The sequence below is a fragment of the Pseudomonas sp. ChxA genome, from assembly GCF_030263855.1.
Taxonomy (GTDB): Bacteria; Pseudomonadota; Gammaproteobacteria; order Pseudomonadales; family Pseudomonadaceae; genus Aquipseudomonas; species Aquipseudomonas fluorescens_CB.
On sequence record NZ_JARPMK010000001.1, the window covers coordinates 1 to 115,343 of the forward strand.

Here is a 115,343-nt window from a genome sequence, read left to right on the forward strand (position 1 = left end):
TCCCAGAATTGAAACGAAACGTCTTCGAACTACCTATGAAACTCGACGGAGAGAACAGGGTTTAGATATTGACGAGGTTTCGGCAATGATGGGGCATTCGAATCTCGATACCACAGTAAATCATTATGATAGTGACTGGGGGGCGGCAGAAATATTAAATGGTCGTCTAAGGAAGATTCAGAGAAAACATGAAGAAGATTTTAGAAGTTACTCAGCAAATCTTCTTACAGATGTGTCTTTGGTTGAGCTGCGTGAAGCCACTCTACGTTGCGGTAGCAAAGAAGAACTAAGGTCAGTTGTTGCACCATTAGTCGGTAGGCTGAATTCTTCTGAAGATGCGGTAATACAGTTGCTTTCTCCGGAAGGTCAGACATTCATTGCAAGTTGTCTAAACTCAAGGCGACCAGATTGGCCAGGCGCTGAAAGTTTTCTTAGGACGGATACGCCGTGCAACTACTTCAATCGTTGTCCGTTATGCTCACAGTGTGTGATCTTCAAAGAAGCATTACCTTTTATTGCAAGAAGAATTTCCGACCTTGACGGTCTGAGGGAGCGGTTAAATCCCTTAGAATGGGAGAAAAGCTATCGGGCTGAGTATTTAGGGTGGAAGGGGGTTATAGAGGGCTGGGGGGACCCGATTGAGATTGCGGAGGCAATAGATCAATCGAAACATCACTGCTATGCACTGCCATTGACAATGATAGGGCTCTCATGACAACTCCAACACGTGACCAATTAAAAGCAGTTTTAGAAGAAATAAGAAGTGGACTGGGTTATTACGAGGAAGAGTCAGAGCCTATCTCTGCTGAAGAAGATGATGAGGCTCTGAGTGGCGACTCTTCACTTGGGCTCATTTTCGATAATGTAAATATACTCAATCTTTCAAAAATAGATAAGAGCGAGTGGAGTTATATTAGGGTAAGTCCTAGAAGCTCTTTCGGCGATCCGGTTTGGGATTTTGGGGATTACCCCTCACCCTATGGATACCCCATACGAATCAATTTTGATTATGATAATATGTATGGTGTGAATGTTTGTGGCGTAGGGCACGAACATTGGGTGAATATTGCTAGGGCGCTGCTATTTTACCGTGTACCGCATTTCGGAATTCATGGTCGTGTTAATGCTTATACATCTCTAGAGACAGATAAAACTAAAGTATTAAGACTTGTCGGGTTGTTTCATGCCGAGGGTCTATATTTAGGTTCTGATAATTCACCAGATTATAGGACGGTGAATGATTTGGCCAAGTCGAGTGTGGAGCACTATATAGAGTCGCTTCCCACCTCTGGAATTAAGTGGGAGTTCTGTTACTTAATGTCCTTCTGGCAGGGCATGTCATCGATGGGTATGCTTCCGCCAGAGTACTCACTATACGATTCATACGTAACTAAAGATCTTGTCGCCAAATATAGAAGAGAATACGACGAGTCCTCTCGACCTTTCGAACCAATTCCGCTCGATGACTATGCAGAAATATTTAAATACTGCGTGGGATTTGTTGAAAACTATAGCGCTGATGTCCTATGGTTGTATAAAAACTTTGCACCAACGATAGTAGGCGCTTTTGAGACTCCCGAAAAGCTTGCCGCGATTAATTTTGGTGTTTCAACGGCGTCCGTTGAGGGGGTTGAAAGATTTAGGGATTATAAGCCAAAGTTGCTAGATAACGGTATGCCCTGGTGGGGAATAGTAATCAAAGAAAGAACGCATGAGAATGATGAGGGGCAGTATTTAAATCAAGCAGCTGTAATTAGCGTCGTTGTAGCTCTGATAGATGCGTGTATCGTACTTCTTCTTTGTCTGACTGGCATGCGTCGATCAGAGGTCATTGGACTTAAGGTGGATTGTCTTTCATTTAAGGCTGATGGATATTGGCTTACTTATACTGTTTTCAAAACTTCGATTTCTTCACAGGGCGATATTAAAACAATACCTATTCCGAAAATTGCTGCGGACGCAATTGAAGTCGTAGTAGAAATGGGACGTGATGCTCGTGCTTATGGTAAGCACGACTATCTGTTTGCCAAGATACCAAAGTTCAGTTTTGGAAACATTCCGCAGACCACTGGGATTGAGCGATCTTGCAATCGAGTGGCAGGCAACCTAGGTATTCAATATAGAGTACACCCACATCGTTTTCGGAAGTCTCTAGCCCTTTATATAATTCATCAAGACTCGCGTAATCTAGAAATTATTAAACGCCTTTTTTCTCACCGTAGCTTAAAAATGACGCTAAAGTACATCCTTTCTTTACCTGGCGTGAACGATGAAGTCAAAGCTACCTTGATTGAGGAAAATACGGAGATTCTTGTCGAAGTTTTGCAAGGAGTCATTTCTGGTCAAATTGGGGGCATTGGCGGGAAAAGGTTGGCCAAGACTGCTAATTCTTCTCCAATACTCAGGGCTAAATTGCAAAACGCGGGAAAGAAAGCTTAAGTCAGTATGTCGCATCTTTGCTTGATGAAGGTGTGAAGCTTTTGCATAGAACGAATCTTGCAATCTGTTTGCGAACGCCAGGACTTACCAGCGAGTCACCTTGTGATGCTAAGAATGATAGCCCTGGGTCGAGGCTTCATCCAAATTTGTTTGCGTGTGACCCATATAATTGTAGATATGCTGCATTTGTCGAGGCTAATGTTCCATCATTAAAGAATGAGATAATTTTCCACGATAATATGATTAAGCATAGGTACTGTGGAGCGACTCAGAAGGAGTATTCGCAGAAACGAATCGCTGAAGCTTTTAAGAGGCTTCACGAGGTTGTAGGGGATGAGGCACATAATTTCCTTAAGCAGGTAGCGAATGGCTAAGCAAGAACTGCTCAACCGGGTATATGGGACTATTTCAGCGCTCCACAGAGGCGGCCGAAAAAAAATATCCGTGATGGAGGTTGCTAAATTATCTGGTGTCGCTCGGGCAACAATCAATCAAAAGCATGATCCTGACTGGGTGAAGGTCAGGGAAGTCATAAAAAGAACAGTTCATTCGGGGGGGGATGTAGAGGATTCAAGTGTGGTTTTCGAACAACCACTCAAAAACTCTCAAGAAATACATCATCGACTGAAAGAGTTGGAGGAGCAGTTATCCCTACTAAGGGAGAGAGCTAACACCACATATAATCAGTTGATCGAGAGGGTGCAATATTACTTTGCGTTGGCTAGTGAAAAGCCAGCTAAGCAAGTTGAGAAGGCTAAGGTCCTTCAAGAGCTAACTCATCAGAAGAATCAGAACGCAATTTTGCGTGCAGATCTCAAGGCGGCTCTTGCTGAATCATTAACTCCTGCGGTATCAGGAATTATTACTTCAAAAATTATTTTGGAAGTGCCTAATGCAGTATCAGAATCTGAGGCCATTCTGAATTTTTTGGAGAAACTGGACTCGTTATCTAATCAAAATCGATCTTCACTTGTTACCACAGTCTACATAATGTTCGGTCTTCCAATGTGCGGCAAGTCATCTTGGATTGAAAACCACAAGCCATCTACTCCAGGTGTATCCTTATATGTTAGTGGAGCAAGTGATACAGTTTCAATTCGGAGTTTGTTAATTTCTAGAATTAGGAAGGAATTTAACGTGCCTGTGCACTGTGTTCGATTTAGTATAGGCCTTGATGTCTGTATCTCTAGGGCCGAAAAACAGTTCAATGGTGCGGCTCTTGAATTGAATATTTTATCCATTAAAGGTGCGGCTGCGCGGCTCGAAGAAATACAATTCAGCGAAAATTTCGACTCAATCATTTTGGCATGAAATCAGTGAATGGTCTGAAGCGTTTCCAATCGTTTGTTGAAGAGCGACGTCGCTTGGGAGACTGGGCGGAATACGGTTCAGCAGATATGACTAGGCTTTCAAGAGTAAAGCTTGTTGAAGCATGTGGGATTAAGCGGAGCTTAATTTATCAAAATTCACAGGTAGTAGCTCTGCTTCGTGACCTAGAATCCGAATTAAGAGCACATGGTGTTCTATATGCGCGCAGTGCGGATACTAATTGTGTTCCCAGAATGGTTCAACTCATGACGAGGAATTTGAGCTACGGTTAGTTGATTTATCTGCTTCGCTTTGTCAGTTTAATCAGTATTTAAGTGATGTTTCTAAGTCACTTCTGATGTACCCCTTATCGAGGCCAAAATAATTGTGTGTATCCTTCATTTTGGAAACGGTTTGGCCAGCCACTCTGGCTATATGCGAGCGCGCGTAGGAATTTATTTTGATGATAATCACAACGTCCTTGAAGCACCGACCATGTGGGCGATGGCTGTCTCGAAGATACGTTCAAGGAGTGATGAAACGACAAGAAACTATGCGAATATCCTGAGAAGGTTTTTGCAGTGGTTGGACGATAGCCCAATCGAAGGGGGTGAAGTTGTATTTGGTGCGCAGAACTGGCAGTTGGTGGATGAGGATGTTTTTGATGCCTTCCTTGTTCACATAGCATCTCCAACGGATGCGCTTCCTGATGGTCCGTCTCACAAAACCATGTATCACATTGCGGCAAGGGTCTGGAGCTTCTATCAGTGGGCCGAAAGGCAGGGCTATAAACACTATTTGGATATCAGTAGGACTGATATCCGATACATGCTGAAAGACCAGAAACTCCTGGCCCATATCAACCCAGGGGTTAAAGTTACTACCTTGGGATTTGATCTGCCCAGTGGTAGACCAGCAATGCATCAACGAGAAATGCAGAAATTTGTAAGGCAAACTGATTATGAAATAGCTCTCGGTGTGATGAATGATCCTGTTTATCAAATTATCGCAGCGATCATACGAATTACCGGGCTTAGACCGATTGATCTTTTTCAATTGCCCTACCGAGGGAAAAATGAAAATTATGGATTCATTCCTTATGATGAGGGTGAGTACCCAGAAGGGTTAGATAATGGAGCTATCTATTATTATTTTAGGTCCAAGGGAAAATGGCGTTCCATAGACTTTCCAGGGAAGCTGTGGAGAGTTATTTGCGAGTATTATTTACCCTTAAGGCGGCAACGAGCGAAGCTATATGAGGCTAAGCATGGCATTCCACCAAGGAATAGCGACTTGTTTCTTTCCGCTCGTGGTGATGTTGTTACTCATGGAATGCTTGGTTATAACTTTAGCAAGGTGGTTTCTGCAGCGAAGAACTCCGAGAGCGCTACTGATTTTAAAGCCATACGATTCAATGCACGAATGCTCAGGCACACCTGTGCGACATATTTTGTTTATGAGGCGTTGAAAGCCCAGAATAGACTTGGAAGGAGTTTTGTTTACGATGCAGCGCTCGACGAAGATCTCAGGAAAATGCTGGGCCACACTAATGTTAGAACTACACTTGAATACTATGTTCATCTAGTCAACCGATATGTGCACGACAATCTTCTGACTGATCTTCATCGCTCACGCGTTGATGCTGGTTTGTCCGCTATTTTAGACCGACATAATTACTCTGAGATTGTGGTATAGAACAGGCACTAGGGATGGTCTGAAGTAGCCATGTATTTCCCGGCATACCACCTAGCGCAACTTTTAAACTCGCCAAATGATCAAAAAACAATCAATTCGACGAGTATTTCTTACGTTTTCGCCACCCGGACCCCACTCCGGTGGCCATTTCCCGCATTACAGGCGCACCTCTCCTGCATTCGTCAGTAAATGTCGGCGCGCCATCCACAGGTTCGACAGAGCGAACAGTGTCACCAGTTGCGCCGTGTTTTTGGCCAAGCCGCGAAAGCGCACCTTGGTGTAACCGAACTGGCGCTTGATTACCCGGAACGGATGCTCGACCTTGGCGCGCACCTGAGCCTTGGCCTTTTCAATCTTGCGCTTGGCTTTGTACAGCACGCTGCGCTTATCGAGTTTTTTGTAGGTGCTGCGGCGTGCCGCCACCTGCCAGATAACTTCACGTCCTTCATGCTCGGGCCGCTTTTCGACACCGGTGTAGCCTGCATCGGCGCAGACCACGTTTTCGTCGCCATGCAGCAATTTGTCCACCTGGGTGACATCCGCCACATTGGCCGCCGTGCCCACTACGCTGTGCACCAGACCCGATTCGTCATCGGCGCCGATGTGGGCCTTCATGCCAAAATAATACTGGTTTCCCTTCTTGGTCTGGTGCATTTCCGGGTCGCGCTTGCCGTCCTTGTTCTTGGTCGAACTGGGCGCATTGATCAGCGTTGCATCGACGATGGTGCCCTGGCGCAGCGACAGGCCGCGGTCGCCCAGATAGCCATTGATGACAGCGAGGATGCCGGCCGCCAGCTCGTGTTTCTCCAGCAAGCGGCGGAAGTTGAGAATGGTGGTTTCGTCGGGGATGCGCTCCAGGTTCAGCCCGGCAAACTGGCGCAGGATCGTGGTTTCGTACAGCGCTTCCTCCATCGCTGGATCGCTGTAGCCGAACCAGTTCTGCAGCAGATGCACACGCAGCATCGCCATCAACGGGTAGGCCGGACGGCCACCTTCACCTTTCGGATAATGTGGCTCGATCAAAGCAATCAAGCCCTTCCACGGCACCACCCGATCCATCTCGATCAGGAACAACTCCTTGCGGGTTTGCTTGCGCTTGCCAGCGTACTCGGCGTCGGCGAAGGTCATCTGCTTCATCGGGAAACTCGGTGGGTGGGGTCGCGGTATTTTGCCAAATCAGAAAGTCTTTTTCAGAGTTTCCCTAGGCTGACAAGCCAAGCGCTGGATCGCAACCATCCATCACCTTATCCAGCTAGATCTGCCTCCTCCAATAAGTGCCGCACAAATCCCGGCGGGTGCAGATTTCCGGGAGGTTTGCGCCAGATCAGTTGGAGACGCTTTTCAAGCCCCGGGATGGGAAGAGCTACCAGCGCGCCACTGCGAACTTCGTCTTGTACTGCGGAAGCCATCACCAACGACACGCCGAGTCCCGCCCTCACTGCTTGTTTGACTGCCTCGGTGCTGCCTAGCTGCATACCGCTGCGAGGCACGCCCAGTTCGCCAAAGTATTCGGTCAGAAGCCGTCCGGTACCGCTACCCGGTTCACCTCCCAGCATCGGCAGGTCCACCAGACGATCACGTTCTATGCACCCTGCTTCAGCCAGCGCATGGTCGGGGCTGACGATAAGCACCAGCGGCTCGACCCGCCAGAGGCGGTGTTCGAAGTCGGGGTGAGGTAGCCACCATTCCATGATCGCGGCGTCGAGCTGGCCCGCCAGTAGCTGGTCGGCCACATCCGGGTTGGCGGCGATGCGCAGATCCACCTCGCCCCTCTCATTTGCGGTCGTCAGATAGTTGCGCACGAATGGCTGGAGAAGGTAGGTGCCGATGTTGGAGCTGGCCCCGACGCGCTCACGATTGCCATGCAGGGCTTCTAGCGCCCGGGCGTGCATGTCGAGCAAGGCGGTCGCATGCGGCATGAAGGCCAGCGCCCGTGTGGTAGGCTGGCAGCCGCTACGACTGCGCTGCACCAGCGTTACGCCGACCTGCTCTTCAAGCTTCTGCAAGTGCTGCGACACCGTCGGCTGGGCCAGCCCCAACGCCCTCGCCGCGCTCTGAAAACTGCCTGTTTGAACGATCGCTACCAGGCTCTTCAGCCAGACCGGATTCAACATGCGGCAGGCTCGGCCTTGGGCAGACGGTTCGCAGCGTTGATTGGGCGCGCACCTGCCAATACCTGGATGATGTTCTGCGCTGCACAACGTTCAATCTCCAGGCGCACCGCGCGCACTGCCGACCCTATGTGCGGAGTGAACAGCGTATTCGGATGCGCGAGCAGCGCAGGATCGATCAGCCGCGGCCGGTCCGCGCGAGCCCAGTCTTCCATTTCGAATACATCCGCCGCATACCCGCCGAGCTGGCCTCGCTCAAGCGCCGCGAGCACGGCGGCTTCATCCACTACCGAACCACGACAGGGGTTTACAAGCAGAGCGCCCGGCCGTACGAGGGCAAGCAGCTCGGCGTTGACCAGATGCTGGGTATCGGCATTCAAGGGAAGCGCCAGCAGGATGAAGTCCGAGCTGGCGAAGAGTTCGCTGCACGCCACCTGGCGCAGGCCGAGCCGTTGCTCGGTTTGTGTATCCAGAGCCTTCGCCTCGTGGTACTGCAGGGTCGCGCCCCATCCCTGCAAGCGATCAGCCATGGCCAGTCCGATGGCGCCCATGCCAAGGATGCCGACCGTAGCGTTATCCAGCCCCGTGCCGTAGAACTGTGGTTGCCAGCCCTGGAACTCGCCAGAGCGGACGAACGCATCTGCTGCCCGCAGATGCCGCCCCAGCCCCACCGCCAGTCCGATCGCCAGCTCGGCAGTCGGGACCGTCAACAGATCAGGCACGAAGGTCAGCCAGACCCCGCGGGCAGTACAGGCGTCCACATCGAAATTGTCGAAGCCCTTGAGCGCGCAGCCGACTACACGCAGCTCAGGGCAGGCTTGAAGAAAGTCTGCATCGACCCGATCGGGCATGAACGCCATCATCGCCTGAGCATCGCGGCAGCGGCGCAGAATTTCCTCGCGCGTCAGCGTGCTGTCGGTCTGGTTGGTCATCAGCTCGCAATGTGGCGCCAGCAGTTGCAGGATCTCATCGTGTACTCGGTGAGTTATAACGAGTTTCGGCAGCATGGTTTGTCCTATTTGAAACGTTTGCGCAGCACGCCACTGAAGGCGTCTACTAGCGTGACCATGGCCAGGATGACCAGCAGGATTGCTGCAACCTCCTGGTACTGCATGATGCGCAGCGAGCCCATGAGTTCGAAGCCGATACCGCCGGCGCCAACCATGCCCATCACGGTGGAGGCGCGAAAGTTGTATTCCCAGCGGTAGATCGCCACGTCGGCGAACTGCGGCGTCACCTGTGGCAAAACCGCGTGCAGCAGCACTTGCATCGGCGTAGCCCCCGCCGCCCGAGCGGCTTCCACCGGCGCTTCGTCGACGTGCTCGATGGCCTCGGCGAAGAACTTGCCGACCATGCCGACCGAATGCAGACCCAGGGCAAGCACGCCCGGCAAGGCGCCGAACCCTACGGCTGCAACGAAGATGATGCCCATGATCAGCTCCGGCACCGACCGCAGGGCATTGAGCAGCACCCGGGCAACACCGAACACAAGGGGGTGCGGCGCCGTATTGCGCGCTGCAACGAAGGCCACCACCAGCGAGAACACCACTGCGATGGCCGTACCGGCGATGCTCATCGCCAAGGTGTCGATCAAGGGGCGAATCCAGCTTCGATAGCCCGAAAAGTCTGGCGGCATGGCCTCGCCTGCCAGGGTCGCGATGGAGGGCAGCCCGTTCAGCAGCGTGGTGGCATCGAGCAGCCCCACGTACCAGCAGGCCAACAGCACCACTCCGAATACAATCGCCACCTGCCCCAGCTGGCGCCACCAACCGAGGCCGAAGCCTCGAAGGATGTGCTCGCGTTGCTCTGCAGGCAGCGCCTGCACGTCGTAATGAGTAGACATATCGGTGCTCACATCGTGGCGAAGTCGAGGCCGAGCAGCGATCCCATGTTGCGGATCACATCGTAGTCGGCGTCGGTGATTGGCGCGAAGGCCTCGGCCTTGAAGTTGCGCAGCACTTCGGGATCGTCGATACCGACGAATACATCCCGCACCTTGGTTTTCAGCTCGGGGCTCAGGTTCGAGCGCATCGCCCAGGGGTACTGGGGGTATTCGCCGCTGTAACCAAGTACTTTCACCTTGCTCGGATCGATTAGGCCACGTTCGGCTACGTGATTGAAAATTACCTCCGACAGCCCACCCGCATCGGCGTTGCCGTTCGCCACGTTGACGGCAACGGCGTCATGCGTGCCCACAAAATGTTGTTCGTAGTCCTGCCCACCCGTCAAATCGGCCGTCTCAAGAAGCACGGTTTTGGGAATCAAATGGCTGGACGTCGATGCCCGGTCACCATAGGCCATCTTCTTGCCCTTAAGGTCGGCATACTCATTCACGCCTGACGCCACATTGGCGATAATCACCGAGCGATAGGTCGGCTTGCCGTCGATGACCATGGCAGCGAAGGGCTCGATGTCGCTTTTGCTTTTGGCCATGACGTAGGACAGCGGACCGAAATACGCCAGGTCGATACGGCCAAAGCGCATCGCCTCAATCATCGAGGAATAGTCGGTGGTTACGATCAGCTGCACCTTCTTGTCCAGATGCTCTTCCAGATAATCCTTCAGCGGCTGGTTACGCTTGATCAGCTCGGAGGCGTTTTCGTCCGGCAGCAGGGCAACCTTTAGCGCATCCGGATCGGCATCGGCCGCTAGGGCGGACAAACTTGAAACAGCGGACAGCAAGCAAGTCAATAAGAGCGCGGATAAGCGTTTCATCGGGACATCTCCAGTGAAGGTTCGAGCATGACAGGTGGTTCAGCCGGAGCATTCGCTGGCTGAGTCGTAGAGCGGCCTGCATAGATGCGCTCAAGCTGCGCATCGGTGAGTTCCGAGGGCGCGGCATCGAAAACAATCTGAGAATCGGCCAGCCCGACGACGCGATCGGCGAAGCGGCGGGCATATTCGAGTTGATGCAGCGAAACGATGGCGGTGATGCCGTCTTCCTTGCAGATGTCGCGCAGCAATCCGAGAACACGGACCGAAGTGGCCGGGTCGAGACTGGCTACCGGCTCATCGGCCAGAATGATCGCCGGCTGTTGCGCTAGCGCACGCGCGATGCCTACCCGCTGCTGCTGGCCACCGGACAGTTTGTCCACCCGGCTTAGCGCCTTGTCTGCCAGACCGACCCGAGCGAGGCAACTGAGCGCAATCTCCTGATCGGCACGCGGCAGAGGAAACAGCGAGCGGAGCGTGTTGTGAAAGGCCAGCCGACCGGTAAGCACATTAGCCAGTGCGCTTTGACGTTCGATTAGCTGGTGGTGCTGAAAGATCATGGCGGTACGCCGACGATGCTGACGCAAGGCCGAGCCGCTGCCGAGTTCACCGAGTTCGCTGGTGACACTGCCGCCAGTGGGCGTGACGAGTCGATTGAGACTACGGAGCAAGGTCGACTTGCCTGCGCCCGAGAGACCAAGCAGCACGGTGAACTCACCACGCCGAAATGCAATCGAGGTATCGCGTAGGGCTGTCACGCCGCCTGGATAGACGACGCTCAACCGGTCGACCCGCAGCACGGCGTCCTGTATCGGATGGGGCGTCATTTGATCACCTTTCGCAATATTGCTGGCCGCACAATTGCGGTTCGCGATGCAAAGGGTAGAAATTCCTTGTTACCGCACTGCTTCTAAAGGATGACATTTCGATGAATACTTCGAATCTGCCGTAGCGGGGCGGCAAGCGAAGCCGTGGAAGAACGGGCGCAACGTAGCGTCTTTCTTCACGCGGGATACAGGAGGCTTTGATTGATACTGCTGCGGATTCGCTACAGTAACGTTGGGCCAGAACGTAATGCCATCCAAGCAAGAGAGCGCACACTAGCGGACTATAGGAGACATTCTATTCTTGCCCGTCGATTGACCTAGGCCGTTATGTGGCTGGTCGAAACCTTCAGGTGCCGCCCAACTAGACGTCTGTTGTCGCGCCCAGCTTAATGCTAGGGAAACTCTGAAGAAGACTTCCAGATTTTGGCAAAATACCCGGATTCCACCCACCGAGTTTCCCGATGAAGCAGATGACCTTCGCCGACGCCGAGTACGCCGGTAAGCGCAAACAAACCCGCAAAGAGTTGTTCCTGATCGAGATGGATCGGGTGGTGCCGTGGAAGGGTTTGATTGCCTTGATCGAGCCGCATTATCCCAAGGGTGAAGGCGGTCGTCCGGCCTATCCGCTGATGGCGATGCTGCGCGTGCACCTGATGCAAAACTGGTTCGGTTACAGCGATCCAGCGATGGAAGAGGCGCTGTACGAGACCACCATCCTGCGCCAGTTCGCGGGGCTGAGCTTGGAGCGTATCCCCGATGAAACCACCATCCTCAACTTCCGTCGTTTGCTGGAGAAGCACGAACTAGCCGCCGGCATCTTGGCTGTCATCAATGGCTATCTGGGCGACCGAGGGCTGTCGCTGCGCCAAGGCACGATCGTCGATGCCACGCTGATCAATGCGCCGAGTTCGACCAAGAACAAGGACGGTAAGCGCGACCCGGAAATGCATCAGACCAAGAAGGGTAACCAGTACTGTGTGTCACGAACACAGGTCAGATGACCTGTGCTGCTGTGCCGAAGATGGAAGTAGGCCTTCCGAAGTCGGCTTGCAGGAGCGGACTTCAAACCACCCGGTGCTGCGGCATCCAAAAGGTGTGGTGGTGAGCGACCGAGGAAAAGTCATCCCTGAGGATGGCAGGTGAGTATGGAGAAGATGAGCGAAAGCAAACCGTCCGATGACGCATCGTTATGCCCAAGGTGCTGCCGAAACTGAGGTGGAGTACTGGCTTCAGGACAAGTCGGGGCGTTACCTGCTTACGGACCCGATGGCAGCCGGTGTATAGGCGGCATGATCTTCATACAGGCTTTGGTACGGAACGTGAGAACCTTGTTCCAGATGCGAAGGAAAATGACAAATGGCCAACACCATGAGGAAGAATACCGATGCTGGAACGAGGGGCGGAGCCTCCCGTAGTAGCGATGAAGCCTCTGTAATGGAGGTGGAGCGAAGGGGCGGCGTTATCCGGCCGACGAGCGTTGCCAACCTCCGGGGATGAGTGGCGTGAGCTCGGCGAAACCTTATGACATAGCGAAACGCACGGTATGGGACGCCTACCAGCAGGTCAGGGCCAACCGCGGTGCTGCCGGCATCGACGATGAAACCATCGCCGATTTCGAGCGGGATCTGTCTAAGAATCTCTACAAGCTGTGGAATCGGATGTCGTCGGGGTCGTACTTCCCGCCTCCGGTCAAGCAAGTAGAAATTCCCAAGGCATCGGGAGGCACGCGCAAGCTGGGAGTGCCCACGGTTGGTGATCGTGTCGCGCAAACCGTGGTCAAGCTTCTCATCGAGCCGGAGCTGGACTCGATCTTCCACTCGGACTCCTATGGGTACCGGCCGGGACGATCAGCGAAGCAGGCGGTGGCGATCACGCGTGAGCGCTGCTGGCGATACGACTGGGTGGTGGAGTTTGATATCAAGGCAGCCTTCGATCAGATCAATCATGGGTTGCTGATGAAGGCGGTGCGCCTGCACATCAAGGAGGACTGGATACTTCTGTACATCGAGCGGTGGCTGGTTGCGCCGTTCGAAACGGATCACGGTATGCGCGTCCGACGCGAACGCGGCACCCCGCAAGGTGGAGTGATCAGTCCCCTCCTGATGAATCTGTTCATGCACTATGCCTTCGACACCTGGATGCAACGTACCAGCCCCAACTGCCCGTTTGCCCGCTACGCCGATGATGCGGTGGTGCACTGCCGCAGTCGAAAGCAAGCGGAGTACGTGATGCGCTCCATTGCTTCACGGCTGGCTGCCTGTGGCTTGACGATGCACCCCGAGAAATCGAAGGTCGTGTACTGCAAGGACAGTAACCGTCGCGCAGGTTATCCGCATGTGAGCTTTACCTTCCTCGGCTTCACCTTTAGGCCGAGGAAGGCGCTCAGCAAACAAGACCAGCTCTTCACGAGCTTCCTTCCGGGAGCGAGTGCGGATGCCTTAAAGCGGATGCGGCAAGCGGTACGCAGGTGGCGACTCAATCGCCAAACCCACGTGACGCTGGTCGACGTGGCTCGGCTCTACAATCCAGTGATACAGGGGTGGTCGCAATACTATGGCTCGTTCTATCGGACAGCCATGCTTGGCATCTTCCAGCACATTGACCGCGCGCTTGAACGCTGGGCCCGACGAAAATACAAGGCTCTTCATAGGCGCAAGCGGCGCATTAGCCAATGGCTGGACAAGATGCGGACTGTGGTACCCCGGCTGTTTCATCACTGGCGAGTGACCGGGCAGCAAGGTTGGATAACGGGAGCCGTATGACGCGAGAGTGTCACGTACGGTTCTGCGAGCGGCTGCGGGGGCAGTTCCCGCGGCCGACTCGCCACTTCGGCATGAAGGCGCACATCGGTGTCGATGATGAGTCGGGCTTGGTGCACAGCGTGGTGGGCACGGCGGCCAACGTGGCCGATGTCACCCAGGTCGATAAGCTGCTGCACGGCGATGAGAACATGGTCGGTGCCGACGCGGGTTACACCGGCGTCGAGAAACGCCCTGAACATGAAGGCCGGGGGGTCATCTGGCAGATCGCCGCCCGCCGTAGTACTTACAAGAAGCTTGATAAGCGCAGTGCTTTGTACAAAGCCAAGCGCAAGATTGAGAAGGCCAAGGCTCAGGTACGAGCCAAGGTCGAGCATCCGTTCCGGGTGATCAAGCGCCAGTTCGGTTATGTGAAGGTGCGCTTCCGTGGTCTGGCGAAGAACACGGCGCAACTGATGACGCTGTTCGCGCTGTCGAACCTGTGGATGGCGCGCCGACATTTACTGGCGAATGCAGGAGAGGTGCGCCTGTAATGTGGAAAATGGCTGCCGCGAGGTGCTCGCGGCGGCTAAAAACACAGAAATAAGCGGGTGATCTGAGCGTTTTTGATCGATTTGCCGCTTTTAAAATCGGCAGGGGCTGAAGTCAGCCAGAAATACACAACTACTTCAGACCATCCCTAGGTTCGTCGGATCCTGCCGATGCTATTTACGGGAGCCCAGTGTACGAGCGATTTTGCGAGGAGATTGATAACCTGCTATCGGGCGAAGCGGCAGACACCAATGCCTACGACTATTCGTGTGAAGATTTTGAGGTGACATCTTCGTCGTATGATGAAACCAAAGGCCTACTGGTACTGGAGGTTTCGTTTACTTACTCGGGTGAGCAGGATCAAGATCGTCCATACGCTGGTTGTGAATTTTATCTGGACGTTGAAGTTACGTTGGTGCGGCGCCCTGGTGAGTGGCTATTCGAAGAGGGCTGGGTAGCAGTAACCAAGATTGAGACAGATCAGGATCGCGACCGAGAGGCTGAGCTTGCTGACATGTACGCAGATTACTTGAAGGATAAAAAGCGAACTGATGGCATGTAAGTAAGAGCGCTGCGTGCGCAAAATGGCCGATAGTGGACTCTGGTGATAGCCGCTGTCGGCCAGGAGCAGACATCTGCGAGCTGCAACTCGGACAGTCAGTACCCGCGAATTACCGCGATCATTGAGCCGTGGCTGGGCAGACCGTGACTGGTCGGAAGCTAGGGGCTCGGGTACGCTGGCGACTCCATGAGTTGTAGTGTTAATTCGAATTTATTCTATTTAGCAATTACGAGAGATCAAAAAAATGCAGGGAGGCGATGAAAAAAGCACTCCAGATGTGCTAGATGTTACTCAACTGATACGCATCGAAGCGGTACACAGAGGATTCTTATATCAGCACCTGTATACCGTTGGTTGCTTGCTATTAGCGCAGGCGGCCGCCGTCGATGTGGTGATGGTTGAGCTTGATGAGGATATTGAGCTTGTTACCGATCAGGGACGAATCTATGTGCAGGTTAAGACCCGTTCAAAACCAATCATTCCCAGCGATATTTCAAGCGCCCTAGAGCGTTTTGAAAACCTGCGAAATGAGCATGCTGAGGGGATGCGCAAAGGCGAGGCTGCCTTTGTTATCGTCGCGAACCAAGCACCGAGCGTTCAGTTCCAGCAGACTATCAACGATAAAAAACTCCCCCCTGATGTTCTTTTCGTTTGGCCCCAATCTACTTCTGAACGCCACCCGGCACTTCCGCCCGCCTGGGAGTCGCTAACTGATGCAGCGGCATGGTGTATCGCCCAAGCGGAGAAGCTGAATTTTTCATTGTTGTCCCCGGATTCCCTGATATGGAAGCTAGCCGGACTGGCGCAGCTTGCAGCCACGGGTAGTGCCCCGAACAAACAGCATGCGTTTCACGCCAAAGACCTACCTGCGCTATTTGAGCAACTCATCGTTCAACTACAGGATTTCCCCGCACCTCCAGCGTTTTACAGGCCACAAAAACTGGAGCCATCTCTCGCATCCGACGAGCGTGTACGTATCATTTGCGGATTATCCGGTGCAGGCAAGACAGCGTGGGCAGCGCAGGCAGCTCTACACTGCTCTCAGCTGTGTGCCTACTATGACACCGGCGACCTTCCGGGCCCTGCTCTGGCGAGCACACTGGTTCGTGAGTTGGCAGCGAAATTTGCAACACCGGATCGGGATGGTCTGCGAAAAATCCTGCTGCCGGGCGCCAGTGGTTACGAGGCACTCAGAACATTCGACACATTTCTGGATCAGCAAGGAGCCACCCTGCTGCTGATTTTAGATAATGCGCATCGTGTTCCTGTAGAAAATCTGCGCGATACACTGAATGCAACCAAATGCATTCGTTTCGTCCTGCTGTGCCAGCCCCATGACAACGTCCGCGAGCTGGAAGCTGTTACTGGACTGCAGCGTGAGGCACTTTTGGGGTGGGATATTGATACGGTGGCCGCAGCAGTAGACGATCTCGGTGGCTATGCCACCGCTCAAGGCTACGAGCAACTGCGGACTTATACCGGTGGACTGCCGCTGTATGTTCAGAGCGCTGCAAAAATAGCGGTCACAGAATACGGAGGCAATGTCGATGTGCTGTGCGCTGAACTTCAGCAGCAGGAAAACAGTGTCGAGACTGCGCAGGAAGTCATCCTTACCCGTATTTATCAGGGGTTTGATAAGTTAACTCAGGATTCGCTGGCATTGTTCAGCCTGACTGATGTGGGGTTGAGTCGCGAAGAAGTTTGTGAGCTTCTGGTCAAGTCACTAAATGTATCCACAGGTGGCGCTGCCTCAATTCTTAAGAAAATGCGGGCCACCGGCACCGTTGAGATTTTGGGAACCAGATGCTGAAGGTACATGACGCCGTCAGAGCACTGGGGCTGCAGCACTTGGAGCTTATGGATCCGGCGGTGGCAAATAACGCACTTATGGCATTGAAAGAGCTGCTGGTCGTGAGCCTTCACAAAACTCGCGACACATCAAGATTCGCGTTGTTGACCCAGGTTTATATCAAACTCAACGATGTCATGACACTCATCGCACTTTCAGGCGAGGAGCTATTTTATGAGATGGGTATTAACGTCGACATACTGGCAAGTCTAGAGCGAGCAACGAATTCAGATACACTGGAACCTGTTCATAAATTCTGGGCGTTGGATGGACTAGTTTTCTCTGAGCTTCGAGAAGGCCGTCCTGATAAAATCGTCCAGCGACTTGAGGCCATGGAAGCTCTTCTTATTGAGTATAAGTTTGATTTTCGTGAACAAATTGCATATGCAATGAAACGGATATTATTCTCAGCAGAAAATGGTAACGCATACGAGGTTAAGCGGCTTGTAGAGCAGGCCATCACGAAGTTGCCCGATGCTGAGCATGAACGCATATTTGACTATAACCATGCCATAGCTCTATGGAAGTTAAAGAGATATAAGGAGGCAGAAGCGCTGTGCTGGAAGGTCACTGATGGATATTACGACCTGTTCGGTATTCGTCCGGCAGATGTGATGGGTAAAAATGCGGATGTGCTATGGAAAATTATAAAACGCCCAGAAAATGTTCATGAACATCTCAAACATCTCGCCGACGCACTAGAGTTGTACGCAATAATCCTTCAAGCGCGTGGAAAACCAACGCCATTCATCCGTATTCATTCGATGAAGTTCTACAACATGGCCGGTGCGCCAGAGTCTATGGTGCGGGTCGGCCAGGATTTGGCGGATGAATTTGTCGCCAGGAAAGACTATGAAGGCGCCAGAGAAGTCATGGAGCAGCACGTTTTGCCGATTGTAAATACGGCTGGACTGGTGAACAGGCTGGTTCAGGTACGAAGCCAATATGCGGTGATACTGGCACTATGCGGGCGGCACGATGACGCAGATGCTGAAATGACACGTTTGGGTCCTTATTTTGACGGGTTGACTGGCGAGCAACGTCAGGAAGTTGAAAATCAATCAAATTACATTGCCCAACTCGCCTATGAGGCGTTGAAACCTACTATCGGGCAGATGTTCGGTGCGGTAGGAAGAAATGATCGATGCCCCTGTGGCTCTGGCCTGAAATATAAAAAATGTCATGGGGCTTGACGGCCTAAGACTGAACAGGGCGCGAGCCTCTTCAACATCGCAGAAATGTCTGCTCTTGGCCGAAAACTGACCACTCCAAACGGTCAATGAGCCGGTTCGGCCGTACGCTTGTGTGGTGGGTTATTAGCAGGGAAGCAGTCTTGGAACTCCTTGTAGATGCCTGCCATCATCCCTGTCTCCGGCGGTACACCACTAAGGATCAAAAGCAGATTGCCTGCGATTCCGAGCAGACCATTCGAGTGCTGGATCTCTGCTAAAACCAGCTCTGGCGGAAACCCCCTTCCGTGACGATTAACTGCATGGATGCCTCCATGCACGTAGGAACTCAAAGGTCTCCAAGAGTAATGCTTAAACTCCTTTAGGTGTGCTACCGGAGCGTGCGGAGCTTTCACCTCAATCTCTTCCAACATTTGGCTGAGCATAGGGATTTTGCTTGCCTGCTTTGCCGTCTCATGTGTGAGCTCAGCAAGCATTAAATCCGCCTGACCATCCTTGGCTACATAAAGCACCCACAGTGCGCGAACTAGTGATTCGTACTGTACTCGCAGCAATGCTGCAGCAGAGGTGTACAGCCCTGCTGCCACCAGATGCTTCAGGCCCCGGGCGTGCTCAAATCCTAGACTAGCTAGAGCTTGGGTTGCCTGCAGGCGACTGGAGGCATTGACCAAGGGCAGGGCGAAAAAGCCGACAAGCCTGTCCTCAAGCATGGCCGACCGTGCCAGTAATTCATCGAAGTGCATACAGATGCCCAAGTCAGAGCAGAGTCATGTAGCCAAGGATTCTATCGACACCGGGCAATGACCGCATCTGGCCGATTCCGGCCTGCTACTACCTGGAACTCCCAGCCAAAAGTGGCATCGTGTGTCTCAAAAGCTGGGACGATTCACTACCTGCAGCCATAAACCTATGACGTAGTGGCAGGTTCGGCTCTGGTCGAGGCTTGTTAAGGAGCCGACATCTGCTGTTAGCTGGGCAGCCAATGCCGATGAGCCCGTTGGCCCTAGGTCACGCCGCGGATGCGATTCATTTCTGTTAGACCCGGTATTTCTACCTCTCCCTGGTGATACCCTCACACATCGGTGTCTAGGGGTTGACTTAATGGATAAGGCATGGCTGCATCTACTGTTATGCGCGGCCCAGCCATGCCTATTGGGACATGTCGCCAGGGCTGGATTTCGAAACCAGACTGATTGCCAAGACCAACGCCGCCGAGGTTCTCGAGCAACAGCTGTCCAAGCCAGGTTATGTGTGCGCACCGATCAACCTGGGTTCCAACACCGACCCGTACCAACCTATCGAACGCGACTATAAAATCACCCGGCAAACCCTCGAAGTGCTGCTGCGCTATCGGCACCCGGTGACCATCATCACCAAGGGCTCGCTGATCTTGCGTGACCTCGACCTGCTCACCGAATTGGCGCGTCAGCGGCTGGTGGCGGTGATGATCAGCCTTACCAGCCTGGACGACGAGCTCAAACGCATCCTGGAGCCGCGCACGGCGGCGCCCAAGGCGCGGTTGCGGGCGATTCGGGTGATGCGCGAGGCGGGTATCCCGGTGGGCGTGCTGTGCTCGCCGATGATCCCGATGATCAACGACAGTGAACTCGAAAGCCTGCTGACCGAAGCTCACGCCGCCGGTGCGCAGAGTGCCGCCTACATGATGCTGCGCTTGCCGCTGGAGGTGGCGCCATTGTTCGAGGAGTGGCTGGCGGCGCATTACCCGCAGCGCGCCGCTCATGTGATGAGCCTGGTGCGCCAGGTGCGCGGTGGTGAGGTGTACGACAGCCGCTTCGGTGTGCGCATGCGTGGCGAGGGGCCGTTTGCCGATTTACTCGCGCAGCGCTTCAGCAAGGCGATCAAGCGGTTGGGGCTGAATCGGCGGGAAGGGTTTAATCTGGATTGCACCGCGTTTTGCCCACCGGGAAGGCAGATGGCATTGTTGTAAACTGGTAAGGACGAACGCACGCCCTTGTAGGAATAGTCGCGTTTTGACATCACTGAAACCCGCGTTCTAGAGCGGTTCATTCAGTTTGAGTTAAGTTTCGACGGTTACCTTGTTCAGCGAGTGACCAACGAGTCGATGCCTTGCTTTGTTTAGTTTTTCAACTATTCCAATAGTCAGGCGTCGAACTGACCTGAACACTCCCCCTGCATTAATCAAGAGGATGAATCATGAGTGACAAGGATAAACAGCCGTTGGCTGCGTCGGCTTCAGCCCCTCAGGTGGCGGAGTCTGCCGATGCAGCGTTAAAGCACATCGTTGACGGCTTTTTGCATTTCCATCACGACGTCTTCCCACAGCAGGAAGAACTGTTCAAGAAACTCGCCACGGCCCAGAGCCCTCGGGCGATGTTTATTACATGCGCCGACTCACGGATCGTCCCCGAGTTGATCACCCAAAGCTCCCCCGGCGATTTGTTCGTGACGCGTAATGTCGGCAACGTGGTGCCGCCCTACGGCCAGATGAATGGCGGGGTTTCCACCGCCATCGAGTACGCGGTACTCGCCCTGGGTGTACAGCACATCATCGTGTGCGGGCACTCCGATTGCGGCGCCATGCGCGCAGTACTCAACCCCGACAGCCTGGAAAAAATGCCGACGGTACGCGCGTGGTTGCGTCACGCCGAAGTCGCCAAGTCCATGGTCGAAGACAACTGCGATTGCGCCAATGAAGGCGAGAGCATGAAGGTGCTGACCGAAGAAAACGTCATCGCCCAGTTGCAGCATCTGCGTACCCACCCTTCCGTGGCCTCGCGCATGGCCAATGGTCATTTGTTTATCCATGGTTGGATCTACAACATCGAGACCAGCGAAATCCGCGCTTACGATGCGGACCAGGCGGCATTCAGACCGCTGAACGGCACCGAGCCGATTCCTTGCGCGACGCCTAGAGCGCGCTTCTAAAACACTTCCCTGCCGGGTCAAGCGGTGGCTGCCATGGATGCAGCCAGGCTTTGCCGCGCCCGGCGAATCCCTCGGGAGAGCCATCATGCGTGCTGCTCAATTGAAAGCTGTATTGCCACGGGAGCTGCTGGCCTCGGTGGTTGTGTTTCTAGTCGCCCTGCCCTTGTGCATGGGCATCGCAATTGCGTCCGGCATGCCGCCGGCCAAGGGCTTGATCACCGGGATTATCGGTGGCCTGGTGGTGGGTTGGCTGGCGGGGTCGCCGCTGCAGGTCAGTGGTCCGGCGGCGGGGCTGGCGGTGTTGGTGTTCGAGTTGGTGCGCCAGCACGGGATGATGATGCTCGGGCCGATTCTGTTGCTGGCGGGTTTCCTGCAACTGGTGGCCGGGCGCTTGCGCCTGGGCTGCTGGTTCCGGGTCACGGCGCCGGCGGTGGTGTACGGCATGCTGGCGGGTATTGGCGTATTGATTGTGTTGTCGCAGGTGCATGTGATGCTTGACGGCGCGCCCAAACCGTCAGGGCTGGATAACCTGGCAGGCTTCCCGGCGGCCGTGGCCGAGGCGATTCCGACGCTGGGCGGTGGCCTGGGTTGGCAGGCTGGCTTGCTGGGCCTGTCGACCATGCTGGTGATGTATTGCTGGGATAAATTCCGTCCGCAAAAATTGCGCTTCGTACCGGGTGCTTTGTTGGGTGTGGGCCTGGCGACAGTGACCAGCCTGGTGCTGGCGTTGCAGGTCAAGCGCGTGGAGGTGCCGGAAAACCTCGCCGACGCCATCGACTGGCTGCGCCCCAGCGATCTGCTGAACCTGGCCGATCCGCAACTGCTGATCGCCGCCTTCGCCGTCGCGTTTATTGCCAGCGCCGAAACCCTGCTGTCTGCGGCAGCGGTCGATCGGATGCACAGCGGCCAGCGCTCTGATTTCGACAAGGAACTGTCTGCCCAAGGTGTCGGCAACATGCTCTGTGGTTTGGTTGGCGCCTTGCCGATGACCGGCGTGATCGTGCGCAGCTCGGCCAACGTGCAGGCCGGTGCTACCACGCGGCTGTCGGCGATGTTCCACGGTGTGTGGCTGCTGGGCTTTGTGTTGCTGCTGTCGAGCGTGCTGCAAAGCATTCCGGTGGCGAGTTTGGCGGGCGTGCTGGTGTACACCGGGATCAAGCTGGTGGACGTCAAAGCGTTCCGCGCGCTGGGCCGTTATGGGCGGATGCCGATGTTTACCTACGCCGCTACGGCGCTCGCAATCATCTTCACCGACCTGCTGACCGGCGTATTGGTGGGCTTTGGGCTCACGTTGCTGAAGCTCGCGTTTAAAGCTTCGCGATTGAAAGTCAGCCTGATCGATTTGCCCCAAAAGGGTGAGATGGAGTTGCGATTGACCGGTGCGGCGACCTTTCTGAAGGTGCCGGCGCTGACTCAGGTGTTGTCGACGGTGCCTGCGGGGACCACCTTGCATGTGCCGCTGAGTAACTTGAGCTACATCGACCATTCGTGTCTGGAGTTACTGGAAGAATGGGGCCGGGCGAATGCGGCCAAGGGCTCGACGCTGGTGATCGAGGCGCGGGGGCTGAAGCGCAGGCTGGAAGGTCGGGTGAGGACGACGGTGGGGATAGGTTCGGCGCCCGTCTGAACACCACAAACAAATGTGGGAGCCGGGCTTGCCCGCGATGGCGGTGGGTCAGTCAGCTAATTGGTTGACTGACACTCCGCCATCGCGGGCAAGCCCGGCTCCCACAGTGGTTCTATGTTGGCTTGAGCATCAGGCGGGCTGATCCAGCGCCAACTCAACGCCCAACTGCCGCGACAGGCACGGCCAGCGCTTCCACGCCGCTTCCGTTGCCGGGCTTTTGAGCTGTTCGCGATACGCCTCAACCGACTCCAGCGCAAAGCTTTCGTCGTTGAGCATTTCATCCACCGCCAAATGCACCGCCTCATCCAGCTGATTGGCGAATTGCTCACCAATCAGTTGATGGGCAATCAAGTTGGCGACGGTGGTATCCGCCGGAATCAACGGCTGGCCGAAATGCTTGATATACAGGTCGTTGACCTCTTCAACCAAGCGGTGAGCCAGGTAGGCCTCATCCAGCAAGCCGTCCAGGCCTTCATGACCGGCCAGGATTGCAGGCGGCTGCAGGAAGAAATGCTCGGCGATTTTCAGCACCGGTTTGATCTGGCTTTCGATACCGGCTTCGCGGGCCACATCGTTGGCGGCTTCCAGCAAGTCCGGAACCAGTTCGATGTAGGCAGTGACAAAGCGGGTCATGACAATGTTGCGATCACCGTCAGCCAGGGAAATGGCCGAATGCAGGTGCGGCAATTGTTTTTCCAGTTGCTGGGCAAGCTGGCCCGTAGTGGCTTCGTGTTGATGGGCACGGGAAATCTGCTCGCGCAATGCGGCGGTGTTCATGAAGGCTCCAGTGAAACAGGCGTAGGAAAAGGGAGAGGATAAGGTAGCTCGTTTATACGAGCGCCTAAGACGCATTTGTCATAATTATTTCATGGTTATGCGTGTGCGTTATATCGAAATGCCATCGTTCGTCGGATAAACGTTTGCGCGCCCGGTTTTATTGGGTCCGCCCGTCTGTTTTTGCTCATTTGCCCCTACACATTGCGGGGTTGCAGGCGCTGTCTATACTCGGGTTTGTACGCAATTAGCTGATGACGCCCAACTGCATGACGCAGGCAAGGCTTGGCGGTTGTAAGCAGTATGGAAGCCGCTCCCTTCGCCGCAGGTGCAAACCGGCGGGATAACAAGAAACATAAAGGGGAACCCGCAATGACGCGACATCCACACGTTTGGATGGGCCTACTGTTGTGGTCAGTATTCGGCCAGGCGCACGCCGCCTGGACAACGAATATGGCGCCAGGGGCTACTGAAGTCAGTCACGCCGTGTTTGACCTGCACATGACCATTTTCTGGATCTGTGTGGTGATCGGCATCGTCGTGTTTGGCGCGATTTTCTGGTCGATGATCCTGCACCGGCGCTCCACGGGCCAGGTGGCGGCCAAGTTCCACGAGAGCACGACCGTGGAAATCCTCTGGACCGTGGTGCCCTTGCTGATCCTGGTGGCCATGGCCATTCCGGCGACCAAAACCCTGATCAACATTTACGACAGCAGTGAGTCGGATATCGATATCCAGGTCACCGGCTATCAGTGGAAGTGGCACTACAAATACCTGGGCCAGGACGTGGAGTTCTTCAGCAACCTGGCCACACCCGCCGAGCAGATCCATAACCAGGCCACCAAGGGCGAGCACTACTTGCTCGAAGTCGACCAGCCGCTGGTGCTGCCGGTGGGCGCCAAGGTGCGCTTTCTGGTGACGGCCGCCGACGTGATCCACTCCTGGTGGGTGCCGGCCTTTGCGGTCAAGCGCGATGCGATCCCCGGCTTCGTCAACGAGGCCTGGACCCGGGTCGAGAAGCCCGGCATCTACCGTGGCCAGTGCGCCGAACTGTGCGGCAAAGACCACGGCTTCATGCCGATTGTGGTCGAGGTCAAATCCAAGGCCGACTACGACACCTGGCTGGGCGAGCGCAAAGCAGAGGCCGCCAAGCTCAAGGAGCTGACGTCCAAAGAGTGGACGCTGGATGAGTTGGTGGCGCGTGGCGACAAGGTTTACCACACCACCTGCGTGGCCTGTCACCAGGCCGAAGGCCAGGGCTTGCCGCCGATGTTCCCGGCACTCAAAGGCTCGCCGATTGCTACCGGGCCTAAGGAAGATCACTTGCACCGCGTGTACTTCGGCAAGCCCGGCACCGCCATGGCGGCGTTCGGCAAACAGCTGTCGGAAGTCGATATCGCCGCCGTGGTCACCTACGAACGCAACGCCTGGGGCAACAACAAAGGCGACATGGTCACGCCCAAAGACGTGCTGGCTCTGAAACAGGCGGAAAGCAAATGATGGCCTCAACTGCGTATGCCCTGAACCGCACAGCCCATTCCTTTGCAGGAGAACGGCCATGAGCACTGTGATCGACCATGGTCATGCCGACCATGCCCATGGCCCCGCCAAAGGCTTGATGCGCTGGGTGCTGACCACCAACCACAAAGACATCGGCACGATGTACCTGTGGTTCGCCTTCACCATGTTTCTGCTCGGCGGCTCGTTCGCCATGGTGATCCGCGCCGAGCTGTTCCAGCCCGGCCTGCAGATTGTGCAGCCGGCGTTCTTCAACCAGATGACCACCATGCACGGCCTGATCATGGTGTTTGGCGCGGTGATGCCGGCATTCGTCGGCCTGGCCAACTGGATGATCCCGCTGATGATCGGCGCGCCGGACATGGCCTTGCCGCGCATGAACAACTTCAGTTTCTGGCTATTGCCGGCAGCGTTCCTGCTGCTGGTCTCGACGTTATTCACGCCGGGCGGCGGGCCGAATTTCGGCTGGACTTTCTACGCCCCGCTCTCCACCACCTACGCGCCGGAAAGCGTGACGTTTTTCATCTTTGCCATTCACCTGATGGGCATCAGCTCGATCATGGGCGCGATCAACGTGGTCGCCACCATTCTCAACCTGCGCGCGCCCGGCATGACCTTGATGAAAATGCCGCTGTTCGTGTGGACCTGGCTGATCACCGCCTTCCTGCTGATCGCGGTGATGCCGGTGCTGGCCGGTTGCGTGACCATGATGCTGATGGACATTCACTTCGGCACCAGCTTCTTCAGTGCGGCCGGTGGCGGTGACCCGGTGCTGTTCCAGCATGTGTTCTGGTTCTTCGGCCACCCCGAGGTGTACATCATGATCCTGCCGGCGTTTGGCGCCGTCAGCTCGATCATCCCGACCTTCTCGCGCAAGCCGCTGTTCGGCTACACCTCAATGGTTTACGCCACGGCGAGCATCGCGTTTCTGTCGTTCATCGTGTGGGCGCACCACATGTTCGTGGTAGGCATTCCGTTGGTGGGGGAGCTGTTCTTCATGTACGCCACGCTGCTGATCGCAGTGCCCACGGGGGTGAAGGTGTTCAACTGGGTGAGCACCATGTGGCAAGGCTCGCTGACTTTCGAGACGCCGATGTTGTTTGCCGTGGCTTTTGTGATTCTGTTCACCATCGGCGGTTTCTCCGGGCTGATGCTGGCGATTGCCCCGGCAGACTTCCAGTACCACGACACCTACTTTGTGGTGGCGCACTTCCATTACGTACTGGTGCCCGGCGCGATCTTCGGCATCTTCGCTTCGGCCTACTACTGGCTGCCGAAATGGACCGGCCACATGTACGACGAAACCCTGGGCAAGCTGCACTTCTGGCTGTCTTTTGTGGGCATGAACATGGCGTTCTTCCCGATGCACTTTGTCGGCCTGGCCGGCATGCCGCGCCGGGTGCCGGACTACAACCTGCAGTTCGCCGACTTCAACATGGTTTCCTCGATCGGCGCGTTCATGTTTGGCGCTACGCAGATCTTCTTCCTGTTTATCGTGATCAAGTGCATCCGTGGCGGCCCACCGGCGCCGGCCAAGCCGTGGGATGGCGCCGAAGGCCTGGAATGGAGCATCCCCTCGCCCGCGCCGTACCACACGTTTACGACGCCGCCGGAGGTCAAGTGAACGCCTTGATGCAGGTCGACTCGGTGTCCTGTGGGAGCTGGCTTGCCTGCGATAGCGGTGTTTCAGGCACAGAATGTATTGCCTGCCTGGGCCTCATCGCAGGCAAGCCAGCTCCCACAGAAAAACCAGAAGCGGGTGAGCGCCATGCTTGAATCCGTCCCCATCAAGCGCCTGGTCACTCGCCTGCTGATCCTGGTAGTGGCCATGTTCGCCTTCGGCTTCGCCCTGGTGCCGATCTACGACGTGATGTGCAAGGCGTTCGGCATTAACGGCAAGACTGCCGGGCAGTACGAAGGCGAGCAGGTGGTGGACCCCACGCGCCAAGTGCGCGTGCAATTCATGTCCACCAATGCCATCGACATGGTGTGGGAATTCCACTCCAAGGCCGATGAGGTCGTGGTCAACCCTGGCGCTGTCACCGAGATGCTGTTCGTGGCCTACAACCCCACAGATAAACCCATGACCGCCCAGGCCGTGCCGAGCATTTCCCCGGCCGAAGCGGCGATGTATTTCCACAAGACCGAATGTTTTTGCTTCACCCAGCAAGTGCTGCAGCCAGGTCAGCGCATAGAAATGCCCGTGCGCTTTATCGTCGATCGCGCCATGCCCAAGGATGTGAAGCATTTGACCCTGGCATACACGCTGTTTGACATCACTGCGCGTCAACCGCCGGTGGCCGTCCATACCGGCGGCTAGCTACTGTTTGCCCCCTCAATCAGGAGAGCGAATACATGTCGTCTCATGATACGTACTACGTACCAGCGCAAAGCAAATGGCCAATAATTGCTACGTTTGGCATGTTGATCACGGTGTACGGCCTGGCCGTGTGGTTCAACGACCTGAAGGCGGCGCGCCCGGAATCCCACGGCCCGTGGATCTTTTTCGTCGGCGGGCTGTTGCTGGCCTACATGCTGTTCGGCTGGTTCGGCGCGGTCATCAAGGAAAGCCGCGCGGGTTTGTACAGCCCGCAGATGGATCGCTCGTTTCGCTGGGGCATGACCTGGTTCATCTTTTCCGAGGTGATGTTCTTTATCGCGTTCTTCGGCGCGCTGTTTTATGTGCGGCATATGTCCGCGCCATGGCTGGCGGGTGAAGGCTCCAAGGGCGTCGCGCATATGCTGTGGCCGAACTTCGAATTTGCCTGGCCGTTGCTCAACAACCCCGACCCGAAAATGTACCCGCCGCCCGAAGGCACCATCAGCCCGTGGGGCTTGCCGCTGGTGAATACGATCTTGCTGGTCAGCTCCAGCGTGACCATCACCATTGCCCACCACGCGTTGCGCAAGGGCCATCGCGGCGCGCTGAAAATCTGGCTGGCGCTCACGGTGCTGCTGGGTTGGGCCTTTTTGGGCTTTCAGGCTGAGGAGTACATGCACGCTTACAAAGAGCTGGGCCTGACCCTTGGCTCGGGCGTGTACGGCGCGACCTTCTTCATGCTCACCGGCTTTCACGGCGCCCACGTGACCATCGGCACCATCATTCTGTTCGTGATGCTGATGCGCATCCTCAAGGGGCACTTCAACGCCGAGCACCAGTTCGGTTTTGAGGCGGCCAGTTGGTATTGGCACTTTGTGGATGTGGTGTGGATTGGCCTGTTTTTCTTCGTTTATGTGCTGTGAGGCGTTTTACCACGGTGCATGAGAGACCAGCTGGCCACTGAAAAAGCCCCAGGCGATCAAGCCCACGGTGATCGCGGCCAGTACAACACGCACGGTCAAGGCAGTGACGAGGCGGTTGGAGTTGCCCTCGTCCTTGACCAGAAAGAACAAGCCACTGAACAGGCTCACGACAGTCGCGATCAGCATCAGGGCAATGGCTGCTTTGAGCATGGTCAGGTTCCATTCGGATGGGCGGGCAATGAAAAGGCGGGCAATGAAAACAAGTATAGCCAGCGCCATAAAAGACTTTCGCCCAGGGCTCGCTCCCACGCTGGTGGTGTTGGTATTGCTGCCGCTGATGGTGGGCCTGGGGTTCTGGCAACTGGCTCGCGGGCATGAAAAACAGCTGTTGGTGGACAGCTATGCCGAACGGCGTGTGGCTGAGCCGGTCAGCAGCGTGCAGCTCGAGGGCATGGCTGACCCGGCCTTTCGCCGGGTGCGCCTGCGCGGCCAGTTCGATGCTGAGCACAGCGTGCTGCTCGACAACCGCATGCGCGACGGCAAGGCCGGTGTTGAACTGTTGCAGCCCTTTCACGACCAGGCCAGCGGCGAATGGCTGTTGCTCAATCGCGGCTGGTTGCCGTGGCCGGACCGGCGCACGCCGCCCGTGTTCACCACGCCTGAACAACCTCTGAATCTGGATGCCTGGGTGTACATCGCGCCTGGCGAAACCTTCCAACTGCACGCCGACCCCGCCACCACGCAATGGCCGCGCTTGCTGACTGCGCTGCATCCCGCCGCGCTCTGGGCGGAGTTGGGCCGCAGCGGTTTTGCCTTTGAGCTGCGCGCCGAGCCTGGCCCTGGAACCTACGACACGACCTGGCCGGTGGTCGCCATGGGCCCGGAAAAACACCTGGGCTACGCCGTGCAGTGGTTCGCCATGGCACTGGCGTTGCTGGCGCTTTACCTCTACCTCGGATGGCATAACAAAAAGGAGAAACCCCATGGGAGCGGCCATGAATCCACCCAGCACGTCTGAGGCGCCCGACCGGCGCAAAGGCCGCTGGCAGCTGATTCTGATCCTGATGATGGTGATCGGCCCGATGGCGCTGGCCACCTTTATGTACAAGTTGCAGTTCTGGGTGCCCGACAGCCGCAGTTACCACGGCGAGATGATCGGCAACGGCCAGACCCGCGCCGACATCGGCGTGCAGGCCGATGAAGATCGCTGGCAGCTGTTGGTCACTGCGCCCACCGCCTGCGCCGCCGAGTGCCAGCAACTGGTGTACCTGGCGCGGCAACTGCAAATCAGCCTGGGTCGGGATGCCTCCCGCGCCAGCCATGCCCTGGCCGGCGCGCAACCGGTGAGCAGCGATTACGACGCCAAGCTCAAGGCCGAATACCCGCAACTGCAGCGCTACCCGCTGGACCTGACCACCTTCAGTAAAAACGCCGCCGCGCCGGGTGAGGCGCAACTGTGGATCGTCGACCCGCACGGCAACCTGGTGCTGCGCTATGACGCCAAGGTCAAGGGCAAGGACTTGCTCAACGACCTGCGCCTGCTGCTGAAACTGTCGAACATCGGATAAGGGCATCGTCATGGCCAAACCTGGATTTCGCCTCGCGTTGTTTGCCACCTTACTGGCGCTGCTGGTCGTGCTACTCGGCGCCTACACGCGGCTGACCCACGCCGGCCTCGGCTGCCCGGACTGGCCCGGCTGCTACGGGTTTATCAGCGTGCCGCAAAGCGAAGCCCAGCTGGCGCATGCCGAGCTGCATTTTCCCGATACTCCGGTAGAGGCCGACAAGGGCTGGGCCGAGATGACGCATCGCTACTTCGCCGGCACCTTGGGCTTGCTGATCGTGCTGCTGGCCGCACGCTCGTGGAGCCATCGGCGTGATCCGGGGCAGCCAGTGAAACTGCCGCTGTTTGTGTTGGCGGTGGTGTTTGCCCAGGCGGCGTTCGGTATGTGGACGGTGACGCTCAAGCTGTGGCCGCAAGTGGTCACGGGGCATTTGCTTGGCGGTTTTGCCACATTGAGCCTGCTGTTTTTGCTGACCTTGCGCCTGTCCGGCGTGTTGCCCGCATTGATCGTGCCCAAGCGCCTGCAATATTGGGCCACGGCTGGGTTGGTGCTGGTGATCGGGCAGATTGCGCTGGGTGGTTGGGTCAGTTCCAACTACGCGGCCGTGGCCTGTGTCGACTTGCCGACGTGCCATGGCGAATGGTGGCCGGCGGCGGACTTTGCCAACGGGTTTCACCTCACCCAGCATATCGGCCCCAATTACCTCGGTGGCCAGCTCGACAGTGAAGCGCGCACGGCCATCCACCTGACCCATCGCATCGGCGCGGTGCTGGTGACGCTGGTGCTGCTGGGCCTTGCCTGGCAATTGCGCGCAGTGGGCATGACGCGGCTGGCGGGCCTGCTGCTGATCGCCCTCGCGGCGCAAATCTGCCTGGGCGTGAGCAATGTGGCGTTCGGCTTGCCGCTGCCGGTGGCGGTCGGGCACAACGCAGGCGGGGCGGGTTTATTGCTGACGCTGGTGCTGGTCAATTACCACGCCCGTACCAGCCTGGTCCGGGTACGCAATCAGCTGCCGTTTGGCTGGCGTTTTATCCCGCGCAAACACGTGTCGGGCCTCATCACCCTTAAAGGAGAGATGCCATGGCGACCTTGATCGGCGCGCGTCACGATCAGGCGATCTGGCGCGATTACCTGGAGCTGACCAAGCCGAAAGTGGTGGTGCTGATGCTCATCACGTCCTTGGTGGGCATGTTCCTGGCGACCCGCGCCGGGGTGCCGTGGACGGTGCTGGTGTTCGGCAATTTGGGTATTGCCCTGTGTGCCGGTGGTGCGGCAGCGGTTAACCATGTGGTGGATCGGCGCATCGATGCGGTGATGGCGCGCACGCATAAACGGCCGTTGGCAGAAGGGCGCGTGTCACCCGTGGCGGCATTGGCGTTTGCATTGTTTCTGGCTGTTGCAGGTTTGGCCTTGTTGCTGGCGTTCACCAACCCGTTGGCGGCCTGGCTCACGTTGGCCTCATTGCTGGGTTACGCGGTGATCTACACCGGCTTTCTCAAGCGTGCCACGCCACAAAATATCGTTATCGGCGGCCTGGCCGGTGCTGCGCCACCGCTGCTCGGCTGGGTCGCGGTTACCGGGCATGTCAGCGCCGAGCCGCTGCTGCTGGTGCTGATCATCTTCGCCTGGACCCCGCCGCACTTCTGGGCCCTGGCCATTCACCGCAAGGAGGAATACGCCAAGGCCGATATCCCGATGTTGCCGGTCACCCACGGCGAGCACTACACCAAGGTGCATATCCTGCTCTACACCTTCGCCCTGCTGGCGGTGAGCTTCATGCCCTATGTGATCCATATGAGCGGCCTGTTGTACCTGGCGTGTGCGCTGGTATTGGGCGGGCGCTTTCTGCAATGGGCCTGGGTGCTGTACCGTGGCAGCAAGCCGCACGCGGCGATCAACACCTTCAAGTACTCTATCTGGTACTTGCTGCTGCTGTTTATCGCGCTGCTCGTCGACCACTACCTATTGTTGAACCTATGACTCGAACTCAAAAAACCGTCTTTATCCTGGTGGCCATCGTCGCGTTGATCATGGGCCTGACCGTTAACAAAGTGCTCAGCGGCAAAGGCCAGGGCGACCCTACTGCACTGATCGACGCCGGCATTATCCTGCTGCCGCAAAGCCGCCAGCTGCCGCCGGTGACCATGACCAATCAGGACGGCCAGCCGGTGGTGGTCAACGAGTTGAAAGGAAAATGGAGCCTGCTGTTCTTCGGTTACACCTTCTGCCCGGACATCTGCCCGACCACCCTCGCGCAACTGCGCCAGATCAAGAGCGAATTGCCTAAAGAGGCGGTGGATAAGTTGCAGGTGATTCTGGTCAGCGTCGACCCCAACCGCGACACGCCGACCCAGCTCAAGCAGTACCTGGGCTACTTCGACCCGCAATTCGAAGGCCTGACCGGCGCGAATGTGGAGGATGTGCAGAAGGTTTCGAACGCGGTGAGCATTCCGTTTATTCCGGCCGATACCAGTAAGCCCAACTACACCGTGGACCACAGCGGCAACCTGGCGTTGATCGGCCCGGACGGCACGCAGCGTGGGTTTATTCGTGCGCCGTTGAATAATCAAAAGCTGGTGGCGCAGTTGCCGGGTTTGCTACAGCGCAAATAAGCCGGTCACCACCCCAGCAAACAACACAAATCACCTGTGGGAGCTGGCTTGCCTGCGATAGCGGTGGACCAGCTTGCATCTCAGTTGCTGACCCGCCGCTATCGCAGGCAAGCCAGCTCCCACAGTGGTTTTGTGCAAGGGTTGAACGTCGAGTCAGAACTCAAGATCTTTCAATCAACACAAAACAAATGTGGGAGCGGGCTTGCTCGCGAATGCGCAGTGTCAGTCGACTAATAAGTGACTGAACCACCGCCTTCGCGAGCAAGCCCGCTCCCACATTTTTTGATCGTTCCCACGCTCTGCATGGGAATGCCTCCTGTGACGCTCTGCGTCGCGACCTCAACAGCGGGACGCAGAGCGTCCCGGGCTGCATTCCCACGCGGAGCGTGGGAACGATCACTAACAACACAAAGCAAATGTGGGAGCTGGCTTGCCTGCGATAGCGGCAGGCCAGTCAACATCTTCAGTGACTGACACTCTGCTATCGCGGGCAAGCCCGCTCCCACATTAGGTTTACGGCGTAGCTCTGGATCAGAACGCCGGCAGAATCGCGCCTTTGTACTTCTCAAGAATGAACGCTTTCACTTCAGGCGTGTGCAGGGCTGCAACCAGCTTCTTCACGGCGTCCGAATCTTTGTTGTCTTCGCGGGTCACCAGGATGTTCACGTAAGGCGAGTCGTTGCCTTCGATCACCAGCGCATCCTTGGATGGGTCCAGCTTGGCTTCCAGGGCGTAGTTGGTGTTGATCAGCGCAAGGTCGACCTGGGTCAGCACGCGTGGCAGCGTGGCAGCTTCCAGTTCGCGGAATTTCAGGTTTTTCGGGTTGGCGGTGATGTCCTTGATGGTCGACAGGATGTTGGTCGGGTCCTTCAGGGTGATCAGGTTGTGCTTGGCCAGCAGCAGCAGGGCGCGGCCGCCGTTGGTGGCGTCGTTCGGGATCACGACATTGGCGCCGCTTGGCAGGTCTTCCAGCTTTTTGTACTTGCTGGAGTAAGCGCCCAGGGGTTCCAGGTGTACCGCGCCAACGCTCACCAGGTGAGTGCCCTTGGCTTTGTTGAACTCATCCAGGTAAGGCTGGTGCTGGAAGAAGTTGGCGTCCAGACGCTTCTCAGCCACTTGTACGTTTGGCTGCACGTAGTCGGTGAAGACTTTGACCTGCAGGTCCACGCCTTCTTTGGCGAGTGCAGGCTTCACGAATTCGAGGATTTCCGCGTGGGGCACCGGCGATGCAGCGACTGTAATAGTCTCGGCAGCATGGGCAGAAAACGCGGCAACGGCGGCGAAAGCAACCAGTAGTTTTTTCATCCAACAAGCTCCTTGTTCGGGCATGTGCCGGCGGGGGCCGGCAATGGCCGTTATTTTCGAGAAAAATGCACCACCAGCTTGTCGCCGACGGTTTGCAGAATTTGCACCAGGATCAACAGCATCACCACGGTGACCACCATCACATCGGTCTGGAAACGCTGATAACCGAAGCGGATCGCCAGGTCACCCAAGCCACCGGCACCCACCACACCGGCCATGGCCGTGTAGGAAACCAGTGTAATAGCCGTCACCGTAATCGCCGCGAAAATGCCAGGGCGAGCTTCGGGCAGCAGCGCGTTGGTGATGATCTGACGCGTGCTGGCGCCCATGGACTGCGTGGCCTCGATGATGCCGCGGTCCACTTCACGCAAGGCCGTTTCCACCAGGCGCGCGAAGAACGGCGTCGCACCTACCACCAGCGGCGGGATCGCGCCGGCCACCCCCAGCGAAGTGCCGGTGATGAGTACGGTGAACGGGATCATCACAATCAGCAGGATGATGAACGGCAGCGAACGCAGGATGTTCACGATCAGCGACAGCAGCGCGTACAGGCCTTTTTGTTCAAACAGCTGGCGCGGGCTGGTCAGGAACAACAGCACGCCCAACGGCAGGCCCAGCACCACGGTGAAGAACAGCGAACCGAACAGCATGGTCATGGTGTCGCCGGTTGCCAGCCAGATTTCGGACCAGTCGATATTGGCGAAGAAACTCAACAGGACTTCCATTAGCGCAGAACCTCCATGTGGACGTCTGCCGCAGTAAAGCGGGCGAAGGCGGCGTCCATATCCCCACCGGTCACGGCGAGGGTCAGTTGCCCGTAGGGGGTATCTTTAATGTGGTCGATACGACCGGCAAGGATGCTGTAGTCCACTCCCGTTTCGCGGGCGACGGTCCCCAGCAATGGCGCGTAGGTCGCTTCGCCCTGGAACGTCAGGCGCACGATGCGGCCTGGCACATGGGCAAACACATCATGCTGCTCGCCCTCGTCGACTTGCTCGGCTTCTTGCACGAAACGCTTGGTGGTCGGGTGCTTGGGGTGCAGGAACACCTCGGCCACCGAGCCTTGCTCGACGATCACGCCGGCGTCCATCACCGCAACTTGGTCGCACACGCGGCGGATCACGTCCATTTCATGGGTGATCAGTACGATGGTCAGCTTCAACTCGCGGTTGATCTCGGCCAACAATTTGAGCACCGAGGCGGTGGTCTGCGGGTCGAGGGCGCTGGTGGCTTCGTCGCACAGCAGAATCTTTGGCTTGGTCGCCAGGGCGCGGGCGATGCCGACGCGCTGTTTCTGGCCGCCGGACAACTGTGCCGGGTACTTCTTGGCATGGTCCGACAGGCCCACGCGGGCGAGCAGTTCAGCCACGCGCAGGTCGATGTCTTTACGCGACAACTCGCCGGCCAGGGTCAGTGGCAACGCCACGTTGTCGGCGACGGTCTTGGACGCCAGCAGGTTGAAGTGCTGGAAGATCATGCCGACTTGCTGGCGAAAACGGCGCAGGCCGTTGGCGTCCAGGGCGGTGACTTCTTCACCGTCGACGTTGATCTGACCGCCGCTCGGCTGTTCCAGGCGATTGATCAGGCGCAGCAGGGTACTTTTACCCGCACCGGAGTGGCCAATCAGGCCGAACACCTGGCCGTTTTCGACGCGCAGGCTGGTGGGGTGCAGGGCGGGGATTTCCTTACCGGCGACGCGGTAGGTTTTATGGACGTTATGAAACTCGATCACGTAGCGAACCTTGTGGGGCGCATTGAAAAGGGATCAGCGGTTAGCCGGGCGCGCATTTTAGCCTGTCCGTATAGCGTTTCTTAGCATTTATTTCGCATTCAACCAGCGATTTGGCAATAACGCGATCAAAGGTCATAAAAAAGGAACGGCTAAAAACCCCATCAGTCACTACTTAAGCAACGCGATTTCCTCAGGTGCCGTGCCTGGGGTTTTGCTCAAACGAGCCGGGGACCGCTCTGGCCACTTTGATTAAGGAGTTTTGCCTGATGAGTACCAAGAAGCCAGCCACCCCGCCTAAGAGTGAGCTTGCGGGCACCGATACCCTGGACCGTGGCAACACCAACGCCAAGCTGCAGGCCCTGGAAGAGTTTCGCTCCGATGCGACCGGCCAGGCGCTGCGCACCAACCAGGGCGTAAAGATTTCCGACAACCAGAACACCCTTAAAGTCGGCGCCCGTGGCCCCTCGCTGCTGGAAGACTTCATCATGCGTGAAAAAATCACGCACTTTGACCATGAGCGTATCCCGGAGCGCATCGTGCATGCCCGTGGCACCGGTGCCCATGGTTATTTCCAGACGTATCAGAACCATTCGGCGCTGAGCAAGGCTGGTTTCCTGCGTAACCCGGAGCATAAAACCCCGGTGTTCGTACGCTTCTCCACCGTGCAAGGCCCGCGTGGTTCGGGCGATACCGTGCGTGACGTGCGCGGCTTTGCGGTGAAGTTCTTCACCGACGAAGGCAACTTCGACCTGGTGGGCAACAACATGCCGATCTTCTTTATCCAGGATGCGATCAAGTTTCCGGACTTTGTGCATGCGGTAAAACCTGAGCCGCATAACGAGATTCCTACCGGCGGCTCGGCCCACGATACGTTCTGGGATTTCGTCTCGTTGCAGCCGGAATCGGCACATATGGTGCTGTGGGCCATGTCTGACCGCGCCATTCCGAAAAGCCTGCGCTCCATGCAGGGTTTTGGTATTCACACCTTCCGGTTGATCAATACCGAAGGTAAGTCCAGCTTCGTTAAATTCCACTGGCACCCGAAAGTCGGCACCTGCTCGCTGGTGTGGGACGAAGCGCAAAAGCTTGCAGGTAAAGACACCGATCACCACCGTCGCGATCTGTGGGAAGCGATTGAGGGCGGTGATTACCCTGAGTGGGAATTGGGCGTGCAAATCGTTGCCGAAGAGGACGAACACAAGTTCGACTTCGACCTGCTCGATCCGACCAAGATCATCCCCGAAGAGCTGGTGCCGATTACGCCGCTGGGCAAAATGGTGCTCAACCGCAACCCGGACAACTTCTTTGCCGAGGTCGAACAGGTCGCCTTTTGCCCAGGCCATATCGTGCCGGGTATCGACTTCACCAACGACCCGCTGCTGCAAGGCCGTCTGTTTTCCTATACCGATACGCAGATCAGCCGACTTGGTGGCCCGAACTTCCATGAGCTGCCGATCAACCGGCCGGTTACGCCTTTCCACAACGGCCAGCGCGATGCTCAGCATCGCACGGTGATCGACATGGGCCGTGCAGCCTACGAGCCGAATTCGATTGATGGCGGTTGGCCAAAAGAAACGCCACCGGCTGCTCAGGATGGCGGGTTCGAGACTTATTACGAGCGCGTCGACGCCAACAAGGTGCGTGAGCGCAGTGAGTCGTTCGGCGACCATTTCTCGCAAGCCACGCTGTTTTTCCACAGCATGAGCCACCACGAGAAAGAGCACATCATCGCGGCCTACAGCTTCGAGTTGGGCAAGGTGGAGCGTGAGTTTATCCGCGCGCGTCAGGTCAACGAGATTCTGGCCAATATCGACCTGGAGCTGGCCAAGCGCGTGGCGCAGAACCTCGGCTTGCCGGCACCGACCAAAGGCACCGTACCGTCACGCAAGACGTCGCTGAAAGAGTCGCCAGCGTTGAGCCAGGTGAACCTGCTGTCGGGCGACATCAAAACACGCAAAGTCGCAATTCTTGCGGCTAACGGTGTGGACGGTGCGGCGATTGCGGCGCTGAAGAAGGCGCTGGCCGCCGAAGGTGCGCATGCCAAGGTGCTGGGGCCGACGTCGGCACCGGTGAAGACTGCGGATGGCAAGAGCCTGCCGGTGGATGCGTCGATGGAAGGCATGCCGTCGGTGGCGTTTGATGCGGTGTTCGTGCCGGGCGGTAAAGAGTCGATCAAGGCCTTGAGCGGCGATGGCGTGGCGTTGCACTTCGTGTTGGAGGCGTACAAGCACTTGAAGGCGATTGCGGTTGCCAGTGAGGCCAAGCCGTTGCTGGATCAGCTCAAGCTGGAGGCAGATGCGGGGTTGATCGTTGGCGCGGATGCCAAGGCGTTCAAGGCATTCTTTGCGGCGATTGCGCAGCATCGGGTGTGGGCGCGGGAGCCTAAGGCCAAGGCGATTCCAGCTTAAGAAGTGGGTTGTTTGTTAGGCCGCTATCGCAGACAAGCCAGCTCCCACCTTTGACCCAGTTCCAGGTTTGGAATGCGGTCAAAGGTGGGAGCTGGCTTGCCTGCGATGGCTTTACTCGGTTTTGCGCGGAATCAACACAACCTGCGCCGGGATGTGTTTCACAATCTGCCGGTGAATCTTCAGGTCATACGCCGAATCAATGCGCTTCACCCGTTTGGTCAGCAGTGTGGCCAGCCACGGGTAATCCTGGGTGCGCGGCGCTTGAATGGTCACATCGCACTGGTAATTCACCACATCGGTGGCGATCGCATCCAACTGATGGCGAAGTTCTTCAATATCGGTGAGGTTCAGCGCAACCGTGGTGCTTTCAGCCGCCGGGTCGATGACCTTGGCGGGTGGCTTGGCTTCAGCGGCTTTCAGGGCGGCTTCGGCTTTATCCAGCTCGGCTTTGCGCGCGTGGCTAATGGCGCTGTTGACGCCGCCAGTGAGCGCCGGAGCCTTGGGCATCAAGGCGCGTGCGCGGCTTAACGCCGTAGCGGCAGCATTCACATCACCTTTTTGCAACACGATCTGGCTGCGCTGCAGGTAGGCTTCAGCCAATTGGCGCTGGTAGTTTTCCAGCGCCGGGTCGTTGGGCGACTGGGCCTGCAATGCGGCCAGCTCGTCTTCGGCGGTGGCCAGTTCACTGCTGGCCAGGTTTTGCTCCAGCTGCGCGATGGCCGCAGCACGCGGGTCCGGTGCCTCAGGGGCGGCGGGCGGTGTGCTTTGGCAGGCGCCCAGCAGCAGGGAAAATGCGGCAAGGAGCAGATAACGGGAGTTGAACGGCTTCATTCCTGCGACTCTCTATTTGCGCAAAAAGCGAGCAAGTCTACACCCCTCGACGGGGCAGGACAAAACTCAGCAGAAACAGGGCGGCGGCCGTGACCACAATCGACGGTCCGGCCGGCGTGTCCTTGAACCAGGACAGCGCCAGGCCCCCGCACACGGCGAGCATGCCCAGCAAACTGGCGCCGATCGCCATCTGCTCCGGTGAGCGGGCATGGCGCTGGGCGGCGGCTGCGGGAATGATCAGCAGCGACGTGATCAACAATACGCCGACAATCTTCATTGCGACAGCAATCACCACCGCGATCAACAGCATCAGGGTCATGCGCAGCGCCGGCACGGGCAAACCTTCGACGGTGGCCAGCTCTTCGTGCACGGTAATTGCCAGCAGTGGACGCCACAGGGTCACCAGCAGCACCAGCACAGCGGCGCTGCCGCCGAGGATCCAGGCAAGGTCGGTGGGGCTGATCGCCAACAAATCACCGAACAGGTAGGCCATCAGGTCGATGCGCACTTCATGCATAAAGCTCAATACCACCAGGCCCAGCGACAGCGTGCTCGGCGCGAGGATGCCCAGCAGCGTGTCCGAGGCCAGCGGCTGGCGCTGTTGCAGGGTCACCAGCAGCACTGCCAGCAGCAGGCAGCCTACGGTGACGGCGATGGTCGGGCTTACATCCAGCAAGAACCCCATGGCCACGCCCAGCAGCGCAGCATGCGACAACGTGTCGCCAAAATAGGCCATGCGCCGCCAGACCACGAACGAGCCCAAGGGGCCCGCCACCAGTGCCAAAGCCAAGCCTGCCAGCAGGGCGTAGAGCAGAAAATCAGCCATGCTTGCAGCTATCTCCATGAACGTGAGGTTGAGGCGTAGCGGGATCGTCGACCACGGCGCCATGCAAATCATGGGCGTGGTCGTGATGGTGGTGGTAAATCGCCAGGCTCTGCGCGTTTTTGCCGAACAGCTCGACAAATGCCGGGTCGCCGCTCACCTGTTCCGGGTGGCCGGAGCAGCACACGTGGCGGTTGAGGCACACCACTTGATCCGTGGTGCTCATCACCAGGTGCAGGTCGTGGGAGACCATCAGCACGCCGCAGCCGTGGCGGTCGCGCAGGCGGGTGATCAGGCTGTACAGCTCGGCCTGCCCGGCAACATCGACGCCTTGTACAGGTTCATCAAGTACCAACAGCTCGGGTTCGCGCAACAGGGCGCGGGCCAGCAATACGCGCTGCATTTCGCCGCCGGAGATGCTCTGTACCGGGCTGTCGATGACCTGTTCGGCGCCGACTTCCTTGAGCGCCGCCTGCGCGCGCGCGCGGTCGACGCCAGGCACCAGGCGCAGGAAGCGCAGCACGGACAGGGGCAGGGTTGGATCGACGTGTAATTTTTGCGGCATGTAACCGACGCGCAGCTTGGGCTTGCGCCACACGCTGCCAGTGTCGGGCTTGAGCAGGCCGAGCACGGCGCGCACCAGCGTGGTCTTGCCGGCGCCATTGGGGCCGATCAGCGTCACGATCTGCCCTGGCTCTACGCTCAGGGCGATGTTATCCAGCACGTTTTGCCCGGCGAACGTGACCCCAACCTGTTCCAGGCGGATTAACGCGTTGCTCATCAAGCCCCCTGGCAACCGGAGCAGAGCCCCACCACTTCGACCGTTTGCCCTTCGACCTTAAAGCCCACGTCGGCGGAGCTTTTAACGATAGCGTCGCTGATGCTTTTTTGTTCAAGCTCGATGGCGGCATGGCACTCGCGGCAGATCAGGAACTGGCCCTGGTGCGCGTGTTCCGGGTGGCTGCAGCCGACAAAGGCATTGAGGGAGGCGATACGGTGTACCAGGCCGTTTTCCAGCAAAAAGTCCAGCGCGCGGTACACCGTCGGCGGCGCTGCGCGGCGGCCGTCCTGCTCGCTGAGCACGCCAAGAATGTCGTAGGCGCCCAGCGGCTTGTGGCTTTGCCACACCAGCTCCAGCACCCGACGACGCAGGGCGGTCAGGCGCAAGCCTTTCTGTGCGCACAGGGTATCGGCCTCTGACAGCGCGGTGTGTACGCAGTGAGAGTGGTCGTGGGGACGGCTGGCAAGCGGTGTTTTAGGCATGAGCGGCGACAGACATTTGATAGAGACGTTATTATGTTACCTGTTCCTACGCCATTGAGTGGTCATCGTGTCCCGACTTTTTCCCGTTTTTGTCGTATTTGTCACCAGTTTGTTCATCGCTGGGGCCGCTCAGGCTGAGGTCAAGGTGCTGACGAGCATCAAACCATTGCAGTTGATTGCCGCCGCCGTGCAGGACGGCGTGGCGATCCCAGAGGTGCTGTTGCCGCCCGGCGCATCGCCGCATAACTATGCCCTGCGCCCATCCGACGTACGGCGCGTGCAGTCGGTAGACTTGCTGTATTGGATCGGCCCGGACATGGAGAGCTTCCTGCCGCGCGTACTCAAGGGGCGTAGCCTGCCGACCGTGGCCGTTCAGGACTTGCCTGGGATGAAGTTGCGTCGGTTCGCCGAAGATAGCCACTCGCATGCCGATGATGCCGACGAACACGACCACGATCACCGCCCTGGCAGCCTGGATGCGCACTTGTGGTTGTCGACGGTCAATGCCCGCGTGATCGCTGCGCGCATGGCGTCCGATCTCAGCACTGCCGACCCGGCCAACGCAGCGCGTTATCAGAGCAACGTGAAGGCGTTCGATGAGCGCCTGGATGCTTTGGATGCACGCTTGAAGACGCGTCTGTCCGCCGTCGGCGACAAGCCATACTTCGTGTTCCACGAGGCGTTTGACTACTTCGAAGACGCTTACGGGCTCAAGCACACTGGCGTGTTCAGCGTGGCCGCCGAAGTGCAGCCGGGCGCTCAGCATGTTGCCGCAATGCGTACGCGTCTGCAGGAAGTGGGTAAGACGTGCGTGTTCAGCGAGCCGCCGCTGCGTCCGCGTTTGGCCGAGACTTTGGTGGCGGGCTTGCCGGTGAAGTTGGCGGAGCTGGACGCGTTGGGCGGTTATACCCCGGCGACGGCGCAGGGTTACGAGCAAGTGCTGGAGAAGCTGGGGAATGACTTGGCCGGGTGCCTGGAGTCGCTCTGACAGCCGACACAGAATGACTGTGGGAGGCCCCGCCACCTCTTCGATGTAGCGCTGTCGCGCATCAAACTGGTTCATCGTAAGGTTGAAGAACGCGGGCGGGGCAAAGGCCGTAACCAGCACTGGTGTGACAGCACCCGAGTGGGAGAGTGGCCTGCACGGTATCGGCGTGGAGTCATTGTCGGCACAGCTAGCTGTGACCACGTATAAGAGAGTGAATCCGCTCGCCACCGTGTACCCCGCCCGCGTCATTCAATCCTGCGAGGAATTGTCATGACGCGCAAGAACCAAAAACGGTTTGAAGTTATTCACCCTGACTGCGCTGCCGTTGATGTTGGCGGCGGTGAACATTTGGCTGCCGTTGATCCGACGAAATGCGATGACCCGGTTAAAAGGTTTTCAACCTTCACCGACGATTTGCACGCCATGGCCGATTGGTTTGAGTCCATGGGCGTCAAGATGGTGGCGATGGAGGCGACCGGCGTTTATTGGATCCCGCTTTTCGAAATATTGGATAGACGAGGCTTTGAGGTCTATCTCGTTAACTCCCGCGCGACTCGGCAAATCACCGGGCGAAAGTCCGATGTACTGGATTGCCAGTGGATTCTTCAGCTCATGACGCACGGCCTGTTGAGAGGCGCTTTTCGGCCCTCGGACGAAGTGTGCTCACTGCGCTCACTGGTCCGTCAGCGTGGCAATAAGGTGCGTGACCAAGCCAAAGCGCTTAATCGGATGCAAAAGGCGCTGGTCCAAATGAACATCCAGCTGGCTCAGGTCATCAGCAACATTGCCGGGGTGACGGGCATGAGCATTTTGCGAGCAATCGTTAAAGGCGAACGGGACCCCGAAGTACTCGCCATGCTCAGAGACAAGCGCGTCAAAGCCGACCAGGCTACTGTCGCCCGCAGCTTACGAGGTAATTGGCGAGCCGAGCATTTGCATGCTCTGGGTCAGGAGTTGGCAGCTTATGATTTTCTGGAAAAACAGATTGGCGAGTGTGATCAAGCCATTGCGCAGGCACTGGAGCGACTACCCGTTCTTCAGGCGGATGTTGTTCCGCCCAGCAAAACACTGCGCAACCCACACCGCTCAAATGAGCAGCAACTGATTTTGCATCGCGCGCTGAACAAGGTCATGGGCGTGGATTTGACCGCAATCCCAACCATCGGAATCGACACGGCGTTGGTTTTGGCCAGTGAATTGGGGCGGATTTATCACGCTTTCCGACTTCGCAGCACTTCTGTTCGTGGCTAGGCCTTGCACCGCCGACGAGAATTTCGGGAGGAAAACCCCTTCCTGGAAAGACGGTGAAAGTGATTAATCGAGCTGCGCAAGCGCTGAAGCAAGCTGCCTCTATTGCACGCAACGATAAAAGTTTTATCGGTGCCAGCCACCGAGCGCGCCTGACCCGGATGGACACCTGTTGTGCCATCAAGGCGACAGCTCATCAACTGGCACGGCTGATCTACGCGATGCTGACCAAAGGTCAGCCTTATGTTGAGAAGGGAATGGAGGAATTTGAAGAACGTAGCCGAGACCGACAACTGCGCGCCCTGGAACGCAAGGCACGTAAGTTGGGATTGCAGCTGATTAAAGCGGCTTGATTTTTAAGAGCAAAAACAATGAGTTATTTTTTGTTTGATAAGAGCTGGCTTGCCTGCGATGGCGATGTCGAATGACACACCGCTATCGCAGCGGTGCGACGATTCGACAAGCCAGCTCCCACATTGACCGAGTCGAGTGCTAGAGCGCGAACGGCAGGTGGACAGTGACCTGCTGGCGCTGCGCCAGCCGATGCTCGAACTCGGCCGGGTCATGGATCAACACATCTTGGCCGGCAAACGATTCCGCGGCGATCAAGCGCGACAGCCAGAAGCGCACACACGCCACGCGTAGCAGGGTCGGCCACAGCTCGGCTTCCTTGGCGGTGAACGGCCGCAGGCCCGCGTAGGCGCCCAGCAAGGCACGGGCGCGTTGCCCATCAATCACGCCATCGGCGTCGGAACACCAGTCATTCAAGGCGATTGCCACGTCGTAGAGCATCGGGCCTGAGCAGGCGTTGTAGAAGTCGATCAAGCCAGTGAGGTGCGTGCCTTCGAACATCGCGTTGTCGCGGAACAGGTCGGCGTGCACGTTGGCGCGCGGCAGGGCGAGGATGGCGGCCTTGTGGGCTTGGATTTCGCTTAAGGCCGCCTGCAGCAGGCGCTGCTGGGCGTCGTTCAGGTGTGAAATAAGCTGCGCGCCTTCAGTGAGCATCCACTCCAGGCCGCGATCGGTCTTGCGCTCCAGCACTTTGTCGCCTTGCGTCGCCAGGTGCAGGTGGCCGAGCAGGTCGCCGACCTGGGCGCAATGCTGGGCGTTGGCGTCTTTGATGTGCTTGCCGGCCAGGCGCGGTTGCAACAGCGCCGGTTTGCCTTTGAGTTCGCGAAGCGCTACGCCGTCGGTGGTACGCAGAGCGTAAGGCACCGGCAGGTCGGCGTCGTGGAGTACGTCTAGCAGTTCGATGAAGAACGGCATTTCCGCCACTGGGCCGCGCTCAACCAGGGTCAGGACGAATTCGCCCTGTTCCAGGCTGATAAAGAAGTTGGTGTTTTCGCTGCCCGCGGCAATCCCCTGGAAATCAAGCAGGCGGCCGAGCCCGTAAGGGGCGAGAAAGGTTTCCAGCTCGGGCCGAGCCAGGGGGGTGAACACAGACATGTTTAAACTGCCAGTACGGGCGCCGCAGTGCGCGGCGCCAATTTAAGTTAAGAAATCATTTCCATTCGAAGATCTTCCATGACGGGATCAGCATATCCGGCTGGTCAGAGCGGATGAAGTTCGCATCGGTACCGTCCGAGCGCACCAGGAAATACGGTGGGAATCCCTTCTTGGTTATCTTGATTGCGTACAGGAAGCCGTTTTGGCGATATTCCTGGATGGTCCTGTCGCCTTCCGTGCGAATGGTAACTTCCGGGTCGCCCGACGGCGCAGTATCTGCCGCCATGGCCGCTATCGGAGTGAGTGCAATCAAGCCGGTCAACAACAGGCGATTTACTGTACGCATGATAACCTTGTCCCTTTGTCGTCATTGGTCCGGCTATTCTAGCGCCTGACCCGCCGAAAAGGTTGATCCTGCTCATGAGCCAAGCCCCCCTCGTCCTGGTGGACGGTTCTTCTTATCTGTACCGCGCCTTCCACGCGTTGCCACCGCTGACTACGTCCAAAGGCCTGCCCACCGGTGCGGTCAAGGGCGTGTTGAACATGCTCAAAAGCCTGCGCAAGCAGTACCCGAACAGCCCGTTCGCGGTGGTGTTCGACGCCAAGGGTGGGACTTTTCGCGATGAGATGTACGCCGAATACAAGGCTAACCGCCCCAGCATGCCCGATGACATGCGCCTGCAAATCGAACCACTGCACCAGAGTGTGATCGCCCTGGGCTTCCCGTTGCTGTGCGTTGAAGGCGTCGAAGCCGATGATGTGATCGGCACCCTGGCCCGCAGCAGCGCGGCGGCGGCCCGCCCGGTGGTGATTTCCACCGGCGACAAGGACATGGCGCAGCTGGTCGACGGGCACATTACCTTGGTCAACACCATGACCGGTAGCTCGATGGACATTGAAGGCGTTAAAGAGAAATTTGGCGTCGCTCCGGAGCAGATCATTGACTATCTGGCGCTGATGGGCGATTCGTCCGACAACATCCCAGGCGTTCCGGGCATTGGTCCGAAGACGGCTTCCGGCTTGCTGGTGGGCGTGAATGGCGGCATCAAAGAGTTGTATGAGCAGTTGGATATCGTGCCGACCTTGCCGATCCGCGGGGCCAAGACCCTGCCGGCCAAGCTGGAAGAGCATAAGGAGATGGCATTCCTGTCCTATCAACTGGCCACGATCAAGGTCGACGTGCCGCTGGATGTGGGCCTGGATGATTTGCACCTGATCGAGCCGGACCGCGAAAAGCTGCTGGAGCTGTACACGCTGCTGGAGTTCAAGAGCTGGTTTGATGAGATCCAGCGCGATGCCAAGCGCGTTGAGCTCAAGGCTGCCCCTGTTGTTGAAGAGGCCGTCGAAGTTGTGGCACCCGCAGAAGCGTCGTACACCACCATCCTCGACCAGGCGACATTCGATGCCTGGCTGAAAAAGCTCAGCGCGGCAAAATTGTTCGCGTTCGACACCGAAACTACCGGGATCGATGCTCAACAGGCGCAATTGGTCGGGGTTTCCTTTGCTGTGCAGCCCCATGAAGCGGCCTACATTCCGCTGACCCATTCCTACGTCGGCGCGCCGCAGCAACTGGACCGTGACACGGTACTGCTGGCCTTGAAACCGTTGCTGGAAGACGCGACCAAGCTCAAGGTCGGCCAGCACGCCAAGTTCGACATGAACATCCTGGCCAACTGCGCCATCGGCGGCGACCAGGCCAACGGTATTACCGTTCGCGGCATCGCTTTCGACACCATGCTCGAATCCTATGTGCTGAATTCCACCGCGACCCGGCACGATATGGACAGCCTGGCCAAGAAGTACCTGGACTACGACACCGTCAGTTTCCAGGACATCGCCGGTAGAGGCGCCAAGCAGCTGACGTTTGATCAGATCCCGCTTGAGCAAGCTGGCCCTTACGCCGCCGAAGATGCCGACGTGACGCTGCGCCTGCATCAGGCTTTGCATGCACAGCTTGAAGCCATTCCAAGCCTTGCCAGTGTGCTGACCGACATCGAAATTCCCTTGGTGCCGGTGCTGGCGCGTATCGAGCGCCAGGGCGCGCTGGTGGATAAGGCGCTGCTGGGCATCCAGAGTATCGAGCTGGGCAACAAGATGGTGGAGCTGGAGCGCCAGGCCTTTGAGATCGCCGGTGAAGAGTTCAACCTCGGCTCGCCCAAGCAACTCGGAGCGATTCTTTACGAAAAACTCGGTTTGCCGGTACTGAAAAAGACCGGCAAAGGCCAGGCGTCCACGGCTGAAGAAGTGTTGGCCAAGCTGGCCGAAGATGACTTCCTGTTGCCCAAGGTGCTGATGCAGTACCGCAGCATGAGCAAGCTTAAAAGCACCTACACCGACCGTCTGCCGGAGCAGATCAACCCGCGTACCGGGCGTATTCACACGTCTTATCATCAGGCGGTGGCGGCCACCGGACGTTTGTCGTCCAGTGATCCGAACCTGCAGAACATTCCGGTGCGCACGGCCGAAGGGCGGCGAATTCGCCAGGCGTTTGTCGCGCCCAAGGGCTACAAGTTGCTGGCGGCGGACTATTCGCAGATCGAGCTGCGGATCATGGCGCATTTGTCCAAGGACGAGGGGCTGATGAATGCGTTCCGTAATGACCTGGACGTGCACACTGCCACCGCCGCCGAAGTGTTCAAGGTTGAGCTGACAGAGGTCACGTCCAACCAGCGCCGCAGTGCCAAGGCGATCAACTTTGGCCTGATCTACGGCATGGGCGCGCAGAAGCTCGGCAAGGACATTGGCGTCGATACCAAAACCGCCAAGGCCTACATTGATGTGTACTTTGCGCGCTACCCGGGCGTTCGTGAATACATGGAGCGCACCCGCGCCCAGGCGGCCGACCAGGGTTATGTCGAAACCTTCTTTGGGCGTCGGCTGTATCTGCCGGACATCAACTCCAACAAGCCCCAGGAGCGCGCGGCCGCAGAACGCACGGCGATCAACGCGCCGATGCAGGGCACCGCGGCGGATATCATCAAGAAAGCCATGGTGCTGGTGGACAACTGGCTGACCGAGTCTGGCCTGGACGCCAAAGTGATCCTGCAAGTGCACGATGAACTGGTGCTTGAGGTGCGTGAGGATCTGGTGGAGCAAGTCAGCGAGAAAATCCGCGAGCATATGAGTGCGGCGGCCCAGCTGGACGTGCCATTGGTGGTGGACGTGGGCGTGGGCGATAACTGGGACCAGGCACACTGACAGCGCGGCTCTGCTATTGCCGAGGGTGATGGCGATGGCAGAGCGCTTTAGATCAGAAAGCGTCGCGGGTTATTTCCAATAGTTTTTTGAACCTGCCGGAACTTAACCCGTGAACTGTGACTCAGAGTTACTGAATGGGTGGTGAAGCCCTTCAATGCTCCTATGTTGTGTTAAGTGTTGGCAGATATCTGGACCCCGCCCTAGCGGTCCGGAACTTGGACCCCGAACTTCCCCTCCCCATACGAAGTCCGGGGTTTTTTTTGCCTGCGCAAAAGTTACTCGGCGATTTCTGCGCCCTTGTCCGCCAATTGCATCCAGCCGGCCAGCACAGTGTAAGCGTCTTCCAGGCCCATGCGCTTGGGCGCCGAGAACAACTGGATCGTGATCGCGTCGCCCCAACCTTTACGAATTTCGGACTGCACTTTGAGCAAGGTGTTCTTGGCTGCGCCGTAGGTCAGCTTGTCGGCCTTGGTCAGCAGGATATGCATCGGCATGCCGCTGGCGACGGCCCAATCGAGCATCAGCAGGTCGAAATCCGTCATTGGATGACGGATGTCCATCATCAGGATCAAGCCCTTCAAACTCTCGCGGCCACCCAGATAAGCCTCAAGGTGACGCTGCCAGTGCAGCTTCAACGGGATAGGTACTTTTGCGTAACCGTAGCCCGGCAGGTCGACCAGACGCCGATCATCGTCTAGCTTGAAGAAATTGAGCAGCTGCGTGCGGCCCGGGGTTTTCGAGGTGCGCGCCAGGCTGGCGTGGGTCAGGGTGTTCAGCGCGCTGGACTTACCGGCGTTGGAGCGGCCGGCAAAGGCGACTTCAAAGCCTTCGTCATCGGGGCATTGGTCCACTTTGGCGGCGCTGAGCATGAACGTGGACTGTTGGCACAGGCCGAGGATGGGATTCTTGAGTTGCATGAGATTTCCGATGTGGGCGGTGCCGAGAAAGGGTGCGGCAAGCGGTGTCGTTTCCGTTTCAGTAGCGCCAGTATATAATGCCGCAGATTTTGTGTGTGCTTTGTCCCAGCGAAGGATGAAGTTCACGGGAGCGAAAGACCTTCATTGCGCATTAGAACGCAAAACGCTCTCAAACCCTGAAAAGGTCGATGTATGACCTGATGGTTGCGCGCTTTTGGTGTCCTGATCGCGCTTTTTAGGCGCTCAGGCTACACAGGATCCGGAGGCGCTGTACAACCGAGTTTGCATGGCTACGCTGATGCAACACGTGACTCAGGGTTTCAAGGCAATGCCGCCGCGTGGTTTGTGCATGGACTGCAGTACTGAGGATTACCAGGCCATCAACGAGTTGATGGTGAGTAAACCCGGTAGATAACTCTTAAACCCTTAGCCGTAGTTGGATTAGCTGATGAACAAACTGATCGTGAGTCTGCTGTTGACCTTGGGCATCACCGGTGTTGCCCATGCTGCAGGCGACGCTACAGCGGGCCAGGCGAAAGCCGCCGTATGTGGTGCTTGCCATGGACCGGATGGCAACAGCCCGGCGCCGAACTTCCCCAAACTGGCCGGTCAAGGTGAGCGTTACCTGACCAAGCAGATGCACGACATCAAGGACGGCAAGCGCACGGTGCTGGAAATGACCGGCCTGCTGACCAATCTCAGCGATCAGGACCTGGCAGACATCGCGGCGTATTTTGCCAGCCAGAAAGGCAGTGTGGGAGCTGCTGATCCGAAGCTGGTGGATAAAGGCCAGGCATTGTTTCAGGGCGGCAAGCTCGCCGAAGACCAGCCTATCGGTGGCATGCCTGCCTGTAAGGCTTGCCACATCGCAGGTGGCAGTGGGCTCGCCGAGGCTGGTTTCCCTCATCTGAGTGGCCAGCACGCCCAATACACAGCCAAGCAATTGAAGGACTTTCGCGAGAAGGTTCGCTTCATCGATGGCGATGCCAGCAACAAAATGATGACTGATATTGCGGCGAAACTTTCTGATAAAGATATCGAAGCGCTGTCCAGCTATATTCAGGGCCTGCACTGATTGGGCCGGCGACGTTAACGCTCGATTAATCCATCGATGCAAGCATAAAAAGGGTGGCTTAGGCCGCCCTTTTTTGTGGCCGGTGCCGTTACACTAACGAACTCATGCCCGCGTAGACCTGTCACAACTAAAGGTCGCGTGAGGCGACTTTATTTGTCCAGGAGTAAAGCATGCGTAATCTGATCCTCAGCGCCGCTCTCGTCACTGCCAGCCTCTTCGGCATGACCGCACAAGCTGCCGACGTGCCGCTTGAAGCCGGTAAGACCTATGTTGAATTGGCTAACCCGGTGCCGGTTTCCGAGCCAGGCAAGATCGAAGTGGTGGAGCTGTTCTGGTATGGCTGCCCGCATTGCTATGCTTTTGAGCCGACCATCAACCCTTGGGTTGAAAAACTGCCGTCCGATGTGAATTTCAAACGTATTCCAGCCATGTTCGGCGGCCCATGGGATGCCCACGGCCAACTGTTCCTGACCCTGGAAGCCATGGGTGTTGAGCACAAGGTTCATAACGCTGTTTTCAATGCGATTCAAAAAGAAGGCAAGCGCCTGACCAAACCTGAAGACATGGCCGATTTCGTTGCCACTCAGGGCGTCGACAAAGACAAGTTCCTGGCCACCTTCAACTCCTTCGCTATCCAGGGCCAAATCAAACAGGCCAAGGAACTCGCGCAGAAGTATGGCGTGCAAGGCGTACCGACCATGATCGTCAACGGCAAATACCGTTTCGACCTCGGTTCCACCGGTGGTCCTGAGCAAACCCTCAATGTTGCCGACCAACTGATCGCTAAAGAGCGCGCAGCCAAGTAAGGGGGCCATCATGCGCGGCTGGGGTACTGAACGAAGCGTTGGCCTGCATGAACCGCGGGTCAACGAACATCACCTGGAGTCCACGGGCTTGCCGGCAGACAGCCGTCTGCGGCTGCTCAGCTTCAATATCCAGGTGGGCAACAGTACCGAGAAGTATCGGCACTACCTCACCCGCGGCTGGCAGCACCTGCTGCCGCACAAAGGGCGTACCGGTAACCTGCAGAAAATCGGTGACCTGCTCAACGACTTCGATCTGGTCGCCTTGCAGGAAGCCGACGGCGGTAGCATGCGCTCCGGTTATATCAATCAGGTGGAGCATCTCGCCCACCTCGGTGCTTTCCCTTATTGGTACCAGCAACTCAACCGCAACCTCGGGCGCCTGGCGCAGCACAGCAATGGCGTGCTCAGCCGCTTGAAGCCGACCGCCATCGAAGATCACCCGTTGCCCGGCCCCAAAGGTCGTGGAGCTATCCTCGTGCGTTTCGGCGAAGGCCCGGAAGCCTTGGTGGTGGTGATGATGCACTTGGCGCTGGGAGGGCGTACACGTAACCTCCAGTTGGCCTATGTGCGTGATCTTATTGGCAACTACAAGCACCAGGTACTAATGGGTGACATGAACACCCATGCCACCGACCTGTTGCAGAATTCCCCGTTGCGCGACCTCGGGTTACTGGCGCCGCAAGTCGAAGCCACGTTCCCCAGCTGGCGCCCGCAACGCTGTCTCGACCATATCCTGCTAAGCCCGAGCCTCACACTGGAAAGCGTGCAGGTGCTGGCGCAGCCCATCTCCGATCACCTGCCGGTCGCGGTAGAGATTCGTCTGCCGGGTTCGCTCACGGCTGATGCATTACCCGCGTTGAGCCCAGGCACCAGTGGCCCTCTTGCATGAGCGACGACGCCCAGCGCTGGAAAGAGAAATACCTTAAAAGCGTTGAGCAGCAAGACAAGCTCGAACGCCGCTGGGCTGCCCGCCTCGACCTGTTGCGCCGCGGTCTGGTGCGCAGCACGCTGGCGGCGGAAGGCACCGACCGTGCGGTTGACCAATGCATGAAGGAGATGCGTGATGTGGTGCGCACCGACGACATGGACGCGGCCCTCGCGGCCTTGCTGCCACGCCTGGAAAAGGCCGTGCTCGACTCGGAACAGCGCCGCGAAACCCGGGTCGACCAGATCAGCACCGCGCTGACGGCCTTGGTCGCGCAGCTGCAGAAACTGCCCCTGCCGCGTGAAGTCGCCCGCCCGCTGAAAACCTTTGCCAAGCAGCTTGATGGTCGAGTCGGCCAGGCGCGTGAGATCCCGCTGCTGCTCAGCGAGTTAAGCAGCCTGCAAGGGCAGGCGCTGAATAACCTGGAGCCGGAAGGCGAAGCCGCGCGTCCTGGGCCAGGCCTGCTGCAACGCCTGTTTGGTGCAAAGGATGTGTCGAATGAGGCGCCGGTGGTTGAATCTGCCCCGCTCTCTGCACCGCAACCGGTGGCGCCGAAACCTGCTGCTGCCAAAGCCGTGCCCGAACCGCTAGAGCCCGCGCAATCCGAAGAGCTGACCCAAGCCTTGCGCGCTTTTGCGCCCTTGCCGGTAACGCCGGCCGCCGCGCAGCCTGAACCGGCTGAGCCGGTCAAAGTGGCTGAAGTCGCTGGCGAGACTTTTGTCTTCGAGGCACCGGCGCTGGAGCAAGTCCCTGCCGGGCCTACAGAAGTCTCTGAACTCGAGATACCTGAGCCGCCGGTAGAGGAGGCAGCGCCCGAAAGCGCCCTTGCCGCTTTTATCGACGAGCCGCTGGTTGAAGTCGACACGCCAGATCAAACGGTCATCGGCAGCCTGTCGCTCCCGCCTGTGCTGGAAAGCCCTGAATTCGACCCCGATGCACTGCAATCGGACGGCACCTACGCCCTGCCCGACTCCCCTGAGCCGTCCTACAGTTCCGTCGCCAAGCATATTGAAGACACCTTGCTCGGCCTGTTGGAAGACTTGTCCTTGCCGGAACGCCACCGGCCGCAGGCCGAAGCCATGCGCGAGCGCCTGGCCCATGGGTTGAACTGGTACGAATTGCTGCCAATCCTCGATGACCTGGCGGTGCTGATGCTGGCGATTACCGACAGCGGCCAGCATGAGTTCGAGGCCTACCTCAAGCAGCTCAATGAACGCCTCGAAGCCTTCCAGGGTCATCTGCAGGTGGCCAGTGACGGCCATGCCGACAATCGCTCGGCGGCGCGGGAGCTGGATACGCAGATCCGTGAGCAGGTCGACGGCCTGCAAAGCAGCGTGCAGGAAGCGGCTGACCTGGACAGCCTCAAACACGTGCTGGAAAGCCACCTTGAAGGCCTGCTCGGCACCATGGACGAGCACCAGCAACAGCGTGACCAGCGCGAGCAGGAAGTCGCGGCGCGGCTCAAAGGCCTGGCCGAGCGGGTGGCGAACATGGAGCACGAAGCGCAAGGTTATCGCGAGCACCTTGAAGTACAGCGTCAGAAGGCCCTGATCGATCCCCTCACCGGCCTGCCCAACCGTGCGGCCTGGAGCGAGCGGCTGGACCACGAAGTGAATAGCTGGCATCAGCGTGGTAACAGCTTGTCCCTGGCCATGCTCGATCTGGACCACTTCAAGCGCATCAACGATGGCTACGGCCACTTGGCGGGCGACAAGGTGCTGAAGATCATCGCCAATGTGTTGCGCAAGCGCCTGCGCCCCAGCGATTTTATCGCGCGATTTGGGGGTGAGGAGTTTGTATTGTTGATGCCGGACTCAGCCCTGGCAGATGCCCTGGACGTAGGCGAGGTGCTGCGTGCAGCCATCGAAGCGTGCCCGTTCCATTTCAAGGGCGAGCCGGTGACTATCACGGTGTCCATGGGCGTGGCGCAGTTCCAGCCGGGAGAGCGCAGCGACCTGGCACTCAAGCGTGCCGATGAGGCGTTGTACCGAGCCAAGGCGGCCGGGCGCAACCGGGTGCAGGCGGCGTAAAAAATGTTCCATTTTGTTATTTGACCGTCGAGCCGCGAACCATCCGTTACACTGTTGCATTATCGTCTTCTGCGTACTGTCTTCTGCCATGAAATCCTTTTGCATTGCCTTTGTGCTTCTTTTGCTCGCCGGCTGCGCCAGCGGCCCGCGCCTGAACACCAGTCACCCTTCGTCGAACCACGACAACCGCGTGCAGTTCGTCGTTGTCCATTACACCTCCGCCAGCCTTGAGCGCTCCCTGGCGCTGCTCACGCATGGCCAAGTCAGCAGCCATTACCTGATCGGCGACGACGCCTCAGGCACTATCTACAAGCTGGTGGACGAGAGCCAGCGTGCCTGGCACGCCGGTGAAAGCGAGTGGGCGGGCCGCACCTGGCTCAACTCCAGCTCCATTGGTATCGAGATCGTGAACCCAGGTTATACCGACGCGCCGACCGGCCGCCTCTGGTACCCGTACTCCGAGGCCCAGGTGCAGTCGTTGGTGGTGTTGCTCAAGGACATCAGCAAACGCAACGGCATCGACCCCAAGAACATCATCGGCCACAGCGACATTGCGCCACTGCGCAAGCTTGACCCAGGCCCGTTGTTCCCGTGGAAGCGCCTGGCGGCTGAAGGTTTGGGCGTATGGCCGGATGCACAGGCAGTGGCTCGGTTCCAGCAACAGTATGCCGTTAGCCTGCCGAGTATTACGTGGTTCCAGGAAGAACTGGCGCGCCTGGGCTACCAGACGCCGCAGACGGGTGAACTGGATGTGGCCACGCGACATGTGATCGCTGCATTCCAGATGCACTTCCGGCCATCACGGTTCGACGGCACGCCGGATGCTGAAAGTGCTGCGATCCTGAGCGCATTGAACCGCCGATAAGCCGTAAGCCGACGCGAATGTGGGAGCGGGCTTGCCCGCGATGACGGAGTGTCAGTCAACAAAGTTTTGACTGAGCCACCGTAATCGCGGCGGGCAAGCCCGCTCCCACATTTTTTGTATCCAGGCTACAACGGCAGTGCCATATAGAACTGCGTACCCTGCCCCGGCCGTGAATACACGCCCATGCGGCCGCCGTGCAGCTGTACGATTTCCTTGCACAACGCCAGCCCCAGGCCGGCGCCGCCTTTCTTGCGGCCTACTTGTACGAAAGGTTCGAAAATGCGCCCCTGTTGGCCATAAGCAATACCCTCGCCGTTATCTTCGACGCTGATAATCACCCGCTCGCCGTGGCGGCGTGCCTGCAGGCGAATCTGGCCGCCATCGGCGGTATGTCGCAAAGCATTGCCTAAAAGGTTATCGAGTACTCGCTCGAGCTGAACCTGGTCGGCATACAGCCTGGGCAATTCGGATTGGGCTTCCACCAGCAGTTCGATGTGTTGTGCGTTCGCAGGCTCCGTGAACCGGGCCCGCGCATGCTCCAGCAAGTCGGTGACATCGCACGGCCCGAGGGTAAGTTTTTGCAGGCCGTTCTGGTAGCGCGAGAAGTTAAGCAAATCGTTGATCAGCTGCATCAGGCGCTGCATTTCTTCATTGACCGTATCCAGCAGGTCGGCCTCACGGGACTCGGCAGGAAACTTCGCCCGTTCGCGAAACAGCCCGAAGGCCATGTGCATACCCGTCACCGGCGTGCGTAATTCGTGGGAGGCGCGCAATACGAACTCGCTGCGCACCCGTTCGAACGCGCGTTGTTCGGTGACGTCATGCAGCACCATCACCGCACCTAGAATATGCCCTTGGGTATGGCTGACCGGCGTCAGGCTGTAGGTCAACAGGCGCAGTTCGCCTTCGACTTCCACTTCCAGATCGTCCGGCGCGCGCTCCAGGTTGCCGCCGCGCAGCACCAGTTGCAGTTGCTCATCCATTTCAGGGCGGCCCAAGGCTTCCCCCAGGCCTTGGCCGAGACGTTCCTCGTCCCAGCCCAGTTGGCGCTGCGCCACGGGGTTGAGGTGTTCCAGGCGGCCTTGGCGGTCGATCATCAGCAAGCCGTCGTCGATGCTGTCGAGCACCGCCTGCAGGCGTTGCTGGCCAGCGAGCAACTCATCGATATTGGTCGCCTGATGCTGGCGCAATGCTTCGGCCATGATGCCAAAACGACGGGTCAGTTGATTCATTTCTGCCGCCGATGAGATCGGCAGCGTCACTTCGAAATCGCCTTGCCCGATCTTGTCGGCAGCTTTGGCCAAGGCTTCAATCGGCCCGCCAAAGCGCCGGGCGATGCCATGGGCGGTGACGAAGCCGATGATCAATACCGCCAAGCCGACCAGCCCCAGCAAGCCGGCGATCAACAGGGCGCGATTGCGCGACTTGTGCTCGCTGGCGTTGATATTTTCCAAGGCTTGTTTGTGTTCGGCGATCAGACCGTTGCGCAACGCATTGAAGGTTTCGGTGAGTTTTTCGCTTTTATTGTTGGCCAGTGAGCTTCGCTGAGTCTCGTCAAACGCTTTGAGGAAGTCCAGGTAGTCGACGCGCGCCTGGCTGAAGCCACTGGTCTTGCCGTCTTGCTGCTCATGGGCGATGCCCTGGTCCAGCAGCGCAAAATAATTCTGCTTGGATGTTTGCAGAGCAGCCGGGTCGGGCTGCTCCTCCAGCATCAGGATCAACTGGTCGCCCAGGGTCTGGCGCAGTTTTAGGCCCAGGTCCAGGGTGATGAAGTTACTGCGGATCAGCGACTCCTGGCTCTTGGCCATTTGCATGACGCTGACCAGTCCCAGGACCAGTCCCAACAGGGCGACGGTGATCAGCGCTGAGATACTCAGGAACAACCGAGTGCGCAGTTTCATCGCAAGCTTCATAAGGTACAGCTCACAGGTTGTACTGTTTACGTTTGCGGTACAGGGTCGACGCGTCGATGCCCAGCGTGCGGGCCGCTTGATCCAAGGTGTCGCTGGTAGCGAGTACGGCACCGATATGGGCTTTCTCCAGCTCGTCCAGGCTCAGTGCTGCGCCGATACGCGGGGCATTGTTGGTCGGCTGTTCGGCCATGCCGAGGTGGCTGATTTCAACCTTTTCCTGCGGGCAAATGATGCTGGCCCGCTCCACCACGTTACGCAGTTCGCGGATATTGCCCGGCCAGCGGTAGTTAAGCAGCGCTTCACGGGCGGCATCGCTGAAGCCACGCGCTGGCCGGGCGTATTCCTTGACGAAGCGCGCCAGGAAACGGTCGGCCAGGGTCAAAATGTCTTCACTGCGCTCGCGCAGCGGCGGCAAGTGCAGGGTGATGACATTGAGGCGGTAGAGCAAGTCTTCGCGGAAGCGGCCGTCGCGCACCATGTCTTCCAGGTTCAGGTTGGTGGCCGCCAGGATGCGCACATCGGCGCGTCGAGTGACCGGGTCGCCTACACGTTCGTATTCTTTGTCTTGAATGAAGCGCAGCAGTTTGGGCTGCAACGTCAGGGGAAAGTCGCCGATCTCATCGAGAAACAGCGTGCCGCCATCGGCTTGGTTAACCCGGCCCAATGTGCTCTCACTGGCACCGGTAAAGGCGCCACGGCTATGGCCGAACAGCTCGCTTTCCATCAGTTCCGCCGTCAGCGACGGGCAGTTGATGGTTACGCAGGATTTTTTCGAGCGCTTGCTCCAGCCGTGAATGGCGCGGGCCAATTCACCTTTACCAGTGCCTGACTCGCCCAGGATCAAGATGTTGGCATCGGTGCCTGCAACTTGGCGTGCGGTTTCCAGCACTACCATCATCGCCGGGCTGTGGGAGTCGAGGCCGTCCTTGGGCTGGCGCACTGCGCCTTCCAGCGCTTCCAGGCGCGCCGACAGCTGGCGTACTTCCAATTGCTTGGCGGTGGCCAGACGCAGTTGGTCAGGGCTGCAGGGCTTGACCAGGTAGTCGGCGGCGCCGGCCTGGATCGCGTCAACGGCGGTGTCCACGGCCGAATGCGCGGTCACAATCACCACGCGCATCCATGGCGCCTGGATGCGCATCTGGGCCAACACATCCAGGCCGTTGTCTTCGCCCAGGCGCAGGTCCAGGAAGCACAGGTCGAAGACCTGGCGCTGCATCAGCGCATCGGCTTGGGCGGCGCTGTTGGCTGTGGCTACGGTGTAGCCTTCATCTTCCAGGCAGTAACGGAAGGTGCGGAGGATTGCGGATTCGTCATCCACTAAAAGAATGCGGCCTTGAAGTTCCTTGGCTGATTCCATCTGTCCCGCGCTCCTTAACTATAAATGATGGTGTTTAGTCCCGGATTAATCGGGCAAGTTGCATGGTTTATTCTGATTCATAAAAGGCATCTTCGCGCAGGTATCTTCACGTTCTCCTACAAAGACGCTGATTGATGGCGTTTTCATGCCTCCTTGCCACTTCGGCAACGCCCGCAGCGGTTTCGATCCGTTGACCCGACCACTGACCATCGTGCATTTCGCACGGCCTGCAAAGGGGCATCGTGCAGGATGCTGTTCGATACTGTCTTGGTATATCTATAACCTATTGATTTAATTGAGTTTTATTTTGTAAAAAAACTGGCATGCACTCTGCAATAGCTCTCCCAACGAATAATCAGAATGCGGGAGAAATGCAGCATGACTCGCCAAAGCCTCAGCCGACTACGTGTATCGCCACTGCGCTTGCAGCAAGGTCTGTTTGCCAGCCTGGCGTTGATGGTCACGTTGATTGCCGGCCAGCAGATGCAGCATTGGCAGCAAAGTCAGCAGCAAACCGCGCAATTCGAACGTCCGTCGATGACCCAAACCCATTTCCGTTCCGTTGGCAGCGCCAGCGTTACGACTGATGTAACCGCCCCGCAATTGAGAGTGGCAGACCAGGATTCAACCCTGGGTGAATTGCCAACCCAAGAGCGCTGGGTGTTCTAAGCAAGAAAAGGTCGCTTGTGTTGAGCGGCTGCACGGCACTACCGCTGTTACCCCTATAAAAGCGTAAGGAGAATCACCATGTTGAGTTGGGCAATCACATTTCTGATCATCGCCATTGTGGCTGCAGTCCTGGGCTTCGGTGGTATCGCGGGCACCGCCACGGGTATCGCAAAAATTCTGTTTGTGGTTTTCCTGGTGATGTTCATCGCTTCGTTCTTCTTTGGTCGTCGCGGCCGAGGCTGAATATGACCCATTTGTCCTTTAAAGCCATGGCTGCCGCCCTGCTCTTGGGCGGCAGCGGCCTGGTGATGGCCGCTAATGACGGCCAATCCCGAGCCAACGAATTGCTCAGTGCGGACAAGCAGTACCGCGAAACCTGGCAAAGCGTGGTGAAGAAAGAACAGCGCCTGCCGGAATGGGTGATGAACCTGTCCGGTACGGCCGATCAAATGAATGCCGTGGAAGAAGATGGCGACAAGTACTTGGTGGGGCCGCTCTGTGAAACCGCAGATACGTGCCTGAACAAGCGCCTGATCGTGGCCTTCAGCCTCGACAAGGAAGATGCCTACGCCATGTTGGTGGAAGTCCCGGCCGGTTTGCCGGCAGACAAGTCCCCGACGCGGCACGCCGATTACCGTTTTATCGGTAAGCCGAACGAAGGCATGCAAAAGCTGCTGATGGAGCAGCTTAAGAAAGATCCGAATTGGTACTAGGTTCCGTCTGACGCGTCTGTCGTCTGCGGGGCCGGCGTCCATAGAAAGAAGCCCTTCGCTTCTTTCTGTCTGCATCGCCCGCCAAGGGTGATGCATGACCAGGGGGCCGGGTTGCTCTGATCAATCGAGATCGGCGTGACCTACGGGTACAGGGAGTGCCTGCGCAAGGGCCGGGTCAGGTGAAAAGCTGCGACGCAAGTTCACAAGCCCTCACGCTTGCTGAACTTGCGACGGGCTTATCACTCTGATGCTCCGCGTCTTATACAGCTCATAGCCGATAATCTCTCTTTTGCGCATTCCCAACCATTACTTGGTGTTTCGTGGCGACCATCTATCGAGAAAATTTTGGCTCTGCCATAGGACATTTCTGACGCCAGGTCAGTGAATTCCCAGGCATTTTTGCCAACCCATATAAGTCGTCCAACATCTCTGAGCGAGCCGGTATTGGCCGGTTAACGGCATATTCACGGGGTTTAATGGCGGATTTGAACTGACCATTCGGACAGTTAATTTCAAAAAAAGTCATGCCGATTCGGCATAGGGTAGGCGTTTACGGCATTAGACGTCGAACCCTTGCATGGGAATAGTTGCGCCTTTTTTCGCCTGCCAGTAAGCCATTTCGGCCATGCTGCGGTGACCTTCCATGGAGGCAAATGCGCGCACTTTTTCGCTTCCGAGCGTTGCAGGTGGCGCATTTGCCTTAAGTCCACTTGAAGTAAGGGTAATGACATGAAGAAGGCAAAGCTAAGCCTCGCCTGGCAGATCCTCATCGGTTTGGTACTGGGGATCGCAATCGGTGCAGTGCTCAACCATTTCAGTGCTGAAAAAGCCTGGTGGATCAGCAATGTGTTGCAGCCGGCAGGCGATATCTTTATCCGCCTGATCAAGATGATCGTGATCCCGATTGTGATTTCCTCGCTGATTGTCGGCATCGCCGGCGTAGGTGATGCGAAAAAGCTTGGTCGAATCGGCGTCAAAACCATCCTTTACTTCGAAGTGGTCACCACTATCGCCATTGTGGTCGGCCTGTTGCTTGCCAACCTGTTCCACCCGGGCGCCGGCATCGACATGAGTACCCTGGGTACCGTCGATATCTCCAAGTACACCGCCACCGCCGCCGAAGTGCAGCATGAGCATGCGTTCATCGAAACCATCCTCAACCTGATCCCATCGAACATTTTCGCCGCCGTTGCCCGTGGCGACATGCTGCCGATCATCTTCTTCTCGGTGTTGTTCGGACTGGGCTTGTCGAGCCTCAAGCCTGAGCTGCGCGAGCCGCTGGTGACCATGTTCCAGGGCGTGTCCGAGAGCATGTTCAAAGTGACCCACATGATCATGAAGTACGCCCCAATCGGTGTATTTGCCCTGATCGCGGTAACTGTCGCCAACTTCGGCTTTGCTTCCTTGCTGCCGCTGGCCAAGCTGGTGATCCTGGTTTACGTCGCCATCCTGTTCTTCGCCTTTGCGGTACTGGGCCTGATCGCCCGCCTGTTCGGCTTCTCGATTCTCAAGCTGATGCGCATCTTCAAAGATGAACTGGTGCTGGCCTACTCCACCGCCAGCTCCGAAACCGTGTTGCCGCGCGTGATCGAGAAGATGGAAGCCTACGGTGCGCCAAAGGCCATCTGCAGCTTCGTAGTACCGACCGGCTACTCGTTCAACCTCGACGGTTCGACCCTGTACCAGAGCATCGCGGCCATCTTTATCGCCCAGCTGTATGGCATCGACCTGTCGATCGGCCAGCAACTGATGCTGGTACTGACCCTGATGGTTACCTCCAAAGGTATCGCCGGCGTGCCGGGCGTGTCCTTCGTGGTATTGCTGGCTACCCTGGGCAGCGTGGGCATTCCGCTGGAAGGCCTGGCCTTTATCGCCGGTGTCGACCGCGTGATGGACATGGCGCGCACCGCACTCAATGTGATCGGCAACGCCCTGGCCGTTCTGGTCATCTCCCGCTGGGAAGGCATGTACGACGATGCCAAGGGCGAGCGCTACTGGAACTCGCTGCCGCACTGGCGCAGCAAAGAAGCCACACCGACCGCACAAGCTACCCGCGGCTGATAGCACGACTGCTCTGACACAAACCCCGGAAAATTCCGGGGTTTGTCGTTTCTGCCAGCCCCGCTATCATTCGCCCCATCTTTCGGGGGATTCAACTGATGCTCAATGGCCTGTGGCTTGGCTTCTTTGTCGTGGCAATGGTGTCAGCACTGGCGCAATGGCTGGTTGGCGGTAATGCCGGGATTTTTGCGGCGATGGTCGAAAGCATTTTTGCCATGGCCAAACTGTCGGTCGACGTGATGGTGCTGCTGTTCGGCACGTTGACCTTATGGCTGGGCTTTTTGCGCATCGCCGAAAAAGCCGGCATCGTCGACTGGCTGGCCAAGGCGCTTGGCCCGTTGTTTCGCCGCTTGATGCCGGAAGTGCCGGCCGGCCACCCGGCCATCGGCTTGATCACCCTCAACTTCGCCGCCAACGGCCTGGGCCTGGACAACGCCGCCACGCCTATCGGCCTCAAGGCCATGAAGGCGTTGCAGGAACTCAACCCCATCCCCAATACCGCGAGCAATGCGCAGATTCTGTTCCTGGTGCTCAACGCGTCCTCGCTGACGCTGTTGCCGGTGACCATCTTCATGTACCGCGCCCAGCAAGGCGCCGCCGACCCGACGCTGGTGTTCCTGCCAATTCTGCTGGCCACCAGCGCCTCCACGCTGGTGGGCCTGTTGTCGGTGGCTGTCATGCAGCGCCTGCGTTTGTGGGACCCGGTGGTGCTGGCCTATCTGATTCCCGGCGCGTTGGTGCTGGGCGGCTTTATGGCGTTGCTGGCGACCTTGTCCGCCACGGCGCTGGCGGGCTTGTCGTCGATCCTCGGCAACCTGACGCTGTTTGGCTTGATCATGCTGTTTCTGGTGATCGGTGCGTTGCGCAAGGTCAAGGTGTATGAGGCATTTGTCGAAGGCGCCAAAGAAGGTTTCGATGTTGCCAAGAACCTGCTGCCGTATCTGGTGGCGATGCTCTGCGCCGTGGGCGTATTGCGCGCTTCCGGAGCGTTGGACTTTGGCCTGGAAGGCATTCGCCATGTGGTGGCCTGGACGGGCATGGACACGCGCTTTGTCGACGCGTTGCCGACGGCGATGGTCAAGCCGTTCTCAGGTAGCGCGGCGCGGGCGCTGTTGATCGAGACCATGCAGGCCAAGGGCGTGGACAGCTTCCCGGCGTTGGTCGCGGCGACGATCCAGGGCAGTACCGAGACCACCTTTTATGTACTGGCGGTGTACTTTGGTTCGGTGGGCATCCAGCGGGCTCGGCATGCGGTTGGGTGCGCGTTGCTGGCGGAGTTTTCCGGCGTAGTGGCGGCGATTGCGGTGTGCTACTGGTTCTTTGGTTAAGACTTAGGTACCTGTGGCGAGGGAGCTTGCTCCCGCTGGGCCGCGAAGCGGCCCCAACAAAGTTTGGCAGGTGTGTCAGTTAACACTCATGGGCGGGTTTTGGGGCTGCTGCGCAGCCCAGCGGGAGCAAGCTCCCTCGCCACAAAAGCTGTGTTTCCCTGCTGCACCACCCAATCCACCACTTGCTTGTTCAACAGATCTCCCGCCTGCCCAAACGCCGCCACTACCGCCGGCACTTTTGTATCGCCGACCGGCTGCTTCACCTCAAACCGCCGACTGGCAATAATCCGCTGATCACTGCCTCGCACCAGCCGTGCGTCCAGGCGAATCACCACCTCCACCGCACTGCCGTGGTATTCACTCTGAAACGCCTGCAACTGCCCGCCCAGCTCGTAGTCGGCCTGCAGGTTGGTCTCGTCGGTACTCAGCAATGTCACCCGCCCATCGCGCTGGAAACCGTCCATAAACAGATTGCGCAGCAACACCGGCGTCGGGTCGCTCCAGCGTGAGTTCGCGTAGCTGCTGATCAGGTCGCCGTTTGGCACCACGGCAATACGCGGGCTGTCGAGGAACTCGCTGCTCTGCGGCTTGGATACCCGCAGCGACCAGCTCACCGGCGTGCCTTGGGTGCTGGTTTGCGCCGACGCCAGGCGGTACACGTCAGACGGATCGGGCTTGGGCAGGATCGAGCAGGCGCTGATCAGCACCAAGGCCAGCGGGGCGATTACTTGGTAAGCACGCTTCATGGCGTGAACTCCTTGTTCTTGTCGCTGCCCAGCAAGTAACCGCTGGGGTTGGCTTCGAGGCGGCGGGAGATGGCGCGCAGCGAACCGAGGGTTTCGCGCAATTCGCGCACGGCCGGCGCCAGTTCATTGAGGCCCTGCATGCCGCTGTTCACCGAGTCTTTGTTGTTGGTGAGCAAGGTGTTGATGGTCGCGGTGCTTTGCTCCAGCGACTTCATGGCCTGCTCGGCACTGCCGAAGGCTTGTTTGCCTTGGTCGTTGAGCAGGCCGTTGGCATTGCGCATCAACGTGGTGGTTTGTTCCAGCGCGGCGCTGGCCTGCTTGCTCACCTGCATCAACTGTTGCATCACCACCTTGATATCGCCGCGTTGGTCGGCAATGGCGCCGGTGGTTTGTTGCAGGTTATCCAGGGTGTTGCTCAGGCGCTCGACGTTCTCCCGCGAGAACATATGGTTGGCGTTGTGCAGCAGCAGGTTGATGCTGGTCATCAGGTCGTTGCTGTTATTGAGCAGGCGCGCGATGGGGGACGGCGAGGCGATGATTTCCGGCAGGTTGCCGTCCTTGCCCTTGAGTTCCGGGCTTTGCGGCGTACCACCGCTGAGCTGGATGATCGAGGTGCCAGTGATGCCGGTCAGTGCCAGCTTGGCCTGGGTGTCTTCCTTGATCGGCGTTTGGCCAGCCAGGCGGATGCGTGCGAGTACCCGGCGCGGGTCTTTCGGGTCCAGGCGCAGGCTGGTGACATCCCCAACCTTGATCCCGCTGTATTGCACCGAACTGCCCTGGGACAAGCCGCTGACCGCCTCGTTGAACACCACCTCGTATTCCTGGAAGGCGCTGTCGACGCTGGACTTGGCCAGCCACAGGCCGAACAGCATTGCGCCGACCACCACGATCACGCTGAACAGACCGATCATCACATGATGGGCTCGGGTTTCCATGTCATACCTCGTTAAGCGATTGAGCGGCATCCAATGCCGCGCGGCCACGGGGGCCGTGGAAATATTCGTGAATCCAGGCGTCGTCCGTTTCCGAGACAACATCGATGGCATCGGCCACCAGCACTTTCTTCTGCGCCAGCACCGCCACACGGTCGGTGATGGTGTACAGCGTGTCGAGGTCATGGGTGACCAGGAACACGCTCAGGCCCAGCGCATCGCGCAGGGTCAGGATCAGTTGGTCGAATTGCGCCGCACCAATCGGGTCGAGGCCGGCGGTGGGTTCGTCCAGAAACAGAATGTCCGGGTCCAGCGCCAAGGCACGTGCCAGGGCCGCGCGCTTGATCATGCCGCCGGACAGTGACGCCGGGTATTTATCCGCCGCCGACAAAGGCAGCCCCGCCAGGGCTAGCTTGACTGCCGCCAAGTGCTCGGCGTCGCGACGGCTGAGGCCGGCGTGTTCGATCAACGGCAGGGCGACGTTTTCGGTAACCGTCAGCGAGGAAAACAGCGCGCCCTTCTGAAACAGCACGCCAAAGCGCCGTTCCACCAGCGAGCGTTCATGTTCGGACAGATTGGGCAGGTTCTTGCCGAATACCCGCACCTCACCTTCGCTGGGCCGCCGCAGGCCGACAATGCTGCGTAGCAGTACCGACTTGCCGCTGCCGGAGCCGCCGACCACCGCGAGGATCTCGCCTTTGTACAAATCCAGGTCGAGGTTCTCGTGCACGCTCTGGCTGCCAAAGCGATTGCACAGACCGCGCACTTCGATCACCGCCTCAGTGGGCGCACGGTGTAGACGACTCACCAGCCCATCTCCATAAAGAACATCGCGGCGACCGCATCCAGCACGATCACCACAAAGATCGATTGCACCACGCTGGAGGTGGTGTGGGCGCCGACCGATTCGGCGCTGCCGCTGACCTTGAAGCCTTCGAGGCAACCAATCGCCGCGATCAGGAACGCGAAAATCGGCGCTTTTACCATGCCCACCAGAAAGTGCTGCACACCAATGTCCGATTGCAGCAGCGAGAGAAACATCGCCGGCGAAATATCCAGGGCCACGGCACACACCACGCCGCCGCCGACAATCCCCGAGAGCATCGCCAAAAATGTCAGCATCGGCAGCGACACCAGCAATGCCATTACCCGTGGCAGTACCAGCAATTCCATCGGGTCCAGGCCCAGGGTGCGGATCGCGTCGATTTCTTCGTTGGCCTTCATCGAGCCGATTTGTGCGGTAAAGGCACTTGCGGTGCGGCCGGCGATCAGGATGGCCGTAAGCAACACGCCGAATTCACGCAGGAAAGAGAACGCCACTAGGTCCACGGTAAAAATCGTCGCGCCGAAGCTCTTGAGCACGGTGGCGCCGAGGAACGCCACCACGGCGCCCACCAGAAACGTCAGCAGCGCGACGATCGGCGCAGCGTCGAGGCCGGTTTGTTCGATATGCGCGACCATCGGTGTGATGCGCCAGCGCTTGGGACGGAACACGCCACGGGCGAAGGTTTCGAGGATCAGGCCGATAAAGCCCAGCAGTTTCATGCCGTCCTGCCAAACCGTGTCCACAGCTCGGCCGATACGCGCCAGCACTTGGATACCGGCGGCTTCTTCCGGCTCCTTGTCGGGTACGCAGAAATCGTTCAGGGAGCGGTAGACGGTTTTGAGCAGTGCTCGGTCGGCGGTAGACAAGCTGCAATCGGTCTGCTCGGCGGAATGCTCTATGCGCTCCGGGCCCAGCAACTCGACCAGCAGCGAGGCGCCGGCGGTATCCAGGGCGCCGAGGCCATTGAGGTCGATGCGCGCACCGGCGTCGTATTGGCCGTCGAGCTTGTCGCTCAGCTTTTTAAGATTGGCGTAGTGGGCAAGCGTCCAGTCCCCCGTAATCCTGAGTAACGGGGGAGCACTGGAAGTGTCGAGGTGGGCTGCGCCGGCCGTTGTACGAGTGGTCATAAGCTCCGAGCTTGTTTGGCTATCCACAATTGCTACGTAATAGCACGATACGGCCTACTTTGGGTTGTCCGTTTGCGCTGGGTCAGTGACTTTAAAGCGCAGCACACCGATGACTTGCCCGTCCTCCGTCAACACCCGCACCTGCCAGCGGCCCACGGCGTCGGCCGGGAAGTTCTGCTTGTGGGTCCAGGCGCGATAGCCTTCCTTGCGCCCGCCATGGATATCCAGGGCAATGCGGTCGACCTCTTGGCCGTTGAATTTCCACACATGGTAAATCCGCTCATCCAGCCCGCGTGGCGCGTTGATCGCGGTGTACGCGTACAGCCCGCCGCTGCGCAGTTGCGCGGCGGTGACTTCTTTGAGGTCATCGCCCGGTGTGCGGTCTTGCAGCTGGGTGCTGATCGCCACTTCGGTCATCCATAACGTGGCGGGCGGTACCCAGCTGCGCAGGAACCAACCGGCGCAACCAATGGCGGCCGTGACCCCGAGCAGCATCACCCAGCCCTTGATGCTGCGCAGCGGCAAGCTCACTGCCAGGCTCGGGATCGACAACGCCATGGCCACGCCGAGTGCCAACTTGTAACTTTCGGCGGTGGTCAGATGCAGGATGATCGGCAGTGCGGTGAGCAGTGCCGCGAACAAGGTCAGGGTGTGCAGCGCCAGGAACAGCGAGCGCTTGGGTGCCAGCCACTTGTAGTACAGCGGGTCGGTGATCGACACCAGCGCCGCCGCGCCGAGCAGGCCGGTGAACACCGACTGGCCGCTGTTCCAGGCAGTGGTGACAAAAAAGAACGGCAATACGAAGAACAGACTTTCCTGGTGGATCATCTGGGTTGCATAGCGCAGCAGCGGCTCGGGAATTTCGCGCTTGAAGACTTTGGCGAACAGCTGGGTAAAGCTGTTTTCCAGCATCAGCCATAGCCAGCTCACCAGCATGATCACCGCAATCCAACTGGCCATGCCCTGCTGGCGATCCACCAGGATGAAGCTGCCCACACCCGATATGAAACCGCCGAGTGCAATCACCCCGGGATAGCGCTTGATCAGTTCGATAATGCGCTGGATAAGGGGCGGTAGATTTGGCATTGGCGATTCACACTTGGTGTAGGAAAAATCCCAGACAGAATAACGTCTTAGCCCTGTGTTCGGTGTCTCATTACGTGATCCGTTTGCGATAAATACGCACGCCGATCAACACACTGGCGATCAGCGCGAGTACACCGGCACCGATCCAGCTCAGGGCGTCATAGCTCAGCAAGGGTTTTTCGATGCGCCAGTAGCCCGGCTGGTCGAAAACCTGGCGCATGGCCAGGTTTGCCTGTTTTAAGCTCACGGCTTTTATACGTTTGGCCGGGTCGCTGAGATGGCCGTCGGCATAGTCGCCGGCAGCGCTCCAGTAATAGTCGGCCAGCGCGCTGTTGCCCTGCACCGCCCAGGCTTGGCGCGCGATGGCGGCTTGCTGCAAGCGGTTGAAGACGGCCGGGTCGAGGCCGTCCTTGAGCAGTTGCGCCGTGAGGTCCTGCAACACCTGTTCAGCTTCAGGGAGGTTGTCGCGCTCAAGGTCGGCATTCAGGCTGAGGAAGCCGACGCTGCCGAGTACTTCGCGTTCGCTCCAGGGGCCGTAGGACAAGCCGTGCTTGAGACGCAGTTGACGGTACAGCGCCCAGTCGAGGTAGTCCTTGAGCAAGTCGTAGGTTTCATCGTGCTGGTCGTCCAATACCGGTTCAGGGAACAGCCAGTGCAGTTTGGCGCTGTCACCGACCCAGCCGTGGATAAGGTCGCGATGGCTGGCGGCGGTGTGCTGGATCTCCGGCAGTGGCCGGTGCTCAGTGGGCTCGACCGGTTCAAGTTGACCGTAAGTGCGCTCCAGGTACGCCGGAAGCAGTTTGTCGAGGTCGCCGACGATGATCAGCGTCATGTTGTTGGGCGCGTACCAATGTGTGCGCAGGGTTTGCAACTGATCGCGGGTCAGTTGACTGACTTCGGCACGTTCGGCGCATTTGAGCCCCAGTTCGACGGCTAATTGGTTGCTGGCGGTGTGGCCCAGGTCCTGGCGGTCGAGCAAGCGTTGCAGGTGCGAGTAATGGCCGCCGTCTTCGCGTTCGACCACTTGTTTGGCAGCATTGATATTGGCGTCGGTCAGTTCGGTGCGGGTGAGGATCGCCAGCAACAGGTCCAGCACCTTGCGCTGGTTTTGCGCGGGCGCCTCGATCACAAAGGTGGTGTCGGCATTGCTGGTGTAGGCGTTCCATTCGCCGCCGAGGGCTTGCATGCGGTCTTCAAGGTCGCCTTCACCACCGCCGTCGATGCCGCTGAACAATAAATGCTCCAGCAGATGCGGCAGTTCTTTTTCGTCGCAGGGAAAGTCATCCAGGCCTACGCCCACCACCATGCGGATCGCCACGTGCCCACGCTCGGTGCCCGGCTTAAGCAGCAATTGCAGGCCATTGGGCAAGGTGTAGCCTTCGACTTGCAGGCGGTCAAAGGCAAAGGTGTGTGCCGAGCCCATGAGCAGGCAGGCAAGTAACAGGCGACGCATAACAAGCTTCCTGGCGGGTGAGGTCCATTGTTAACTGACTTCACGGGCCATCGTACGTTCAGGGCGAATGAGTGATGTCGGCAATATCTTCGGCGGAGAGTGCACCGGTGTCAGTCGTTTCCAAGACGACATACGCACTGCTGCAAAACAACGAGTTCAGGCGCTTCATGTCGGCAATCAGCTCCAGGTGCAGGGAACTGGTCTCCAGGCTCTGTACGATTTTACGCTGAAGACGGCTGACGTGAGCGTGGGCCAGGCGCCGCTCCTGGGCGCGAAAGCGGCGCTTTTCACGCAGCAGTTGGCGGGCGCTTTCGGGGTCGGCACTGAGGAACACCGACAGGCCCAAGTGTAAGTTGGCAATCAATTGGCTGTGCAGGCCGGTGAGCTCTTCCAGGCCGACTTCGGAGAACTGTCGGCGCTGCGAGGTTTTCTGCTGTTGGACTTTGCGCAGCATGCGTTCGATCAGGTCGCCGGCCAGCTTGAGGTTGATCGACAGCTCGATGATCTCGGCCCAGCGGCGGCTGTCCTGTTCACTGAGGTCTTCGCGGGGCATTTGCGCCAGGTACAGCTTGATCGCGCTGTAGAGGGCCTCGACGTCATCGCTGAGGCTGCGCATTTCCTGGGTAATGGCGGTTTGCTTGCCACGCAGCACTTCGAGCATGGCGGTGAGCATGTTGTCGATCAGGTCACCCAGGCGCAGGGTTTCGCGGGCCGCGTTGGCCAGCGCCAGGCTTGGGGTGGCGAGCGAGGCCAGGTCCAGGTGGCGGGGCCTGGCTTTGCCGTTGGTTTCCTGTTGCTCCGGTAGCAACCAGGCACACAGGCGCGCCATTGGCCCGATGGTGGGCAGCAGGATCAGGCAGCGCGTGGTGTTGTAGAGCACATGGAAGGTGATGACCATGCCTTGGGCGCTGTAGTCCAAACCATCCATCCAGCGTACGAGCGGGTCGAGCACCGGAATGATCAGCAACAGGCCTATCAGCTTGTACAGCAAGCTACCCAGCGCCACTTGGCGGCCGGCGGCGTTCTGCATGTTGGTGCTGAGGAAAGCCAGCACGCCGCTGCCGATGTTGGCGCCGATCACCAGGCCGATGGCCACGTGCAGGCCGATCACACCAGCGCCGGCCAGGGTGGCGGTCAGCAGCACGGCGGCCAGGCTGGAGTACGAAATCATTGCAAACAGCGCGCCGACCAAGGCATCCAGCAAAATATCGCCGGTCAGTGAGGCGAAGATAACTTTGACGCCTTGGGCATGGGTAATCGGCCCGGCCGCTTCGACGATCAGTTGCAGCGCCAGAATGATCAGACCCAGGCCGATACCGACGCGGCCCATCTGCCCTGCCCGCGTCTGTTTGCGCGACAGGAAGAAAATCACCCCAAGAAAAATCAGCAGCGGCGATAGCCAGGACAGGTCGAAGGTCAGCACCCGCGCCATCAATGCAGTACCGACGTCGGCGCCGAGCATGGTCGCCAGCGCCGGCATAAGGCCCATCAAGCCCTGGCCGACAAACGACGTCACCAGCATCGCCGTGGCGTTGCTGCTCTGCACCATGGCCGTCACCAGGATACCGGCGATAAACGCCAGCCAGCGCTTGGACATGTTCTGCCCGATGACTTGGCGCAAGTTGGAACCGTAGACCCGCAAAATGCCGGTACGGACGATGTGCGTGCCCCAGATAAGCAGGGTCACGGCGGAAAGCAGATTGAGCAAGGTCAGCATGCTCGGCCCCCCGTGTGGGTGTGCTCCAAAAAGAGCAAATGAGAATTGCCGCGTGCCGTTCTACGTCTTGTACTTAAGCTGTAGTTGGCGAATGGGCTCTGCGCCAGCATCGCATAGCTAAAGTGGGGATTGAAACAAAACTGTCATGAAGATCGTTCCCACGCTCTGCGTGGGAATGCATCCCGCGACGCTCTGCGTCGCTTTGAGGGCGGACGCGGAGCGTCCTGAGGCGGCATTCCCACGCGGAGCGTGGGAACGATCAACAACGATCAACAGCAGCGGATCAGGTTTATTGACCCGGAATGTCCTTGCGCAGTTTCACAGGATCCTGCTGTTTCTTCTTTTTCGCGATGGCGGTACGCATCTTGATGTTCACCGCTTCTACTGCCAGCGAGAACGCCATGGCGAAGTAGACGTAGCCTTTTGGCACATGCACGTCGAAGGATTCGGCGATCAGCACCGTACCCACCACCAGCAGGAACGACAGCGCGAGCATCTTCAGCGACGGGTGCTTGTCGATGAATTCGCTGATGGTGCCTGCGGCCAGCATCATCACCAGTACGGCTACCACGATCGCAGCGACCATGACCGGCACATGGGAAACCATACCGACCGCAGTGATCACCGAGTCCAGGGAGAACACGATGTCGATGATCGCGATCTGGATGATGGTGTAGATGAACTTGCCACCCTTGCCGCCCGGCTCGTCGTGGGTTTCGTCTTCACCTTCGAGTGCGTGGTACATCTCTTGGGAGCTTTTCCACAGCAGGAACAAGCCACCGAAGAACAGGATCAGGTCGCGACCGGAGATGCCTTGGCCGAAGACCACAAACAGATCGGCGGTGAGTTGCATGACCCAGGTGATCGACAGCAGCAACAGGATTCGCGTGACCATGGCCAGGGCCAGGCCGAAGATCCGGGTGCGCGCCTGCATATGCTTGGGCATGCGGCTGACCAGGATCGAAATCATGATGATGTTATCGATGCCCAGGACGATCTCGAGGGCCGTCAGGGTGAAGAAGGCAATCCAGATTTCCGGATTGGTCAGCCATTCCATGTGTATTCCTTTGAGCAAATGTGAAACCGCGCAAGCTGCAGCGCCGCGCGGTCAGGTCGTTACGATTATAGAGTGCTGAACAGCGGAAAAATCCCCATCAGCAAAGCGGCGAACATTATGCACAGGCACACCAGCACTGCCCACTTGAGGGTAAAGCGTTGGTGATCGCCAAATTCGATACCGGCCAGGGCCACCAGCAAGTAAGTCGAAGGCACCAGCGGGCTGAGCAAGTGCACGGGTTGGCCAACGATGGACGCACGGGCCATTTCCACGGCGGTGATACCGTAATGGCTGGCTGCTTCGGCGAGCACCGGCAGTACGCCGTAGTAAAACGCATCGTTGGACATGAAGAAGGTAAACGGCATGCTCACCAAGGCGGTGATCACCGCCAGGTACGGGCCCAGGGCATCCGGGATAACCGCCAGCAGGCTCTTGGACATGGCGTCGACCATGCCGGTGCCCGACAGGATACCGGTGAAGATACCCGCGGCGAAGATCAAGCCCGTCACTGCCAGCACGCTGCCGGCGTGGGCGGCGATGCGGTCTTTCTGCATTTGCAGGCATGGGTAGTTGACGATCATCGCGATACTGAACGCAACCATGAACAGCACCGGCAGTGGCAACAGGCCGGCAATCAGGGTGCACATCAGTGCGAAAGTCAGTGCGCCGTTGAACCAGATCAGCTTGGGGCGACGGGCGTCCGGGAATTGCGACACGCTGATCTCGCTGTGATCGATCTCGTCGCCCTGCAGGTGCAGCTCACCCAGGCGGGCACGTTCGCGTTTACCGTACATGTAGGCAATCACCAGGATCGCAACAACGCCGACAGCCATGGCCGGGATCATCGGTACGAAAATATCCGAAGGGTCTACATGCAGCGCGCTGGCGGCACGGGCAGTCGGGCCGCCCCACGGCGTCATGTTCATCACGCCACCGGCGAGGATGATCAGGCCGGCCATGATCCGCGGGCTCATGCCGATGCGCTGGTACAGCGGCAGCATGGCGGCCACGCAGATCATGTAAGTGGTGGCGCCGTCACCGTCCAGGGACACCACCAAGGCCAGCACGGCGGTGCCGACCGAGACTTTCAGCGGGTCGCCCTTGACCATCTTGAGGATCTTGCGCACGGCCGGGTCGAACAGGCCGGAGTCGATCATCAGGGCAAAGTAGAGAATGGCGAACATCAGCATCACGCCGGTCGGCGCAAGCTTGGTGATGCCCGCAAGCATCATCGGGCCGATCTCGGGTGCAAAGCCACCAAACAGGGCGAACAGGATTGGCACAATGATCAAGGCAATCAGCGCAGACAGGCGCTTGGTCATGATCAGGTACATGAACGTGATGACCATGGCAAAGCCAAGGAAAGTCAGCATAGGAATACTCCAGGCGTAGTGCGGCTAGGGAATGGCGAACCGGGTTAGGGTCAGCTCAGTACGAAAGGCACGTGGCGTACGGGTGGAGTTGGAGCGAACAGGCGGGTACGAGGGGACATCAGGAATCACCATTGTTGTTGTTTACAGCCGGTCTGTTGCCGGCAGTGGTGGCGATCCTAGACGGGGAAGCTTTCAGCCAGCTTTCGCTGCGTAAGTCAGATGATGGAAGGCTTGTAGGAAATTTCTTTAAGGTGGCTCAAGGCAGCTCCAAACCGCCCGAGGCTTTGTGCAAGGCCCGCAGGTGCTCGCCCATCTGCTTGAGGTTGGCTTCGCAGGCGGCAATCTCGTCGGCGCGCGCAGGGTCGAGCAGCGCCCTCACCTCTCTATCCAGATCGCCGGTCAAGGACTGCAGCTGTTTCTGGCGCTCGGCACTTTCCGATTCCAGGCGTTTGGCTTCCGAAGGTTGCGGCAAGCCGTAGCCGCCGCTGTCGAGCAATTCCGCCGGGCGGCTGAGGAAGCCGCTGTTGGCGAGGATCTGTTGCAGGGTGTTGTTGGCTTTTTCCATGCCGCCGTTTTTCAGCTCACGGGCATTGAGGTAGCGCTGCTTGACTTCGTCCTGGGCCAGCATCAGTTGTTTGCGATAGCTGGCTTGTTCCAGCAGCAGTAGCGCGGCGCTGGTGCGCAGGTCGGCCTGGGTGAACCATTGGCGGCGCTCTGCGGCACTCAGGGACAACCAGTCTTCAACTTGAGTCTGCTTGATCGGCAGGTGTTTGCGCAGCACGTCGAACATTGCCTGGTAGCGCTCGCGGAACGAGTCGAAGTGATAACCCAGGCGCAAGGCTTCGCGTTTGTCATTGAGCACACTGGTATCAGCCAGGCCGCGGGCACTGAGCACCTCGAGCAGGCCGTTGGGGGTGATGTTGTCCAGGCCGGTCAATTGCGGGTTGGCGCTGCCGCTGCGCAGCAGCTTGAGGCTCTCCACCGCGCAGTTGTTGGAGATAAAGAAGTAGTTGCCGTCGTAGCTCCAGTGCATTTCGGCGGCATGTTCGACGGTGTCGTTGATCTCTTGGCGGGTGAGCTTGAGTGGCACCGATGCCAGGCCGCGCAACTCGGTCTTGGTGTATTCGTCGATCACCTGCGCCAGCGGCAGCACAAATAGCCGCGATGGGTACTTGCCCACCAGGCCATCCCAGCTCGAGAGCTGTACGTCACCAACAAATGCGCGGTAGGACAATACCAAGTGCTGGTCCAGGTCCAATCGGCAATCCGGGCCGCGTGGTCGGCCAGGTGCGCAGATCACCAGGCGCAACATGCTGTGGCCCCATCGGCTCACCAGGTTCTGGTTGGCTTCGGCCAACAGGTAGTCGATTTCATACACGCGCTCCGGGTCGATCTGGCCCAGCGGCGTTTTGGCGAAGTCGTTGCCTGCGTTCAGGAATGCGTAGGTCTTGGCGCAGGTGTCTTGCTCGGGCGGTGCCCAGCCGAAGTGTTCCTTGTAATAGCGAAACAGCGCGGGGCGACGGCAGGCGTAGCTCGGGTCGAGGAGGAAATACTCCATGTTGACCGCCACGAACTCCAGCGGGCTGGTGGTTTCGTAGATATCCGGGCTGCGGGCGACCTGGTGGTTGTGCTGCTCGCGCTCGCCGCGACGGCCCACGTATTGGGGCCAGCCGGCAATGTCCAGCAGGCGCGGGTCGTCACTCAGGGTGAAACGACGGTCGTTCTGGCCACGGCATTGATCGGGCAGGCCGATCAGGCCGGTGATGTTGTTCTGGCGGCTGCAGCGTTGGATCAGGCGGCGCTCGTCTGTGGACCACAGGCGGGCACGGTCATAGATGTGGGTCAGTTCATGCAGCACGGTGGCGAGCATTTCGCGGCGCACGGTGCCATGGGGGCGATTGGTCTTCTGGGTAGCGGCGCTGCCGTCGGTAAGGCTGGCGAGCAGGTTGCTGTTGAGGTCAAGTTCGGACACCAGAGAAGCCTGGCCATAGGCGTTTTCAGGCATCTTGTCGGTCCAGCCGACATCAATGCGCCGGTCCAACTGCTCGATAAAGCGCGGCGGCAGAGCGCGCATCGCTTCGTCGAGCAACGCCTGGCTGGCCTGCTGTTCAGCCGGGCTCAAGCCATCGGTCTTGAGCCGCAGTTGCAGGCTGGCCTGGGCTGCGCCTGCACAGAGCAGCACAGTCCCGGCCAGTAGCCAGGCGAACAGGCGCCTCACAGAGCGAGGATAGCTTCGGCGAGGGTCTGGTCACTGGCGTCGCGGGCTTCCGGTACGCGAGTGCGCAGGGTATCGAAGGCTGCTTCCAATTGTGCGCCGCGGATTTCGCCATTGGAGGCGACGAAGCTGGCAGCGTCATCGTGGGCTTCGCACACGACTTTGGAGTCGCGGATAGAGGTAGTGGTGTCCGAGGTGAAATCAATGGTGCGCGCCGAGGCACGCACGATGATGTTACTGGTGGCCTTCAGGGTTTGCGCGTGGGCAACATCGGCCAACAACAGCAGGCCCAAAGCGGCGGCGATCAGCGGGCTACGCATGGAATAACTCCGAAATACAAAGGTAGAAATATACGATGATTATTGGACGAGAATTGCCTGCGCCAGTTCAAGGTCGCTCACATGAAGTTTTGGCTGGGTTCGGCGCAGGTACTCCAGCGCAGATTCCAGACGAGCTCCCCGCCATTGGCCATCAGTGGCGATAAAAGCGGCAGCGTCATCCTGGGCGGCCAGTACCAACTTTCTGTCGAAGGGCGCTGACGTCACCTTGCTGGTGGCGTAGGCACTGATGACGGTGCTCTGGGTGGACACATCAAAGGCCGAAGCCAAGGGTGACCAGCAGGCGGAAAACAACACGGGAACAATCAACAGGCGGTATGAAAAAGCCATGGGACTCGACAACTGAAAGCGAGCGTCAAGGCTAGCGCAACGCCCGGACGAGAGCCAGCGCTGACACATTTGGTAGCGGCTGGCGTGCCCTGGCGTTTACCGGATTATCAGATGGCCAGAATCGCTTGGGCCAGTTGTGCGTCGGTAGCAGTGTTCAGTTGTGGGGCTTGTTGGCGGATCTGGGCCAGGGCGCTTTCCAGTTTCACACCACGAATGGCGCCTTCGCTGGCAACAAAGCTGGCTGCGTCGTCACGAGCGGCTTGCACGACTTTGTTGTCACGCAGGGACGACGTAGCATCGGAGCTGGCATCGGAAGTGGCTTTGAGGGCGCCGACGATCGAGTCGGTGGTCACGATAAGGCTGCTCGCGTTGGCGTTGGCGGCCAGGGCCAACAGGGTGGCAGCACTCAGCAGGCGAAGACGGGACATGGAAAAACTCCTGTAGAAGATCAAATAAAGCGGCGCAAAGCGGCCACTGTGAAACGGACATTGTTGCGGATTGAGCATCAGACGTCCGTTCTACAAGGTTCGCCACGTAATAACGGGATCTTAAGCTGCCGCTTATCCGTTCGGAAAGCCTCTATGTGCCTAGTTGCGCCAGAAAGGCTTGGACAGCTCGGCAGTACGGTCGCCCTGGCTGATGCCCGCATCGGCTAATTCACGTGGGTCAAGTTGCGCAAGTTGGCGTCGCTCATGGGCCTGCCGTGCCCATCTGCCCAACGCGCAAGCCATTCGGACGATCAATTGTTTGTAAGGCGAAGTTTGTATGTTCATGACGACGGCCTTCCATGAGGTCTTGGAGCACCATCTTGGGCGGCCAGCTGTTACCAATACAGATACACCAATGCTAAATTGTACTGCTTAACTGTAGTGTTATTTAAACTGTACTGGTGTTTAGATCGGGCGTCTGTTTTAGCCGTGCAAAGGTTGAATCCCGCAAACAACAAAGCCCGCCTCCGGTTTCCCGGGGCGGGCTTTGCTTTGTTAAATCAGGTTGCTGGCGGTGGACCCGGCGGGTCAGGGCCAGCGAGCGCCAATTAGCGCCAGAACGGCTTGCTCAGCTCTTCGTAGCGTTGAGCTTCGCTGATACCGGCGTCAGCCAGCAGACGCGAATCCAGACGAGCCAGTTGGTGGCGGCTGGAGATGCGGCGCTGCCACAACATCAGGTTGGCGAGAACGCGCAAAGGCATGGAAGCCTGGGTGTTTACAGCTTTTTCTTCGAAGAACAGATCGGAACTGAGTGTACGTTCCATGATGACATCCTTCCGCTTGTGGCGGGATTAGGTAGTGGTTTAACTGATGCCAATGATCCTCCTCCAGAACAAGACTCTCTAGATACAGTTCACCTGTATTGTGAGGGGCCAGTTAACTGTTTATAGCGGCTGTACTGTACGGAAATGGGGCAACTGTACCTGTCTGCACTGAATAGGTGCGAAATAGGCATTTCTGATAGGGTGCGTAGGATAATTCGGTAGGAAATGACCGGTACAGCAGTACAGTTTTTTCAAAAAGTGCGGCTTCGGTCTCCGAGCTGATCAAACTGTGTTTGCATCAGCTCGGATCTGTGTCAATCAAGCCTTGAGCATGTGCCCGGTTTCTTCCAGGTTGATGTGCCAACTCAGTGCTTCGCGCAGGATGTGCGGAGTATGCCCGCCGATCGCACAGGCAGCGTCGAAGTAACTGTTCAGCGCATCGCGGTAAGCCGGGTGCACGCAATTGTCGATGATCACCCGCGCCCGCTCACGTGGCGCCAGGCCACGCAGGTCAGCGAGGCCAACCTCTGTCACCAGAATGTCCACGTCATGCTCGGTATGGTCCACATGGCTGACCATCGGCACTACGCTGGAAATTGCGCCGCCCTTGGCAATCGACTTGGTGACGAAAATCGCCAGGTGCGCGTTGCGCGCGAAGTCTCCGGAGCCGCCAATCCCATTCATCATCCGCGTGCCGCAGACGTGGGTGGAGTTGACGTTGCCGTAGATGTCGAACTCAAGCGCCGTGTTGATCCCGATAATGCCCAGGCGCCGAACCACTTCAGGGTGGTTGGAGATTTCCTGTGGGCGCAGCACCAACTTGTCTTTGTAGTGCTCCAGGTTGCCGAACACGTCGGCGTTGCGCCGCTCCGACAAGGTGATCGAGCTGCCCGAAGCAAAGCTGAGCTTGCCCGCATCGATCAGGTCGAAGGTCGAGTCCTGCAATACTTCCGAATACATGGTCAGGTCTTCGAACGGCGACTCGATCAAGCCGCACATCACCGCGTTGGCGATGTTGCCGATCCCGGCCTGCAGTGGTCCGAGCTTGTTGGTCATGCGCCCGGCGTCGACTTCCTGCTTGAGGAAGTTGATCAGATGGTTAGCGATGCCTTGGGTGTCGGCGTCCGGTGGTGTCACGGTTGAGGCGGAGTCGGCCTGATTGGTGATCACGATGGCGACGATTTTTTCCGGCGGGATCGGAATCGCGGTACTGCCGATGCGGTCGTCGACCTTGACCAGTGGGATTGGCGTGCGCGTCGGCCGGTAGGTCGGGATATAGATGTCGTGCAGCCCTTCCAGGTTCGGGTTGTGCGCCAGGTTGATCTCGACAATCACTTGTTTGGCAAAAATCGCGAAGCTGGCCGAGTTGCCCACGGAGGTGGTGGGCACGATATGCCCTTGTTCGGTAATCGCAACGGCTTCGATTACGGCAATGTCCGGCAACTTGAGCTGGTTGTTGCGCAGTTGCTCGACGGTTTCCGACAGGTGCTGGTCGATAAACATCACTTGGCCTGCGTTGATCGCCTTGCGCAGGGTGCTGTCGACTTGAAACGGCATGCGGCGCGATAACACGCCGGCTTCGGTCAGTTGCTTGTCCAGGTCATTACCCAGGCTGGCGCCGGTCATCAGGGTAATTTTCAGCGGCGAAGTCTTGGCGCGTTCGGCCAGGGCGTGGGGGACGGCCTTGGCTTCACCGGCACGGGTGAAGCCGCTCATGCCGACGGTCATGCCGTCCTCGATCAGTGCGGCGGCGTCTGCCGCGCTCATGACCTTGTTCAACAACGAAGGCAAGCGGATACGATCACGGTACATGAATTGTTATCTCAGGCTACGGAAGCAAGGTGGGCAGTGTAGTGATTTCGAAAAAATTCGGCCCGCTACCATGGTCGAATGCCAGGCAGCGATTTAGAGCCTTTGGTCGGGTTTCACGTGAGTACAAAGCGGAACGCAGAGCATTCCCGGATGCATTCCCACGCAGAGCTTGGGAACGATAAAAAACCCCAGCCTACGGGAGGCCAGGGTTTCTTGTATTGCGCTGGAGCAGTGTTATTCGACGGCTTTGACCATGTCTTCGATGACCTTCTTGGCATCACCGAAGACCATCATGGTCTTGTCCAGGTAGAACAACTCGTTATCCAGGCCGGCGTAGCCGCTGGCCATCGAGCGCTTGTTGACGATGATGGTCTTGGCCTTGAACGCCTCAAGGATCGGCATACCGGCAATCGGCGAGTTCGGGTCGTTCTTGGCGGCCGGGTTGACCACGTCGTTGGCGCCCAACACCAGTACCACGTCGGCCTGGCCGAACTCGGAGTTGATGTCTTCCATCTCGAACACTTGGTCGTAAGGCACTTCCGCTTCGGCCAGCAGCACGTTCATGTGCCCTGGCATGCGGCCCGCTACCGGGTGGATCGCGTACTTTACGGTCACGCCACGGTGAGTCAGCTTCTCGGTCAGCTCTTTAAGCGCGTGTTGCGCCCGAGCGACTGCCAGGCCGTAGCCTGGAACGATGATCACGGTGTCGGCGTTGGTCAGCAGGAAAGTGGCGTCGTCCGCCGAGCCGGATTTCACCGGGCGTGCTTCTTTGGAGCCAGCCACTGCGCCGGCATCTGCTGTGTTGCCGAAACCACCGAGCAGCACATTAAAGAAGGAGCGGTTCATCGCCTTGCACATGATGTAAGACAGAATCGCGCCGCTGGAGCCTACCAGGGAGCCGGCGATGATCAACATCGAGTTGTTCAGCGAGAAGCCGATGCCTGCCGCTGCCCAGCCGGAGTAGCTGTTGAGCATCGAGACAACCACCGGCATGTCGGCGCCGCCGATCGGGATGATGATCAGCACGCCCAACACGAAAGCCAGGGCCAGCATCAACGCGAACGCAGTGAGATTGCCGGTGAACATGAAGGCCAGGCCCAGGCCCAGGGTCGCCAGGCCGAGCACCAGGTTAAGTTTGTGTTGGCCGCCGAACTGTACGGGTGCGCCCTGGAACAGGCGAAACTTGTACTTGCCCGAGAGCTTGCCGAATGCAATCACCGAGCCGGAGAAGGTAATTGCACCAATGGCTGCGCCGAGGAACAGTTCCAGGCGGTTGCCCGCTGGGATCGAGTCGCCCAGGTGTTTGACGATGCCCAAGGATTGCGGTTCGACCACGGCGGCAATCGCGATAAATACAGCCGCCAGGCCGATCATGCTATGCATGAAGGCAACCAGCTCCGGCATCTTGGTCATTTCTACGCGCTTGGCCATGATCGAACCGGCGGTGCCGCCGATCAGCAGGCCGACGATGACGTAACCGATACCGGCTGTTGCAAGCTCAGCGCCGAGCTTATAGATGAGGCCCACAGTGGTCAGTACCGCCAGCGCCATGCCGAGCATGCCGAACAGGTTGCCACGGCGCGACGTAGTGGGGTGCGACAGGCCTTTGAGGGCCTGGATAAAGCAGATCGACGCGATCAAGTAGAGCGTCGTAACCAAATTCATGCTCATTACTTTGGCGCCTCTTCTTTTAATTTCGGGGCTTTCTTCTTGAACATCTCCAGCATCCTGCGCGTGACCAGGAAGCCGCCGAACACGTTGACTGCCGCCAGGGCCACGGCCAGGGTGCCCATGGTTTTACCCAGGGGTGTCACGGTGAGGGCTGCGGCGAGCATGGCGCCGACGATTACGATCGCAGAGATCGCGTTGGTCACCGCCATCAGCGGCGTATGCAGCGCGGGTGTGACGTTCCAGACCACGTGGTAACCGACATAAATCGCCAGCACAAAGATGATCAGGTTGTAGATACCGGGGGAGATAAGCTCTTCCATCGTCTGAATCCCTGCTTAGGCGTTTTTGCGGATGACTTGGCCGTCGCGGCACATCAGGCACGCGGCGACGATGTCGTCTTCGAGGTTGATTTCAAACTGCCCTTCCTTGGTGAAGACCAGCTTCAGGAAGTCCAGCAGGTTGCGCGCATATAAAGCAGAAGCATCGGCGGCGACGGCACCGGCCAAGTTGGTCGGGCCGCAAATGGTCACGCCGTTTTCCACCACGACCTGGTCGGCGACGGTCAGCGGGCAGTTGCCACCTTGGGCAGCGGCGAGGTCGATGACCACCGAGCCCGGTTTCATTTGTGCGACGGTTTCGGCACTGAGCAAGGTCGGGGCTTTGCGGCCCGGGATCAGCGCCGTGGTGATGACGATGTCCGCTTGTTTGGCGCGTTCATGCACGGCCAAGGCCTGACGCTGCATCCAGCTCGACGGCATCGGGCGTGCGTAACCGCCAACACCGACCGCGCATTCACGCTCTTCATCGGTTTCGTAGGGCACGTCGACGAACTTGGCGCCGAGGGACTCGATCTGCTCTTTTACGGCAGGGCGCACGTCAGACGCTTCGATCACGGCGCCCAGGCGTTTCGCCGTGGCGATCGCCTGCAGGCCGGCGACACCCGCGCCGAGGATCAGCACGCGCGCGGCTTTGACGGTGCCGGCGGCAGTCATCAGCATCGGCATGAAGCGTGGGTAGTGATGGGCTGCCAGCAACACCGCTTTATAGCCGGCAATGTTGGCCTGTGACGACAGCACGTCGAGGCTTTGGGCGCGCGAGGTGCGTGGCGCAGCTTCGAGCGCGAAGGCGGTAATGCCTCGCTCTGCCAGCTTGGCGATGGTTTCGTTGCTGAACGGGTTGAGCATGCCCACCAACACGGTGCCGCTTTTGATCAGCGCCAGTTCGCTGTCGCTGGGAGCAACCACCTTGAGAATCAGCTCGGCGCCAAACGCTTCGCTGGCGCTGCCAATGGTTGCGCCTGCCGTTTCATAGGCACCGTCGACGATGCTGGCGGTAATGCCTGCGCCGCTTTGTACAGTGACCTTATGGCCCTGGCCGATCAGCTTCTTGATGGTTTCTGGGGTGGCAGCCACCCGCGTTTCACCGGTCTGGGTTTCGAGAGGAACACCAATGTGCACGTCAAATCTCCTGCATGATCTTTTTGCTTTTGATCTTTTTGTAAAAAGGCCAGTGCACCGTGAGTGGCGCAGCTGGGGCGGCCGATCAGCACGATCCCGCTGAAATGACAGCGGGGCGCGGCATTTTGCAGGCGAACTTTACGGCCTTCAAGGGATTATGACGGGTGACGAAAAATTAACTACAAGTCACCCTGTGACTGATTGTCGCAACATGAAGAAATAACCTCTTTAAATACAGGTGTTTAAAGGGCTGTAGAGGGTTATAGACGGTTTTCCTATCTTTGCTGTGAATGGTCGGGCATTGGCAGCTGATAGTCGCTACAAGCCTTATCAGTCATGGCGTTAAGCTCATTTTTACCCTGAGAGGTACAGTCTTCCAAAACACGACATAAAGTTATATCTGTAGGTTCTTGATTTATTTGACTACAAGGTCAATAAAGAGAGCTAGTCCTTTAAATGCTGGGGTTATAGCGCTGTGATTGGTCGATCAGCCAGTCTCTAAACGCGTGCAGCGACGCAGATTCGACCTTTCTTTCGGGAATCATCAGGTAGTAAGCCTTTGTGCTGCTCAATGCTTCGGGGCTCGCGATCACCAGATGCTTCTCCTCCAGCTCGCGCTGGATGAGGAATGGCGGAATCAGTGCGATGCCCATGTCATGCATGGCTGCTTGCGACAACATCGAGAATAGCTCGTAACGGGGGCCTGTCATGTCGCGAGGTATGTTCAGTTGTTGCGCGTTAAACCACTGGCGCCAGGCGTATGGTCGGGTAGTTTGTTGCAGCAGCGGCAGTTGGGCGATCTCCTCCGGGCTGAAGTGGGCACGGCTGCCCAGTAAGCGTGGGCTGCACACGGGAACGGGGTTTTCGCCCATCAGTCGGTGGGATTCGGTGCCTGACCAATCGGCATCGCCAAAGTAGATGGCGGCGTCGAACTCGGTGTCGGCAAACAGAAAAGGGCGCGTACGGTTGGTGAGGTTGACCGTGACTTCCGGGTGTTGGTGCTGGAAGTCCTTGAGCCGTGGGATCAGCCATTGGGTGCCGAACGTTGGCACCACTGCCAGCTCGATGACATTCGCGCCCTGCTGCCCCATGACCGACAAGGTATCGCGCTCTACGGCGTCCAGTTGCATGGCAACGCGACGGCTATAAGAAAGCCCTGCCTCCGTCAGCTTGACGCCCCGCCGTGAGCGTCGAAATAGCTCGACACTTAAAAACTCCTCCAGGCTGGCGATCTGTCGACAGATGGCGCCTTGGGTGAGTGAAAGCTCGTGTGCCGCCTTGGTAAAGCTCTCGTGGCGGGCCGCTGCTTCAAAACTGATTAGGGCGGTGGTGCTGGGAATTTTTCTGCGCATGTACGTTGTACTCACTCATAAAGCGCATCTGCGCGCTTTTTGGTCATTACGAAGTGAGAAATTAGCACAACCCTATGCGTAAACCTCGTTTGCCCTCTGCGGTTGCTCGGCCTAGGCTGCATCCACGACTTCTGTTTTCTTCCCCGAGGACTTATTCATGGCTGGCAAGGCAAGCTTCAACTGGATCGATCCACTGTTGCTGGATCAACAGCTCACCGAAGAAGAACGCATGGTGCGCGACAGCGCTGAGCAGTTCGCCCAGGACAAGCTGGCGCCGCGTGTGCTCGAAGCCTTTCGCCATGAAAAGACCGACCCTGCGATTTTTCGCGAGATGGGTGAAACCGGCCTGTTGGGCGCAATGATTCCGGAGCAGTACGGCGGCAGTGGCCTGAACTACGTCAGCTACGGGCTGATTGCACGCGAGGTGGAGCGTGTCGACTCCGGCTATCGCTCGATGATGAGTGTGCAATCGTCACTGGTGATGGTGCCGATCAACGAATTTGGCACCGAGGCACAAAAGCAGAAGTACCTGCCAAAGCTGGCATCGGGTGAGTGGATCGGCTGTTTCGGCCTGACCGAGCCTAACCACGGTTCTGACCCGGGTGCGATGATTACCCGTGCACGTAAGGTTGATGGCGGCTATAGCCTGACCGGCGCCAAGATGTGGATCACCAACAGCCCGATCGCCGATGTGTTTGTGGTGTGGGGCAAGGACGATGCGGGCGATATCCGTGGTTTTGTCCTGGAGAAGGGTTGGAAGGGGCTGAGCGCTCCGGCGATTCACGGCAAGGTCGGCCTGCGGGCTTCGATTACCGGTGAGATCGTCATGGATAACGTGTTTGTGCCCGAAGAGAACATCTTCCCGGACGTGCGCGGCCTGAAGGGGCCTTTCACCTGTCTTAACTCGGCACGCTATGGCATTTCTTGGGGGGCGCTGGGTGCTGCCGAGTTTTGCTGGCACACCGCTCGCCAATACACCCTGGACCGTCAGCAGTTCGGGCGGCCTTTGGCGGCGACCCAACTGATCCAGAAGAAACTGGCGGACATGCAGACCGAAATCACCCTGGCCTTGCAAGGCTGCCTGCGTTTGGGGCGCATGAAGGATGAAGGGACGGCGGCGGTTGAGATCACGTCGATCATGAAGCGCAACTCGTGTGGCAAGTCCCTGGATATCGCCCGTATGGCGCGCGACATGTTGGGCGGCAACGGTATTTCGGATGAGTTCGGGGTGGCGCGTCACCTGGTCAACCTGGAAGTGGTCAATACCTACGAGGGCACCCATGACGTGCACGCCTTGATTCTTGGGCGCGCGCAGACCGGTCTTCAAGCGTTCTATTAATAGGAGAACGGCATGGGCGCGCTTTCACATCTGCGGGTATTGGATTTGTCACGAGTGCTGGCCGGCCCGTGGTCCGGGCAGATCCTTGCAGACCTTGGGGCTGAGGTGATCAAGGTTGAGCGGCCGGGCAGTGGCGATGATACGCGGGCATGGGGGCCGCCCTTCCTTAAAGACGCCTATGGCGAGAATACCAGTGAGGCGGCTTATTACCTGTCAGCCAACCGTAACAAGGAATCGGTGACCATCGACTTCACGCGCCCGGAGGGTCAGAAGCTGGTGCGCGACCTCGCGGCTAAGTCCGACATCCTGATCGAGAACTTCAAAGTAGGTGGCCTGGCGGCGTATGGGCTGGACTATGAATCGCTCAAGGAGATCAATCCGGAGTTGATCTATTGCTCGATCACGGGTTTCGGCCAGACGGGGCCTTATGCGACGCGTGCAGGCTACGACTTTATGATCCAGGGGCTGGGTGGGCTTATGAGCCTGACCGGTCGGCCTGAGGGTGATGAAGGTGCTGGGCCGGTAAAGGTCGGTGTGGCGTTGACGGATATCCTGACGGGGTTGTACTCGACCGTGGCGATCCTGGCTGCGCTGGCTCATCGAGACCATGACGGCGGTGGGCAGCATATCGACATGGCGTTGCTGGATGTGCAGGTGGCATGCCTGGCCAATCAGGCGATGAACTACCTGACGACGGGTATGGCGCCAAAGCGCCTGGGCAATGCGCATCCCAATATTGTGCCTTATCAGGACTTTCCCACGGCTGATGGCGACTTCATCCTGACGGTGGGCAATGACGGGCAGTTTCGCAAGTTTGCTGAGGTGGCCGGGCAGCCGCAGTGGGCGGATGATCCGCGCTTCGCGACTAATAAGGTGCGGGTGGCTAACCGTGCAGAGCTGATTCCGCTGATCCGCCAGGCCACAGTGTTCAAGACGACGGCTGAGTGGGTGTCGCAACTGGAGCAAGTAGGCGTGCCGTGTGGGCCGATCAATGATCTGGCGCAGGTGTTTGCCGACCCGCAGGTCAAGGCGCGCGGGTTGGCGATGGCATTGCCGCATGCATTGGCGGGGATGGTGCCTCAGGTCGCCAGTCCGATGCGGTTGTCCAAGACGCCGGTGGAATATCGTAATGCGCCTCCTCTATTGGGAGAGCATACGGAGCAGGTGCTGCAGGGGCTGTTGGGGCTGGATTCGGCGAATGTGGCTGCGCTGAAGGCGGCGGGTGTTATCTGAGGCTGCTCTTCTATATAGGTAGATTGATCAAGAGGCATTGGTTTGGTTGTTTTTTGATCAAATCTGGCTTATTGATAGAGAAGCTAAATTAAGTGTTGACGGCGTTTTATATCTGTCTATAATTCGCCCCACTTCCGGCGCAGTCGAAACGGAAAACTCCTTGGTAAACAATGAGTTACGAAGTTTTCGGCAGCAGGTTGCTTCAGTTCATCGAAGCCAAAAGGGAGTTGAAAAAGAGGTGTTGACAGCAGCGTGTAACGCTGTAGAATTCGCCTCCCGCTAACGAGAGATCGTAAGCGCAAGTGGTTGAAGTTGTTGAAGAATTCTTCGAAAGCTTCTGAAAATAATCACTTGACAACAAATGAGGCTGCTGTAGAATGCGCGCCTCGGTTGAGACGAAAGATCTTAACCAACCGCTCTTTAACAACTGAATCAAGCAATTCGTGTGGGTGCTTGTGGAGTCAGACTGATAGTCAACAAGATTATCAGCATCACAAGTTACTCCGCGAGAAATCAAAGATGTAACCAACGATTGCTGAGCCAAGTTTAGGGTTTCTTAAAAACCCAAAGATGTTTGAACTGAAGAGTTTGATCATGGCTCAGATTGAACGCTGGCGGCAGGCCTAACACATGCAAGTCGAGCGGTAGAGAGGAGCTTGCTCCTCTTGAGAGCGGCGGACGGGTGAGTAATGCCTAGGAATCTGCCTGGTAGTGGGGGATAACGTTCGGAAACGGACGCTAATACCGCATACGTCCTACGGGAGAAAGCAGGGGACCTTCGGGCCTTGCGCTATCAGATGAGCCTAGGTCGGATTAGCTAGTTGGTGAGGTAATGGCTCACCAAGGCGACGATCCGTAACTGGTCTGAGAGGATGATCAGTCACACTGGAACTGAGACACGGTCCAGACTCCTACGGGAGGCAGCAGTGGGGAATATTGGACAATGGGCGAAAGCCTGATCCAGCCATGCCGCGTGTGTGAAGAAGGTCTTCGGATTGTAAAGCACTTTAAGTTGGGAGGAAGGGCAGTAAATTAATACTTTGCTGTTTTGACGTTACCGACAGAATAAGCACCGGCTAACTCTGTGCCAGCAGCCGCGGTAATACAGAGGGTGCAAGCGTTAATCGGAATTACTGGGCGTAAAGCGCGCGTAGGTGGTTTGTTAAGTTGGATGTGAAATCCCCGGGCTCAACCTGGGAACTGCATTCAAAACTGACTGACTAGAGTATGGTAGAGGGTGGTGGAATTTCCTGTGTAGCGGTGAAATGCGTAGATATAGGAAGGAACACCAGTGGCGAAGGCGACCACCTGGACTAATACTGACACTGAGGTGCGAAAGCGTGGGGAGCAAACAGGATTAGATACCCTGGTAGTCCACGCCGTAAACGATGTCAACTAGCCGTTGGAAGCCTTGAGCTTTTAGTGGCGCAGCTAACGCATTAAGTTGACCGCCTGGGGAGTACGGCCGCAAGGTTAAAACTCAAATGAATTGACGGGGGCCCGCACAAGCGGTGGAGCATGTGGTTTAATTCGAAGCAACGCGAAGAACCTTACCAGGCCTTGACATCCAATGAACTTTCTAGAGATAGATTGGTGCCTTCGGGAACATTGAGACAGGTGCTGCATGGCTGTCGTCAGCTCGTGTCGTGAGATGTTGGGTTAAGTCCCGTAACGAGCGCAACCCTTGTCCTTAGTTACCAGCACGTAATGGTGGGCACTCTAAGGAGACTGCCGGTGACAAACCGGAGGAAGGTGGGGATGACGTCAAGTCATCATGGCCCTTACGGCCTGGGCTACACACGTGCTACAATGGTCGGTACAGAGGGTTGCCAAGCCGCGAGGTGGAGCTAATCCCACAAAACCGATCGTAGTCCGGATCGCAGTCTGCAACTCGACTGCGTGAAGTCGGAATCGCTAGTAATCGCGAATCAGAATGTCGCGGTGAATACGTTCCCGGGCCTTGTACACACCGCCCGTCACACCATGGGAGTGGGTTGCACCAGAAGTAGCTAGTCTAACCTTCGGGAGGACGGTTACCACGGTGTGATTCATGACTGGGGTGAAGTCGTAACAAGGTAGCCGTAGGGGAACCTGCGGCTGGATCACCTCCTTAATCGACGACATCAGCTGCTCCATAAGTTCCCACACGAATTGCTTGATTCATTGAAGAAGACGATAAGAAGCAGCCCGAAATTGGGTCTGTAGCTCAGTTGGTTAGAGCGCACCCCTGATAAGGGTGAGGTCGGCAGTTCGAATCTGCCCAGACCCACCAATTTTGTGTGGGAAACGCCTGTAGAAATACGGGGCCATAGCTCAGCTGGGAGAGCGCCTGCCTTGCACGCAGGAGGTCAACGGTTCGATCCCGTTTGGCTCCACCACTACTGCTTCTACGTTATGAAAGCTTAGAAATGAGCATTCCATCAGGTTGATGATGAATGTTGATTTCTAGTCTTTGATTAGATCGTTCTTTAAAAATTTGGGTATGTGATAGAAAGATAGACTGAACGTTACTTTCACTGGTAACGGATCAGGCTAAGGTAAAATTTGTGAGTTCTCTTAATTGAGAAATTCGAATTTTCGGCGAATGTTGTCTTCACAGTATAACCAGATTGCTTGGGGTTATATGGTCAAGTGAAGAAGCGCATACGGTGGATGCCTTGGCAGTCAGAGGCGATGAAAGACGTGGTAGCCTGCGAAAAGCTTCGGGGAGTCGGCAAACAGACTTTGATCCGGAGATGTCTGAATGGGGGAACCCAGCCATCATAAGATGGTTATCTTACGCTGAATACATAGGCGTAAGAGGCGAACCAGGGGAACTGAAACATCTAAGTACCCTGAGGAAAAGAAATCAACCGAGATTCCCTTAGTAGTGGCGAGCGAACGGGGACTAGCCCTTAAGTGGCTTTGAGATTAGCGGAACGCTCTGGAAAGTGCGGCCATAGTGGGTGATAGCCCTGTACGCGAAAATCTCTTAGTCATGAAATCGAGTAGGACGGAGCACGAGAAACTTTGTCTGAATATGGGGGGACCATCCTCCAAGGCTAAATACTACTGACTGACCGATAGTGAACTAGTACCGTGAGGGAAAGGCGAAAAGAACCCCGGAGAGGGGAGTGAAATAGATCCTGAAACCGTATGCGTACAAGCAGTGGGAGCCTACTTTGTTAGGTGACTGCGTACCTTTTGTATAATGGGTCAGCGACTTATTTTCAGTGGCGAGCTTAACCGAATAGGGGAGGCGTAGCGAAAGCGAGTCTTAATAGGGCGTCTAGTCGCTGGGAATAGACCCGAAACCGGGCGATCTATCCATGGGCAGGTTGAAGGTTGGGTAACACTAACTGGAGGACCGAACCGACTACCGTTGAAAAGTTAGCGGATGACCTGTGGATCGGAGTGAAAGGCTAATCAAGCTCGGAGATAGCTGGTTCTCCTCGAAAGCTATTTAGGTAGCGCCTCATGTATCACTGTAGGGGGTAGAGCACTGTTTCGGCTAGGGGGTCATCCCGACTTACCAAACCGATGCAAACTCCGAATACCTACAAGTGCCGAGCATGGGAGACACACGGCGGGTGCTAACGTCCGTCGTGAAAAGGGAAACAACCCAGACCGTCAGCTAAGGTCCCAAAGTTATGGTTAAGTGGGAAACGATGTGGGAAGGCTTAGACAGCTAGGAGGTTGGCTTAGAAGCAGCCACCCTTTAAAGAAAGCGTAATAGCTCACTAGTCGAGTCGGCCTGCGCGGAAGATGTAACGGGGCTCAAACCATACACCGAAGCTACGGGTATCACGTAAGTGATGCGGTAGAGGAGCGTTCTGTAAGCCTGTGAAGGTGAGTTGAGAAGCTTGCTGGAGGTATCAGAAGTGCGAATGCTGACATGAGTAACGACAATGGGTGTGAAAAACACCCACGCCGAAAGACCAAGGTTTCCTGCGCAACGTTAATCGACGCAGGGTTAGTCGGTCCCTAAGGCGAGGCTGAAAAGCGTAGTCGATGGAAAACAGGTTAATATTCCTGTACTTCTGGTTATTGCGATGGAGGGACGGAGAAGGCTAGGCCAGCTTGGCGTTGGTTGTCCAAGTTTAAGGTGGTAGGCTGAGATCTTAGGTAAATCCGGGATCTTAAGGCCGAGAGCTGATGACGAGTTAACTTTTAGTTAACGAAGTGGTTGATGCCATGCTTCCAAGAAAAGCTTCTAAGCTTCAGGTAACCAGGAACCGTACCCCAAACCGACACAGGTGGTTGGGTAGAGAATACCAAGGCGCTTGAGAGAACTCGGGTGAAGGAACTAGGCAAAATGGCACCGTAACTTCGGGAGAAGGTGCGCCGGTGAGGGTGAAGGACTTGCTCCGTAAGCTCATGCCGGTCGAAGATACCAGGCCGCTGCGACTGTTTATTAAAAACACAGCACTCTGCAAACACGAAAGTGGACGTATAGGGTGTGACGCCTGCCCGGTGCCGGAAGGTTAATTGATGGGGTTAGCTAACGCGAAGCTCTTGATCGAAGCCCCGGTAAACGGCGGCCGTAACTATAACGGTCCTAAGGTAGCGAAATTCCTTGTCGGGTAAGTTCCGACCTGCACGAATGGCGTAACGATGGCGGCGCTGTCTCCACCCGAGACTCAGTGAAATTGAAATCGCTGTGAAGATGCAGTGTATCCGCGGCTAGACGGAAAGACCCCGTGAACCTTTACTATAGCTTTGCACTGGACTTTGAATTTGCTTGTGTAGGATAGGTGGGAGGCTTTGAAGCGTGGACGCCAGTCTGCGTGGAGCCAACCTTGAAATACCACCCTGGCAACTTTGAGGTTCTAACTCAGGTCCGTTATCCGGATCGAGGACAGTGTATGGTGGGTAGTTTGACTGGGGCGGTCTCCTCCTAAAGAGTAACGGAGGAGTACGAAGGTGCGCTCAGACCGGTCGGAAATCGGTCGTAGAGTATAAAGGCAAAAGCGCGCTTGACTGCGAGACAGACACGTCGAGCAGGTACGAAAGTAGGTCTTAGTGATCCGGTGGTTCTGTATGGAAGGGCCATCGCTCAACGGATAAAAGGTACTCCGGGGATAACAGGCTGATACCGCCCAAGAGTTCATATCGACGGCGGTGTTTGGCACCTCGATGTCGGCTCATCACATCCTGGGGCTGAAGCCGGTCCCAAGGGTATGGCTGTTCGCCATTTAAAGTGGTACGCGAGCTGGGTTTAGAACGTCGTGAGACAGTTCGGTCCCTATCTGCCGTGGACGTTTGAGATTTGAGAGGGGCTGCTCCTAGTACGAGAGGACCGGAGTGGACGAACCTCTGGTGTTCCGGTTGTCACGCCAGTGGCATTGCCGGGTAGCTATGTTCGGAATAGATAACCGCTGAAAGCATCTAAGCGGGAAACTAGCCTCAAGATGAGATCTCACTGGGACCTTGAGTCCCCTGAAGGGCCGTCGAAGACTACGACGTTGATAGGTTGGGTGTGTAAGCGCTGTGAGGCGTTGAGCTAACCAATACTAATTGCCCGTGAGGCTTGACCATATAACACCCAAGCAATTTGTTTCTCGAGAGAGCATCAGATTGCGGTGTGTGAAGACGAGATGAACCGAAAGTTCGACGCTCACAAAACACCGAAAGCTATCACATACCCAATTTGCTGAAGCGAAGCCGACTGGCTACGACTCAGTACCCGAATTTCTTGACGACCATAGAGCATTGGAACCACCTGATCCCATCCCGAACTCAGTAGTGAAACGATGCATCGCCGATGGTAGTGTGGGGTTTCCCCATGTGAGAGTAGGTCATCGTCAAGATTAAATTCCGAAACCCCTGATTGCTAACGCAATCAGGGGTTTTGTTTATGTAGAAGTCCATGAATTTCACCGGCACGTTGCAAGCGCAACGGACTGGTACACAGAATTTCTTGACGACCATAGAGCATTGGAACCACCTGATCCCATCCCGAACTCAGCAGTGAAACGATGCATCGCCGATGGTAGTGTGGGGTTTCCCCATGTGAGAGTAGGTCATCGTCAAGATTAAATTCCAAAACCCCTGTCTGCTAACGCAGACAGGGGTTTTGTCGTTTAGGGGGGATAATAATGCCCTGGCTGCAGACCGCCCACGTATACATCTGGGCCGGACAAAGGCACCTGACGACACCCACAAAAAAGCCGGCACCTGTAATCAGGTGCCGGCTTGTCAGAAGCTATAACGGATCAGAACTGATAGCTGACCGTCGCACTGACATTACGCTCTTCGCCCAGGTAGCAGAAGTTCAAGCTGGCACACGAAGCCACATAGCTCTCGTTGGTCAGGTTGTTGGCATTGAGCCTTACATCCACACCCTTCAAGCCGACCTTGCCCAGGTCGTACCCTACTGAAGCGTCAAACAACGTGTAGGCGGGCACCTTCATGGTGTTCTCGGCGTCCGCCCAGCTGTACCCCACATATCGCACCCCAGCGCCAAGTCGCAAGCCGTCCAGGGCTGTGCTATTAAATTTGTAGTCCGCCCATACCGACGCCATATGCCGAGGCGCCTGGGTTGGCGAGTTGCCTTTGTTTTCGATCAGATTGTCGGCGGAGCTTAAAGTACTCACCATCGACTTGGAGTATTTGATGTCGGTAAAGGTATAGCTGCCTAGAAGCTTCAGGTTATCGGTCAGTTGCACATGGGCTTCCAGCTCCAGCCCCTGGGAACGGACAGCGCCTACAGCACGATAGAAGTTTTCCTGCGGCAACTTGGTGGCCAGGTTCTCCTGGTCGATGCGAAACCACGATGCGGTAAACAGGTTGTCGGTTCCTGGCGGTTGATATTTCAAACCCGCCTCCCACTGTGTCCCGTTAGTCGGTGCCAGCGGGTTACCCGCACTGTCGGAATAGGAGTTCGGGTTGAAAGACTCCGAGTAGCTGACATACGGCGCCACGCCGTTATCAAACAGGTACAACGCCCCCGCCCGACCCGTCAGTTTGGTACGTTTGTCGCTGATCTGCGTACCCACAGGTCGACCCGCTTCAGCGATGCGGTTTTCATCCGACGTCTCTACCCAGTCCTGGCGCAGTCCCAGGGAGAATCGCCATTTATCCATTTCAATCAGGTCTTGAAGATAAACGCCTGTCTGCTCCAGTCGTCGCAGATAACTGGTCAGGTTGGCATTGCTGATCGCCGAATTGCCATAGACCGGGTTAAACGCGTTGATCGGTTGCAGTGAACCACTGGTCCAGTCCACCACTGTTTTACGCCGCTGATAATCCGCGCCCATCAGCACCGTATGTTTGGTTGCTCCGGTAAAAAATTCCGCCTGCAGCATATTGTCGATAATGAACGCATGCAGCTTTTCATCACCGCCGGAGTAATAGCGGTTCAGCTCATTGCTGGTTGGTGTGGTCCAGCCATAGGCATACACCTGGTCCAGCTTCACCTTGGAGTCGAGATAGCGGAAGTTTTGTCGCGCAGTAAATACATCGTTGAAGCGATGTTCGAACTGATAGCCAAACGACTGCTGGTCACGCTTGTACCCATCTACCCCCGGCTCGCCTTCGAAAAAGTGATTGGAGATACGCTGGCCATTGCGCTGGTGCAGTGCGCCGTCCGCCGGCATACCACCGTGATAACCACCCTCAGGGTCGTGCTGCAAATAGGCTTGCAGCGTCAGCGAAGTGTCTTCGGTAAAGTCGATGCTCACTGTCGGCGCCAGTGCGTAGCGTTTTTCTTTGGCATGGTCGAATTGTGTGTCGGACTTATCCGCCAGCCCGGTCAGCCGATAGGCAACGCGCTTGTCATCGTCCACCGGCCCGCTGAGATCAAAACCCATCCCGCGTTGCCCGTTGCTGCCGACTGTCGCTTGCACTTGATGGTAGGGCTCGTACAGCGGCTTCTTACTGGTCAGTGCAACCAGACCTCCAGGCGAGCTGCGCCCGTACAGCACAGAAGACGGCCCCTTAAGAATGTCCACGCGTTCAAGAAAGTACGGGTCCACCTGCATGGTGCTGTAAGTACCGCTGTCCCCCATGGACTTCAAGCCATCCAGGTAGATGTTGTCGACCGAGCCATCGTTGAAGCCGCGCATCGCCACATAGTCATAGCGATGGGTTGCGCCATAGGGGTTGGTCAGCACGCCAGGGGTGTAACGCATGGCTTGTGCCACGGTCTGAGAGCCCTGGTCGTCCATCTGCTCACGCGTCACTACGGAGACGGTTTGCGAGGTTTCCAGCAGTGCGGCACTGGTCTTCGTTGCGATCTGGCTGTGCGTCGCGTTGTAGCCGTCCATGCTGCCCAGCGCATTACCCAGGGCGAAGCCTTTGATGTCGGTGGTGGGCAACGTCAGCGTGCTGTTATGCGGCAGCGACTGCAAGACGAAGCTGGTGCCGTCCTGTGACGCAGCCTGCAATCCCGAGCCATCAAGCAGATGATTCAGGCCCTGCTCAGCGGAGTACTCACCGCGCAGCCCTGGCGACTCCAGGCCCTGAGTCTGCGCTGGCGTGCTGGCAAGCGTAATACCCGCCTGGCGGGCGAACTGATTGAGCGCGTCGCTCAGCGAGCCGGCAGGGATGTCGTAGCGCTGATGAATGCGCTCGCTGCCCGCTTGCGCAGCCATGCCAACCAGCGGAACCGCGCCCATGCCCATTGCCGTCGACAGTAATGCTACGCGTATGGCCTTGGCCAAAAGAGGGTAGGAGGAGTCTGGTGAATCGTTGAGAAAACGCACAGTCATGATCAAGGTCCGTAGAGGCCAGTAAGGCAGATAAAGAGGCTTACTGTCTAAGCCGGACTCCCGGAAAAAAGCCGCCAAAAAAACCTGAAAAAAGTCAGGCCAGACGTTCCAGGCTCACCCACCAACGTGTGCGATAGCGCACTTGAACGGGCAGTGTTTGCGCAACGATCGCCAGCAACTTGTCGGTGTCTTCCAAGCGGAAAACCCCTGATAGCCGCAAGTCGCCGATAGCCGCCGCACAGCCCAGGTAACCCTGGCGGTAGCGCCCCACTTCCGACACAAAGTCAGCCAGGCGCATGTCTCGCGTCACAATCAGCCCATCGGCCCAGGCGCCCATGTCCATGGTCAGCGGCGCAGACAGCGCGGCGTGCGTCTGGCTGATCAGATAGGTTTCCCCTGTGTGTACTTGCGTCGCCAAGCCATCGGCCGTATGCGGTGAATGGATAGCTACATTGCCGCTGACCACGCTCAAGCGTGTGCAATCGTTGTCTTGGCGCACGCTAAAGTGCCCATCGATGCCTTCGAGCAAGCCGTGTCGAGTGTGTACCAGCAAAGGCTCTGAACAGGGCGAGCCGCAGGTCACCAGAATTTCCCCGCGCAGCAAGGTGATCAGGCGCTGCTGCGCATTGAAGGCGAGGTTCACCGCACTGTCGGTGTTGAGTTGCAGGCGTGTGCCGTCGGGTAATTGCACGCTGCGCCGCTCGCCGGTAGCGGTCGCGAAATCGGACGTCCAACGCTGCCAGCCGGTCATGTCCCGGCTTATCCACGCCGCCGACCCGACCAACACAACACCAGACAATACCTTCAGTGCCCGTCGTCGGCCCAAGCCTTGTGCGACGTTTTCCAGTGCCGCATGCGCCCCAGGAATCGCCGCCATCTGGCTGTTCAATTCCCGTTGTAACGCCTGTACCCGTTGCCAAGCCAATTCATGGTCATGGTGAGCTTCACGCCAATGCTCACATTGCGCATGCAAGCGCTCATTCGCACGGTTGTTACGCAGGCGTAGCGCCCAACTGATCGCCTGTTTGACCACCTGCGGGTCTGGCCCGGAGCGCGCGGTGTTATCCATGGGCGTCAGGTTTCATAGCGCAGGACATAACAGTGATACAGCCCTTCAGCGATGTACCGCTCTACCGAGCGCAGCGACACGCCCATCTGCTGTGAGATCTGGTGGTGAGTCAGGCCATCGCACTGCGCCAGTAAAAATGCCTTACGCACCTTGGGCTTTAACCCGTCCAATAGACGGGCGACGTCCTCCAGTAGCTCCAACACCAACGCACGCGCTTCGGCGCTGGGTGCCAGCGCTTGCGGCAAGTGGGCGATGGACTCCAGGTAGGCCCGTTGGATTTCTTCGCGGCGCCAATGATCAATCACCAGGCCCCGGGCAATGGTGCGCAAAAAAGCACGCGGCGCCTTGAGCTCAAAGCGTTCGGTTTTTTGCAGCAGGCGCACGAACGTATCCTGCGCCAGGTCCGCAGCATCGGCGGCATTGCCCAAGCGACTGCGCAGCCAGGTGTTGAGCCAGTTGTGGTGGGTGCTGTAAAGCGTGTGTACAACACTTTCGCACGCAATGTAGTCAGTAGAGGGCATTCACACAGGCCTGGCCAAACGTTACAAATGATAATTAGTCGCATTGTCGGGGAGGCAGGAAAAATTTGCAACGCCGAACCCTGAGCGTCTACCGCTGGTCGGTTTCCTACTCAAAATAAGGATGCTTCTCACAAACTTCTAAGATTTCTCTTGGCGTGGCCGAAAGCCTGACGAGCCATGCGTGCACCGAAATAGAGCGGCCGTAGAGTCCGCCTATCCCGTTACATGGAATGTTCCACTCGGCACGCTCACCCCCCTTTGGCAAAAGAAGTCGATGAAATGAATCTCAAGTTCAGTCATAAAATTCTACTGGCCGCGTCAGGCGTCGTGGTTCTGGCCTTCGCGCTATTTACCCTCTACAACGATTACCTGCAGCGCAGCACCATCACACAAAACCTTGAGTCGTCTATCCAACAGTCGGGCGAACTCACGGCCAGCAGCGTGCAGAATTGGCTCAGTGGCCGCATCCTGGTCCTCGAAAGCCTGGCGCAAAACGTTGCTCACCAAGGCAGCGCTGCCGACCTGCCGGGGCTGGTCGACCAACCCGCGTTCACCTCGAACTTCCAGTTCACCTATGTCGGCCAAACCAACGGTGTATTCACCCAGCGCCCTGACGCCAAGATGCCCGACGATTACGACCCTCGTCAGCGCCCTTGGTACAAGCAAGCAGTAGCCGCCGATAAAACCATGCTGACTCCGCCATATATGGCGGCCGTTGGCGGGCAAATCGTGACCATTGCCCTGCCGGTCAAAAAGAACGGCGAACTGCTCGGTGTAGTGGGCGGTGACCTGAGTCTGCAAACGCTGGTGAAAATCATCAACTCGGTGGATTTCGGCGGTATTGGCCATGCGTTCCTGGTCAGCGCCGATGGCCAGGTCATCGTCAGTCCCGACCAGGACCAAGTGATGAAGAACCTCAAGGATATCTACCCTGGCACCAGCCTGCGTATCGAGAAGGTCAGCCAGGACGTTGTGCTCAACGGCCAGGACCGTATTCTGTCATTTACCCCGATCAGCGGTTTGCCGGGGGCGGATTGGTACATTGGCCTGTCGATCGACAAAGACAAAGCCTACGCTCCACTGAGTAAATTCCGTACATCGGCACTGATCGCCATGTTGATCGCCGTAGTGGCCATCGCCGTACTGCTCAGCCTGCTGATTCAAGTGCTGTTGCGCCCGCTGACCACCATGGGCGTGGCCATGCAGGACATCGCCCAGGGCGAAGGCGATTTGACCCGCCGCCTGGACGTGACCAGCAAAGATGAGTTCGGCGAAGTGGGCAGTGCGTTCAACCAGTTCGTCGAACGTATCCACGCTTCTATCTCCGAAGTGTCTTCGGCTACGCGTCAGGTGCACGACCTGTCCCAGCGCGTCATGGCGTCCTCCAACGCTTCTATCATCGGCTCAGACGAGCAAAGCGCGCGCACCAACAGTGTGGCAGCCGCCATCAACGAACTGGGCGCCGCCACCCAGGAAATCGCCCGCAACGCAGCCGATGCGTCGCAGCATGCCAGCGGTGCCAGCGAGCAAGCGGATGACGGGCGCAAGGTGGTGGAGCAAACCATCCTGGCCATGTCGGAACTGTCGCAAAAGATCAGCTTGTCCTGCACGCAGATCGAAACCCTGAACGCCAGCACCGATAACATTGGGCACATCCTTGATGTGATCAAAGGCATCTCCCAGCAAACCAACTTGCTGGCGCTCAACGCGGCGATCGAGGCTGCGCGTGCCGGTGAAGCCGGGCGCGGGTTTGCTGTAGTGGCCGACGAAGTGCGCAACCTGGCGCACCGTACCCAGGAATCGGCCGAAGAGATCCACAAGATGATCACTTCGCTGCAAGTGGGCTCGCGTGAAGCGGTGACCACCATGAACGCCAGCCAGGTCTCCAGCGAAGAAAGCGTTGAAGTGGCCAACCAGGCGGGTGAGCGTCTGGTCAGCGTGACGCAGCGCATCGTCGAGATCGACGGCATGAACCAATCGGTTGCGGCGGCTACCGAAGAGCAGACCGCCGTGGTTGAAACCCTCAACGTTGATATCAATCAGATCAACCTGTTGAACCAGCAAGGTGTCGTCAACCTCAACGAAACGCTCAAGGACTGCGATGCGCTCTCGCAGCAGGCCAGTCGATTGAAGCAACTGGTCGACAGCTTCAAGATCTGATCCGGCTTGGCAGGAGCGAGGCTTCTCGCTCCTGCTGATCAGTCGAACATCCGGCGCACATTCTCCAAGGCGCTGTCGGCGAAAGCCTGCGCAAACTGCTCAAACTCCGCCTGCGTTGTATCGACCGGCTCGCCAATCAGCGTCCAGGTCGCCCTGGCCTGTTTGGCTCCAAGCGCCTCAACACGCATTGCGGCCCATAAGCGCGCGACACCCAAGGTGTTGTAGAGCGTGGTCCACGTCATGCACATCGCTGCGTCGTCACGGCTGTTGAGTTGCTCAACGACGCGGTGCCCATCATGGAAAAATTTGCTGCGTAATGCGCCTACGCCGGTTCCCGTCATTTCGATGTGCGACAGGGCAGGAATGAAGGCATCAAAGCCTGCAAAGTTTCCCACCACACTCCACAGGCGAGCGGCATCGCACGCGACGTCAACAGACGCTACCAGCGGTGCGCCATTCGGGTTACGGATCAATGTATCGGGTTGCAGCGGTTTCATAAGGAGTCCTGAAGCAGGTCAGAGAAAGCCAATGGCCTTGAGGTGGTCGCAGCCTTTGCGCAACAGCGCAGGGTCTTTGCGCGGGTACTGTTCGCCCATCGCTGCCACACCCAGGCGTGCGTTGTCGTGACTAATCATCGAGACGTCGCTGATGTCTTCCGCGAGGTCATCCAGGTAAAAACCCAGTACGCCAAACAGCGCGTTGTCCGGCCCCACCGTTGGCAGCCTCTCTTGCCACTGCGCGACGTTCACCCGTTCGAAAACATGGCCGGCCTGGCTGAATGCATCCAGGTAATGGTCCCAGCTCAAGGGCTGCGGGTTATGCAGGTTGAAGACGTTTCGCCGCGCGGCGAATTGGCCGCAGTGGAACGCGATGAAACGGGCCAGGAAATCTACCGGCATCAGGTCAAAGTTCACCTTCATGCGCGGCGCCAGGCCCAACTGCAGCGACCCCTTGAGCATCAACATCAGGCGGTTGTTTTGCGGCTGGCAAACCCCGTTGAGGCTGTTGAACGCAATATTCCCCGGTCGATGAATATTCACCCAGGCACCTTGCTCGACCGCACGCCCCAATAGCCGCTCGGCGACCCACTTGGAAAGGTTGTAGCCATTCTTGAGGTAGAGCGGCAACGTGGCCACAGCCGGTGTTTCGAGGATGTGACCCTGAGCGTCGATGCTGCTGCAGGCTGACAGCGTCGAGATAAAATTGAAGACTTTCTTGCTGTGGGTTTCACACAGGCGCAGGCACTCAAGCACCGGTTCGACGTTATCCCTGGCGAGTGAGGCATAGTCCAGCACATGGTTGACCCTGGCGGCGTTGTGTACCAACACACCATGGTTTCGGGCGAGGTGGTCATAGACATCGCAGGCCAGGCCCAGACGCGGCTGGCTCATGTCGGCGGCATAAACCTGCACACGGCTCAGGTCCAGATGCTCCAGGTGGTACTCGCGCAGTGCCTGGGCAAACCGCGCTGGCGCCGAGTGCCCTGGGCGTTCACGCACCAGGCATGCCACCTCCCGTGCACCCTGCGCCAACAACGCTTCGACCAGATGCACACCCACGAAGCTGTTTGCACCGGTGACGATCACCTTGCGCGGATCGCCAGCGGACGTCTCCGGCAGGACTTCTACCTTCAGCGCCTGGGACGCGTCCTTTTCCATCTGGCATGACGGTGTGTAGGACGGTGCGGCGTCTTCCATGAGCAAGGCGAGCGAACGAATCGTCGGTGCTTCAAAAAAACGGTTCAAAGAAAGGCTGCGGCCAAACTGTTCGCGCAAACGCAGCAGCAAGGTCGACAGCAAGATGGAATGGCCACCCAGATTGAAAAAACTCTCATCAATGCATAGATCAACGCCAGGCACGCCCAACAACTCGCTCCATAGCGTCACCAGTTGCGTTTGCAGCGGCGTTTGCGCCGAGGCGCGGGCGATACGCGGCGTCGCGTGCCCGAGCGCCGTCAGCAACGCCTGGCGGTCAATTTTGCCATTGCCGGTGCAGGGCATTTCCGGTAGCTCTGTCCAGCGCTCGGGTTGCATGTAAGCCGGTAACCATCGCTGCGCATGCTGCTTCAGATCCGCCACCGTTGCGTCGGCCTCGGGCTGGGCGACAAACCCTGAAATCCGGCGGTCACGGTCGATCACCACCGCCACTTGGCGAAACAGCCGACTGCTGCGCAGGCACTGTTCGATTTCCTGGGGTTCGACGCGAAAGCCCCTGATCTTCACCTGATCGTCCCGTCGTCCGCCCAGCTCGATACCGTCCGCCGTCCATTTTGCCCGGTCACCGCTGCGGTAGGCCCGCAGCGCTTGGCCGCCCGGCAAAGTAAGCTCAACGAATGGGTTGCCGTCGGGCGGCGTCGCGGTCACATACCCCAGCCCTACGCCGGGGCCGGTGATGTACAGATCGCCCATTACCTGCTCATCCACCGGTTGCAGCGCCTCATCAAGGATCAGCACCTGGCTGTTGGCGATGGGGCGGCCTACATTGCGATTGCTGTCACCGGGTTGCAACGTCCGATGGCTGACCAGCACTGTGGTCTCGGTTGGGCCGTAGAGGTTGTGCAACTGGCACTGGCCAGCCAGTCGTTCGATCACATACGGCTCGCAGGCATCGCCGCCGGTCAACAGATGGGTCAGGCCCAAGGGCTGATCCAACGGCAGGATGCTCAGCAGCGCCGGCGGCAAAAAACCATGGCTGAGGCGCTGTCGGCGAATCAACTCGACCAGTTGCTGAGGGTCACGCCGCTGCTCTTCGTTCGGGACGATCAACTCGGCACCGGCGATCAGGGCCGGGAAGATATCGATCAGTGATGAGTCGAAACTCAGCGGCGAAAACTGCAGGACGCGGCTGTGTTCGTCCAACCCCAGGCTGGCGCCGGCCCAACTGGTGAAATGCGCAAGGTTGCCCTGGCTGAGCCATATACCTTTTGGCTGGCCGGTGGTGCCCGAGGTGAACAGCACCATGCACGGTGCGTCGATGTCGGGGCGACGTTGTATCAATGGCTGCGTGATGTCGGCGTAGATCGAGTCAAATTTGCCGACATTCAGTGTCGTGAACTGCTCGCGCAAAGGGTGTCGGCCGTCCTCCAGCAATACCTTGGCGCCGCTGTGTTCCAGCATGGCCTGCTGGCGTTGCGGCGGATGATCCGGGGCCAGTGGCAGATACACCGCACCGCAACCGAGGACTGCGAGAATACTGGCATACAACTCGACGGACTTTTCCAGGCACACGCCAACCACCGGCCTCTCAACGCCTCCCAGTAGAGGATGCAGGCGTTGCTGGATCGACAGGGCGCGAAGCTGCAATTGGCGGTAAGTCAGCACGCTGCCCGCGATGTTCAGCGCCGGGCGCTCGGCAAAGGCGTGCAGGCTGGCCTGCAACCGTTCGATCATTGGCACCTGGGCAGCCTGCAACAATGCTGGCTGGTCGGTGCGATTGAACCGATGCGCAAACGCCAGGGCGTCCAGCCCGTGCAAGCTGTGTTCAGGCCAGGTGTTAGTGGTGCTGCCGGCGGCAAAAAAATCTGCGTCCCTTGAGAACCCGCTGACCAGCGTGGCTGCCCACTCCACGAGTGAGTTTGTCGCCTGCCGGCGCAATCGCTGGCCATTGCCGCTGGGCTCCTCGGCAACGTTATGTACCGCCAGCACCCGTTTGTCACGGTCGTAGCCGCGCACCTGCAGCGCGGGCAGCCCGCTTTCGCACTCCGGGCCGATACCCAGTCGCAGGCTTAACCACTGGCTTGCAACACAGTGGGTGAGCGGCACTTGGGTGCCGTCCTCGATGAACAGGTCGAAGGGTTGCGTGGCGCAGACGTGCCCGTATGCTTCGAGCGCTTGTTTCAGCGCAATCAGGGCATGGCTGGTGCCGGCCCATCCAATACTCAGACGCCGCATGTCTGCCTCCCCGATTCGGGCAGGTAGTCGCTCAACGCGCGGGCGACGCTTGGCGTGTGCAGCACGCCGCTGTGATGCAGGAACCCCATGATATTGCCGAGCAGCGGGTGCTGGCGGGTGATGGGGAAGTGCAGGGCCGTGATTTCGTCGCGCAGTGCCTGGCGGATGTCGGTGCCTACGTCCAGGTGCTCGACAAGCTGAAGGTCGAAGCCTTTGTGCAGCGTGTTGGTCAGGTAGTGGGTCAAGAAGGTCGGCAGGACTGCGGCGATGCTGTCGCGGTCTGCCGGGCTAGCCGCCTGCCAGTAGAGACGCACCAGCTGCGTCCAGAACTGGGCGTGGCGCCCCTCGTCAAACAAGTGGTCGGCCATCAAGCCGCGAATGGAAGGTTTGACGCTGTCGTCCTTGGCAAACGCCGCTACGTCGTGGGTGACGGTGTTCTCGGCGATGGCCACGCCAATCAACGCCACAGCGTCGTGCAGGTGTTGCGGGGCAAGCGCCTGGGCGGCCGGCAAGGCCCGGCTCAGTTCGATTTGCGTGGGTAGCTCCAGCGGTTCTATGCCAGTGAGTCCAATGGTCTGTTGCAGGAAGTCCAACGCGACCAGCGCGTGGTAATCCTCATCGACCACGACGGTCATCGCATCGATGCGACAGGCAAGGGGGAAGGGCAGTGCGAAGCGATTCTTGGCAATGCTGCGGGCGGTCTTGTCGACGATCTCGGTTTCGAAGATCACCACGTCGTTGATGAATTTGTAGAAGCTTTGCGTCAGCACGAAGTCGCGCCACTCTGAGCAGTGCTCAACAAAAGTTGCACTGAGCACCAAGGGTTGGCGGCAGACCGGAAAGATCAATCGATCGTCGTTCTCCAGCAATCGCCGAGGGCGTGTGCGGATGGTGGCGCGGCGTTCCCAATCTTCGGCAAACGCGCGGTAGTCTGAGGTGTTCATGGTCGCACCTCGTATAGCGAGGCGTGTACGTCGTCCCAGAAACCGAGGCGGTTATCTATGGCACTCAGGGCGGTGTCCTGCGCCTGGTGTCGGCGTGCCAGGTCGGCACCGATCAAGCGCTCCAGCAACTGCTCCGCGCCCGGGCCATGATCCTGTGTGTCCAGTTCGATGTGACGGCTGAGGTAGTGACAGAAAAGCGGTGCCTGACGCGCCATGAACACGTCGCCTTGCAGAATGCGTTCGAACATCGACGGGATGACGCTCTCGCGACCATGCAGGAAAGCCGCCGCTACACAGTGGGTGGGTGCGTTAAGAGCGATCTGCAATGTGCTGCTGACAAAGCGCGCGACGCCAGGGCGCACATTGATCATTCGCATCGCCGTGTTTGCCTCGACGCCTTCGCGCTGCAGTTCAATGAAACGCAGGATGGGCGTGGTGTCAGCACCGGTTTCGGCCATCGCCTCCAGGTACAGCTCGAAGTGACTGCAGTGGCCACGTGCTGGATGTTCGTCTGACTCTTCGCCAAGCACGATTTCATTGATCAAGCGTGCGCTTTGCGGGTCAGCGGGCGGCAGCCAGGGTAGCTGCGTGCCCGTCAGGTCTTGCTGCAGGCGTTTAGCCAGGCTCATGAAGTCCCAAACGGCAAATACATGTTGTTCCATAAAAAGTTGTAACTTGTTAAGTGAAGTTATTTCTGCAAATAACGGATGACTGCATAGTTGTAGTTTTTTTTGTTCAAGCAAAAGTTGATGCATGGTTGACGCCTATAAGTTGTTGCGACTGCTTTGAAAACAGTGATGGGTTTTGTAATGGAAAGCGGATGGCCGGCGTTACGCCAAGCCACGCGTACAGCGCTAACCTGACATAGGTTTGCACTGCCGAGTGAAGTGTTCTTTTATGGGTGAACAATAATAATCTGATTAAACGTTTGGATAAACTGATGAAAGTATTAGATGGTTTTACCAGAAGAAGTTGGTCGTAAGTTAGTGGCGTTAAGGTCGGTGAGAAGTTTCGTTGGTAAGTGCAGGCTTATTGAAGAATCCCAGCGCGTCGTGGCGTAAACGTGGGGCACTTCCCGAGAAGAAAGATGCCCCATACCGTCAACTGGCAAGAAAGGGAGGTGTAAACCCTTACTGTGCGTTTTGCTTCGCAGCGTCCTCAAGGCTATTGAGGTAGGTATTAATGACCTCCATGCCGCGCATCAAGTGATTGCGTAGCGTCAGGATGCTCTCGTCGACTTTCTTGTGCACCACCAGGTTCAGCAATTCACGGTGATCTTCCTGGGACGTCTCGCCCAGGCCCATTGCCTCGAGGTTGAAGCGCAGAAAACGTTCCTCCTCATTCAAGCCGTGTTCAACCAGTTTGAGCAACCGCTGGTTGGGCGCCTTGCCATACAGCGCCATGTGGAACAGACGGTTGAGCCGGCCAATCTCGGCATAGTCACGCTCGCGTTCCAACGCAATGATGCAGGCTTCAGCTTCGGCAATGTCTGCGTCGGTGAGCAACGGAATCGACAGGCGTAGCGCTTCGGACTCCAGCAATATGCGCAAGGCATAGGTCTCGGCCGAATTGTCCTCGATCAACGGCGCAACCACGGCGCCTTTGTGGGTTACCACGTGGAGCAAGGACTGGGCTTCCAGCTGGCGCAAGGCTTCGCGCACGGGCATACGGCTGACGCCGAACAGGCTGGCCAATTCTTGCTGGCGCATCGCGGTACCACAGGGCAACCTGCCGTCGAGAATGGCATTGCGCAACGTTTCTTCAATAACGGCGCGTGCAAGATGGGCGGGAATAGGCCCGCTGATTTTGATGCTGCTTAAAGGGTTCGGCTTCTGCGTCACGGTTACGCTATCCTCCTTTCTTGAATGGAGTGTGTTTAATTGGATCCAAAGCACACTAGAGATGGGTCGCGCGCTTGTCAAACAGCCAAAGTTTCAGTTTGTAAGGGCTTACAGGCGGTACTTTGTGCGTCCCACAAGCGGCGTTTATAAACTCGAACCGCTTATGAATGATTGCACTGTGCCATTGTTTTTTGTTGATTGAAGCTTCACCATCCCTGAAATTCCGTTTCTCTTCACGGACTGAACGCCTTGGCGGTAAGTTTTATTCCCTCTCGAATTGTCGGCTGGCTACTTTCAGCGACTTTGCTCGCTGGCCTGATGCTCGGCGGGCTGCATGCCGATTGGGATTTCTCGCAGATCAGCCGCAAAGCCACGGCTCTGTACGGGCCGCTCGGCGAGGGCCAACAACGCATCGACGCCTGGCAGCGCCTGTTGGCGACTGAAAAGAAGGTCGACGAACAGGAGCAGCTCAAGGTCGTCAACCTGTTCTTCAACAAGCAAATGAGCTACGTAGAAGACATCGACCTCTGGCACGTGGTCGACTATTGGGAAACCCCCATCGAAGCGCTGTGGAAAGGTGCGGGAGATTGCGAGGACTACGCAATCGCCAAGTATTTCAGCCTGCGTCACCTGGGCGTCTCCAGCGACAAATTGCGCATTACTTACGTTAAGGCTTTGCGTCAGAATCGCGCGCACATGGTGCTGACTTATTATCCGACCCCCGACGCCATCCCGCTGGTGCTCGACAGCCTGATGGACGAGATCCTGCCGGCTACCCGTCGTACCGACCTGGTGCCGGTGTACTCATTCAACGCCGAGGGCTTGTACCTGCCGGGCGCCACGGGCAACAAGAGAGTCGGTGATACCAAACGCTTGTCGCGTTGGCAGGATGTGTTGAAAAAAATGCGTGCGGAAGGCTTCCCGGCCGAGCCTGCCAACTAGGAGTAACTGATCGGATGTCACTGTTCAAACAACTATTGATCGCAATCTGTCTGTTCCTGGTGGTCGCCTTCAGCGGCAGCTTCATGGTCAGCCTGGAAAGCTCGCGCACCCAATACGTCAACCAGTTGCGCTCGCATGCACAGGACGCGGCTACTGCGCTGGCGTTGTCGCTGACACCGAATATCGACGACCCGGCGATGGTGGAGTTGCTGGTCAGCTCGATTTTTGACAGTGGCTATTACGCCAGCATCCGCGTGGTGGACTTGGCCACCGACAAAACCATCGTCGAGCGCAGCGGCATTCCGGACAACAACGGCGTGCCCAACTGGTTCGTCAAACTGATCGGCCTGGAGCCGGCCGGCGGCGATGCGCTGGTCAACCGTGGTTGGGAGCAGGCGGCGCGCGTAGAGGTGGTCAGCCACCCGATGTTTGCCCTGGCCAAGCTCTGGCAAAGCGCCTTGGGCAGCCTGGGCTGGTTGCTGCTGTGCGGTGCGGTGAGTGCGGTGCTGGGTGCGTTGCTGCTGCGTCGGCAGTTGAAGCCGCTGGACTACATGGTCAAGCAGTCCCACGCCATCGCCCGCCGCGAGTTCCTCAGCCTGCCTGATCTGCCACGCACGCCGGAACTGCGGCGCGTGGTGCAGGCCATGAACCAGATGGTGGAGAAGCTTAAGGCGCTGTTTCAGGAGCAGGCCGAGCGCAGTGAAAAATTGCGCATCGAGTCCTACCAGGACAACCTCACCGGCCTTGCCAACCGGCGTTATTTCGAGATGCAGCTCAACGCCCGCGTGAGTAACCCGGAAGACACCAACTCCGGTTACCTGCTGCTATTGCGGGTCAAGGACCTGGCTGGCCTTAACCAGCGTCTGGGTGGCCAGCGTACCGACCAGTTACTGCAAGCGGTCGGCGAACAGTTGTTGCGCCAGTGCGAGCCTTACCCGGAAACCCACAACCTCGTTACCCGTATCCGTGGTGGTGAGTTCGCGGTGCTGGCGCCCGGGCTGGTGCGTGAAGAAGCGCTGCAATTGGCGCAGAACCTCGAAAGCACCCTGCTCAGCTTGCAGGCCACCAGTGCCAGCGACGTCACGCCGGTGGCCTACATTGGCCTTGCGCCATTCAACCACGGTGATTCGCCCCAGGCATTGTTGACCTTGGCTGACCAGGCTCTGGCCCAGGCCGAAGGGCAGGGCGACAGCAGTTGGGTGTGCCTGGACCACAGCGCCGCCGCCAGTGTCGGTGACGATCACCATGCCTGGCACACACTGCTGGACCAAGCCCTTACCAACCAGCGTTTTGAGCTGTACTTCCAGCCGGTCGTCGCCAGCCAGGACCCCCAATTGGTGCTGCACTACAAAGTACTGTCGCGTTTGCAGGATGACGACGGCCACACCATCCCGGCCGGGCGTTTCCTGCCGTGGCTTGAGCGTTTCGGCTGGACTGCACGTCTGGACCGACTGATGCTCGAGCACGTGCTCAAGCAGATGGCCAGTCATACACACAGCCTGGCGCTGAACCTCTCGGCCGCCACCTTGCAGGACGCCCAGGCGCTGAACCGGATTGTCGAGTTGCTGCGCCAGCACAGCAACCTCGGCCCGCGCCTGACCCTGGAAATCGGCGAAGAACAATTGCCCGAACAGGCTCTGCTGGAGCAGTTGACCCAGCGCCTGCGCGAGTTGGGCTTCTCCCTCAGCCTGCAGCGTTTTGGTGGGCGCTTCAGCATGATCGGCAACCTGGCGCGCCTGGGCCTGGCGTACCTGAAGATCGACGGCAGCTACATCCGTGCCATCGACCAGGAAAGCGACAAGCGCCTGTTCATCGAAGCGATCCAGCGCGCGGCCCACAGCATCGACTTGCCGTTGATTGCCGAGCGCGTGGAGACCGAAGGTGAATTGAAGGTAATTCGCGAAATGGGGATTTTCGGCGTGCAGGGGCAGTTATTTGGCGAGCCTGCGCCCTGGAAGTGATGCAAATCCAGGTTGAAGGTTGGCTTGTTGTGGCGAGGGAGCTTGCTCCCGTTGGGGCGCGAGGCGGCCCTGTTCTTGTGGCTTAAAAGAAGGGACTGCTACGCAGTCCAGCGGGAGCAAGCTCCCTCGCCACAGAAAGCCAGCTTGCACAGATACTCGGGCGATCAGATCAACCCAGTCTCTTCATCATTGATCAGATGGCTCAACCCACCCAGCGCTTCCCGTGCATGGTTACGGTCCATCAGCTTGGCCTGGGCCGCTGGCGGCAGGTCGGTCACGCTGATCACGCCCTTGCGGGTCAGTACCTGGATCAAGTCGTCCAGTACCCGAATCATCTCCAGGTCGCTCTGCTTGAGTTGCGCCAGGCTGGTTTCCACCACTTCATTGGCATACCAGGCCTGGATCTCATGGTGATCGGCCGGCAGGGTTTCGGTCGACTCGGCAAAGGCGGCGGCCTCCACGCGACTCAGCACTCCCTGTGCATCACGTTGCACGTAAAACATAAGAATCCCTCGAAAATGAGCCACACGCGTTCACCAGCATAGGTCAATGCTGTGTTTATGGTCGCGAGTATGCGATGCAACCGGCCGCCAGGGCCAGCGACGTATCGCCCAAGCCAATCGGCCGCCCTTGCGGACGGCCGATAAATCACAGCTTAGGCGGTGTGGTCGATCTTGATGGTTGGGTCGGCACCGGTGATCAGCGAGTTGATGCTGGTGTGCGACCAATCGTTGCCTTCCAGCTTGATCGTCACATCGGCATTGGCCAGGCCGCCGGCAGCGTTGAGCTTGCCTTCACTACTGATTTGCAGGGTCGACACGCCTTCTACCGTGGTGATCTTGAGGTAGTTGTCGATGGTGCTGTCCGTCTCACCTTTCAACAGATCCTTGAGATCGATCCGGTCGCCTTCCGAGGCCTTAAAGTCCTTGATCACGTCGTTGCCGAAGTCGCCCGCCTTCCATACGAAGGTGTCCGCACCCGAACCGCCGATCAGAATGTCGTTGCCCGGCCCACCGATCAGCGTGTCGTTACCTGTGCCGCCCAGCAGGATGTCATTGCCCTTGCCGCCGTCCAGCAGGTCGTCGCCGCCCTGGCCGAATAGGATGTCATCACCTGCGCCGCCCAGCAGCGTGTCGTTGCCGTCTTTGGCGCCGGAGACGTCGAAGTCCGCATAGTGCTCGGTGACGTACTGGTGCACGTTCGAGGTGGTCACCGCCGAGACGGCCACCCCGGTTTTCTGCGCCACAAAGGCCTGCAGTGCGTTGTAGCCCTCACCGGTAATCCCGCTGAAACTCACCAGGTCACCGAAGATGATGTCATTGCCGTCGCCACCACTGATGGTGTCGGCGCCTGGCAGCGTGGCTTCGGTGTGGCCGAGGATCGCGTTGGCCAGGTCCTTCGGATCGATGTTGCTTTGCGGCTTGCCGTCGGTGTCGTAAGGCTTGAGGTCGTTGAGGCTGACGTCGCTGTTGATACCGATGGCTTCAACCGCCGACAAGCCTTTGAGCAGCGCAAAACCGCTGTTGGCATTGCTGGTGGTTGACGAGTCGGTGCTGTTGCCGCTGCCGTTGAGGTACGAGACTTCAAACGTCCCGTCGCCCTGGGCATGCACGGTGCCGATAACGCCGTTGTCGTACCAACTGCCACCGCGGTATTGCACCCACTGGTGGACCTGGCCACGACTGTCGATCAACTGCAGGTTAGTGCCATTGACGTTGATGTTGAAGGTATTGCCCAGCACATAGTTGTTGGTGTTGATGTAATCGTCCAAGCGACCATCGGTGGTGTTGCTGCTATAGAAATCAACCACCACCGGGTTCGTCTGCTCGCCGCTTTGGTAGTAGGTTGGCTGGCCATCGGTGATGAAGTACGTCAGGTTCGTGGCACTTGTGTTACTGGTTGCCAGGTTACTCTGGAAGAAGTTCGCAGTGGCCTTGAACACGTCTTCATAGTTGGTACCGCCACCCGACACCATCGAGTCCAGCACGGACTTGAGCAACGTCAGTGCATTTGGATCGTTAAGGTTGATCGCGATCGACTTGTTCACCTGGGTATCGAAGTCCGCCAGGAAGATGTTCACGGTGCCCGAGGTGTTCGCGCCGAGGCTGTCTTTGAGCGAGTTGAACACCGACGTCAGCGAAGCTTTGGCCGCATTGACCGAAGCGGTGCTCATACTGCCGGAACTGTCGACCATGAACGCGATGTTGTAGTTCTTGCCCTGTACCACGTTCAGGCCGCCGATATCGGCCACGACGATGTCATTGCCATCGGTGCCGACAATGTTGTCGCTGCCCGAAGTGCCCGTCACCGAGCTGTAGGTCGCCGGGTACACGGTGACTGGCAACTGCGCCGTGGTAGACGCCGAACCGCCAATGCTTTCGGTGGAGGTCGACGTCACGGTCAGGTTGAACTGGCCGCTGTAGTAGGTCGGTGGCTTGATGGTCAGGGTGTTGAGGTCCCAACCGGTCACGTTGACTTCGCCCACGCCTTTGGTCGCCGTGAAGGTGTGCCCGGACGCGTCGGTGAGGACCGAGCCTGCCGGTACGCCGCTGATCTTCACGCTCAGGGTTTCCGAGCCGTCAGTGTCGGTCAGTGCGGTGGTCACCTTGGACAGTTTAACGGTGCCGTTTTCCTGGCCTTCATTGAGCTTGTAGCCCACGTAGTAACCGTCACCGTTGCTGCCATGCAGGTCGGAGACGGTCACACCGGCATTGGTCAAATCAGTGAGGCCGGTGTACAGCGGCACGGTGCTGGTGCTCAAGTTCTGAATCGCCCCGCCGTTGATCGACAGATTGACGTCAAAGCTGCCAGGCCCCGCTTGGTTGGCTTGGTAGATCTCGAGGCTGTAGTAACCGCTGACCGTTGGCGTAAACGAGCCGCTGAATTTGCCGCTGTTGGTCGCCCACAGTCCGCTGGCAATGTCTTTACCGCCAACGTTGACCACCACACTGTCATCGGCGACGCCGCTGAAGGTGTAGCTCTTACCAGCTTCCATGTAGATCAGGCCGGAGATCTTCGAGCCAGAGCCGGCGTTGACATTGTCGACAGACTCGACATTGGTGACGACACTGGTGTTGTTCGGCGTACCGGCGTTGTCGATGGCTTTTTTCAGTACGTCAGGTGCCGCGCCATTCCCGTTGGTGCCGAGGCCGGCAATGCTGTTCCAGCCCTGTTTGATCAGGCCGGTCGAGGCGACATTGTTATCGGCCACGTTCAGCGTAGGTGCATCGGCCACCGGTGTGATATCGACTTTCACCGTGGCGCTGTTGCCCAGGTCCTTGCCATCAGTAGGCTGGAACTTGAACTGCGCATAATCAGCCTGCTTGTTGCCAATGCCGGTGCCGCCATAACCGTCGGCGCCGGACTCGTTGGCGTTCGGCATAAAGCGCAACTGGCCGCCGTCGATCTGGGCCTTGGTGAAGGTCTGGTTGGCAGTCACGTTGGTCCAGGTGGTGCCATCCGCTGCCAGGTATTGCAGCTTGCCGGCCACCGGCAGGTCGGTGATCTTCACGCCCAGGCTGGCTTGTGGCGAGTCCACATCGGTCACGCCGAAGTTGGCCCAGGTCAGTGCCAGCGGCGTGTCTTCGGTGCCGGTCACGGCGCTGCCGGTGGCTACCGGTGGATCGTTGACCGCCACCACGTTAACGGTGGTGGTGGCGACGTTGGAGTAGTTGCCGCCATCGGTCACGGTCACGGTGATGGTCCGCGGCGTGGTGCTCGGGTCGTGGCTGTTGTTGGTGAACGTGATGTTCTGGATACGCTGCATGTAATCAGCCAGCGTCGCGCTGCCCGACAACGTCAGGGTGATGGTGCCCGTCTGGTTGTTGGTGCTGACAACGATGCCGTTCACGCTGTTGCCCAGGTTCAGTGCATCACCGGCCTGTGCGTTGGTCAGGGTGACCGTCGCGCCAGTCAGCATCGTGCTGTCCGGATCGGTGATCTTGATATCCGTGTCGGCAATCGACACACCCGGCCCGGCGGTGCCTTCGGTGAAGGTGGTTCGGTAGTCGGCACCGGTGGCGCCGCTGGAGTTGTTGGCATCCAGGTCGATGACCGGCGGTGCATCGTTGTCGATGATATTGGTGCTGACAGTGCCCTTGTCGATTACCAGATTTTCGAAATTGCCGCCGGTGGTCTTGTCGATGGTGATGACAATCTGTTCCGTCGGCTCGGTGATCTTGTCGTCGATTGTGGCGATGTTAAACGGCACGCTGCTGGCGCCGGCCGGAATCTTCACGGTGTATACGCCGTTGAAGTCCGAACCATCGGTGGCGGTGCCGCTGTACTTGAGCGTCACGGTCACATCGGTTTGCGCCGGGTTGCTCAGGGTCAGCGTGTAATGCGCAGTACCGCCTTCAGTCACCGAGGCGTCGCCGGTGATGCTGATGGTGGTGTTGTTGATCACATCCGTCACTTTGGTGGTGACGGTGCTGCCGTCGACGATCAGGTGTTCGTACTTGTCGCCACCGCTGACCACGCCGGTGATTTTGTTGTTCACATCGTTGGCGCCGACATACGCGTCATTAGGCGCAACAGCCGTGGTGGTGCTGCTGGACTTGCCGTTGCCGATAGTGATGGTCGAGCCGTTATCCAGTTTTACCACCAGATCGGAACCGACGTTGTTCACTGCCGCGCCGTTCTTGTCGACCAGCGATGCGGTGTAGGTTATCTGACCGCCTTCAGCGACGGAACCTGTGGCTTTGAGCACCACGGTCACATCATCGATGGTGTCGTTGATGGTGGTGGTTGCACCGCCCGGAGTGATGGTCACGCCTTCGAAGTTACCGCCGGTGGTACCGGTGATCTTGACGGTCTGGGTGCTCTTGTCGATGAACACGTCATCGCCAGGCGCCGCAACCGTCACGGAGCCCACCGTCGCACCTTGCTTGATGGTGATGCTCGAACCGTTATCCAGCGTGACGACCATGTCGGTGCCGGCCTTGTTGCTCAAGGTGGCGGTGTAGGTGATGGTGCCGCCTTCGTTGACGGCACTTGGTGCGGTCAGCGTGACGCTGGTGAGATCGGTGGTGCCTGGGGTATCGATGACTGTGGTGTTCACAGGCGTGGTGCCTGGCACCAGGTTCTCGAAGTGCGCGCCGCCGGTCACGTTGGTGATGGCGGTGGTAACGGTCTGGTCGCCTTTGTACACGTCGTTTGGTGCTACGACGGTGACGTTGCCGCTGGACTGGTTCACACCGATGGTGATGGTCTTGCCGTTATCCAGGGTCACGGTCAGCGGGTTGGTGATGTTGGTCACCAGCGCGCCGTTTTTATCCACAAGGCTGGCGGTGTAGATGATGTTACCGCCTTCGCCCACGGTAGTGGTGGCGGTCAGGACCACATCCACTTTGTCGATGGTGTCGTTGATCGTCGTAGTCGCACCGCCCGGAGTGATGGTCACGCCTTCGAAGTTACCGCCGGTGGTACCGGTGATCTTGACCGTCTGGGTGCTCTTGTCGATGAACACGTCATCGCTTGGCGCCGCAACCGTCACAGAGCCCACCGTCGCACCTTGCTTGATGGTGATGCTCGAACCGTTATCCAGCGTGACGACCATGTCGGTGCCGGCCTTGTTGCTCAAGGTGGCGGTGTAGGTGATGGTGCCACCTTCGTTGACGGCACTTGGTGCGGTCAACGTGACGCTGGTGAGATCGGTGGTGCCTGGGGTATCGATGACGGTGGTGTTAACAGGCGTAGTGCCTGGCACCAGGTTCTCGAAGTGCGCGCCGCCGGTCACGTTGGTGATGGCGGTGGTAACGGTCTGGTCGCCTTTGTACACGTCGTTTGGTGCTACGACGGTGACGTTGCCGCTGGACTGGTTCACACCGATGGTGATGGTCTTGCCGTTATCCAGGGTCACGGTCAGCGGGTTGGTGATGTTGGTCACCAGCGCGCCGTTTTTATCCACAAGGCTGGCGGTGTAAACGATGTTGCCGCCTTCGCCAACGGTGGTGGTGGCGGTCAGGACCACATCCACTTTGTCGATGGTGTCGTTGATGGTGGTGGTCGCGCCGCCCGGAGTGATGGTCACGCCTTCGAAGTTACCGCCGGTGGTGCCGGTGATCTTGACCGTCTGGGTGCTCTTGTCGATGAACACGTCATCGCCAGGCGCCGCAACCGTCACAGAGCCTACGGTCGCACCTTGCTTGATGGTGATGCTCGAGCCGTTATCCAGCGTGACGACCATGTCGGTGCCGGCCTTGTTGCTCAAGGTGGCGGTGTAGGTGATGGTGCCACCTTCGTTGACGGCACTTGGTGCGGTCAACGTGACGCTGGTGAGATCGGTGGTGCCTGGGGTATCGATGACGGTGGTGTTAACAGGCGTAGTGCCTGGCACCAGGTTCTCGAAGTGCGCGCCGCCGGTCACGTTGGTGATGGCGGTGGTAACGGTCTGGTCGCCTTTGTACACGTCGTTTGGTGCTACGACGGTGACGTTGCCGCTGGACTGGTTCACACCGATGGTGATGGTCTTGCCGTTATCCAGGGTCACGGTCAGCGGGTTGGTGATGTTGGTCACCGCATTACCGGACTTGTCGACGAGCGACGCGGTGTAAACGATGTTGCCGCCTTCACCAACGGTAGTGGTGGCAGTCAGCACCACATCCACTTTGTCGATAGTGTCGTTGATCGTGGTGGTTGCGCCGTTGCCTGCAACTTCCAGTTTCTCGAAGTTGCCGCCAGCAGTGTCAGTGATCTTGACCGTCTGAGTGCTCTTATCGATGAACACGTCATCGCCAGGCGCTGCAACAGTCACAGAGCCGACGGTGTCGCCAGCTTTGATGGTGATAGACGAACCGTTATCGAGTTTCAGGGTTACGTCAGTGCCGGCCTTGTTGCTCAAGGTGGCAGTGTAAGTAATCTGGCCGCCTTCGTTGACTTCGCTTGGTGCAGTCAGCGTTACGGTTGTGGTATCCGCAGTACCCGGTGTATCAGTCACTGTGGTGTTAACAGGCGCTGTGCCTGGCACCAGATTTTCGAAATGCTCGCCGCCAGTCACGCCTTTGATAGCGGTCGTTACGGTCTGGTCGCCTTTGTACACGTCGTTTGGTGCTACGACGGTGACGTTGCCGCTGGATTGGTTCACACCGATGGTGATGGTTTTACCGTTATCCAGGGTCACGGTCAGCGGGTTGGTGATGTTGGTCACCGCATTACCGGACTTGTCGACGAGCGACGCGGTGTAAACGATGTTGCCGCCTTCACCAACGGTAGTGGTGGCGGTCAGAACCACATCCACTTTGTCGATGGTGTCGTTGATGGTGGTGGTTGCGCCGTTGCCTGCAACTTCCAATTTCTCGAAGTTACCGCCAGTGGTATCAGTGATCTTGACCGTTTGAGTGCTCTTGTCGATGAACACGTCATCGCCAGGCGCTGCAACAGTCACAGAGCCGACGGTGTCGCCAGCTTTGATGGTGATGCTCGAACCATTGTCGAGTTTCAGAGTTACGTCAGTGCCCGCTTTATTAGAGAGCGTAGCGGTGTAAGTGATCTGACCACCCTCGTTCACTTCAGACGGAGCCGTCAGTGTCACGGTGGTGGTGTTATCAGTGCCCGGAGTGTCGGTGACAGTAGTGCTAACCGGCGTCGTACCTGGAACCAAATTCTCGAAGTGTTCGCCGCCAGTCACATTAGTAATAGCGGTAGTGACGGTCTGGTCGCCTTTGTACACATCATCTGGAGCGACAACTGTGACGTTGCCGCTGGACTGGTTCACACCGATGGTGATGGTCTGGCCGTTATCGAGAGTGACGGTCAGCGGGTTGGTGATATTAGTCACTGCCGCGCCGTTTTTATCCACAAGGCTGGCGGTGTAGATGATGTTGCCGCCTTCGCCCACGGTGGTAGTTGCGGTCAGAACCACATCGACTTTGTCGATGGT

General features: G+C 58.0%; 90 protein-coding genes, 2 tRNA genes, 4 rRNA genes and 4 pseudogenes (1 of these 100 running past the window's edge). 49 read left to right on the top strand and 51 right to left on the bottom strand.

Translation table 11 applies throughout. From position 1 onward, the window contains the following. The 5 genes from P5706_RS00005 to P5706_RS00020 all read left to right on the top strand — a co-directional run. On the top strand, window positions 1–715 hold a 715-nt coding region (locus P5706_RS00005; RefSeq protein ID WP_285678258.1), incomplete at its 5' end, for a site-specific integrase. Beyond that, window positions 712–2,439, top strand: coding sequence for a tyrosine-type recombinase/integrase (locus tag P5706_RS00010; protein WP_285678259.1), 1,728 nt, complete (start codon window positions 712–714; stop codon window positions 2,437–2,439). The genes P5706_RS00005 and P5706_RS00010, both read left to right, overlap by 4 nt. A gap of 366 nt (window positions 2,440–2,805) precedes the next feature. After that, the gene (locus tag P5706_RS00015) at window positions 2,806–3,750 is read left to right on the top strand and encodes a hypothetical protein (protein ID WP_058410472.1); all 945 of its coding nucleotides are present in this window, start codon (window positions 2,806–2,808) and stop codon (window positions 3,748–3,750) included. Continuing rightward, window positions 3,747–4,040, top strand: coding sequence for a VPA1267 family protein (locus tag P5706_RS37085; protein WP_502945425.1), 294 nt, complete (start codon window positions 3,747–3,749; stop codon window positions 4,038–4,040). The genes P5706_RS00015 and P5706_RS37085 overlap by 4 nt, the downstream gene beginning before the upstream one ends. 121 nt (window positions 4,041–4,161) lie before the next feature. Further along, window positions 4,162–5,442, top strand: a complete 1,281-nt coding sequence (locus tag P5706_RS00020) for a tyrosine-type recombinase/integrase (protein WP_285678260.1) — start codon at window positions 4,162–4,164, stop codon at window positions 5,440–5,442. Between the two features lie 156 nt (window positions 5,443–5,598). Here P5706_RS00020 and P5706_RS00025 read toward each other — a convergent pair whose 3' ends face one another. The 6 genes from P5706_RS00025 to phnC all read right to left on the bottom strand — a co-directional run bounded on the left by P5706_RS00025 (window position 5,599) and on the right by phnC (window position 11,092). Beyond that, complete coding sequence (locus P5706_RS00025) at window positions 5,599–6,579, bottom strand: IS5-like element IS1384 family transposase (protein ID WP_010466230.1); 981 nt, start codon at window positions 6,577–6,579, stop codon at window positions 5,599–5,601. 107 nt (window positions 6,580–6,686) lie between these two features. Beyond that, window positions 6,687–7,556 carry a LysR family transcriptional regulator gene (locus tag P5706_RS00030; RefSeq protein WP_010466239.1) on the bottom strand — a complete coding sequence of 290 codons (870 nt, stop codon included), beginning with the start codon at window positions 7,554–7,556 and terminating at the stop codon, window positions 6,687–6,689. Continuing rightward, window positions 7,550–8,560, bottom strand: coding sequence for a phosphonate dehydrogenase PtxD (ptxD, locus tag P5706_RS00035; RefSeq protein ID WP_003118429.1), 1,011 nt, complete (start codon window positions 8,558–8,560; stop codon window positions 7,550–7,552). Before ptxD ends, P5706_RS00030 begins: the two co-directional genes overlap by 7 nt. Before the next feature lie 8 nt (window positions 8,561–8,568). Continuing rightward, entirely contained in the window at window positions 8,569–9,396 is an 828-nt protein-coding gene (gene phnE, locus P5706_RS00040; RefSeq protein WP_010466252.1) for a phosphonate ABC transporter, permease protein PhnE, read from the bottom strand. A gap of 8 nt (window positions 9,397–9,404) precedes the next feature. After that, a complete protein-coding gene (gene phnD, locus P5706_RS00045; RefSeq protein ID WP_285678261.1) occupies window positions 9,405–10,268 on the bottom strand; it encodes a phosphate/phosphite/phosphonate ABC transporter substrate-binding protein in 864 nt (287 codons plus the stop codon). Continuing rightward, entirely contained in the window at window positions 10,265–11,092 is an 828-nt protein-coding gene (gene phnC / locus P5706_RS00050) for a phosphonate ABC transporter ATP-binding protein (RefSeq protein WP_003118432.1), read from the bottom strand. The genes phnD and phnC overlap by 4 nt, the downstream gene beginning before the upstream one ends. Window positions 11,093–11,553: 461 nt before the next feature. On the opposite strand from phnC, the pseudogene P5706_RS00055 reads away from it, so the two are divergent. The 6 genes and pseudogenes from P5706_RS00055 to P5706_RS00080 form a co-directional block, all read left to right on the top strand. Continuing rightward, window positions 11,554–12,066, top strand: a pseudogene (locus P5706_RS00055) (IS5-like element ISPre1 family transposase); the annotation flags it as partial. 519 nt (window positions 12,067–12,585) lie between these two features. Continuing rightward, window positions 12,586–13,854 carry a group II intron reverse transcriptase/maturase gene (gene ltrA / locus P5706_RS00060; RefSeq protein WP_010466266.1) on the top strand — a complete coding sequence of 423 codons (1,269 nt, stop codon included), beginning with the start codon at window positions 12,586–12,588 and terminating at the stop codon, window positions 13,852–13,854. After that, window positions 13,851–14,384 carry an IS5 family transposase gene (locus tag P5706_RS00065; RefSeq protein ID WP_502945426.1) on the top strand — a complete coding sequence of 178 codons (534 nt, stop codon included), beginning with the start codon at window positions 13,851–13,853 and terminating at the stop codon, window positions 14,382–14,384. Before ltrA ends, P5706_RS00065 begins: the two co-directional genes overlap by 4 nt. Before the next feature lie 188 nt (window positions 14,385–14,572). Continuing rightward, window positions 14,573–14,944: a hypothetical protein gene (locus tag P5706_RS00070; protein WP_051488632.1), complete on the top strand. Its 372-nt coding sequence runs from the start codon at window positions 14,573–14,575 to the stop codon at window positions 14,942–14,944. A 244-nt stretch (window positions 14,945–15,188) separates the two neighbouring features. Next, entirely contained in the window at window positions 15,189–16,754 is a 1,566-nt protein-coding gene (locus tag P5706_RS00075; RefSeq protein ID WP_285678262.1) for an ATP-binding protein, read from the top strand. Beyond that, on the top strand, window positions 16,748–17,986 hold the full coding sequence (locus P5706_RS00080) for a YecA family protein (protein WP_285678264.1): 1,239 nt from the start codon (window positions 16,748–16,750) through the stop codon (window positions 17,984–17,986). The genes P5706_RS00075 and P5706_RS00080 overlap by 7 nt, the downstream gene beginning before the upstream one ends. 83 nt (window positions 17,987–18,069) lie before the next feature. Here the strand turns inward: P5706_RS00080 and P5706_RS00085 are convergent, their stop codons facing one another. Further along, window positions 18,070–18,726, bottom strand: coding sequence for a DUF6988 family protein (locus P5706_RS00085; RefSeq protein WP_090401280.1), 657 nt, complete (start codon window positions 18,724–18,726; stop codon window positions 18,070–18,072). Between the two features lie 368 nt (window positions 18,727–19,094). Between P5706_RS00085 and P5706_RS00090 the strand changes: the two are divergent. The 3 genes and pseudogenes from P5706_RS00090 to P5706_RS00100 all read left to right on the top strand — a co-directional run. Beyond that, window positions 19,095–19,931: pseudogene (locus P5706_RS00090) on the top strand (PA0069 family radical SAM protein); the annotation flags it as partial. Window positions 19,932–20,158: 227 nt separating this feature from the next. Continuing rightward, window positions 20,159–20,890, top strand: coding sequence for a carbonic anhydrase (locus P5706_RS00095; RefSeq protein ID WP_065931983.1), 732 nt, complete (start codon window positions 20,159–20,161; stop codon window positions 20,888–20,890). A gap of 85 nt (window positions 20,891–20,975) precedes the next feature. Next, on the top strand, window positions 20,976–22,517 hold the full coding sequence (locus P5706_RS00100) for a SulP family inorganic anion transporter (RefSeq protein WP_285678265.1): 1,542 nt from the start codon (window positions 20,976–20,978) through the stop codon (window positions 22,515–22,517). Between the two features lie 129 nt (window positions 22,518–22,646). On the opposite strand, the gene P5706_RS00105 is transcribed toward P5706_RS00100, so the two are convergent. Then, a complete protein-coding gene (locus P5706_RS00105; protein ID WP_200430970.1) occupies window positions 22,647–23,294 on the bottom strand; it encodes a hypothetical protein in 648 nt (215 codons plus the stop codon). Between the two features lie 369 nt (window positions 23,295–23,663). Here P5706_RS00105 and coxB point away from each other — a divergent pair, with 369 nt between their 5' ends. The 4 genes from coxB (at window position 23,664) to P5706_RS00125 (ending at window position 28,052) form a co-directional block, all read left to right on the top strand. Further along, the gene (gene coxB, locus P5706_RS00110; RefSeq protein WP_285678266.1) at window positions 23,664–24,791 is read left to right on the top strand and encodes a cytochrome c oxidase subunit II; all 1,128 of its coding nucleotides are present in this window, start codon (window positions 23,664–23,666) and stop codon (window positions 24,789–24,791) included. Window positions 24,792–24,849: 58 nt separating this feature from the next. Then, the gene (gene ctaD / locus P5706_RS00115; RefSeq protein WP_017137901.1) at window positions 24,850–26,433 is read left to right on the top strand and encodes a cytochrome c oxidase subunit I; all 1,584 of its coding nucleotides are present in this window, start codon (window positions 24,850–24,852) and stop codon (window positions 26,431–26,433) included. 144 nt (window positions 26,434–26,577) lie between these two features. Next, entirely contained in the window at window positions 26,578–27,129 is a 552-nt protein-coding gene (locus P5706_RS00120; protein ID WP_026013768.1) for a cytochrome c oxidase assembly protein, read from the top strand. Between the two features lie 35 nt (window positions 27,130–27,164). Next, window positions 27,165–28,052: a cytochrome c oxidase subunit 3 gene (locus P5706_RS00125; protein WP_017137899.1), complete on the top strand. Its 888-nt coding sequence runs from the start codon at window positions 27,165–27,167 to the stop codon at window positions 28,050–28,052. Between the two features lie 6 nt (window positions 28,053–28,058). Here the strand turns inward: P5706_RS00125 and P5706_RS00130 are convergent, their stop codons facing one another. After that, a complete protein-coding gene (locus P5706_RS00130) occupies window positions 28,059–28,262 on the bottom strand; it encodes a twin transmembrane helix small protein (protein WP_016969525.1) in 204 nt (67 codons plus the stop codon). Window positions 28,263–28,305: 43 nt separating this feature from the next. Here P5706_RS00130 and P5706_RS00135 point away from each other — a divergent pair, with 43 nt between their 5' ends. Genes P5706_RS00135 through P5706_RS00155 form a run of 5 tightly spaced genes read left to right on the top strand, consistent with a single transcriptional unit; the run spans window position 28,306 to window position 32,229 of the window. Then, on the top strand, window positions 28,306–29,070 hold the full coding sequence (locus P5706_RS00135; RefSeq protein ID WP_200430968.1) for an SURF1 family protein: 765 nt from the start codon (window positions 28,306–28,308) through the stop codon (window positions 29,068–29,070). Further along, window positions 29,036–29,620, top strand: coding sequence for a PA_0111/PP_0108 family redox-active disulfide protein (locus P5706_RS00140; RefSeq protein WP_285678268.1), 585 nt, complete (start codon window positions 29,036–29,038; stop codon window positions 29,618–29,620). The genes P5706_RS00135 and P5706_RS00140 overlap by 35 nt, the downstream gene beginning before the upstream one ends. Before the next feature lie 10 nt (window positions 29,621–29,630). Continuing rightward, window positions 29,631–30,710, top strand: coding sequence for a COX15/CtaA family protein (locus P5706_RS00145; RefSeq protein WP_017137895.1), 1,080 nt, complete (start codon window positions 29,631–29,633; stop codon window positions 30,708–30,710). Further along, window positions 30,698–31,597: a heme o synthase gene (cyoE, locus tag P5706_RS00150; protein WP_065931975.1), complete on the top strand. Its 900-nt coding sequence runs from the start codon at window positions 30,698–30,700 to the stop codon at window positions 31,595–31,597. Before P5706_RS00145 ends, cyoE begins: the two co-directional genes overlap by 13 nt. Further along, the gene (locus P5706_RS00155) at window positions 31,594–32,229 is read left to right on the top strand and encodes an SCO family protein (RefSeq protein ID WP_056861000.1); all 636 of its coding nucleotides are present in this window, start codon (window positions 31,594–31,596) and stop codon (window positions 32,227–32,229) included. Before cyoE ends, P5706_RS00155 begins: the two co-directional genes overlap by 4 nt. A gap of 531 nt (window positions 32,230–32,760) precedes the next feature. Here the strand turns inward: P5706_RS00155 and P5706_RS00160 are convergent. The 3 genes from P5706_RS00160 to P5706_RS00170 are packed head-to-tail and all read right to left on the bottom strand — an operon-like array spanning window position 32,761 to window position 35,266. Then, window positions 32,761–33,534 carry a MetQ/NlpA family ABC transporter substrate-binding protein gene (locus P5706_RS00160; RefSeq protein WP_065902797.1) on the bottom strand — a complete coding sequence of 258 codons (774 nt, stop codon included), beginning with the start codon at window positions 33,532–33,534 and terminating at the stop codon, window positions 32,761–32,763. A 50-nt stretch (window positions 33,535–33,584) separates the two neighbouring features. After that, the gene (locus P5706_RS00165) at window positions 33,585–34,259 is read right to left on the bottom strand and encodes a methionine ABC transporter permease (RefSeq protein WP_099488106.1); all 675 of its coding nucleotides are present in this window, start codon (window positions 34,257–34,259) and stop codon (window positions 33,585–33,587) included. Continuing rightward, on the bottom strand, window positions 34,259–35,266 hold the full coding sequence (locus P5706_RS00170; RefSeq protein WP_200430965.1) for a methionine ABC transporter ATP-binding protein: 1,008 nt from the start codon (window positions 35,264–35,266) through the stop codon (window positions 34,259–34,261). Before P5706_RS00170 ends, P5706_RS00165 begins: the two co-directional genes overlap by 1 nt. A 266-nt stretch (window positions 35,267–35,532) precedes the next feature. Between P5706_RS00170 and katE the strand changes: the two genes are divergently transcribed. After that, window positions 35,533–37,674, top strand: a complete 2,142-nt coding sequence (gene katE / locus P5706_RS00175; RefSeq protein ID WP_285678270.1) for a catalase HPII — start codon at window positions 35,533–35,535, stop codon at window positions 37,672–37,674. Window positions 37,675–37,785: 111 nt separating this feature from the next. Here katE and P5706_RS00180 read toward each other — a convergent pair whose 3' ends face one another. Genes P5706_RS00180 through zur form a run of 4 tightly spaced genes read right to left on the bottom strand, consistent with a single transcriptional unit; the run spans window position 37,786 to window position 40,591 of the window. Beyond that, a complete protein-coding gene (locus P5706_RS00180; protein ID WP_200430963.1) occupies window positions 37,786–38,505 on the bottom strand; it encodes a PA5502 family lipoprotein in 720 nt (239 codons plus the stop codon). 37 nt (window positions 38,506–38,542) lie between these two features. Further along, window positions 38,543–39,331, bottom strand: coding sequence for a zinc ABC transporter permease subunit ZnuB (gene znuB, locus P5706_RS00185; protein WP_058421933.1), 789 nt, complete (start codon window positions 39,329–39,331; stop codon window positions 38,543–38,545). Then, a complete protein-coding gene (gene znuC / locus P5706_RS00190; protein ID WP_056861008.1) occupies window positions 39,324–40,109 on the bottom strand; it encodes a zinc ABC transporter ATP-binding protein ZnuC in 786 nt (261 codons plus the stop codon). The genes znuB and znuC overlap by 8 nt, the downstream gene beginning before the upstream one ends. Beyond that, entirely contained in the window at window positions 40,109–40,591 is a 483-nt protein-coding gene (gene zur, locus P5706_RS00195; protein ID WP_056861009.1) for a zinc uptake transcriptional repressor Zur, read from the bottom strand. The genes znuC and zur overlap by 1 nt, the downstream gene beginning before the upstream one ends. A gap of 58 nt (window positions 40,592–40,649) precedes the next feature. On the opposite strand from zur, the gene P5706_RS00200 reads away from it, so the two are divergent. Both P5706_RS00200 and P5706_RS00205 read left to right on the top strand, forming a co-directional pair. Then, entirely contained in the window at window positions 40,650–41,579 is a 930-nt protein-coding gene (locus P5706_RS00200; RefSeq protein WP_200430962.1) for a zinc ABC transporter substrate-binding protein, read from the top strand. 270 nt (window positions 41,580–41,849) lie between these two features. Beyond that, window positions 41,850–43,180, top strand: a pseudogene (locus P5706_RS00205) (IS110 family RNA-guided transposase). Window positions 43,181–43,319: 139 nt separating this feature from the next. Here P5706_RS00205 and P5706_RS00210 read toward each other — a convergent pair. After that, the gene (locus P5706_RS00210) at window positions 43,320–44,273 is read right to left on the bottom strand and encodes a homoserine kinase (protein WP_200430961.1); all 954 of its coding nucleotides are present in this window, start codon (window positions 44,271–44,273) and stop codon (window positions 43,320–43,322) included. A gap of 55 nt (window positions 44,274–44,328) precedes the next feature. Next, window positions 44,329–44,619, bottom strand: a complete 291-nt coding sequence (locus tag P5706_RS00215) for a DUF2782 domain-containing protein (protein ID WP_200430960.1) — start codon at window positions 44,617–44,619, stop codon at window positions 44,329–44,331. A gap of 74 nt (window positions 44,620–44,693) precedes the next feature. Here P5706_RS00215 and polA point away from each other — a divergent pair, with 74 nt between their 5' ends. Further along, complete coding sequence (gene polA, locus P5706_RS00220; RefSeq protein ID WP_285678271.1) at window positions 44,694–47,471, top strand: DNA polymerase I; 2,778 nt, start codon at window positions 44,694–44,696, stop codon at window positions 47,469–47,471. Window positions 47,472–47,746: 275 nt separating this feature from the next. On the opposite strand, the gene yihA is transcribed toward polA, so the two are convergent. After that, window positions 47,747–48,388, bottom strand: coding sequence for a ribosome biogenesis GTP-binding protein YihA/YsxC (gene yihA, locus P5706_RS00225; protein WP_065931961.1), 642 nt, complete (start codon window positions 48,386–48,388; stop codon window positions 47,747–47,749). Between the two features lie 204 nt (window positions 48,389–48,592). On the opposite strand from yihA, the pseudogene P5706_RS00230 reads away from it, so the two are divergent. The 6 genes and pseudogenes from P5706_RS00230 (at window position 48,593) to P5706_RS00255 (ending at window position 54,089) form a co-directional block, all read left to right on the top strand. Then, a pseudogene (locus P5706_RS00230) lies at window positions 48,593–48,803 on the top strand (cytochrome). Between the two features lie 33 nt (window positions 48,804–48,836). After that, window positions 48,837–49,463 carry a c-type cytochrome gene (locus tag P5706_RS00235; RefSeq protein WP_200430958.1) on the top strand — a complete coding sequence of 209 codons (627 nt, stop codon included), beginning with the start codon at window positions 48,837–48,839 and terminating at the stop codon, window positions 49,461–49,463. A 170-nt stretch (window positions 49,464–49,633) separates the two neighbouring features. Further along, entirely contained in the window at window positions 49,634–50,269 is a 636-nt protein-coding gene (locus tag P5706_RS00240) for a thiol:disulfide interchange protein DsbA/DsbL (RefSeq protein WP_200430957.1), read from the top strand. A 7-nt stretch (window positions 50,270–50,276) separates the two neighbouring features. Next, the gene (locus P5706_RS00245) at window positions 50,277–51,158 is read left to right on the top strand and encodes an endonuclease/exonuclease/phosphatase family protein (RefSeq protein WP_371923638.1); all 882 of its coding nucleotides are present in this window, start codon (window positions 50,277–50,279) and stop codon (window positions 51,156–51,158) included. After that, window positions 51,155–53,224 carry a GGDEF domain-containing protein gene (locus P5706_RS00250; RefSeq protein WP_285678272.1) on the top strand — a complete coding sequence of 690 codons (2,070 nt, stop codon included), beginning with the start codon at window positions 51,155–51,157 and terminating at the stop codon, window positions 53,222–53,224. The genes P5706_RS00245 and P5706_RS00250 overlap by 4 nt, the downstream gene beginning before the upstream one ends. An 88-nt stretch (window positions 53,225–53,312) precedes the next feature. After that, complete coding sequence (locus P5706_RS00255) at window positions 53,313–54,089, top strand: N-acetylmuramoyl-L-alanine amidase (protein ID WP_200430955.1); 777 nt, start codon at window positions 53,313–53,315, stop codon at window positions 54,087–54,089. Window positions 54,090–54,214: 125 nt separating this feature from the next. On the opposite strand, the gene P5706_RS00260 is transcribed toward P5706_RS00255, so the two are convergent. Then, a complete protein-coding gene (locus P5706_RS00260; protein WP_285678274.1) occupies window positions 54,215–56,002 on the bottom strand; it encodes an ATP-binding protein in 1,788 nt (595 codons plus the stop codon). Window positions 56,003–56,012: 10 nt separating this feature from the next. Beyond that, window positions 56,013–57,359, bottom strand: coding sequence for a sigma-54-dependent response regulator transcription factor AlgB (gene algB, locus P5706_RS00265; RefSeq protein ID WP_056861018.1), 1,347 nt, complete (start codon window positions 57,357–57,359; stop codon window positions 56,013–56,015). 378 nt (window positions 57,360–57,737) lie between these two features. Between algB and P5706_RS00270 the strand changes: the two genes are divergently transcribed. From P5706_RS00270 to P5706_RS00290, 5 genes are all read left to right on the top strand, one after another. Next, on the top strand, window positions 57,738–58,028 hold the full coding sequence (locus P5706_RS00270) for a hypothetical protein (protein ID WP_285678275.1): 291 nt from the start codon (window positions 57,738–57,740) through the stop codon (window positions 58,026–58,028). 78 nt (window positions 58,029–58,106) lie between these two features. Continuing rightward, complete coding sequence (locus tag P5706_RS00275) at window positions 58,107–58,271, top strand: DUF1328 domain-containing protein (RefSeq protein WP_003170804.1); 165 nt, start codon at window positions 58,107–58,109, stop codon at window positions 58,269–58,271. 2 nt (window positions 58,272–58,273) lie between these two features. Next, a complete protein-coding gene (locus tag P5706_RS00280) occupies window positions 58,274–58,741 on the top strand; it encodes an inhibitor of vertebrate lysozyme family protein (protein ID WP_200430952.1) in 468 nt (155 codons plus the stop codon). A gap of 729 nt (window positions 58,742–59,470) precedes the next feature. After that, entirely contained in the window at window positions 59,471–60,802 is a 1,332-nt protein-coding gene (gene gltP / locus P5706_RS00285) for a glutamate/aspartate:proton symporter GltP (protein WP_200430951.1), read from the top strand. Window positions 60,803–60,900: 98 nt separating this feature from the next. Next, entirely contained in the window at window positions 60,901–62,130 is a 1,230-nt protein-coding gene (locus P5706_RS00290) for a spore maturation protein (protein WP_200430950.1), read from the top strand. Between the two features lie 86 nt (window positions 62,131–62,216). On the opposite strand, the gene P5706_RS00295 is transcribed toward P5706_RS00290, so the two are convergent. The 20 genes from P5706_RS00295 to P5706_RS00390 form a co-directional block, all read right to left on the bottom strand. Then, window positions 62,217–62,876 (bottom strand): ABC-type transport auxiliary lipoprotein family protein, encoded by a 660-nt coding sequence (locus P5706_RS00295; RefSeq protein ID WP_285678276.1) that lies wholly within the window; start codon window positions 62,874–62,876, stop codon window positions 62,217–62,219. Continuing rightward, a complete protein-coding gene (locus tag P5706_RS00300) occupies window positions 62,873–63,811 on the bottom strand; it encodes an MlaD family protein (protein ID WP_200430948.1) in 939 nt (312 codons plus the stop codon). Before P5706_RS00300 ends, P5706_RS00295 begins: the two co-directional genes overlap by 4 nt. 1 nt (window position 63,812) lies before the next feature. Continuing rightward, the gene (locus tag P5706_RS00305) at window positions 63,813–64,616 is read right to left on the bottom strand and encodes an ABC transporter ATP-binding protein (protein WP_017139076.1); all 804 of its coding nucleotides are present in this window, start codon (window positions 64,614–64,616) and stop codon (window positions 63,813–63,815) included. Continuing rightward, the gene (locus tag P5706_RS00310; RefSeq protein WP_200430947.1) at window positions 64,613–65,761 is read right to left on the bottom strand and encodes an ABC transporter permease; all 1,149 of its coding nucleotides are present in this window, start codon (window positions 65,759–65,761) and stop codon (window positions 64,613–64,615) included. Before P5706_RS00310 ends, P5706_RS00305 begins: the two co-directional genes overlap by 4 nt. A gap of 54 nt (window positions 65,762–65,815) precedes the next feature. Then, window positions 65,816–66,847, bottom strand: coding sequence for a DUF5924 family protein (locus P5706_RS00315; RefSeq protein WP_200430946.1), 1,032 nt, complete (start codon window positions 66,845–66,847; stop codon window positions 65,816–65,818). Between the two features lie 70 nt (window positions 66,848–66,917). Continuing rightward, window positions 66,918–68,300: a M16 family metallopeptidase gene (locus tag P5706_RS00320; RefSeq protein WP_285678278.1), complete on the bottom strand. Its 1,383-nt coding sequence runs from the start codon at window positions 68,298–68,300 to the stop codon at window positions 66,918–66,920. A 58-nt stretch (window positions 68,301–68,358) separates the two neighbouring features. Next, the gene (locus tag P5706_RS00325; protein ID WP_285678279.1) at window positions 68,359–70,017 is read right to left on the bottom strand and encodes a Na/Pi cotransporter family protein; all 1,659 of its coding nucleotides are present in this window, start codon (window positions 70,015–70,017) and stop codon (window positions 68,359–68,361) included. A 289-nt stretch (window positions 70,018–70,306) separates the two neighbouring features. Next, window positions 70,307–71,074, bottom strand: coding sequence for a TerC family protein (locus P5706_RS00330; RefSeq protein ID WP_017139071.1), 768 nt, complete (start codon window positions 71,072–71,074; stop codon window positions 70,307–70,309). Window positions 71,075–71,139: 65 nt separating this feature from the next. Beyond that, entirely contained in the window at window positions 71,140–72,447 is a 1,308-nt protein-coding gene (locus tag P5706_RS00335; protein WP_138813127.1) for a CitMHS family transporter, read from the bottom strand. Between the two features lie 256 nt (window positions 72,448–72,703). Next, window positions 72,704–74,665 (bottom strand): DUF7844 domain-containing protein, encoded by a 1,962-nt coding sequence (locus P5706_RS00340; RefSeq protein ID WP_285678280.1) that lies wholly within the window; start codon window positions 74,663–74,665, stop codon window positions 72,704–72,706. Next, the gene (locus tag P5706_RS00345) at window positions 74,662–74,982 is read right to left on the bottom strand and encodes a DUF2388 domain-containing protein (protein WP_285678281.1); all 321 of its coding nucleotides are present in this window, start codon (window positions 74,980–74,982) and stop codon (window positions 74,662–74,664) included. Before P5706_RS00345 ends, P5706_RS00340 begins: the two co-directional genes overlap by 4 nt. Window positions 74,983–75,021: 39 nt before the next feature. Beyond that, the gene (locus P5706_RS00350; RefSeq protein WP_200430940.1) at window positions 75,022–75,330 is read right to left on the bottom strand and encodes a DUF2388 domain-containing protein; all 309 of its coding nucleotides are present in this window, start codon (window positions 75,328–75,330) and stop codon (window positions 75,022–75,024) included. Between the two features lie 107 nt (window positions 75,331–75,437). Beyond that, window positions 75,438–75,758 (bottom strand): DUF2388 domain-containing protein, encoded by a 321-nt coding sequence (locus P5706_RS00355; protein WP_017139066.1) that lies wholly within the window; start codon window positions 75,756–75,758, stop codon window positions 75,438–75,440. Between the two features lie 159 nt (window positions 75,759–75,917). Continuing rightward, the gene (locus P5706_RS00360; protein WP_285678282.1) at window positions 75,918–76,103 is read right to left on the bottom strand and encodes a DUF1127 domain-containing protein; all 186 of its coding nucleotides are present in this window, start codon (window positions 76,101–76,103) and stop codon (window positions 75,918–75,920) included. Between the two features lie 263 nt (window positions 76,104–76,366). Further along, window positions 76,367–76,582, bottom strand: a complete 216-nt coding sequence (locus P5706_RS00365; protein ID WP_048721398.1) for a DUF1127 domain-containing protein — start codon at window positions 76,580–76,582, stop codon at window positions 76,367–76,369. Between the two features lie 318 nt (window positions 76,583–76,900). Beyond that, window positions 76,901–78,394 carry a succinyl-CoA:acetate CoA-transferase ScpC gene (gene scpC, locus P5706_RS00370; RefSeq protein WP_065931942.1) on the bottom strand — a complete coding sequence of 498 codons (1,494 nt, stop codon included), beginning with the start codon at window positions 78,392–78,394 and terminating at the stop codon, window positions 76,901–76,903. Window positions 78,395–78,628: 234 nt separating this feature from the next. Next, window positions 78,629–80,065: an NAD(P)(+) transhydrogenase (Re/Si-specific) subunit beta gene (locus tag P5706_RS00375; protein WP_138813122.1), complete on the bottom strand. Its 1,437-nt coding sequence runs from the start codon at window positions 80,063–80,065 to the stop codon at window positions 78,629–78,631. Continuing rightward, window positions 80,065–80,385: an NAD(P) transhydrogenase subunit alpha part 2 gene (locus P5706_RS00380; RefSeq protein WP_285678283.1), complete on the bottom strand. Its 321-nt coding sequence runs from the start codon at window positions 80,383–80,385 to the stop codon at window positions 80,065–80,067. Before P5706_RS00380 ends, P5706_RS00375 begins: the two co-directional genes overlap by 1 nt. A 15-nt stretch (window positions 80,386–80,400) precedes the next feature. Then, window positions 80,401–81,522 (bottom strand): Re/Si-specific NAD(P)(+) transhydrogenase subunit alpha, encoded by a 1,122-nt coding sequence (locus P5706_RS00385; protein ID WP_200430937.1) that lies wholly within the window; start codon window positions 81,520–81,522, stop codon window positions 80,401–80,403. 452 nt (window positions 81,523–81,974) lie between these two features. Beyond that, window positions 81,975–82,874 (bottom strand): LysR family transcriptional regulator, encoded by a 900-nt coding sequence (locus tag P5706_RS00390; protein WP_285678284.1) that lies wholly within the window; start codon window positions 82,872–82,874, stop codon window positions 81,975–81,977. A 157-nt stretch (window positions 82,875–83,031) separates the two neighbouring features. On the opposite strand from P5706_RS00390, the gene P5706_RS00395 reads away from it, so the two are divergent. From P5706_RS00395 to rrf (P5706_RS00430), 8 genes are all read left to right on the top strand, one after another. Beyond that, the gene (locus P5706_RS00395; protein ID WP_003187423.1) at window positions 83,032–84,213 is read left to right on the top strand and encodes an acyl-CoA dehydrogenase; all 1,182 of its coding nucleotides are present in this window, start codon (window positions 83,032–83,034) and stop codon (window positions 84,211–84,213) included. A 12-nt stretch (window positions 84,214–84,225) separates the two neighbouring features. Then, on the top strand, window positions 84,226–85,446 hold the full coding sequence (locus tag P5706_RS00400; RefSeq protein ID WP_285678285.1) for a CaiB/BaiF CoA transferase family protein: 1,221 nt from the start codon (window positions 84,226–84,228) through the stop codon (window positions 85,444–85,446). Between the two features lie 576 nt (window positions 85,447–86,022). Further along, window positions 86,023–87,559: ribosomal RNA gene (locus tag P5706_RS00405) — 16S ribosomal RNA — on the top strand. Between the two features lie 82 nt (window positions 87,560–87,641). After that, a tRNA-Ile gene (locus P5706_RS00410) sits at window positions 87,642–87,718 on the top strand. A 30-nt stretch (window positions 87,719–87,748) separates the two neighbouring features. Continuing rightward, window positions 87,749–87,824, top strand: a tRNA-Ala gene (locus P5706_RS00415). Window positions 87,825–88,071: 247 nt separating this feature from the next. Then, window positions 88,072–90,963, top strand: a 23S ribosomal RNA gene (locus P5706_RS00420). Window positions 90,964–91,119: 156 nt separating this feature from the next. After that, window positions 91,120–91,235, top strand: a 5S ribosomal RNA gene (gene rrf / locus P5706_RS00425). Between the two features lie 109 nt (window positions 91,236–91,344). Next, a 5S ribosomal RNA gene (gene rrf, locus P5706_RS00430) occupies window positions 91,345–91,460 on the top strand. Together the 16S, 23S and 5S rRNA genes with 2 tRNA genes alongside form the textbook arrangement of a ribosomal RNA operon. 180 nt (window positions 91,461–91,640) lie before the next feature. On the opposite strand, the gene P5706_RS00435 is transcribed toward rrf (P5706_RS00430), so the two are convergent. The 3 genes from P5706_RS00435 to P5706_RS00445 form a co-directional block, all read right to left on the bottom strand. Continuing rightward, the gene (locus tag P5706_RS00435; RefSeq protein WP_285678286.1) at window positions 91,641–94,136 is read right to left on the bottom strand and encodes a TonB-dependent siderophore receptor; all 2,496 of its coding nucleotides are present in this window, start codon (window positions 94,134–94,136) and stop codon (window positions 91,641–91,643) included. Between the two features lie 94 nt (window positions 94,137–94,230). Continuing rightward, entirely contained in the window at window positions 94,231–95,205 is a 975-nt protein-coding gene (locus P5706_RS00440) for a FecR domain-containing protein (protein ID WP_285678287.1), read from the bottom strand. Window positions 95,206–95,210: 5 nt separating this feature from the next. After that, window positions 95,211–95,726, bottom strand: coding sequence for a sigma-70 family RNA polymerase sigma factor (locus tag P5706_RS00445; protein WP_200434364.1), 516 nt, complete (start codon window positions 95,724–95,726; stop codon window positions 95,211–95,213). Window positions 95,727–96,005: 279 nt separating this feature from the next. Here P5706_RS00445 and P5706_RS00450 point away from each other — a divergent pair, with 279 nt between their 5' ends. After that, window positions 96,006–97,886, top strand: coding sequence for a methyl-accepting chemotaxis protein (locus P5706_RS00450; RefSeq protein ID WP_200434363.1), 1,881 nt, complete (start codon window positions 96,006–96,008; stop codon window positions 97,884–97,886). 38 nt (window positions 97,887–97,924) lie between these two features. Here P5706_RS00450 and P5706_RS00455 read toward each other — a convergent pair whose 3' ends face one another. The 5 genes from P5706_RS00455 to P5706_RS00475 form a co-directional block, all read right to left on the bottom strand. Then, entirely contained in the window at window positions 97,925–98,383 is a 459-nt protein-coding gene (locus tag P5706_RS00455; RefSeq protein WP_200434362.1) for an SRPBCC family protein, read from the bottom strand. Window positions 98,384–98,401: 18 nt separating this feature from the next. Beyond that, window positions 98,402–101,776, bottom strand: a complete 3,375-nt coding sequence (locus P5706_RS00460) for an amino acid adenylation domain-containing protein (RefSeq protein ID WP_285678288.1) — start codon at window positions 101,774–101,776, stop codon at window positions 98,402–98,404. Then, the gene (locus P5706_RS00465; RefSeq protein WP_200434360.1) at window positions 101,764–102,720 is read right to left on the bottom strand and encodes a diiron oxygenase; all 957 of its coding nucleotides are present in this window, start codon (window positions 102,718–102,720) and stop codon (window positions 101,764–101,766) included. The genes P5706_RS00460 and P5706_RS00465 overlap by 13 nt, the downstream gene beginning before the upstream one ends. Continuing rightward, complete coding sequence (locus tag P5706_RS00470; protein WP_285678290.1) at window positions 102,717–103,475, bottom strand: DUF3050 domain-containing protein; 759 nt, start codon at window positions 103,473–103,475, stop codon at window positions 102,717–102,719. Before P5706_RS00470 ends, P5706_RS00465 begins: the two co-directional genes overlap by 4 nt. 375 nt (window positions 103,476–103,850) lie before the next feature. Continuing rightward, a complete protein-coding gene (locus P5706_RS00475) occupies window positions 103,851–104,561 on the bottom strand; it encodes a GntR family transcriptional regulator (protein WP_285678291.1) in 711 nt (236 codons plus the stop codon). 249 nt (window positions 104,562–104,810) lie between these two features. On the opposite strand from P5706_RS00475, the gene lapG reads away from it, so the two are divergent. Both lapG and lapD read left to right on the top strand, forming a co-directional pair. Continuing rightward, window positions 104,811–105,503 (top strand): cysteine protease LapG, encoded by a 693-nt coding sequence (gene lapG / locus P5706_RS00480; RefSeq protein ID WP_285678292.1) that lies wholly within the window; start codon window positions 104,811–104,813, stop codon window positions 105,501–105,503. Window positions 105,504–105,517: 14 nt separating this feature from the next. Further along, window positions 105,518–107,464 (top strand): cyclic di-GMP receptor LapD, encoded by a 1,947-nt coding sequence (gene lapD / locus P5706_RS00485; protein WP_200434356.1) that lies wholly within the window; start codon window positions 105,518–105,520, stop codon window positions 107,462–107,464. Between the two features lie 164 nt (window positions 107,465–107,628). On the opposite strand, the gene P5706_RS00490 is transcribed toward lapD, so the two are convergent. Next, window positions 107,629–107,967, bottom strand: a complete 339-nt coding sequence (locus P5706_RS00490) for a tryptophan synthase subunit beta (protein ID WP_110625702.1) — start codon at window positions 107,965–107,967, stop codon at window positions 107,629–107,631. 152 nt (window positions 107,968–108,119) lie between these two features. Continuing rightward, on the bottom strand, window positions 108,120–115,343 hold the 3' portion of the coding sequence (locus P5706_RS00495) for a LapA family giant adhesin (protein ID WP_285678293.1). Its footprint extends 9,510 nt past the window's final position; the window shows 7,224 of its 16,734 coding nt (coding positions 9,511–16,734); the start codon falls outside the window, past its right edge; it ends in the stop codon at window positions 108,120–108,122.

What these genes read in the sequence shown, in the direction of transcription:
- P5706_RS00010 (WP_285678259.1), top strand. Translation starts at nt 712, where the DNA reads ATGACAACTCCAACACGTGACCAATTAAAAGCAGTTTTAGAAGAAATA.
- P5706_RS00015 (WP_058410472.1), top strand. Translation starts at nt 2,806, where the DNA reads ATGGCTAAGCAAGAACTGCTCAACCGGGTATATGGGACTATTTCAGCG.
- P5706_RS37085 (WP_502945425.1), top strand. Translation starts at nt 3,747, where the DNA reads ATGAAATCAGTGAATGGTCTGAAGCGTTTCCAATCGTTTGTTGAAGAG.
- P5706_RS00025 (WP_010466230.1), bottom strand. Translation starts at nt 6,579, where the DNA reads ATGAAGCAGATGACCTTCGCCGACGCCGAGTACGCTGGCAAGCGCAAG.
- P5706_RS00030 (WP_010466239.1), bottom strand. Translation starts at nt 7,556, where the DNA reads ATGTTGAATCCGGTCTGGCTGAAGAGCCTGGTAGCGATCGTTCAAACA.
- ptxD (WP_003118429.1), bottom strand. Translation starts at nt 8,560, where the DNA reads ATGCTGCCGAAACTCGTTATAACTCACCGAGTACACGATGAGATCCTG.
- phnE (WP_010466252.1), bottom strand. Translation starts at nt 9,396, where the DNA reads ATGTCTACTCATTACGACGTGCAGGCGCTGCCTGCAGAGCAACGCGAG.
- phnD (WP_285678261.1), bottom strand. Translation starts at nt 10,268, where the DNA reads ATGAAACGCTTATCCGCGCTCTTATTGACTTGCTTGCTGTCCGCTGTT.
- phnC (WP_003118432.1), bottom strand. Translation starts at nt 11,092, where the DNA reads ATGACGCCCCATCCGATACAGGACGCCGTGCTGCGGGTCGACCGGTTG.
- ltrA (WP_010466266.1), top strand. Translation starts at nt 12,586, where the DNA reads ATGAGTGGCGTGAGCTCGGCGAAACCTTATGACATAGCGAAACGCACG.
- P5706_RS00065 (WP_502945426.1), top strand. Translation starts at nt 13,851, where the DNA reads ATGACGCGAGAGTGTCACGTACGGTTCTGCGAGCGGCTGCGGGGGCAG.
- P5706_RS00075 (WP_285678262.1), top strand. Translation starts at nt 15,189, where the DNA reads ATGCAGGGAGGCGATGAAAAAAGCACTCCAGATGTGCTAGATGTTACT.
- P5706_RS00080 (WP_285678264.1), top strand. Translation starts at nt 16,748, where the DNA reads ATGCTGAAGGTACATGACGCCGTCAGAGCACTGGGGCTGCAGCACTTG.
- P5706_RS00085 (WP_090401280.1), bottom strand. Translation starts at nt 18,726, where the DNA reads ATGCACTTCGATGAATTACTGGCACGGTCGGCCATGCTTGAGGACAGG.
- P5706_RS00095 (WP_065931983.1), top strand. Translation starts at nt 20,159, where the DNA reads ATGAGTGACAAGGATAAACAGCCGTTGGCTGCGTCGGCTTCAGCCCCT.
- P5706_RS00100 (WP_285678265.1), top strand. Translation starts at nt 20,976, where the DNA reads ATGCGTGCTGCTCAATTGAAAGCTGTATTGCCACGGGAGCTGCTGGCC.
- P5706_RS00105 (WP_200430970.1), bottom strand. Translation starts at nt 23,294, where the DNA reads ATGAACACCGCCGCATTGCGCGAGCAGATTTCCCGTGCCCATCAACAC.
- coxB (WP_285678266.1), top strand. Translation starts at nt 23,664, where the DNA reads ATGACGCGACATCCACACGTTTGGATGGGCCTACTGTTGTGGTCAGTA.
- ctaD (WP_017137901.1), top strand. Translation starts at nt 24,850, where the DNA reads ATGAGCACTGTGATCGACCATGGTCATGCCGACCATGCCCATGGCCCC.
- P5706_RS00120 (WP_026013768.1), top strand. Translation starts at nt 26,578, where the DNA reads ATGCTTGAATCCGTCCCCATCAAGCGCCTGGTCACTCGCCTGCTGATC.
- P5706_RS00125 (WP_017137899.1), top strand. Translation starts at nt 27,165, where the DNA reads ATGTCGTCTCATGATACGTACTACGTACCAGCGCAAAGCAAATGGCCA.
- P5706_RS00130 (WP_016969525.1), bottom strand. Translation starts at nt 28,262, where the DNA reads ATGCTCAAAGCAGCCATTGCCCTGATGCTGATCGCGACTGTCGTGAGC.
- P5706_RS00135 (WP_200430968.1), top strand. Translation starts at nt 28,306, where the DNA reads ATGAAAACAAGTATAGCCAGCGCCATAAAAGACTTTCGCCCAGGGCTC.
- P5706_RS00140 (WP_285678268.1), top strand. Translation starts at nt 29,036, where the DNA reads ATGGGAGCGGCCATGAATCCACCCAGCACGTCTGAGGCGCCCGACCGG.
- P5706_RS00145 (WP_017137895.1), top strand. Translation starts at nt 29,631, where the DNA reads ATGGCCAAACCTGGATTTCGCCTCGCGTTGTTTGCCACCTTACTGGCG.
- cyoE (WP_065931975.1), top strand. Translation starts at nt 30,698, where the DNA reads ATGGCGACCTTGATCGGCGCGCGTCACGATCAGGCGATCTGGCGCGAT.
- P5706_RS00155 (WP_056861000.1), top strand. Translation starts at nt 31,594, where the DNA reads ATGACTCGAACTCAAAAAACCGTCTTTATCCTGGTGGCCATCGTCGCG.
- P5706_RS00160 (WP_065902797.1), bottom strand. Translation starts at nt 33,534, where the DNA reads ATGAAAAAACTACTGGTTGCTTTCGCCGCCGTTGCCGCGTTTTCTGCC.
- P5706_RS00165 (WP_099488106.1), bottom strand. Translation starts at nt 34,259, where the DNA reads ATGGAAGTCCTGTTGAGTTTCTTCGCCAATATCGACTGGTCCGAAATC.
- katE (WP_285678270.1), top strand. Translation starts at nt 35,533, where the DNA reads ATGAGTACCAAGAAGCCAGCCACCCCGCCTAAGAGTGAGCTTGCGGGC.
- P5706_RS00180 (WP_200430963.1), bottom strand. Translation starts at nt 38,505, where the DNA reads ATGAAGCCGTTCAACTCCCGTTATCTGCTCCTTGCCGCATTTTCCCTG.
- znuB (WP_058421933.1), bottom strand. Translation starts at nt 39,331, where the DNA reads ATGGCTGATTTTCTGCTCTACGCCCTGCTGGCAGGCTTGGCTTTGGCA.
- znuC (WP_056861008.1), bottom strand. Translation starts at nt 40,109, where the DNA reads ATGAGCAACGCGTTAATCCGCCTGGAACAGGTTGGGGTCACGTTCGCC.
- zur (WP_056861009.1), bottom strand. Translation starts at nt 40,591, where the DNA reads ATGCCTAAAACACCGCTTGCCAGCCGTCCCCACGACCACTCTCACTGC.
- P5706_RS00210 (WP_200430961.1), bottom strand. Translation starts at nt 44,273, where the DNA reads ATGTCTGTGTTCACCCCCCTGGCTCGGCCCGAGCTGGAAACCTTTCTC.
- P5706_RS00215 (WP_200430960.1), bottom strand. Translation starts at nt 44,619, where the DNA reads ATGCGTACAGTAAATCGCCTGTTGTTGACCGGCTTGATTGCACTCACT.
- polA (WP_285678271.1), top strand. Translation starts at nt 44,694, where the DNA reads ATGAGCCAAGCCCCCCTCGTCCTGGTGGACGGTTCTTCTTATCTGTAC.
- yihA (WP_065931961.1), bottom strand. Translation starts at nt 48,388, where the DNA reads ATGCAACTCAAGAATCCCATCCTCGGCCTGTGCCAACAGTCCACGTTC.
- P5706_RS00235 (WP_200430958.1), top strand. Translation starts at nt 48,837, where the DNA reads ATGAACAAACTGATCGTGAGTCTGCTGTTGACCTTGGGCATCACCGGT.
- P5706_RS00240 (WP_200430957.1), top strand. Translation starts at nt 49,634, where the DNA reads ATGCGTAATCTGATCCTCAGCGCCGCTCTCGTCACTGCCAGCCTCTTC.
- P5706_RS00250 (WP_285678272.1), top strand. Translation starts at nt 51,155, where the DNA reads ATGAGCGACGACGCCCAGCGCTGGAAAGAGAAATACCTTAAAAGCGTT.
- P5706_RS00255 (WP_200430955.1), top strand. Translation starts at nt 53,313, where the DNA reads ATGAAATCCTTTTGCATTGCCTTTGTGCTTCTTTTGCTCGCCGGCTGC.
- P5706_RS00260 (WP_285678274.1), bottom strand. Translation starts at nt 56,002, where the DNA reads ATGAAGCTTGCGATGAAACTGCGCACTCGGTTGTTCCTGAGTATCTCA.
- algB (WP_056861018.1), bottom strand. Translation starts at nt 57,359, where the DNA reads ATGGAATCAGCCAAGGAACTTCAAGGCCGCATTCTTTTAGTGGATGAC.
- P5706_RS00270 (WP_285678275.1), top strand. Translation starts at nt 57,738, where the DNA reads ATGACTCGCCAAAGCCTCAGCCGACTACGTGTATCGCCACTGCGCTTG.
- P5706_RS00275 (WP_003170804.1), top strand. Translation starts at nt 58,107, where the DNA reads ATGTTGAGTTGGGCAATCACATTTCTGATCATCGCCATTGTGGCTGCA.
- P5706_RS00280 (WP_200430952.1), top strand. Translation starts at nt 58,274, where the DNA reads ATGACCCATTTGTCCTTTAAAGCCATGGCTGCCGCCCTGCTCTTGGGC.
- gltP (WP_200430951.1), top strand. Translation starts at nt 59,471, where the DNA reads ATGAAGAAGGCAAAGCTAAGCCTCGCCTGGCAGATCCTCATCGGTTTG.
- P5706_RS00290 (WP_200430950.1), top strand. Translation starts at nt 60,901, where the DNA reads ATGCTCAATGGCCTGTGGCTTGGCTTCTTTGTCGTGGCAATGGTGTCA.
- P5706_RS00295 (WP_285678276.1), bottom strand. Translation starts at nt 62,876, where the DNA reads ATGAAGCGTGCTTACCAAGTAATCGCCCCGCTGGCCTTGGTGCTGATC.
- P5706_RS00300 (WP_200430948.1), bottom strand. Translation starts at nt 63,811, where the DNA reads ATGGAAACCCGAGCCCATCATGTGATGATCGGTCTGTTCAGCGTGATC.
- P5706_RS00310 (WP_200430947.1), bottom strand. Translation starts at nt 65,761, where the DNA reads ATGACCACTCGTACAACGGCCGGCGCAGCCCACCTCGACACTTCCAGT.
- P5706_RS00315 (WP_200430946.1), bottom strand. Translation starts at nt 66,847, where the DNA reads ATGCCAAATCTACCGCCCCTTATCCAGCGCATTATCGAACTGATCAAG.
- P5706_RS00320 (WP_285678278.1), bottom strand. Translation starts at nt 68,300, where the DNA reads ATGCGTCGCCTGTTACTTGCCTGCCTGCTCATGGGCTCGGCACACACC.
- P5706_RS00325 (WP_285678279.1), bottom strand. Translation starts at nt 70,017, where the DNA reads ATGCTGACCTTGCTCAATCTGCTTTCCGCCGTGACCCTGCTTATCTGG.
- P5706_RS00330 (WP_017139071.1), bottom strand. Translation starts at nt 71,074, where the DNA reads ATGGAATGGCTGACCAATCCGGAAATCTGGATTGCCTTCTTCACCCTG.
- P5706_RS00335 (WP_138813127.1), bottom strand. Translation starts at nt 72,447, where the DNA reads ATGCTGACTTTCCTTGGCTTTGCCATGGTCATCACGTTCATGTACCTG.
- P5706_RS00345 (WP_285678281.1), bottom strand. Translation starts at nt 74,982, where the DNA reads ATGCGTAGCCCGCTGATCGCCGCCGCTTTGGGCCTGCTGTTGTTGGCC.
- P5706_RS00350 (WP_200430940.1), bottom strand. Translation starts at nt 75,330, where the DNA reads ATGGCTTTTTCATACCGCCTGTTGATTGTTCCCGTGTTGTTTTCCGCC.
- P5706_RS00355 (WP_017139066.1), bottom strand. Translation starts at nt 75,758, where the DNA reads ATGTCCCGTCTTCGCCTGCTGAGTGCTGCCACCCTGTTGGCCCTGGCC.
- P5706_RS00360 (WP_285678282.1), bottom strand. Translation starts at nt 76,103, where the DNA reads ATGAACATACAAACTTCGCCTTACAAACAATTGATCGTCCGAATGGCT.
- P5706_RS00365 (WP_048721398.1), bottom strand. Translation starts at nt 76,582, where the DNA reads ATGGAACGTACACTCAGTTCCGATCTGTTCTTCGAAGAAAAAGCTGTA.
- scpC (WP_065931942.1), bottom strand. Translation starts at nt 78,394, where the DNA reads ATGTACCGTGATCGTATCCGCTTGCCTTCGTTGTTGAACAAGGTCATG.
- P5706_RS00375 (WP_138813122.1), bottom strand. Translation starts at nt 80,065, where the DNA reads ATGAGCATGAATTTGGTTACGACGCTCTACTTGATCGCGTCGATCTGC.
- P5706_RS00380 (WP_285678283.1), bottom strand. Translation starts at nt 80,385, where the DNA reads ATGGAAGAGCTTATCTCCCCCGGTATCTACAACCTGATCATCTTTGTG.
- P5706_RS00390 (WP_285678284.1), bottom strand. Translation starts at nt 82,874, where the DNA reads ATGCGCAGAAAAATTCCCAGCACCACCGCCCTAATCAGTTTTGAAGCA.
- P5706_RS00395 (WP_003187423.1), top strand. Translation starts at nt 83,032, where the DNA reads ATGGCTGGCAAGGCAAGCTTCAACTGGATCGATCCACTGTTGCTGGAT.
- P5706_RS00400 (WP_285678285.1), top strand. Translation starts at nt 84,226, where the DNA reads ATGGGCGCGCTTTCACATCTGCGGGTATTGGATTTGTCACGAGTGCTG.
- P5706_RS00435 (WP_285678286.1), bottom strand. Translation starts at nt 94,136, where the DNA reads ATGACTGTGCGTTTTCTCAACGATTCACCAGACTCCTCCTACCCTCTT.
- P5706_RS00440 (WP_285678287.1), bottom strand. Translation starts at nt 95,205, where the DNA reads ATGGATAACACCGCGCGCTCCGGGCCAGACCCGCAGGTGGTCAAACAG.
- P5706_RS00445 (WP_200434364.1), bottom strand. Translation starts at nt 95,726, where the DNA reads ATGCCCTCTACTGACTACATTGCGTGCGAAAGTGTTGTACACACGCTT.
- P5706_RS00450 (WP_200434363.1), top strand. Translation starts at nt 96,006, where the DNA reads ATGAATCTCAAGTTCAGTCATAAAATTCTACTGGCCGCGTCAGGCGTC.
- P5706_RS00455 (WP_200434362.1), bottom strand. Translation starts at nt 98,383, where the DNA reads ATGAAACCGCTGCAACCCGATACATTGATCCGTAACCCGAATGGCGCA.
- P5706_RS00460 (WP_285678288.1), bottom strand. Translation starts at nt 101,776, where the DNA reads ATGCGGCGTCTGAGTATTGGATGGGCCGGCACCAGCCATGCCCTGATT.
- P5706_RS00465 (WP_200434360.1), bottom strand. Translation starts at nt 102,720, where the DNA reads ATGAACACCTCAGACTACCGCGCGTTTGCCGAAGATTGGGAACGCCGC.
- P5706_RS00470 (WP_285678290.1), bottom strand. Translation starts at nt 103,475, where the DNA reads ATGCATCAACTTTTGCTTGAACAAAAAAAACTACAACTATGCAGTCAT.
- lapD (WP_200434356.1), top strand. Translation starts at nt 105,518, where the DNA reads ATGTCACTGTTCAAACAACTATTGATCGCAATCTGTCTGTTCCTGGTG.
- P5706_RS00490 (WP_110625702.1), bottom strand. Translation starts at nt 107,967, where the DNA reads ATGTTTTACGTGCAACGTGATGCACAGGGAGTGCTGAGTCGCGTGGAG.